This window comes from Mycetocola tolaasinivorans, from assembly GCF_003667565.1.
Taxonomy (GTDB): Bacteria; Actinomycetota; Actinomycetes; order Actinomycetales; family Microbacteriaceae; genus Mycetocola; species Mycetocola tolaasinivorans.
This window is the reverse complement of record NZ_RCUX01000001.1, coordinates 1-114770: the sequence shown is the minus strand read 5'-3', so window position 1 is coordinate 114770 and position 114770 is coordinate 1. Positions and strand designations below refer to the sequence as shown.

Sequence of the window (114770 nt, the reverse complement as noted above, 5' to 3'; positions counted from 1 at the left end):
CACGGGGGTGTGCGTGGCGTCGAGCTCGTCGGTGCGGTACACGCGGCCGGGGGCCAGCACGTAGATCGGCACCTCGCGGTCGAGCATGGTGCGCACCTGCACCGGGGACGTGTGCGTGCGCATCACGAGGTGAGCCTCGGGAGGCTCGACGAAGAAGGTGTCCTGCATGGCGCGGGCGGGGTGGTCGGCGTCGAAGTTCAGGGCGTCAAAGTTGAACCACTCGCTCTCGACCTCGGGGCCCTCGGCGATCTCCCAGCCCATGCCGGTGAAGATGTCTTCCACGCGCTCGCGCAGCAGCTCGAGAGGGTGGCGGGCACCGGCACGGTAGCGGCTGGGCAGCGCGGTGACGTCCACGGTCTCGGCGGCCAGACGGGCAGCATCCTCGGCGGCGACGATGCGCTCCTCGGCGGCGGCATAGGCACCGTTTACACGCCCGCGGGCCTGGCCCACGAGCTTGCCAAAGGCGGCCTTCTGGTCGTTAGGCACGGAGCGCAGCGCGGCGTTGAGGTTCGCCAGCGGCGAGCCCTCGGCCATGTGCGCCGAGCGCGCCTGCTTGAGTGCGGTGGAGTCGGCGGCGGCGGCAATGGCGGCGAGCGCCGCATCAACCGCGGCGGCGACGCTTTCTTCGGTAATCAGTTGAGGGTCAGACACAAGAACCCATTCTACCCGGGTTCGCAGGTTCGCCGGGCGGAGACTCCAACGAACCCACGCTCCCCTACCGGCGCTTCGCCAACCAGCGGGCAAACGCCGACAGGATCAGGTTCATCACCACGTAGATCACCAGGGTGATCACAAACAGCGTGAACAGGTACTTGTTGCCGAGCGCGTTGCCGAGATTGTTCATGGTGGTGCGGATCAGCTCCGGGTAACCCACGATGAATCCCAGCGAGGTGTCTTTCAGCAGCACCACGAGCTGCGCCACGATGATGGGCAGCATCTGCTTGAAGGCCTGCGGGAACTCGATCACCATGCGGGTCACAAACGGCGTCAGCCCGATGCTCAAACCGGCCTCCCGCTGCCCCTTCGGGAGCGAGGAGATTCCCGCACGCAGGGCCTCGCCGATAATCGCGCCGTTGTAGAGGCCGAGCCCGAGCACCACGGCCAGGTACGCGCCACTCGAAAACGCGAGCAGGATGAAGAGCATCATGAGCAGCACGGGCATGCCGCGCAGGAACTCGAGCACCACCATCGACGGGATCCGTACCCAGGGGGTCCGGGCCGAGCGCAGCAGGGCGAACACCACACCGAGAATCAGCGCGAGTACCGCCGCGGCGGCCGCCGCCTTCAGCGTATTGAGCACGCCCTGACCGATCAGCTCCCAGAGATCGGGGTTGGTGACCACGTCCCACCGGGAGGGGTGCCAGAGGCCGGTGAGGGTGACCCCGCCGGAGGTCTCACGCGGCTGACCGAGGATGTACACCACGAGCCCCAGCCCGCCGAGTACCACCAGCGACACCACGACCGAGGCGATGCGTGAGCGACGCCGTGCCCGGGGGCCCGGGGCATCAAAGAGTACCGGGGCTCCGCTGGCGCTCATCGCGACACCATCCATTTCTTCTCGAGGAATCCGGCGAGGATACCCAGCGGAATCGTGATCAGCAGGTAGAAGGTTGCGACGCCCAGCAGCACCGCGATCACCGCGTTACCGTTGGCGTTGGCCAGCTCCTTACCGATGGTGAACAGCTCGGCCACGAAGAATCCACCGGCCACCGAGGTGTTCTTCACCAGCGCGATCATCACGTTGATCAGCGGCGGCACGGTCATGCGCACGGCCTGGGGCAGCACCACGTGCACGACGGTCTGCGAAAATCCGAGCCCCACGCTGCGGGCCGCCTCGGCCTGCCCGATGGGGACACCGTTGACCCCGGAGCGCAGCGCCTCGGCCACGAACGGCGAGGTGTAGAGGCTCAGGCCTATCATCGCCAAGAACTTATAGTCGAGCCCGAGGCCCAGCTGCGGGGCCACGAACGCGAAAAAGAACAGGATGAGCGTGAGCGGGGTGTTCCGCACCAGCTCGGTGTACACGGTCGCGAACACGCGCAGGGCCGCGACCGGGGAGATCCGCATCACCGCGATGATCGTCCCGATAATGAGTGCGGCCACGGCGGCCACGAGAAACAGTTGCAGGGTGAGGCCAAAACCGGAGAGGTATCGGTCGAGGTTATCAATGATGACGTTCATTCACCGCCTCCTTTCCGAGGGGAGAAAACCGGGTGATCCGCGAATGGTGAGCCCATCCGCGGATCACTCGGATGCTGCTATTCGGTGATTGCGGGGCCGTCAACAAACTTCAGGATCGTGCCCGCGGTTTTGTCCCACGCCTTCTTATAGGCACCATCCGTGTAGGAGTCCTCAAGCGTCTTGTTGATGAAGTCCTTGAACGCGGTATCCCCCTTCTTGAGGCCGATGCCGTAGGGCTCCTCGGTAAACAGGTCGCCGGCGAGCTTGAACTCGCCCTCGTTCTTCGCGGCCAGGCCGGCGAGGATCACGTTGTCGGTCGAGACCGCGACCACCTTGCCCGAGCGCAGCGGCTCGAGGCAGTTGCTGTAGGTATCGGTCAGGACCGTCTCGGCCCCGAGCTTCGCGAGGTTCTCGGCCGGGGTCGATCCCGTCACCGAACACACCGGCTTGCCCACGATGTCCTTCTCGGACTTGATCTCGTTGTTGTCGGCCTTCACGAGGAGCGACTGACCCGCGATGTAGTACGGCCCGGCAAAGTCAATAACCTCCTTGCGCTTGTCATTGATCGTGTAGGTGGCCACGATGATGTCCACCTCGCCGTTTTCGATGAACGGCTCGCGGTTGGCCGAGACGGCCTCCTTCCAGTCGATCTTGTCGGCGGCAATGCCGAGCTGACCGGCGATGATCTTCGCGATCTCGACGTCGAAGCCCTCCTCGCCCTTGAGACCCTTCTCGCCGAACAGGGGCTGGTCGAACTTGACGCCGACGGTGATCTTGCCGGCCTTGGAGAGCTTTTCCATCGTGGTCCCGGCCTCGAAGCTGGGGTTTGAGACCACCGCGGGGTTGGCGTCGTCGCCACCGCCGCTTCCCGTGCCGCCGCTTCCACTTCCGGCACCGTCGCCGCTCGAGGAGCAGGCGGAGAGCACCAGCGCGGCCGCGCCGGCGAGGGCAATCAGGCTGAGTCGTGAACGTTTCATGATGGGCTTCCTTCTCTCGTTATGTATGAAATCTGGTTTCGTATCCTGCGGGTTCTGAGCTGGTTTCATGCGTGTCTAGCGGTCGAGAATCTTCGCGAGAAACTCTCGGGCGCGGTCCGAGGAGGGCGCGGTGAAGAACTTCTCCGGGGTCTGATCCTCGACAATCTCGCCATCGGCCATGAACAGCACGCGATCCGCGGCCTTCCGTGCGAACCCCATCTCGTGGGTCACGACGATCATGGTCATGCCCTCCTTGGCCAGCTCGACCATCACGTCGAGCACCTCGTTGATCATTTCCGGGTCGAGCGCCGAGGTGGGTTCGTCCATCAGGATCAGCTTGGGACTCATCGCCAGGGAGCGGGCGATCGCGACCCGCTGCTGCTGCCCACCGGAGAGCTGCGCGGGCAGTTTCTGCGCCTGATTAGCCACGCCGACGCGCTCCAACAGGGTCATCGCGCGATCGGTCGCGGCCTTCTTCGACATGCCCTTGACCCGCATCGGGCCGAGCGTGACGTTTTCAAGCACGGTCTTGTGGGCGAACAGGTTGAAGGATTGGAACACCATGCCGACATCGGCACGGAGTTTTGCGAGTTCGGCCCCCTCCTCGGGCAAACGCTTTCCGTCGATCGTGATGGTGCCGCTATCGATGGTCTCGAGGCGGTTGATCGCTCGACAGAAGGTGGACTTGCCCGAGCCGGATGGCCCGATCACGACCACCACCTCGCCGCGCGCCACCGAGGTGGAGATGTTGCGCAGCACGTGCAGGTCGCCGTAGTGCTTATTGACGTCGGTGAGCACCACGAGCGGTTCGCCTCGCTCCACGATCGGAACGCTCGTTGTTTGGGGTATCAGCGTTGATTCCATTTCCTCACGCTAACCAGACCTCGACGCGGCACACGAGGTTTCGACGCGCTTGTTACCAAGTCGTGACCTCAGAGAAAAAGCCAGATCATCGTTAAATTAATCATCGCGACGAGCGGATTTTTAGAGACAGACGTTAGTGTATTCCGTTCCTGGCATGTACCCATCGGGAAAAATTCAGACTCTGCACGCTCCCCAGGATCCGCATGATTCCGGGCCCAGAACGGGTGCCCGCCGCCCACGCGGATGATCCTAACCGCTCCGCCGCTCGGTGGGCACTTTCTCGTGGCCAGGATCCTTCACCGACGCGAGAGGGGCGCATCATCCGCGGTTCCTATCCCCGAAATCCGTCCCAGACCCCGATTGGATAACACCTCCTGCGGACAGCGAAACGGCCATCCCGCGCGTGTCGGGATGGCCGTTCGAGAAGTTCGGCGTGTGAGCCGTCGAACTTCGAGGTAGATCGTTAGGAGCGCTGTGCGAATGCGCTCTCGTAGAGGCAGACGGAGGCTGCGGTGGCGAGGTTCATCGATTCGGCGGCACCGAAGATCGGCACGCTGACGGCGCGCTCGGCACGGGCGAGGTTTTCGTCGGTGAGGCCGCGGGCCTCGTTACCGAACAGCCAGGCGGTGGGCTCGGCAAGGGCGCCGGTCTGGCGTACGTCGAGGAGCGATTCGCCCTTGATGTCGGCGGCGATGACGGAGACGCCGGCCTCGCGGGCGAGCAGCAGAACGTCGGGGAGTTCGAGGCCCACGGCCACCGGCAGGTGGAAGAGGGAACCGGTGGTCGAGCGTACGACCTTCGGGTTGTAGAGGTCGACGCTGCGGCCGGTGAGGATGACGCCGTCGGCTCCGGCTGCGTCTGCGGCGCGGATGATGGTGCCGAGGTTGCCCGGGTCACGGACCTCCTCGAGGATCGCGATGAGCTTGGGCTCGTCGCGGAAGATGTCCTTCGCGGAGGTGGGGAACTGACGTGCGACCGCGATGACGCCCTGCGGGGTCACGGTGTCGGCCATCGCGTTGATGACCTCTTCGGTCACGAACTCGACGTCCATGCCGGCGGCGACGGCGGCCTCGCCGAGGTCGGCGTAGCGCTCCAGCGCGGTGGGGGTGACGTACAGTTCGAGCATTACCTCGGGGCGGTAGGTCAGGGCTTCGACAACCGCCTGCGGGCCCTCGAGCAGGAACAGGCCGGTCTCTTCACGCACGGCACGACGGCCAAGCTTCGCGACGGCACGGATACGGGGGGCACGGGGATTATCTAGCACCCGCCCATTCTACCCGCGTGCGCCGTTCCGCGGAAAAACCCACTCCGCACCCATCAGAACAGGGCCGCAAACAACAAACGGCCCCACCACCGAAGCCCGTCGGAGGTTCCGCGGCCGGAAACAACAAACGGCCCCACCGCTCAAAAGCGATGGGGCCGAATGTAAGTGAAGCTAAAGCTTACGCAGCCTTCGGAGCCGAGGTGTCGGCCGGGAGGGCCTTCTTCGCGGACTCAACCAGAGCGGCGAAGGTTGCCGGCTCGTTGACGGCCAGCTCGGCGAGGATACGACGGTCAACCTCGATACCGGCGAGACCCAGACCCTGGATCAGACGGTTGTAGGTGAGGCCGTTTGCACGGGATGCTGCGTTGATGCGCTGGATCCACAGGCGACGGAAGTCGTTCTTACGCTTCTTACGGTCGTTGTAGTTGTAAACGAAGGAGTGGGTAACCTGCTCCTTGGCCTTACGGTACAGACGCGAACGCTGACCACGGTAACCCGAGGCACGCTCGAGGATTACGCGACGCTTCTTGTGGGCGTTGACGGCCCGCTTTACTCTTGCCATTTCTCTACTATCTCTCTATGTCCGTCGAGCTTACTTACCGAGAAGCTTCTTGATGTTCTTGGTGTCGGCCTTGGACACGAGCTGGTCCTGGTTCAGACGACGCTTGCGGTGGCTGGACTTCACCTCAAGGTTGTGTCGCATTCCCGACTGCTGCTTCTTGATCTTGCCGGAGCCCGTGAGCTTGAAGCGCTTCTTAGCGCCCGAGTGGGTCTTCTGCTTAGGCATTACTTTCCTCCTGCTTTGCCGCTCTCTTATTGGCGGCCCGATTTGCATTGGCCTCGGCTTTCGCCTCGGACTTGTTCTTGAGAGGCCCAATTACCATGACCATGTTGCGGCCATCGATGGTGGGGTTGGACTCGATCACGCCAAACTCGGCGACGTCTTCTGCGAAACGGTGCAGCAGACGCACACCCTGCTCGGGACGAGACTGCTCGCGGCCGCGGAAAAGGATCATTGCCTTCACCTTGTCGCCGGACTTCAGGAAGCCCTCGGCGCGCTTGCGCTTGGTCTCGTAGTCGTGGTCATCAATCTTCAGACGGAAGCGCACCTCTTTGAGGACGGTGTTTGCCTGGTTACGGCGTGCTTCCTTCGCCTTCTGCGCAGCCTCGTACTTGAACTTGCCGTAGTCCATGATCTTCGCAACCGGCGGCTTCGAATTGGGGGCAACCTCGACCAGGTCAAGATCTGCCTCCTGCGCCAGGCGCAGCGCTACCTCAATTTTGACAACACCAACCTGCTCGCCTGCGGGGCCAACAAGGCGAACTTCAGGGACCCGGATTCGGTCATTGGTACGGGGATCGCTAATGCGTAACTCCTCTGATTGATACTCGAGGCCACTCAGTCCGAAATGGATTCTTACCGAGGCGAGAGAGAAATTACACACCGGATACGTGTGGCGTGACGCCACTACCCGGCCAACACCCTGACTACCCGTTCCCTCGCGAGGAGGGTCTTGGCGGAGTGTAACTACCCGGTAACCTAGTACTACGGTCAAGCGCGGGTGGGAGAATATCCTCTTTCGTAACGGAACAGATGTTCCGTAGCCGCGTATCAGTCTAGCAGAGGAACACAGTGACGGAAAACCACTCCCCCAGCCCGGAAGAAAACGAAGCGGTTGCCGAGGCCACGCGGGATATTGCCGAGGTTCCCGCGGTCGAGGTCATCACGACGGCGTGCGTGCACCTGCTCAGTGCCGCGGCGGTCAAGGTCGGCCTGGCCGATGATCCGGAGACCCAGATCGATCTGGATGAGGCACGCAAGCTGATCAACGCCCTGGCGGGCCTGATCACCGCGGCGGCTCCCGAGGTCAGCGACATGCACGCCCGCAGCCTGCGCGACGGACTGCGTTCGCTGCAGCTCGCCTTCCGCGAGGCCTCGATCATCCCGGACCCGATCGGCAAGGGCCCGGGCGAGAAGTTCACCGGTCCGGTGAACTAGCTCTCACACGGCGTGTGCGGCGACCCGATCCTCGGATCGGGTCGCCGTTTTGTCTGGCGCGGCGGGTGCGGGCCGCCGCACCCGCTAGAGCGATTCCCAGGTGCGGGCCTGCTCGGTGAGCCGGGTGAGGACGGCGATACCCGCCGGGTCCAGGGGACGTTCGGTCGGGATCGCCAGGTACAGCGTGTTCAGGGGGTTCTCGGTGGCCGCGTGGACGAGCACGGCCGTTCCCGCAACGAGTGCCGGATCGGCCAGGTAGCGTGGGAGGGCGGCGATGCCCACCCCGGCGATGACCGCGGCGAGAATCGCGCGGAGGTCGGGCACGATCATGGCGATCGGGCCTCCGGGGCGGCGCCCAAACTGGGATCGCCAGTAGCGTCGCAGAATCGACAGCTGAGCGTCGTACACGACCACCGGAACGCGCGCGAGTGCCGCGGCCGGGTCCTTGCGCAGCTCGTCGGGGTTGAGTTCCGCGAGCAGCGCCGGGGCACCCACCAGCACAAACTCTTCGTCCACGAGCGGGCGGAAACGCACGCCCGGATGCGCGGGGCGAATCGCGGAGAGCACCAGGTCTTGACCGCCCCGCGCGAGGTCTGCCAGCAGGTTTTCAGCCAGACCGAGGGTGAACTCAATTCGTACTCCGCTCGCGGTCAGCGGGGCCAGAGCACCCACCACACGGCTCGCGATCACGTCGCTGGCCCCGCCGATGCGCACCGTCCCCGAGACGTCCGTACCGGCTGCATCGAGGGTGGTGCGGAGGCGATCGATCGAGGGTCCGATCCGGGCCGCGAGGTTTTCCCCGGCGGCGGTGGGCACGGTGCCGCGCGCGCCGCGTGTGAGCAGGCTCTCGCCGAGGTGTGCTTCGAGGCGTGCCATGCGCTCGCTCACTGCGGGCTGGCTGAGCCCCAGCCGGGGAGCCGCACGCGTGATGGATCCGGTGCGGTACACCTCGAGAAACGTTGCGAGCAGGTCCAGGTCAGCCATCGCACTCCAGTCATCAGAATATTGATGGCTTGAATCCTACATCAGGAATGATCGCCGATGCGCTGCCGTTTGCCCTGATATCGGTAGCCAACCGAAAAGCAGAAAGGGCTTTCCATGACAAACTTCCTGATGGTGGTAACCGGCGCTCACGCCCTCACCCTCGCCACCGGCTCCAGCCACCCCACCGGGTTCTGGGCCGAGGAGCTCATCGAGCTCCACCGCGGCCTGACCGCGGCCGGGCACACCGTTCACTTCGCAACCCCGGGTGGTGTGCGCCCGCCCGTTGACCCCGGCAGCCTCGATCTCAACACCGCCGAGGGCCGGGCATTCCAGGCGTACCTCGACGACATTTCCGAGGAGCTCAGCGCGCCCCTGGTACTCGCCGAGGTGTCGCTCGACGATTATGCGGGCGTCCTTCTCCCCGGCGGCCACGGCCCGATGGCCGATCTCGCATTCGATGGCGACCTGGGTCGTCTGCTCGTCGAGGCGGTGGATACCGAGCGTCTCGTCGCCGTCCTCTGCCACGGGCCGGCTGGCCTTCTCAGTGCGATCCGCACCGATGGCAGCTTCGCCTTTGCCGGTCGTAACCTCACCGTGTTTACCGACCTCGAGGAGTCCCAGGGCGGGCTCGGTGAGGCGAGTCCGTACCTGGTCGAGTCGCGGTTACGCGCACTCGGAGCCCGGGTGAGTGCGGGCGCACCCTGGAGCAGCACCGTGGTGGTGGATGGCAACCTGGTCAGCGGCCAGAACCCGCAGTCCAGCGTGGAGACCGCGGCCCGCGTGGTCGCCGAACTCGCCACCCGCTAACCCGTTTCACCGCCGCACCCCGTGCGGCACACGGGGCCCTCGTGGACGATTTTCGTCCACGAGGGTTCGTTGTTGCCTGTCCTGCGCGGTTGATGGTTTTCTCGAATCATTCGCCGATAGGATTCGAGGTCGGCTGGCCGATGACCCGGAAACCTAGAACGATCTGGGTGAGGCACGCACGCTCATCAATGCCGCGGTTACGGCACCTCGGGGGCGATGATGCGCAGGTAGATGTTTTGGGGGCGGGGTGGCTGCACGTGGTCGCTGATCATGCGCAGGGTGTAGCCCTCTTTTTCGTAGGTTCTGGTCACCGTAAAGTCGTTGCTGTCGGCGGATCCCTGCGCGGCCCAGCCCTGTTCTCGGATCTGTTCGTCAAGCCGTTCCCCGGTTTCGAGGGAGGTTTTCTCGCCATCCATGCGCAGGGTGACCACTCCGCTCCACTGCGGAACCTGGGGCCAGTCGTTCATCGGCTTTTTGGAGTCGTCTTGGACGATCGCCGAGAAGGCTCGTTTGACGGGATCGGTTTCACGATCTTCCTTGGGAATGAGTTGCAGAAGCTCGTAGGAGGCGATTCCGATCCAGCGCTCACCCGCCCACCGCTGGGCCTCACGCTCTTCGAGGCTGGGCTGAGAGCAGGCGGCGAGCGTAAACGCGAGCACAGCCGCAAGCAGCGCACTCGGTATGGATCGTGACCTCATTGTGCGCCCTCCTCAGTGCCGACGACGTGAATGCCGATGGGTGTGTGGCGAGGCTACCGCGCCCGCCACTCGACGGCAGGATTCTGACTGCTTCTGAATGGTTTACTGTCGCCTCGCGCAATGGTTGAGACGATCTAGTTGACATATGGACCCCGCACGGAGAGTTGCACTCGCTGTGCCCGTGGCGGCGGGTCCGTGCTCGCCTCCACCAGCAAAAGAAATTCATCCCCACGAACAAACCCCTGGCTTTCTATACCCTTCCTAGTAAATGATGACCTCAGCTCAGGTTTGCTCCAGCCCTGAGAAAGAAGCCAGATTTCAAGATCATCCTTAATCTCCACCGGCGTCCTCGGACCATCCGGCTCAATGATGAGAGAAGCGCCCCAACCCGTATTCCGTGGCCAACCATTTTGATCGAACGGGTTAATGCTCATCCCCCCACCCCGCCCGTTGAAGCTGGGCGCTTCTTCCAGCTCTGCCGGAGCGATCTGAGCAATCAGCTGATCGCCGATGGACTCAAACTCGACCGAGAGCTGCTCCACCTCATACTCGCGCGCCTCCGTCAAACGCTCCGGTGCACACCCGCTGGTAACCAACACGGTCGCGACGATGAATGAGCCCAAGATTCCTTGCCGTGTTTGCCTTTTCACCATCAGCGACCCGAGCTTTCCGAGAGATCGATGGGAGAAATCCATCTCTGTGGTTTGCGCCCCCGTGTAAGGTTCTCGTGCCGTTCATCGGTACAGGCACACGAATCTGCCGCGCGGGTGGAACGAGCACAGTCAGTTGACATACTTGCCACTTACTGAGAGTTCAATTCGCTGAGGCTTCGGAGGCGGATTCGTCGTCGACTGCACAACAAGTACATAGCCGTCTCCGCGACTGAACCCTCGGGCCGTAACCCCCTCGCTTTCCAAGAACGGACTACCTGCCGTCTTCCGCCACCCCTGCGAAAGAAGCCACCCTTCAAAGCTATTCATAATCTCTACGGGCGTTCTTGGCCCATCTGGCACAATCACTAGGGAGGCTCCCCAGCCTGTATTCCGTGGCCATCCGTTTCGATCAAACGGATTTGAGCTCATCCCGCCACCTCGACCGTTGAAGCTGGGCTCTTCTTCCAGCTCTGCCGGAGCGATCTGAGCAATCAGCTGATCACCGATCGACTCGTACTCAAGAAAGAGCTGATCCACCGCGTACTCGCGAGCCTCTGTCGAGCGCTCGGATGCACACCCACTCGTGCTCAACACCAGCCCAAAAAGGAGCATGCCCGAAGCTGTGGGTTTCACGTAGTGAGACCCCATCAGCGGCTCGCAGCTTCCGAAAGATCTGCGTGAGGAGCCCTCGCCTGCGGTGCGACGGCCTCAGTGGGAAACGAGCCTCGCGGAACATAGTACAGCCCCGATAAACCCGCACTTGGCGCACGAGCGCTGTCAGTTGACATCCGGCCCCCGCACGGAGAGTTGCACTCGCTGTGCCCGTGGCGGCGGGTCCGTGCTCGCCTCCACTCTCAGAAGAAATTCATCCCCGCGAACGAACCCCTGGCTTTCTATACCCTTCCTCGTAAACGATGACCTCAGCTCGGGTTTGCTCCAGCCCTGCGAGAGAAGCCAGGTTTCAAGGTCATCCTTAATCTCCACCGGCGTCCTCGGCCCCTCCGGCTGAATCACTAGAGAAGCACCCCAACCCGTGTTTCGCGGCCACCCGTTTCGATCGAACGGGTCCATACTCATCCCCCCGCCCCGCCCGTTGAAGCTGGGCGCTTCTTTCAGCTCTGCCGGAGCGATCTGAGCAATCAACTGATCGCCAAGTGCCTTAAATTCAAGCGAGAGTTGATCCACCTCATACTCTCGGTCCTCCGTTAGACGCTCCGGTGCACACCCGCTGGTAACCAACACGGTCGCGACGATGAATGAGCCCAAGATTCCTTGCCGTGTTTGCCTTTTCACCATCAGCGACCCGAGCTTTCCGAAAGATCAATGGGAGAAATCCATCTCTGTGGTTTGAGTACCCCGGTGCCCTCAATATCAAAAGTGAGGCGCCCGGATCGTAGGGTATTGATTGATTCCTGATCATCTGGCTGATATCGAGAAACCGGTTCACCACTAATAACACCAGCAATGTTGAAGATCGAGGTCGACTCCTCATCAAGTACTGCCGAGTGCGAACCGGTTCTCCCTCTAGATTCGATCGTCCCGGATTCGGGTTTGTTCCACACTCGGAACCCCGTCTCCAACCGGACCACCCCGGGGGCCCTCACCGGGTCGAGTTTCCCGTGGCCCAAATCGAGCGCGTCACTGGACATACCCTTCTGGGAGATCCCCACGACCACGTCGTTACGCGCCTGCAACACAAAGTGATTCACATCACCGGTATTGGGGAAGTCCGACACCCCGTTCACCGTGTCATGCCCCAACCCCGCGGGTGCCACATACACCACCCGGTCAGCCTTGAGCCCGAGCTGTTCCGCCCGGGCGAGGACCACGGCACCGTAGCTGTGCCCCACCGGCACCATGCTCGTCCCCTCGGGCAGGCTCACACTGTTCAGAAACACCGCGAGGCGCGGTGCCCCCACCTCGGCAAAGGTACGTTTACCCGCCTCCAGAATCGTGTTCTGATCTATGTCGGGCATCGCTGCCCCGTGCCAGGTAAACATCCCCACCCCGGGCTCAGCGGCCTGAAGCATGGTCCTGCTGCGATGCACATCACCCTCAAAACCGCCAATGTGCGAGTTGCTCCCGGGAATGAACGTGCCCACCCGCGACACCCACGGCGCCACATTGCCCGTGACCGGGTCAAGCGCACCCTGAAAGGTAATGATCGAGTCACGGGTGGGGTCAAACCCCACCAGCACCACCCCGTTGCGCTTGTAGGGTTCCCTGTTCTCATCCAGGACCTCGTACTCGCCAAACGGGTACCCCACCGGGTTTCCCTGCCCGGCATACAGGTGATTACGATCGCCCAGCATCTGATCTATCGTGCGAATCTCGCCCCGTAACCGTGCAATATCCGCGTCATGGTCCATGAGATGGGTGAGGGGATCCTGAGGCAGCCCGGCAACATACTCGGCGAAAAAGAGTTCGCGTTCAATCCGGGCCCGATACTCCGTCGCGGTGATCCGGTTTGCGGCGTCTCGATCCCGCAGAGGGATGCCCTCGAGATTGCCCACGAGCAGGGGGTTGTCCTGGATGAGTACATCACGCTGCTCGGGAGTCAGCGACGCCCACACCTCCGCAATACGGGCAGGGTCCTGGAGCAGGGCGATATCGATCACCGAAACCTCCCGCACCACACCGTCGATACTGACCGAGACGCGCAGGTTCGCGCTCACGCGTGGGGGTGCGGGCAGGCGCGCGCCCAGGTTTCGGTAGTGGGCGGCCAGGTTATACAGCTGCGAGGCCAGGATCGAATCGCTCCGGGTGCGGGCCTGGTCAAGCTCGGTGAGAGCGCGATCAGAATCGGCCAGGATGCGCTGGGAGCGTTCGAGCTTGCGTTGGGCCGCAGGGCTATCCGGTTGCGCGGCGAGCTCGGCCCGGGCGTCGGTGCCCTGGGAGCGTTCGAACCGGGTGATGTTGAGGTGTCGGGTGGTCTCGCTTTTGATGTCCGCGATAACAGCGGCATGATCATTCAGCAGCGTCTGTATTTGGTCATCGGCCGCGGTGACCGCGCGCACGGCATTGAGCGGGGCCTCGAGCGAGCCCGCGAGGCGGGACGTGGACAGCGCGCCCGAGGTGCCCTCCGGGATCGAGGTTTGCGCCATGGACAGCAGGGCGTTGATCTGGGTGGCGCTCACGCGGGCAAAGCGTTTCGCGGCCGAGCGCACCGCCTCGGGCTCACCCGCGTTGGCAATCTCACCGGCCATCACCAGCACTTCCCTTCATCCACTATTGCAGTTGAGACGCCAGCTGCGCGTCAATGAGTCGATAGATCTCGATAATGTCAAGCGCCGCCTGCGCCTGAGCGCGAGTCAAGGTGGCAATGTCTTCCAACGAAACCGGCCTCCCCGCCTTGAGCGTGACGAAGGAGTCCTGAGAACTCGCAAGCCCCGTGCCCAGCTGACCCATCGGCACGGCCGCGGCGGACTCCAGCAGCGAGGTGGTGAGGCCGAGCCAGGTGGAGACCGCCGTCAGTGAGCCATAGTCAATTTGCACGCGGTCTCCTCCCTACCTCGAACGGTGCACGTGCCCTCATTCGACACACACAACGCACCGAAACTAGCCGATACGCGAGGCGATCTGAGCATCCATGTCGCGCATCGCGTTCGCGGTGCCGATCAGGAACTGCTGAATCTCGTTGAGATGAGCCACCACGGTGTTCGCCGACTGCGTGTACTTCGCATACGAGTCGTTAAACTTCCCCGACGCCTGATCCGTCACAAAACCGGAAGACACCAACTGAGCGATCTGACCCTGCAGCGCCTGCAGCTTGGTGGTAATTTCCTCGCGACCGGCCCCGAGCTGCGACGCAGCCTGCTCGATTTCGGCGTAACTCACCCTAATGTTTGACATAACAAGCCTCTTCATTCTGTGTGTCGGATAAAACGGTTTCCTCACCGTACAGAGAGGAAGACACGATAACGAGCGTTCCTGCCGATACGGCACGACGCGCTGGCGCACCGCGGCTCACGAGGATACGAAAACGCACTACGCGAAGCCGATCTGCACGCCCGTGAGCATGCCTCCCGTTGCCAAGAATCCCCGACCAGGCGGATAATCGGCACGCTTTGCGTGCGTAAACGGCGTGGTAAACACCGTTGGTGCATCATTGGCATCCGGTTGCAGGGCGAGCGCCCATCGGGCGCCACGCAGCGGGCTGACAAGCTCCCACACCGTGCCCATCGTGGCGTTCTCTCCCTCAACCAAGACCATCAGCTCGCTGCGCCGCAGGAGCTTCAGGAGCGTGGCCAGAGCCTGCTCGTTTCCGGTGCCATCGAACCCACCAATATCCTCGATGATGACCACGCCCCGGCAGCCCGGCCGCGGAAACTCCGGCGGGGCAACCGGCGCGGCAGCCTCGGGTGTCGGGGCCGCCGACAAATCCGCACCCCCCGACGGCGGCCCGATAAGTGCGGGAGCTTCCGCGATCGGCTGCGGGGTGCCAATCAGACCCACCGTCAGCGCCCCCGCCTGCACGGGAGCCGGTCCGCCCAGCGCCGTGGTGAGCTGGGCAATCACCCGCTGACGCTCAGCCGCGTTATCGGCGAAGTCCGCAATAATCGCGCCGCCGCGCAGCGGGGAACGCCGCGAGGAAATCACGATCGTATCCACATCACCGCCGCCCGCCCGCGCACGCTCCCGAGCTGCCTGCCACAGCGACCGAATCGCCGTGGTACGCCCCGAACCGGCGGGGCCCGTAACGAGCATCAGGCCGGAATCTGCCGGAGAAACGGCCGCCAAATGCACCGTATCGATCGCGAACGGAAACTCACCCGGCCGAGCCTCGATCGCGCCACGTTCGATCCGCTTGGGCACCTCCGGAATCCCCGCAACTCGCCGCACCCCGGCAGCCATCAGCCGCTCTGCCCGCTCGACAACGGCCTGCTCAGTGTCCTCGGGTGTCGCCCCCGCCCCGGGAACCGCCCACTGTATATCCTCCTCGGTGCCCATCCTCAGGGCCCGCCCCGGTTCGCTGTCCTCCAGCACACCGCTCGGCAGCCCCAGCGCCTGATAGTCGTTATCGGACGCCAGACGAAAGGACAGCCGCTCGGGAATCGACGCACCCAGAGTCGCCGGAAAATCCACCGCCCGCTCCGAGGCAATCGCCACGTGCACGCCCACGTTTCGACCGTCGCGCGCAATCTCGATGAGATCTTCAAAGGGGTGGGTGCCCCCGCCCAAAAACTCATAGGTATCTCGGAACGCACCGAATCCGTCCAGAAGAAGAAGCACCGGTGCCCGTTCACCACTCCCCTGCCGCTCCGCAACGATCCTCTGGAGCATGCTGAGCAGCCGCACCACCCGATCCCGCTCCGCTATCGGGATAATATCGCCCGCGTTGGGAAGCGATTCGAGCGTAGACAGCCGCCCACCCGCTCCATCGAGCCCGTACACCGACGCCCTCGGATCCCGGTCGATCAGGGCGATCGCCAGCGTGATGAGCGCCGTGGTTTTGCCCGTTCCCGCCGCCCCAAACAGGGCAATACTGCCCACATCCTCCAGCGCTACCCGATAGGTCGATCGTCGCTGAAGGTGCGGCTCATCCACCATCCCCAGCGCCAGCCCCAACCCGGCCGGGTCAGTCTGCTCGGGTTTGCCGGGTTCCCGGGTCGGTGCGAGCTGTCCCGTCGCTAAGGACCGTCCCATCGGTACTTTTGCGCCGGGAATACGAGGCACCCCGGACAAACGCGGAATACCGGAGCCACGAGTCGTGCTGGAGCCCGAGCCTGCACCGTCACCGCCGGGCACGCGGGGGGTCTCCCCCGGGGTGACCAACTCGGACAGCGGCAGCACGGTGGGGAGCTGATCCACCCACGGCCGCCGGGGCACGCTCAGCGCCAGCCCCTCCGCGGCGGAGCGGATGTTTCGGACGAGTGCCTCGATATCCCGCGGCCCCTTTGTCGTCCGCTTGCGTGCGATGCGCTGCTCCGGATGCAGCGACCACGCGGCGTGCTCGCCAAAATCCAGCGAGTGAATCTCCAACACCTCCTGATGTTCGCTCTCGGAACGCCCACCCAGGTAGCCGGCCTGGAAGTGCGTGAGCCGGCCGGCCCCCACCTTGACCGCGGCCCGGCCGGGAGTTTCCGGAGCGAACGCGGCGGCATCCGCAACCCCGAGCACATCCGTGCTGTCGGCCGGATCGGACATTCGCAGACCAATGCGCAAATTGGTGTTTGCACGGAGGTTATCGCGGATAACTCCGGCCGGACGCTGCGTCGCCATCACGAGGTGCAGCCCGAGCGAGCGCCCTCGCTGGGCCACATCGATCACGCCGTCGACAAACTCGGGAATCTCCCCCACCAACGCCGCAAACTCGTCAATCACGATGATGAGGTTGGGCGGGGTGCTCGGATCCCCGGAGCGCTCGAGCGCCACCAGATCCTTCGCGCCCTTTTCCGCGAGCAATTCCTCGCGATAGCGCAGCTCGGCGCGCAGCGAGGTGAGGGCACGGCGAACCAGGTGCGTGTTCAAATCCGTCACCAACCCCACGGTGTGCGGCAGCGACGTGCAGTCGGCGAAGGCAGCGCCGCCCTTGTAATCCACCAGCAGAAAGGTCACCCGGTCGGGCGCGTAGCTCGCCGCCAGTGACAGAATCCACGACTGCAGAAACTCCGACTTCCCCGACCCCGTTGTCCCACCCACCAGGGCGTGCGGGCCGTGAGTACGAAGGTCCAACGCCACGCTCCCGGCGCTGCCGAGACCCACAACCGCCGTGAGATCCCCCGCCTCACGCTCGATGCCCGGCACCCAGGAACGCACGAGACTATCGTTGGCTTCCCAATTCATGCGCACCGCATCAGGGTTACCCACAACGTCTCGCGCAAGCAGGGTTCCGAGCGCAACGCTGCCGGGAAAATCGCTCTCATCCAGCACCCGCGCGCCGGCATCGACGATGGGGGCCAGTGCTCGACCAAACGCGGCGGTGGGTTCGACGCCGGGAAGGTCCATCCGCCCCAGCTCCACCACGCGCCCCTGCCGAACGAAGTGCACCCGGCCGCCCGCCTCGGACATCTCAACCGTGGTCCGGCAGGCCGCGGGAATGAAATCGAGCTGGTCATCCACCCAGATGATGTGCACCCCCACATCCGCACCGTCCTCCGCCAGCCCCACGAGCCGCGCACGCTCCACCAGGGAGGTGCAGAGAACCAGCACAACAACGATCGGGGTCGCGGGGGCAGACGTGACGGCGGCACCGCGCTCGGAGAGATCCGCGCCGTCCGTGGTCATCCGCGAGCGAATCTCGCCGCTCGCGCCCTCGCGACGCGTCAGGATTAAACCCTCCAGCGAGGTAAGAAGACTCGCCGAGCCGGGAGTATCGTTCACCAGGTGTGATGTCGAGATCGGGCTAAACACCGAGTCCACGTGCGGTACCCATTTCAACCAGGACCACCCCGCGGCGGACTGCTCGGTGTCGGTGAAGGCCGTAAGGACAAGATCGGCCGGCGAGTGCAGGGTGAGCAGCTGAATCAGCAGCGAACGCGCCTCCGCGGCGGCCCAGAACGGATCGCCGGAAATCCCCAGGGCACCACAGCGGTCAAGCCGTTCGATGACCGGAACATCCGCGCAGGTACGAAACTCGGTACTCACCTCGGTCAATGCCTGCCAGTGAGCCGCCGCGATCTTTCCGCGCGACGGCAGCGTAATTTCCTTTCGGCTGGGTAGCGTCCCGCGGCCCAGGTTGAGCTCCAAAAACGCGCGGTGCTCGGGGCGACGGGTCCACAGCAGCCGGTCTCTGCTGGAGGGCACCGCGAGCAACTCGGTTGAGTCGGGGCTCTCGGCACACCGCAATTCATGCTCACGCGTGCGCTCGGCCGCCAGCTCAGCACGAGCCTGCGCTAATCCCGTTTCAAAATCCGCCGTTTCGCGCGCGAGCGTGCGCTTCCGGGTCAACCGGGCATCCAGCCAGGTACCCAGCATGATTAGCGGAGACAGTGCGACAAAAACGAGGCTCATCATCGAGCCGGTGACCGCGTACAGCACCGAACCCATTACGATCGGTGCCACCATCGCAATCAGCGGAAAACGGGTGTTCGCGGCACTCTCCGGCGGCGTCGGCAGCTCCAGCGGTTCCGGGGCGAAGAGCGGATCCACCCGCGGAGACTGCAGGTGCCGGATCGTGGTCTCATACGGCTGATCGGGACTCGGCGGCGCGTCCGGAGTGATCCGAAGGTGTACGGTGCCCAGGCGTACCTCGCAGGGGCGCGTGATCGAAACGGAGCTGACCCTGGTCTCCTCGGAGGCCCCGCGATCAGAAACAAGCAGAATCCCATTCGCCGAACCGGCATCCTCGAGTACCAGCCAGGAACCATCGGATTTCACAACCGCGTGGCGGCGCGAAACACTGGAGTCGTGAAGCTGCACCCGGTTGACCCGGTCGCGACCGATCGTCGTTTCTCCCCGAACCGCCGAAAATGTGACATCCTTCTGCGGCCCCGAAAGCACCCGGATGTGCGCGGTGGACATACGGACCCGCTGATAGTGCACCGCGTCACGCTCGAGAATCGGCTCGACGGTACTGCCCGCCAGCAAACCCGAGTGCCCAAGCGCGTCACCGCGATCGAGCGCCAGGGGTGGACGATCGGGATGCCGAGCCACGATGGTGAGCGGGGCGGTCCCGCGCTGTGCGATGTCCAGCAGCCGAGGGTCCCCGGCCCCGGCACGAACCAGCGTGCGGGCAACCTCGCCCACGGTGGCGGTGACGTCGGCGGTCAGGGTGGCATCACGCACGTGGGTGGTGCTGTCAGAGGACTGAAAGGTGAGCGACACTCGGATCTTCATGTGGGGTTCGTTCCTGCTGGCAACCGGAGCGGATTCGGCTGAACCCAGTTGCAGCATAGGTCAGCCTCACAGACCTCGTTACGACAGCCGCCGACAGTGGGTGTCGGGCTGTCGTACGCGCGGTTGGCGAGTGCATCGAAGCACGGAACCGCGGAGATTATTACAGGAGGAAGCCTCGCGTACCCGCTGTGTTTCGCACTGTGACCTCGGGTTACCGTTCCCTCGAGCGCACATTGATGCCCCTCCCTCGCCGTTGCTAGTTTTCTCGAAACATCAGCCGCCATGATTCGAGGGAACCGCCGTGACCATTGCCCCCACCCGTTCCGACACGAGCGCGCCCATCGGTGCCGAAACGCTCCTCGCGGGGCACCGCGTTCCGCGGGTAGGCCTCGGTGCCGCGCGCCTCACCGCGGGCGATGGCTGGGGTATTCCCGCCGACCCCGAAGTGCCGCGGGCACTGCTGCGGGCCGCGCTGGATGCCGGGATCCGCTACGTGGACACCGCGGACGCCCTCGGCCCCGGTGTGAGCGAGGGCATCATCGGCGACGTCATTGGCAATCGGGACAACGTCCTGGTCTCCACCAAGGTGGGCATGCTGCGCCCAGCCGCAAACCGCTGGGGCATCCTCGGCCAGCCCGACTACCTGCGCCACGCGGTCCACGCCTCGCTGCACCGTCTGAAGCGCGAGCGCATTGACCTCCTCTTCCTCCACCGGATCGATCCGAACGTCCCGCTCGAGGATCAGCTGGGCGCCCTCGCCGATCTGCGCGATCAGGGCAAGATCGGCCACATCGGGCTGAGCGAGCCGACCCTCGATCAGGTAAACGCCGCCCTCAAACTCGAACCCATTGCCGCCGTGCAGAGCCTCTACAACGTGGCCGCGCGGGAGAACGCTCCGGTGATCGAGCGTCTCGGAGACCTCGGTATTCCCTTCATCGCCTACTGGCCGCTGATCGGGCGCGGGCTGCCCGCCGACGCCCACGCCCGCGTGTTTGCCGCGCTCGAACCCGCGGCACGCGCGCACGAGACCACCGTGCAGTCCATCGCCCTCGCCTGGATCTTCCACACCGTGCCCGACGGCCTCGCCGTGGTGGGCAGCCGCAACCCCGCACACCTGCGCGACAACCTCGCCGCCACCGGCATCGCGCTCAGCACCGAGGAGGTGCTGGCCATCTCCGCCGCGATCACCGAGGCTCAGGGCGGCCTCGCCTTCGATCCGAAGCACAGCCCGCACGCCGGCTAGCAGCCGCCCGCCTCCCCGCTCCCCCGCTCCCCCGCATCGCCAAAGGACACAGACATGACCACGGATCCGCTCGCCACCTACCTCGCCTACGGACAGCGCTCGCTCGCCCCCGCCCCGATCGGCGACGCCGAATCCAGGTTTGTCGGTGCCCCGGCGAACCTGCACGAGCGCATCGCCGCACGCATCGAGCAGCTGCGCCCGCGCCTGCACGAGTTCGCGGTGGATCTCTATCACCACCCCGAGCTGGGCTTCGAGGAGCACCGCAGCGTGCAGAAGATCGCCGAGCTGCTCGCCGAGGAGGGCGTGGACACCGAGGTGGGCGTGTTTGGGCTCCCGACCGCGTTTGTGGCGAGTGCCGGATCCGACCTCGGCGACGGCCCCCACTTCGCGATCATCGCCGAGTATGACGCGCTGCCCGGGGTGGGCCACGCGTGCGGACACAACGTCATCTCGGGCGTCGCGATCGGTGCCTTCCTCGCGCTGCGCGACGTGGTGGCCGAAACCGGCGGCCGCGTCTCGCTGATCGGCACCCCGGCCGAGGAGGGCGGCGGCGGAAAGGAACTCATCATCCGCGCCGGAGGATTCGACGGCGTGGATGCCGCCGGCATGGTGCATCCGAGCGTCGGCCACGAGGTCTCCCCGATCTATGGCTCGGGGACCACCGGTGTGCGCCGCATCCGGGTGGCGTATCACGGCCGGGCCGCGCACGCCGCGGGCTCCCCGTATCTGGGCCTCAACGCCCTCGACGCCGTGGTCACCGCGTATCAGGGGATCGCCCAGCTGCGACAGCACATCCTGCCCATCGACCGCATCCACGGCGTCATCACCAACGGCGGCAGCGCCGCCAACGTCGTGCCCGAGCTCACCGAGGCCCACATCCTGGTGCGCTCGAGCGAGATCGACACCCTGAAGATCCTCACCCAGCGCGTCGTCGACATCCTCGAGGCCGCGGCCCTCGCCACCGGCACCCGCGCCGAAATCGATCTCGACGCCGAACCCGCCTACCTCCCGCTGGCAAACAACATCGCGCTCACCAAGCACTGGGCCCGCCACCTCACCAGCCAGGGCCGCACCGTGCCGCTCAAGCCGAAGGTCGTGCGTCACGGCGGCCCCTCCACCGACATGGGAAACGTCAGCCAGTACATTCCGGCGATCCACCCGGCGCTCGGACTCGGCGGCGACGGATCCGTCGTCCCGCACAACGCCGGATTCGCCGACATCACGATCCTGCCCGAAGCCCTCGACGCCCTCGTCGACGCCGCCACCGCCCTCGGGTCAGCCGCCGCCGACTACCTCGCCGATGCCGAACTGCGCGCGGCCGTCACCGCCGAGTTCGAGGCACGCGGTGGACGCGTGCGCTGGGAGGACTAGCGTGAGCACCCTCGACCAGACCGAGGCACCGGAACACCTCGCGGAGGTGACCGAGACCGCCGCCGAGCCCGCGGGCACAGAAGCAGCAACTGACCCGCAGAACGCCGAGGTCCCCTCGGTCGCCTCACTCCTGGCCGCCGCCTCGCAGACCGAGGAGGTCAGCCGGCTCACACGCATCCGCGGCATCGCCTCCTACGTGGGCCACCGCCTGCTCGACATCATCCTGGTGCTCTGGGCCGCCGCCACACTCTCGTTCGTGGCACTGCAGCTCATCCCCGGCAACCCGCTGGACAAGATGCTCTCGGGCATGCAGGAGGCCACCCCGGAGATTCGCGCGCAGATCGCCGCGCACTACGGCCTCGATCAGCCGATCATCGTGCAGTACCTCACCTACCTCGGCGGCGTGCTGCGCGGTGACTTCGGCATCAGCTACCAGCGCGCCTCCCCCGTGACCGAGGTGATCCTGAGCGAGATTCGCCCCACCGCCGAGCTCACCGGCTGGGCGATCCTCGTCGCCATCGTGGTGTCGGTGCTGCTGGCCCTCGCCACCTCCGGCCGCCGTCGCGGTGCCCGCGCCTTCGCCCAGGGGTTCGAACTCATCGCCGTCTCGGTGCCGTCGTTCTGGCTCGGCATCATCCTGATGACGGTGTTCTCGTTCACCCTGCAGTGGGTGCCCGCGTTTGGCACCGACGGCCCGGGGTCGCTCGTGCTGCCGGTGATCACCCTCGCGCTGCCGCTGATCGGCGTCATCACCCAGGTGCTGCGCGAGCGGATGGAGCACGTGCTGCACGAGCCGTTCGTCACCACCATTCGTGCCCGCGGACTCGGCGAAAACCGCCTGCGTTCGCGCCACGTGCTCCGCCACGCGAGCCTGCCCGCACTGACCCTCACCAGCGTGATCTTCGGCTCGCTGCTGAGCGGCACCGCGATCATCGAAACCCTGTTTGCCCGCCCCGGCCTCGGCCGCGTTGCGGTGGTCGCCATCCAGGACCGCGACTACCCGGTCGTGCTCGGCTTCGTGGTGTTCGCCGCCCTGGTGTTCATCATCATCAACACCATCGTTGACCTCCTGTACCCGCTGCTCGACCCGCGCCTGAGAGGGGGCCACTCATGAGCCTCAGCCTGAACCCACGCCTCAGCGGCGGCCGCACACCGCGGGTGCCCCGTGCCGAGCGCGTACGCTCCGCCCACGCCCTGCATCCGGGCGTCGCCCTGTCGGCCCTCGTGGTGCTGCTGCTCATCGTGGCCGCGCTCTGGCCGGGGCTCTTCACGAACCAGGATCCCATCGAGGGCGACCCCGCATCGGCGTTTGCCGGATCGAGCGCCGCCCACATCCTCGGCACCGACCAGCTCGGCCGAGACCTCTTCTCCCGCATCATCCACGGCACCGTCTACTCACTCTCGCTCGGTGTGGGGGCCTCGCTGATCGGCCTGATCGGCGGCGTCATCCTCGGTGTACTCGCCGGATACTCCCGCGGCATCTGGGATCGCGTCATCACCCGCGCGCTCGACGTCCTGCTGGCCTTCCCCGAGGTGCTGGTCGCGCTGCTGACCATCACGATCCTCGGCCCCGGCCAGTGGAGCCTACTCTGGGCGGTGGGCCTCGGCCGCATCCCCGGGGCCGCGCGGCTCGTCCGTACCCAGGTGCTGCAGATTCGCGGCTCCGGCTTCATCCGCTCGGGCATCGCGCTCGGGCTCTCGCCCACCCGCCTGATCCTGAAGCACGTGGTGCCCAACAGCCTCGGGCCGGTACTCGTGCACGCCGTCATCGGCGTGGGCGTCTGCATCATCTTTGGTGCGGCGCTCAGCTTCCTCGGACTCGGCGCGGTACCGCCCACGCCCGAGTGGGGCCTGATGCTCTCGGAGGCACGCCAGTACCTGAGCATCGCCCCGTGGATCGCGATCTGGCCGGGTGTGTTCATCACCCTCACCGTGATCAGCGTGACCGTCACCGGCCGCTGGCTGCAGCAGCGTTTCATCAGCAAGAGGAGCTCCCTGTGACCACCACCACTTCGGCCGCCGCCGCCGATGCGCTCGTGTCGGTGCGCGATCTCACCATCACCTTCGGCAGCCACATCGCGGTGTCCGAGCTGTCCTTCGATCTGACCCCCGGCCGCTGCGTGGCCCTCGTCGGCGAATCCGGCTCGGGGAAGAGCGTGTCCGCGCGGGCGCTGCTCGGCCTCGTCGGGCCCGGATCCCGGGTAGACGCTGCAGAACTCCGCCTCGGCACCCACGATCTGCGCGCCCTCACCGCCGCCCAGTGGCGAAACGTCCGCGGACGCGAGGTGGGGCTCGTGCTGCAGGACGCACTGGTCTCCCTCGATCCGCTCAACACCATCGGCAGCGAGGTTGCCGAATCGCTGCGCCTGCACACCGGCCTGGCCAAAAAGCCCGCCGCCGAGATCGTGCACGGGCTGCTGAGCCGCGTCGGCATTCGTGACCCCGAGGAGCGCGCGGCGCAGTATCCGCACCAGCTCTCGGGCGGGCTGCGACAGCGCGCCCTGATCGCGAGCGCCGTGGCCGCCGGGCCTCGCGTGCTGATCGCCGATGAGCCCACCACCGCACTGGACGTGACCGTGCAGGCCCAGGTGCTCGAACTCCTCGCCGAACTCAAGCGCGAGGGCACCGCCCTGCTGCTGGTCAGCCACGACCTCGCCGTGGTCTCCGAGCTCGCGGACGAGATCATCGTGCTGCGCGCCGGTGCCGTGATTGAGCGCGGAACGCCGGCCGAGATCCTGCACAATCCACAGGCTGACTACACGAAGCAGCTGCTCGACGCCGTACCCTCCGCGCACACCCGCGGCGAACGGCTCTCCCCGCTGCCGCCCGCGGTGTTCACCCGGCAGCGCACCGAGACACCCGCGGCAGAGCCCAAAACCGGCCCCATCCTCGAGGCGCGCAACCTGGTCAAGAGCTACCCCGTCGCCCGCGGCCGCCGCACGACCGTGCTGCACGATGTGTCGTTCACCCTCGAGCGCGGCAAGACCCTCGGGATCGTGGGCGAATCGGGCTCGGGGAAGTCCACCGCGGCCGCGATCGCCCTCGGCCTCACCCCCGCAGATTCGGGCGAGGTAGTGCTCGATGGCGAGGCGTGGTCCACCCTGCGCGAGAAGGATCGGCGCGCACGGCGTCGCAGCATCCAGACAATCTCGCAGGACCCCCTCGGCTCCTTCGATCCGCGCTCGAACGTCCGCACCCTCCTCGGTGAGGCGCTCGGCACCGTGGGTGTGCCCCGCGGCGAGCGCGACGATCAGGCCGTGGCGCTGCTCGAACAGGTGGGGCTCTCCGCCGTTCACCTCGGCCGGCACCCCCTCGAACTCTCCGGCGGCCAGCGGCAGCGCATCGCCATCGCGCAGGCGCTGTCCACCGGACCGGATGTGATCGTGTGCGACGAGCCCGTATCGGCGCTCGACGTCTCGATCCAGGCACAGGTGCTCGACCTGCTGCGTGACCTTCAGGAGCAGCTGCACGTCTCGCTGCTGTTCATCTCCCACGATCTGGGGGTGGTCCGCCACGTCGCGCATGACGTGGCGGTCATGCAGCACGGCCGGATCGTCGAGTTTGGCGAAACCGGCACCGTCTTCGATGCGCCCCAGCATCCCTACACCCGGGATCTCATCGCGGCCATCCCCACCATTTCTTCCCCCTCCCTCACCATCTGAAAGGCTTCACCCCATGCGATCTCGCACCCGCAACGCGGCACTGCTCGGCGCCACCGCCGTGCTCACCGCACTCGCCCTGACCGCCTGCTCGGCGTCCGCCTCCCCGAACACCGGTGCCTCCACCGGTACGGAGTCCTCCGCGACGCCGGTCAGCGGCGGCACCCTGCGCTACCTCGCGAACACCGAGCCGCCCACCTGGGACGGCCAGCGCGTCCCGAGCCTCAACCTCAACTCGATCAACTCCTCGATCTTCGACACCGTGACCGTGCAGGCCGAGGACGGCACCTATAAGCCGGGCCTCGCCACGAAGTGGGAGGTCAGCGAGGATGGTCTCACCTACACGTTCACGCTGCGCACCGACGTGAAGTTCCAGGACGGCAGCCCGTTCAACGCCACCGTGCTGAAGCAGAACTTCGATCGCCCGCTGAACGAGACCGGTCTCGCAACCGCCTCCAGCGGCATCGTCGAAAACACCGTCGTGGACGACAGCACCCTGAAGGTGACCCTGTCTCGCCCGAACGCCTCGTTCATCCACGCGCTGTCGACCCCGCACTGGCCGATCTACTCGGGCAAGGTCCTGACCGAGCACACTCCGGCCGAGCTCTCGGCCAACCCGAAGCTGTCGGTCGGATCGGGGCCGTTCAAGGTCAAGGACTACGTCAAGGGCTCGAAGATCGTGCTCGAGAAGAACCCCGACTACAACTGGGCCCCCAGCACCTGGGGTCACACCGGCCCCGCCTACCTCGACGAGGTCACGATCCAGTTCGTGCCCGAGCCGCAGGCACGCATCGGTGCGCTCGGCTCCAAGCAGGCCGACGCCATCGACCAGGTACCACCGCTGAACATCCCCGAGGTCAAGGCCGCGGGCGGCAAGATCCTCGAGAAGGACAACACCGGAACCCCCTACTACCTCGCGCTGAACCCCAACATCGCGCCGTTCGACGATAAGAACGTGCGCATCGCCTTCCGCGACGCGATCGACGTCGACGGCCTGCTGAAGAGCGTCTACGCGGGCGAGTACAAGAAGGCCTGGACCACCACGCTGCCGGACACCCCGCCGCTGGGCTCCTACGATAAGTCGCTCGAGAAGAGCTGGAGCTTCGACCCGAAGGCCTCCGCGAAGCTCCTCGACGAGGCCGGCTACACCGAGACCGATAAGGATGGCTACCGCACGAAGGACGGCAAGCGCCTCACCATCAACTGGGCCGTCGACTCGCTCTACGTGCAGACCGATCAGCGTCAGCAGCTCGGCGAGGCCATCGCCTCCTCGCTGAAGAAGGCCGGTTTCGAGGTCATCCGCACCCCGTACGACACCGCTGCATTCTCCGCCCAGCTCGCCAAGAACGAGCACAACCTCGCCGACTCCTCGCGCGGATACGCCGATGTGGGCACCACCATTCAGCCCTACCAGACGAACGCCATCCCCAAGGACGGCGGCGGATCCGGCATCAACTACGGTCTGCTCTCGGACCCGCAGATCGATGAGTCCGGCAAGATCGTGAGCGCCAACTCCGACCCCAAGGTGCGCATTGCCGAGGCACAGAAGGTGCAGAAGCGCATCCTCGACGAGGGCTTCGCCATTCCGCTGTACGTGCCCAAGAAGATCGTGGGCACCAACGCCAACGTGCACGGCTGGAAGTTTGACGCGGTGGGCTACACCGACGCGTTCTACGACGTCTGGCTCGGTAAGTAACCCTCCACCCTCCCCACGGCGGGCATCCGCGGCCCGGATGCCCGCCGTCTGAAAGGACACACACCATGCCACGCATCGACCTCTTCTACTACGGTGACGTCACCAACGGCCAAAACCCCGCCGCCCTCTACCGCGATATCGAGGAGCAGGTTGTCCTCGGCGATCAGCTCGGCTACAACGGCGTCTGGGTCACCGAACACCATCAGAATGCCCGCGGCGAGGTTCCCGACCCGCTGCTGTTCCTCGCCCGGCTGAGCGCGAAGACCTCGCAGATCCGCCTCGGCACCTCGGTGGTCTGCGCGCCGTTCTACCACCCCATTCGTCTGGCCGAATCGGCCCTGCTGCTCGACGCGCTCTCGGGCGGTCGCCTCGACCTCGGCGTGGGCAGCGGTGCCGGAACTGAGGACCTCCTGGGCGTTTACGGCCTGATCCCCGGTGAGGGATCCGCCCGCTCCCGCGAGGTGCACGAGATCCTGCGCCAGGCCATCGACCTCGGCCGCGTCACCTTCCACGGCGAGTTCTACGACTTCGACGACGTCGAGATCTCCCCGCCCGCCGGGCGCCCCGCAAAGGACGTCATCTGGACCGCCGCCGGCCGCAACGCCATCGAGCTGGCCTCCGAACACGGCTATCGCCTGATGATCCCGCGCCCCATGCCGCTGCACGCCCGCCTCGCGCTCAACGCCGAGTACCGCGAAAGGGTGCCCGGGGGCGAGGTCATCCACCTGCGCTCGGGTCTCGTTGCCCCCACCCGGGAGCTCGCCCGCGAGCGCGCGGTCGAGTTCCTGCGCGACTACGCGGCCATCTACCTGAAGGTGGACTGGCGCGGCGGGCCGGACAGCGCCGACTTCGACGACATCGCAGAAAAGCTCTCCTTCGCCGTGGGTACCCCCGAGGAGGTCGCGGATTCGATCTGGCGCTGGACCGACCAGTTCGACGGCACCGAACAGACCGCGATTCAGTTCCAGGGCCCGCACGTCAAGCCCGAGCACATCCTCGAATCCATCGAGCTGTTCGCAACTCAACTGCCGGGGCTGCGCGGCTCAACGCCGACGACCGCGATTCCCTACGTGGAGCGATCCATTCCATTCCGACCGTCCGGCGACAACCTCGCCCCGTATGAGAGCACCGTGGAGGCACGAGTATGAGCACGCCAGAGATTTCGATCAGCCGCCGCCCCGAACCCAATGAGATCTCCGCGCTGGGCACCACCGCCCCGCTCGGCAGCACCGTGATCGGGGAGCGTCTGCGCGTGGGCTTCATCACCCACCTCGACCAGAACACCGACACCGCAACCATCTACCGCGAGAACATCCTGCTGTTCCAGGAGCTCGAAAAGCTCGGCTACGACAGCGCCTGGATCGCCACCCGGCACTTCCACTCGGGCTGGGCCGCGCTGCCGAGCCCGTACGCGTTCCTCGGTGCCGCCGCGGTCGCGACCTCGCGCATCGGACTCGGCACCGCGGTGCTGCCGATCGTGCTGGATGATCCGATCCGCGTGGCCGAGGACGTCGCGGTCATCGATCACCTCTCCGGTGGCCGCCTCATCCTCGGTGTGGGCAAGGGCGTGCCGTCGGACTCCTTCCACGTGTTCAATGCCTGGGAGCAGGATCGCGACCGCAACTTCGAGGACAAGATCGGCTCCCTGCACTGGGCGCTTGAGGGCTCGCAGGTGCCCGAGGGCAGCGCACACATCTGGCCGGCGAACGCCGGACTGACCGGACGCGTGGTGCACGGCAGCTCCAATATCAACACCATTCGCGCGGCCGCGGTACGCGGGGACGGCTTCATCCTCGAGCGCTTCGGAAACGGTGCCGAGCGCACCGCCGAGGCCCGCGCCGGATTCCAGCAGCGCCAGGCCTACTCGGTGCGCGAGTATCGCCGGGTGTTCCACGAAACCTGGGGCGACACCCGTACCCCGTACGTGGTGACTTCCCGCACCGCCTACCCGGGCGCCACCAACGCGGCCGCCCTGGCGGAGGCCGGGGAGCGCGCGGGCCGCTGGAACGAGTTTGCCGCGAAGATCGGCCGGGTGGATCTCACCGCCTCGATTCCCGACCAGCTGCTCTCCGACAACTTCATCTGGGGCACCCCGGAGGAGCTCGCCGCGGACCTGCTGGCCGACCCCACCATCGCACTGACCGATGAGCTGATCCTCGGCATCCATCCCGCGCTGCACACGCTCGAGGAGACCGTGGAGAAGGCGCGGATCCTGCTGGAGGAGGCCTACCCGCTGATTCAGGCCGGATGGGCGCAGCAGCGTGAGGCCGCCCTGGCCGAGGCGATCCGGCCCCTCACCCCCGAGCAGGTTCGCGCCGAACAGGAGCTCTACGCGCACGAGCGTTCGGGCACCGTACTGAGCGGCACCACCGATGCCGCCGCCGAAACCACACAGGAACGAGTAACCACCAATGTCTGAGTCCACCACCGCGCCCGCGGACACCACCGCCTTTGTCGACGACTGGAACGCCTGGCACGAGGCCCGCCTCCAGCAGACGCTGTCGCCGTACGGCATCGCCTCGCTCGTGGGCACCAACTGGCTGACCGAGCACGCATCCGAGGTGCCCGGGCTTCCCGGAACCTGGCAGCGCGAGGGCAACGCCATCGTCGGACTCATCCCCACCGATGTCGAGCAGCCCGCAACGACCCTGCGCGTCGAGCTGGGCTCCGACCTTGAGTTTGGCGACATCATTCTGCGCGCGTTTGCCCGCGGTGAGGATCTTGCACTGCGGGTACTCACCCCGCGTTCGGAGACCCGCAGGGCGATCGCCGAGATCGCCGCGTTCACCCCGGATCCTGCCTGGGTGTTCCCCGCCCGCTTCGAGGCCGCCGCGGATGAAACCCTGGCGATCGAACTGGTCGACGGCTTCGTGCAGGACAAGCCGCTCGAGGGCCGCCTGCACGTCAACATCAACGGCACCTGGGCCGCGCTCGTGGCCACCGCCGCCGGCAACGCCTACTCGGTGGTCTTTGCCGACCAGACCGGGGCAGACACCGGCGCTGAGGACGAAACCTACCGGTTCCGCTTCCTCACCGTCCCGGCCGCCGATGCCGAGGGCAACACGGTGATCGACTTCAACCGCGCGTTCGTTCCGCCGTGCGGCTTCAGCGACCACTATGTGTGCCCGCTGCCCGCGCCCGACAACCGCCTGGCCCTGCGCGTACACGCCGGCGAGCGTCTGCCGGTGGATGCCAGCGGTGCGCCGTACCGGCACCACTAGGCACCAGATAAAAGCTCCCCGCCATGATTGATGGCGGGGAGCTTTTGCGCGCGCGGAACGGTGTCGGTTACTCGGAGGAGCGGAGACGGACGCGTACGTGCACCTGTGTCCGCTACTCGGAGGAGCGGAGGCGAACCGTTAGGGAGTCTGCCCGGGTGGCGATCACGTCGTCCTGGGCCCAGCGCTGTGCGAGGCGCTGCAGCACGGCGTCGAGCATGGTGCGGTCGAGGCCCTGCATCAGGGTAAGCGTGACGACGAGTTCGGGGCCGTGTAGGCGCGAGAGTGGGTCGCCGGTGGAGAGCGCAACGTCGAGTACCGAGAGTTCGGTGCCGATCGAGGCGACAAACGCCGCGAACACCTCGGGATCATGGAAGCTGGGGATCCAGGCCTCCTCGCGGGCGATGGCCCAGAGCGCCGGGCGACGGATCACGAACTCGAGCGGGGTGGTGGCATCGAGCACCACGAGGTCGGTGTTTTCTTCGGCCGCGGCGAGGGCCACCCGGATGCCGTCGGCGGGCACGGGCCGCGCCTTCGGGTTCCAGGTCTGCATCGCGGCAACGGACGAGAACACCGGCAGGACGTTTCGGCCATCCGGCCCCTCGACGGTAATGATCGAGAGCTCCTGGGTCTTATCGATCTCCTGGCCGTGTGCGTTGACTCCGATATCGCCCGCGTGGGCGACCAGCGGGATCAGGAGGCGCGCGCTGCGGAAGGCATCAATCACGGCCTCCGCGGAGCCCTCCCCCGCGGCAAACCTGCGCTGCGCCTCAGCGAGCTCGGCCGGGGCGCTGCCGTCGTCCTCGGCGTAGGCGTTGTCGTGCGCCTGGAAGGTACGGCCCTCCCAGGTTTGGTCAGCGCTGTCGGCGGTGTTTCCGGCAAGGGCGGCAATACGGGCACGGATTCCGGTGGGATCGGCGGGGGTGCCGTGATCGCAGCCCGCACCGTGTGCGTGCGGGTCGTTCGGGGTGTGCTCGGTCATGCTGTCTCCTCGCGAGAACCAGTGTCATCGGGTGGATGACGGTGTGCGGCGGGGTGCTGCCGCGGTGCTGTTAGGGTGGCCGATCCGTGGTCGCGCGGGGCGCGGGAGTGACCCTCACCAGCCTATCGGCCCGGGGCGATGCCCGCGCGCACGGCGGCCGCCGGCGAACGCGCAAAGGCCCGGCTTCCCTGCGGAAAACCGGGCCTTTGCATGCGGCCAATCGCCGCACACGGCTAGTTGGAGGCGATGTCCAGTGCCTCGGGCAGGGTGAAGTTGCCGTTGTACAGCGCCTTACCCACGATCGCACCCTCGAGGCCCAGCGGCACGAGCTCGCGCAGCGCGGCGATGTCGTCGAGGCTCGAGATGCCGCCGGAGGCCACCACGGGGCGGTTGGTGCGCTCCATGACCTCCTTCAGCAGCGGGATGTTCGGTCCCTGCAGGGTGCCATCCTTGGTCACGTCGGTCAGGACGTAGCGGGTGCAACCGGCCTCTTCGAGGCGCTCCAGGACGGTCCAGAGGTCGCCGCCGTCGCGGGTCCAGCCGCGAGCGGCGAGGGTCGTACCGCGGACATCGAGGCCCACGGCGATCGCGTCGCCGTACTGGCCGATCACGTTGGCGGCCCACTCGGGGTTTTCCAGTGCGGCGGTGCCGAGGTTGATTCGGGTCACGCCGCTGGCCAGGGCGGCCTCGAGGCTCGCGTCATCGCGGATACCACCGGAGAGCTCGATCTTCACACCGTGCACGGCCTTGATCACGCGACGGATCACCGTCTGGTTGTTCCCGCGGCCGAACGCGGCATCGAGGTCGACCAGGTGGATCCACTCGGCACCCTGGTTGGCCCAGTCCTGTGCGGCGTCTACGGGGTCGCCGTAGTTGGTCTCGGATCCGGCTTCGCCCTGGGTGAGGCGCACGGCCTTACCGTCGGCCACGTCCACGGCCGGCAGCAGTTCGAGTGCCGGGGTGTTGTTGAACTCGCTCATGTTGTCCTTGTGTCCTGTATTCGGATCCGTTACCGGGTTGGTCTGGATCCGCGGGGTTGGGGTCGGAGGGATGGTGCCGGCGGTGGCACCATCGCGTGCTACTCCGGGAGGGGAAGGGTGTCGAGCCAGTTCCGCAGCAGGGCGATGCCCGCATCCCCGGATTTTTCCGGGTGGAACTGGGTGGCCGTGAGCGGTCCGTTTTCGATCGCGGCCAGGAAGGGAACACCGTGGTCGGCCCAGGTGAGGGCCGGTTCCGTAAAGGGTGGGATCACGTCCAGCAGCCACTCCTGGGCCGCGTAGGAGTGAACAAAGTAGAAGCGCTCGTTCTCGAGACCGCGCAGCAACCGGGAGTTTTCCGGAACGCGCACGGTGTTCCAGCCCATGTGCGGCACCACGTCGGCGGGCAGCTCGGTGATCGATCCCGGCCACTGGCCCAGACCCTCGGTTTCGACACCGCGCTCGGTACCCTGACCAAACATCACCTGCAGGCCCACGCACACGCCGAGCACCGGCTTGCCGCCGGTGATGCGCTTGTCGATGATGCGGGCACCGCCGGACTTCTCCAGCGCTGACATCACCGCGTCAAACGCGCCGACGCCGGGAACAAACAGGCCGTCGGCGGCCATGGCCTCGGCGAAGTCGCCGCTCAGGGTGACGTCGGCACCGGCCTTTTCGAGAGCCTTGACAGCGGAGTGAACGTTGCCCGATCCGTAGTCAAAAACGACGACGCGGGGGCGACGCTCGCCGGTCTGGGTATCGCTCACAGCTTGCCCTTCGTGGAGGGGATGCCCTCGACCAGCGGGTCGAGGGCCTTTGCCTGCCGGAATGCACGCGCAAACGCCTTGAACTCGGCCTCGGCGATGTGATGCGGGTCGCGGCCCGAACGCACGTCGATGTGGACGGTCAGCCCGGCGTTGAAGGTGATCGCCTCGAAGACGTGACGGATCATCGAGCCGGTGAAGTGGCCCCCGATGAGGTGAAACTCGAAGCCGGCGGGCTCGCCGGTGTGTACGAGGAACGGGCGGCCGGAAATGTCGACCACGGCCTGCGCGAGCGCCTCGTCCAGCGGGCACAGGGCGTCGCCGTAGCGGGCAATGCCGGACTTGTCGCCGAGGGCATCACGAATGGCGAGGCCCAGGGCAATGCCGATGTCCTCCACGGTGTGGTGCACATCGATGTGGGTGTCACCGGTGGCCTTCACGCGCAGATCGGTCAGCGAGTGCTTGGCGAATGCGGTGAGCATGTGGTCATAGAAGGGCACCGAGGTGTGGATCTCGCTGCGGCCGGTGCCGTCGAGGTTGATCTCGAGCTCGATCGAGGATTCACTGGTCTCCCGCGTAATCGTCGCGGTCCGGGGTGCGCTGGTCATGCCTCTGAGCTTAGCGCGCTCAGGGCCTCGAGGAAGGCGGTGGTTTCGGCCTCGGTTCCGGCGCTCACCCGCAGGTGACCGGGGATTCCAACATCGCGGATCAGGATGCCGCGCTCAAGCAGCGCGGTGAACAGCGCCTTCGGGTCGTCGACGCCGCCGAAGAGCACGAAGTTGGAGTGGGTGCGGTGCGGGGTGTAGCCCAGCTCGGTGAGGCGGGTGACGATGCGGTCACGCTGACCGCGGATATCATCCACCATGGCGAGCATCTCGTCGGTGTGATCGAGGGCGGCCTCGGCGGCCGCCTGGGTGAGGGCCGAGAGGTGGTAGGGCAGGCGCACGAGACGCAGCGCGTCCACCGCCGCAGGGTCGGCGGCGAGGTAGCCGACGCGGGCACCGGCGAAGGCGAATGCCTTGCTCATGGTGCGCGAGATCAGCAGGCGCGGGCGCCCGGGCAGCAGGGTCAGTGCGCTCTCGGTGCCGTCCGGCGCGAACTCGGCATAGGCCTCATCGACAACAACGATGCCGTCGGTGGCATCGTAGATGGCCGCGATGGTCTCGAGATCGATGGGGGTGCCCGTGGGGTTGTTCGGCGAGCAGAGGAACACGACGTCGGGCTGGTGCTCGCGCACCTGGGCCACGGCACTCTCGGCCGAGAGCTCGTAGTCGTGCTCGCGCACGCCGGGAATCCAGGTGGTGTCTCCCCCGGCGGCCAGGAGCGAATACATCGAGTAGGTGGGGGCGAAGCCGAGCAGCGAGCGGCCGGGCCCGGCGAACGCCGAGAGAATGTGCTGAAGCACCTCGTTGGAGCCATTGGCCGCCCAGATGTTTTCGGCGGTGAGCCCGTGGCCGAGATAGCGAGCAAGGCGTTCGCGCAGACCGGTGAACTCACGATCCGGGTAGCGGTTCAGGCCGAGAACGGTTTCGGCCACGCGGGCCACGATGTCCTGGGCGACGGCCTCGGGGATCCGATGGGTGTTCTCGTTGACGTTGAGCGCAACGGGCACACTCAGCTGAGGGGCACCGTAGGGAATTTGGCCGCGCAGATTGTCGCGGAGGGGCAGATCGTCAAGAGTGGTCACGGGAAAAGTTTACCCAGTGGATACCGCGGGGAGGGCGCACATTTGCCCAGTCTGCACGGGTGTGCGAAACCGCGCGGTACTAGTGCCCCGCGGTGCCGAAACGCAGCGGGATGGCGAGGCGCTGCCCAGCATCCAGCGAGGAGGTCTGGAGCTGGTTGAGGTCACGGATCTCGGCGATCACGTCTCGGGGGTCGGCCCGGGGGTCAAGCTCAACCGCGAGCTGCCACAGGGTGTCGCCACTGGCAACGGTGACATAACGGAAGTCTGCATCGACCGGAGTGGAGGAGGCCACCGCGCCGCCGGCATTCAGACCCAGAATGGTCAGCGCGATAACGATGGGCAGCGCCGCCAGGGTGGTGAACACCACACGACCACGGCGGGTGAGGCGAATCTTGCCACTGCTATGCCCACTGCCACGCTCATTCGGAGCACTCACGGCCGATCCGGTGTCAGAACCACGACCGACGCTCAGGGAACGCTGCGGCGTCTGGATTGCTGTACTCATGATTTGCCTCTCTCTTTCCGGTGATGATCAGTGGGGGGTAACGTTCGAATTAGAACATCTGTTTCGAATATAACTTCGAATAATCGAAACCTCAAGCCGGTTTTCGAATATTTTCAACATTTTTTCGCGACACACTCGAAGAAGTGTTTGTTTTCTGTTCGAGTGCTGGATACAGTTTCGACTGTTGGGATTACTCAACCAACAACCACCGACACTGGCTCAAAAGGGCCGTCAGGACGGGAAAACATGGTCGCCAAGAAGCCGAACACAGACGCCGCAAACGCGCCCAAAACCGGCACCCGGCGGCGCAAGAGTCTGAGCGATAAGCAGCGTTCGATTCTCGAATACATCTCTCGCTCGGTGTCCGATCGCGGATACCCGCCGAGCATGCGTGAGATCGGCGACGCCGTGGGCCTCGCCTCGCTGTCGAGTGTTACGCACCAGCTCAACCAGCTCGAGCTCAGCGGTTACCTCCGACGCGACCCGAACCGTCCGCGCGCCCTGGAAATCCTGATCGATCTCCCGGGTACCACGGTATCCTCGGCCACGTTTGAGGCCGCGACTCCCCCGGTCGGTGACGCGGCGATGGTTCCCCTGGTGGGGCGCATCGCGGCCGGTTCACCGATCACCGCCGAGCAGCAGGTCGAGGAGGTCTTCCCGCTGCCGCGTCAGCTCGTGGGCAAGGGTGATCTCTTCATGCTGAAGGTACAGGGCGACTCGATGATCGACGCCGCGATCTGCGACGGCGACTGGGTCGTGGTGCGCCAGCAGCACAGTGCCGAAAACGGCGACATTGTGGCCGCGATGCTCGATGAGGAAGCCACCGTCAAGGTTTTCCGGCAGCGCGATGGCCACACCTGGCTCCTGCCGCGGAACTCAAACTTCGAACCCATCCTGGGCGACCACGCCGAGGTACTGGGCAAGATCGTCGCGGTACTGCGCGCCGTCTAACCGGCCGAAGGTACAGAGCGGAGAACCCGTGTCCATCGATCCCAAGCGGTCCCTCCAGGATGCCCATCCGCTCGTATTTGCGGTGATTCCCTCCCCGCTGGACGACCTCACCCTCGTAGCGCGCGGTGATGCCCTGGTCGCGATCTATTTTGCGCAGCATGCTCGCCGCCCCGCGGATGCGACCCTCGGCGAACGCGTGAGTGCGGACGCGGTGCCGGTGCTCGCTCGTACCCGGGCTCAGCTCGGCGAGTACTTCGCCGGTGAGCGCGATCGTTTTGATCTCCTCCTAGATCCCGACGGCGAGGAGTTTGCGCAGCGCGTCTGGGCTCGCCTCCGTGAGATCTCGCGCGGACACACGATCAGCTACGGCGAGATCGCGGCCGAACTCGGCCAGCCCGGTGCCGCTCAGGCCGTGGGCGGCGCGGTGGGACGCAATCCGCTGAGCATCGTGGTGCCCTGTCATCGGGTGGTCGGTGCGGGAGGTTCCCTGACCGGCTTCGCGGGTGGTGTGGCGCGCAAGGCCGCGCTCCTTGAGCTCGAGGAGGGCGAGGACGCCCGCGCGTCCCGGCTGTTCTAGGCTGCCGAGTCGTTACCAACCAGCGCCGCACGCTCCTGCCGCTCCCGAAATCACCGGTTACGCGTACGCTACGGCCCGCCATGACGTGCTCGGCAAACGGCGACTAGCTACGGGTCTTGGGAAGCACCTTGAACTGGGCGAGCAGGTCTGCGCAGTTTACACAGACGTCGATGTGGCTCTCCCACGTTACGGTCTGGTCCGACTTACCGCTATCCCAGGCGTAGAGGGCCTCGGCGCAATCGGCGCTCGTCTGCCCCTTACGGATCTGAACTCCCAGCCACTGTGTCCGCAACTGTCCGCGAGCGCGGAACGTCATCTGCGCGACGGCACCGGGAGAGACACCCATCAGGTTCGCGACCTCCTTCGGCTTCATCCGCTCGACGGCGGTGAGCCAGAGGGCGTCCTTCGAACGCTCGGGCAGCATCACAAACGCCTCCACCACCACGGCGTTGGGTTCGAGGGAGGCCACGATGTGTTCCGGCGTGCGGATATCCGCGATCTCGGGGACGGTGTCGGTCGCGATCTCGCGATCCACCCGCGACCAGTCGATCGCAATGTTGCGAATCGTGGTGTACAGGTAGGACTTGAATGCGCGCGTTACGGGGTGGCCGTTGTTCACGCGCTGAAGGATCCGGGTGAAGGCCTCGCTCACGAGGTCATCGGGATCAAATCGGTGGGTCACGCTCAGTGCGAACGCTCGGGCTGCGGATGCATGCTGCACCCACATGTCGCACACCTCGGAGGCGGTGCTGACGAGAGACGGTGTTGAAGGTGTGAGGGTTGCAATTGACACGGTGTTTCACCTTTCATGCGGAGGCCGTTCGACCAGAGCATGAAGATATCCAGGCAAAAACCCGCCTGTGCGTGAAACAACCTCATCTGTGCGTGAGGTTCACAAAACCATGTGGAGCACGAAAAAAGTCGTGCGTAATTACCGCCTAATCCGTGATCCAAAACGCCGGTATGGCCACGGGTCACGGAGGGGTCGCGGCGACGACGCACACGAACCGCTCCTCGATTGCAAATACCGCATCAAAAACGAGCGGTAGGCACCCGCGCGTGCTACTAGTGCCCGCTCAGCAAAACCGCTTCGGACAGCTCCACGCGGTTCTTGCAGCCGGTCTTTCGCAGCGCCTGAGAGATATAGTTCTCAACCGTGCGCTGGCTCAACCGCAGTCGATCGGCAATTTCCTGGTTGCTGAGCGAACCCGCCAAACGAGCGATCTCGCGTTCGCGGCCGGTGAGCGAGGCCAGCACAACCCGTTCCTGCTTGCGGATGATCGTGCGCGCCGCCACCAGGCGACCGAGGCGATCGAGCTCGGCGGAGTCCAAGCGGTCGGGGTTTGTCTTGAGGTAGGTCGCAAGCGCCCGCTCCACCAGGTACTCCCCCTCGAAACTCGGGTGCTCCTCGACCCAGCTCGCCACGGCGATCGGCCCGGCATCGAGTGCGGTGGCGAACGAACCGATCAGCGCGTAGCGCAGCACCGGGTGTTCTCGACAGAGCTGAGACAGCAGCGAGCTGCACTCGCCACGCCCCAGCAGGGCCGTTCCGTATGCGGCGATGTGGGTCGCGGAAAGATACGAGCGTCCCTGCATGAGGCGATCAATATCCGCCGCAATCCGGGTATCCGCTTCCTCCGGGGTTTCACCCACAAAGATGCCGAGCGCCTCCCAGCGGTTCCCCACCCAGGGCAGCGGTCCAGCCAGAATCTCCCGGGCACCCTCGATCGGCATGCGCACGCCGGCGCGGAAATCATCGGTGATCGTGTTGCGCTTCAGCATTGTCATTGAGGCGTCAAAGAAGTAGCGTCCCAGACGGCCCGGGCGGCCCATTGCCGCGACCGAGCTCAGCACCGAGCGCTGCTCACGGGTGTGGCCGCGCAGTTCAAGATCGAGCGCCACGATATACGAGAAGATCGCGTACCCCTCGCGCGAGAGATCAGCCACCGCCTCGTCGCGTGCCCGGTCGACCGTCTCTCGAAGGCTCGGGGCCTCCGGACCCAGCATGCGCATCAACAACTCGATGTGCTTGCCCCACAGCTGAATGAGCGTGGAATCTCGCCCAACGCGAATCGCGTCGCGCGCGCCCGGCAGATCCGCCTCAAAGATGCGCAGGATCGCGAGGCAGGTCGCAACCACTCCACTGGGTTCAACGGCGTTGTCCCAGAGCATCGCGGTCTCCTGCTCCGTTGGCATGCAGCCGCGGAACGCGCGGGTGACGAGGAAGACGGCGTCGAGAGCCGCGTCGTCGCTTTCCGCCCGAAGGGCGTCCGCACGATCCTGCCGCCCGCGATCAATGGTCCACCACTGATAGGCCATGGCACGAAGCAGGGATGCGTGTACCTGGTTTGAATCCGCCATCCGGGTGTGGGCGAGCACGGTCTCCACCCGGGCATTTTCGGACGCGTGTGCCATCGCGTCACTGAGGTAGAGCACCGCGCTGCGCGCCGTCGGCGACTGCCGCCAGATTGCATAGCTCTTGGCCATCCGGCTCGCGCTGAGGAATTCGAAGTGACGCGAAAGCGCGGCGTCCGCGGTGACGAGTTCGGCCTCACGCGAGGACTCCTGAACGTTCACAAGCTGCCCGTCCACCACGTCGCTGATCGGCGCGTGAGAGGGAGAGAACAGCTGCTGCACGAGCGGGGGCCAGACGTGAATCTCCGAGGTGTCATGATCCGAGGGAAGATCCACCAGGTACCCGCGTCCGCGCAGATCCTCAATGATTTCAAACCCGAGCTCGCGCTCAGCCTCGGGGGCGGGCAGCGGGCCGTGGGCCGCGAGCCAGCGCAGGGCCGAGCGCACCTGGGGTTCGTGCCCGACGTGGGCTTCAACCAGGTGAGCCAGCTCGTTATCGAAGAGGGGAAGCTGTCCGCTCCAGCGGCCGTTCTGCAGGCGAACCGTGCCTCGACGCTGGGCCAGATCCATGATCGCGCGGATAAAGCGGGGGTTACCACCCGACACGGTCAGGACCCGGGTGATCGTACTGAGCTCGACCGGGCCGTGCAGGATTGCGGCAACCACGAGCCCCACCTGATCCAGGCGCAGCGTGGGAATGCTCACCTCGGCCTCCGGCCAGTACGGCCGAAAACCGGTCCGCGCAGCATCGTGCCCACGCTCGACTCGAATCAGCGGAATCCCGGTGCGCATCCGCACCGTCTCGATGACCCGGAGCGAGAGCGTGTCGAGGTATGCCGCGTCATCAATGGCGATGACCGTCGGCCCCGAGGAGGAGAGCTCACGCGAGAACATGTCGACCAGCGCATTTGGGGTGCGGCCGGCTACGGTGAGCCCCAGCTGCTGCAGACCATACCCCGGCTCGAGCTGGGCCGCGGGTTCTCCGCGCGCAACCAGAACCTCGCGGCCGGTGGCCTCGACGAGCTCGATGCACTTTTCGAGCACCGAGCTACGGCCGGATCCGGCATCGCCAACGAGGCGCACGCTTCGGCCGTCTCGAAGGTGTCCAAACGACTCGGAGACGATGTCGTCCAGGACAAATCCGTTCGTGGTGGCACCGGCCACCCAGGTGTCGTGCCTCAGCATGATCTAATCCTCTGCGCAGAGTACATGGTCGGACACTACCGCATCCGCAGCGAACGCAGCAGCAATCCGAGGAAACGCGGTCCACGAATCAGGTAGCGGTGGGCCAATCGGCCCGGCTCCTGCAGGAGTCGCCACATCCACTCCAGCCCGGCACGCTGCACCAGCTGGGGTGCGCGAACGCGCGAGCCCGCGGCAAACTCCACGGCGGCACCGGACCCGATGTAGACGGCCGGGGGTAGGGCGTCCTCCCAGGTCAGGTACCACCGCTCCTGCTTCGGGAAACCAAGGCACAGGAACACCAGGTCCGGTTCAAACTCGGCGAGCGCGCTCACCACCTGAGCGGACTCAGCGCTGTGGACGTCCTCACCGATCTGCGGGAACGGAACGGCAACGATCTCGGCGCCCGGGTACTGGGCCGCGAGGTTTCGTGCCGCGGCAGCCGTGGTTGATTCGGCACCGCCGGTGATCGCGATCCGCCATCCGCGGCGAACGGACTCGGCAGCGGTAATTTCCAGCAGGTCGGCACCGGTGTGACGCTGTGCCTCGCCATCGCCGAGGAACCGTGCCAGCGCCATCAGCGGGAACCCGTCAATCAGGCGCATACTCGCGCGCTCAAAGACGTACTGCAGGCTGTCATCGCGCGAGAGCAGCAGCGCCTGGTCAACGTTGGGGGTGATGACGAGGTGGCGGCGGTTCTCACGGACCATCTCATCGAGTTCCTCGAGGAGGTCGTCCGTGCCGCCGGAGAACAGCTCGTGTCCGCCGAGAAGACTGCGGTTTTCCACAAAGGACATTTGAATCGTAGACATGACTAGTACGCACCCTTCCGTGCCAGGACGACAACGAAGGTGAGCGCAATGATTCGACAATCAAGCGCCAACGACCAGTTGTCGATGTAAAAGAGATCAATGGACAGGCCCTGCTGCCAGGTGAGATCCGAACGCCCGCTGATCTGCCAGGGCCCGGTGATGCCGGGCACCGCGAGCAGGCGGCGCTTGGCCGCGACGTCGTACTGCTCAACCTCGGTGGGGAGGGCGGGACGCGGCCCGACGAGGCTCATGTCCCCGCGAAGGACGTTGATGAGCTGGGGCAGCTCGTCCAGCGACCACTTGCGCAGGAACCCGCCGATCGAGGTGACCCGGGGATCGTCGCGCATCTTAAAGAGCGGACCATCGGATTCGTTGCTCGCCGCAAGCTCCTCAAGCATCTCCTCGGCGTTGCTGATCATCGTGCGGAACTTCAGGATCGTGAAGGTCTTGCCGTGACGGCCAACGCGTTCCTGCCGGAAGATCACCGGCCCGGAACTCGTGACCCGCACCATGATCGACACGACCAGCAGAACCGGGGAGAGCACAACGAGAGCGAGCCCGGAGAGCAGGATGTCCACCAGCCGTTTGATCAGGAAGGGGGCACCCTGATAGCGGGTGGCGCGAATCACACCGGTCACGCTGTCGCCGTAGGGCACCACGCTCAACCGGGAGAGGGGAACGCGCCCCAGCTGGGGCATCACGATGACCTCAACCGGGCTGCCGTACAGCGACCAGTTGATGGTTTCGAGGAAGGTATCACCCTCGTGAACGCTGCGGGTAGCGATGACAACCGCATCCACGTTTGCGGCCATTACCCGCTTACGCAGGTCTCCCTCGGAGAGCACGGTGTCATCGGCAAGAATGGTTTCTCCCTGCGCGGAGACCCGGTCGGCGTGGAGCACAATTTCTTCGCGCACCCGAACCGGCTCGTTGCCCCGGTCGAGGCGCTCATGGATACCCCGGAGCTCGTCCTCGGTTCCGATCAGCATCGTCGGCACCGCTTTTTGTGGCCGACGGAGCGCAATATAGCGAGTGATTAGGAGACCCAGGGTGCCCGCGGGCACCGCAATAAACAGGTAGCCGCGGGAGACTTCGGTCTGGGTGGCCGTCGCGAAAACCGCGTAGCCGGCCACCAGGAAGAGGGTCGCGGTCATGACGTCGGCAAACGGCTGCAGCGGCTCGTGAGCGTGCCTCCGCGAGCTACCGATGGTGATGGCGAGGATCAGCAGGATCCACACCGCCGACAGCACGATCGAGAACACGGTGTAGTTGACGAGTCCACCGCCCAGCGCGAATACGTGCTTTTCGTCGCCGAAGCGCAGCCACTGTGAGAGAAACGCGGCACCAAACAGCACGCCGGCATCGAGTACGCACAGCAGGCCGAAGTAGCGAGAACCAATCGAGCGACGCTCAAACGGGGTTGCACGCGCCGTTGAGGGGGCCAGGGTTTCGATCATCGGGCACTCCTCACTTTCATAAAATCGGGATGGACGGCGCGGATCGCGCGAAGGACGTCGAGTGTTGGGTAGGCGGAGCTCATCCGGTGGGACTCGTGATCCACGCGGTGATGAGGGCTGAGGCGGCATCGAGCCGGCGGGCCATGGCATCGAACTCGGCGTCGCCGTGACCGTAGGGGTCATCAACATCGAGGAGGGTGTGCCGACCACGGATGGCCGGTCGCATCGTCTGGGCGGCGGAGATCTTCGCGCGGGCGGAGGCTCCCGTGGGAGCCTGGGCGGCAATGATTTCCATTTCACCAACGGTGAAGATGCGATCGAATACCGAGGGATACTCGGCAAGGACATCGCGGCGGTGCTGCTCGGTCATGGTGATAACGAGGTCTACATCGCGCACGTGGGTGGCGGAGATGACGGCGGAGCGAAAGTTCTCGCTGCTCATGCCCGCGCGAGCGAGGCGCTCGCGGGTCCCGCTCGCCATACGACGCGGCGGGCCGAAGGAGTGGGTGCCGGCGCTGTCCACGAGAAAGGTGCTCGGGGCCGCGGCGTCCAGGTCGTGCTGGAGCCGACGCTCCAGGTAGGGAGAGCGGGCAATGTTGGCCGAGCACACGGTGAGCAGACGAATCGGTTTCGGCGCGGGTGTCGGGTTACTCATTCGAGCTCGTCACCCCCTGTTCCGGCACCGAAACGGTGTCGGATTTGGCGGGGTTCCCGGCATCGGCTGCGGGAGGCTGAACCGTTTCGTGCTCCGCGAGGGCCGCGTTGGTATCGGTGCCGGTCGGGGTGTTGCGGGAGTCGGTTGGACGGCCAGCCACACGGGGCTTGGAGGGGGTTGCATAGGTGCGGTTGTCCGGCTCGGCAGAGGATTTCTCGGCCGAGGCGGTAGGAACCGGCGCGGCCGACGCCTCCGAAGCCGTCGGAATCAGGGCGTTCTTGATGATGCGGCGGGGGTCATACTGGCGCGGATTCAGCTGACGCCAGTCGATGTCCTGACCAACCTCGCTTTCCAGGCGCTCCTTACCGGAGTCCAGCCAGGCCTTGAGCTTACGGATTCCACTGCTCAATCCGCGCGAGTAGGCGGGAAGGCGCTCTGGCCCGACAACAACCGCGGCAATAACGGCGATCAGGATGATCTTTTCGATGCTCAGTCCGAACATTCGTAACTCCTTTCAGGTCCGGAGGGGTGCGTTAGATGAGGTGCAGTTCGCTAGCGATGCGAATTGCGTGCGGCCGCGAGGTCGCACCGAGTTTGCGGTAGATGCTGCGGGTCTGGGCCTTGACGGTGTTGGGCGAGACGACCAGGTGCTCGGCGATTTCGGGCATGGTCCGTGCGGATGCCAGCTGGGTGAGCACGATGCGTTCCCGACGCGTCAGGTCGGGAGCGGTAAGCACGTGCCCGTCCGGGTTGGGAATCTCGCTCAGCCACTCGTGGGTCGAGGTCGTGCTCTCCCCCGCGGAACCCACGATCTCGGCGTGCGAGATGAGGCGCCAGGGCACCGTCAGACGGTGCAGTTCGGAGAGCTCGCGCGCATCGCGAACGCAGGGCTGGACGAGGTCACCATCGCCGAGACGGCGACTCGCGATGGCCTTGACGATCAGGCACTCCACTCGCACGCGCGGGCTGAGACGATCACCGGCGAGCCAGCGGTCCACCCAGGTGAGAGCCTGTGTGTAGCGGCCCACGTGGAGGAGGAGGCGGCCGAGGACACCGGCGAACGCCGGCGATTCGCGGTCCCACGCGCCGAGCATCGTCAGGCCGGCGTGTGCGCGACGGTCCAGGGCGAGCAGGTCCGCGCGCGCGGCGAGGGCCAGGGCGGTGAGCTGACGGCTATCGAGGCGACGTAGATCCTCCGAGCGCTGAGTCGCTTCGAGCCCGGCCTGCTTCTGCCCCGAAGCAATCGCGTGGGTGCCGACGAGGGCGTCAAAGATCGGGCGTTCCTCACCGTGAATACCCAGCATCTTGAGGCTGCGAATGACACGCTCTACCCGCGTGAAATCACCACCCTCGAGCGCCACGAACCCGTGGGCAAGCCGGGCAGGGATCGCGAGTACGCGATTACGGTGGGTGTGCCAGGCCGTGCTGGCCTCGGCAGCGTCCAGGTGTTCTGCGGCGCGGGAAACCCGTCCGTCGAGCACGCAGATCAGTGCCGCGTAGCCGTGGGAGCGCATTCGCCCCAGATCGCTGATCTCGGGATCGTTCAGGACGTCGGTGAAGAGGGCGAGGGCGGCAGGAAGGTCGCCGGAGATGAACTCGCTGATGGCACCCTGAAGCGCGAGCTCCTCGCTCACCGCGGCGTCGGTCGCACCGGCCTGCGGCGGGGTCGACCGAACGCGAGCGCTCAGGTCACGAGCCTGCTGGAACTGACCCGAGCGACGCAGGGCGATGATCTGAACGAGCTCAAGGGCTCGACGCTCCGGAACGGAAACGGTCGAGGCCACTCGATGTGCACGCTGGGCGATTCCGGCGAACGGCTGCTCCGAAACCGCGGTGTGGGTACCGAAGCGAACGAGTGCCGAGAAGAGTTCAAGAACGGGATGGGCGGAGAGGCCGCGGGCCGGCAGGGCACGGGCGATGCGGCGCAGCTCCGTTACCGGCGATGCAAGGATCGTCGCACCCGAGCGGGTGAGGATCCCCGAGAGCAGTGGCAAGCACTCCGCATGGGCGGCGAGCAGGGCGGCACCGAGGGCGTCATTCTGCGCCTCCAGGGTGCCAGCTACCGCGTGCAGCGCCTCGGTCTCATCCGATGAGAGGGCGGGAGCGCCCGTGCGGCGCATCTCCGCAGCAACCGCGGCATCGAGCACAAAAATCTCGCCCTCGGGGGTCAGGACCCAGGAACCGACTCCCGAGTTTTCGAGGCTCGCGGCATCGGCGAGCGACTCGGGTGTTCCGTCGGTGAGGCACGCGATCAGCTCGCGTGAGGGCTGAGGAATCAGCGCGATCAGCGCGACGAAACGGTGTAAACGCTCGGGCAGACCATCCAGCAGGGTGCGTGCGTAGTCGGCTTCGATCCGAGCCAGCAGATCGTCGACGGCCGCGGTCATCCGCAGGACACCGCGAACGGTGGAGAGCTCGGCGGCCAGTCGTGAGGCAAACCCGATGCTGGGCGCACCCTCGCAGCTCTGAAGTACGCGCCGTGCAAAGGCGTCGTCTCGCGTTACTCGGCGAGCGCTCAGCAGAGCGTTGATCTCACCCGGGGTCGCGCTCAGCATGTCCGGCGCGACGGCCACGGTTACGGTGGTGTCAAGCTCGCGCGCCATCAGCCTGCGGACGTCTCGCGTGGTCGAGGTGGCGATGATCCGCACCCGCGAATTGGCCTGCAGAATTGTCTGAAGAACCGTGAGGGATGCCGCGGTGCGCAGGTGCTGGGCGTCATCGATCAGGAGGAGGAATGCGCCCTCCTGGTCACGGAGGTGGGCGAGAAACTCGCTGCGCGCATCACCGGTCTGCTCGAGCCCGGCTGCCTCCGCGAGGCCCTGCCACACGCGGGTAGCTGATTCGGGGCCACGCTCAATTCGCGTGTAGACCCCGGTGGTACCCGGCTGAGCCTCGGCCCACTGGGCCAGCAGCGTGGACTTCCCGCTCTGGGCGGGGCCGTGGATCAGGGTGATGGTTGACTCGGCAACGGAGTCGGAGACCCGTGCGAGGAGGTGTGCGCGCGCTCCTACCCAGGGGGACAGAGCGGGGGCACCGAGGATTCCGGTGGGGCGTGTCAGCTCGCGCTGATCGGTCTCGATCAGTCGTACCGTCTGGCGCAGTCCGTCCATAGTCTCTTTCCCCCTTCGTAGCCCCCCGGCTAATTTCTCGAACATAGGAATGACGCAAAACGTCCGAGATTATTACCGGATCAGCTCCATTTCGGATGAGGATTCGATGAGCAGTCCGGCCGCGGTGAGTTCGGTGACCAGTTCGTCGACGTCTCCCTCGCCAATCGGATGGCCGAATGCGCGCCAGACGGCCTCCTCGATCAGGGTCAGCGGGGTTGGAAACTCGCTCAGATGCCAGATCAGAGTCGCAATTTCGTTGAGCACGATCAGCCGCCCGTCCTGGAACAGGTGCGTGCGACCCCCCACCGAAACCTCATCGCTCACGATCGCGCGCGACAGCACGCGGTCATACCGAACGGGGCGCAGCCCGGGAAAGAGCTCCGCGAGGACCGGTGCGATGCTCGTCGCCTCCGAGTAGCGCACCCGATAGGCACCACCGGCCACCTCGATGAGGTGCCTCAGCCGGCGAATCGGTGTCTCACGGGAAGCCAGATAGCTCACCTGTTCGACCAGTCGATGAATGGCCTCGTCTGCTGGGATGGGCACAATCTGGGCGCCCTGAGCGTGTTCCCCATCCGCGGAGGTTCGTATGCGGTCGAGGAACAGCAGGGGGCCCAGATCAAAAGCGGCGGCATCCGTCATGCGCAGACCGAGCGATTCCGGGGCAGCCTGGGTTTTCCAGCCCAGCGATGCGGGGAGGTCGTCCTTCAGCGCGAGCGGCTTGAGGTACGGTTCGATCCGCAGGTGCGCATCAAATCCGATGGTCTCATCCGACACGTACACGTACTCGCGGCCCAGGATGCGGGTAGCCGTGGTCTTCCCCATTCCCGAGGGGCCCACCATGACCGCCGCGCGCCCGGTCTCGGGGTCGGCGACTCCGCCGGCGTGCAGCATCAGCAGCGAGGTCGCGCGCTCGGCCACCGCGGTGCGGGTGATCAGGCTGGAGAGCCGCTCGCACAGCTCCGGGAAGCTCCCGAGAACCATGTCGAAATCGGCGGGATCCAGCAGCACCAAGACGTTGCTGTCGAGCGCCGCGCGAATGACCACGCTCGTTTCGCCCGCGTGCGCACACGCGCAGTGTGCCCACAGCGCGCGAATGTGATCGCTCTCCGCGGGGGTCAGCCCGGTGAGTTCGAGGTGCACGCACACGCCCAGGGCATCAACAAATACGTGGTCGGGTGAGGTCATCGGTGAGACACCGACTCACCCGCGGGGGTAGCGGTGACGCAGCGCAGCGAGCCGTCCTCCACGAGAACGTCCAGAAGGCGGCGCACGTCTCCGCGGATTGCGTCGCGGTTCTCCTCGCCGAAGCTGCACTCCAGGACCGAGCACACCTGGTCGAAGTTTCGCTCGCCATCAATGGTTTCCCACACGTTGATCGCGGTGCCGGTGAGGCGGCGAATACGCGAGCTGCGCAGGTTGGCCAGGAAGACGCCCTCGGACGTCTGGGTGACGGCCACGCCTTCGACAACTCGCGGGACATCGGTGGGGTTCCAGAAATTTTTCACGGGATATTCCTTTGCTCAAAGTCCGTTTGGGTTTCAGACGGACGGCGAGCCAATTGATTACTCGGGGCTAATTTGCGGGTGAACAAAGGTTAAAAATGCCACCCGCCCCAACCCACTCAAAAACGCATAAAAAAGCAGGTCCGGGGCGAAAAAACCAGATCAAAACGGCCCGGGTGAGGTGTCCTAGCATCAAGTCCAGTTAGTGACCCGTGTCCAGCCGTATGCCCACCCCAGAGAGAGGTTTCACCGCAGTGAGCGTCAATAAGAAACAGAAGAAGAGGCGAGGGCGCCACAATCCCGATGAGCGGATGCCAATCGGCGTCCACCTCCGCGAGCTGAAGCGTCGTATTGGCCGCAGCGCGCTCGCCATCGTGCTGGGCTCGGTGGCCGGATGGTTCGTGACCGATTTCATCCTCGGGCTCATGCGCGACCCCGTGATCGCCATGGCCGTCTCCTCGGGAAACAACTCGCAGCTGAACTACACCTACGTGACCGCGGCCTTCGACCTTAAGATGCAGATCGCCGTCGTGTGCGGCGTCGTGATCGCGAGCCCCGTCTGGATCTACCAGCTGTTCGCCTTCATCGTTCCCGCCCTGCGCAAGGAGGAGCGCCGCTATGTGCTGGGGTTCGCCTCCGCAAGTCTTCCGCTGTTCGTACTGGGCTGCCTGAGCGGCTGGTATGTACTCCCGCGCATCGTCGGCGTGATGCTCGGGTTTGCCTCCACCAAGGAGAGCACCCTGATCGACGCCACGATGTACTACCAGTTTGTAATCAAGCTCGTGATCGTGCTCGGCATCGCCTTTATCGTGCCGGTCGTCCTGGTGGCCATGAACTTCATGGGTGTTCTGCCCGCCCATGCGATGCGTCGAGGCTGGCGAATCGCCGTGCTCGTGATCGTGGTTGTGACCGCTCTGGTAACCCCCTCGGCCGATGTTTTTTCGATGGTCATTCTGGCGTGCCCCCTGCTCGCCCTGTACTTCAGCGCGGTGGGCATCGCCTGGATCCATGACCGACGACTCGCTCGACGCCTCAAGCGCGAGGGATTGGCCTTCGACGACGCATGACACCCACGACACTCCCCCAGACCCTGCCCAGCGTGAGCGTCATCGTGGCGCTGCACAACCCCGGCCCCCTCCTCGCCGACTTCCTTGACCAGGCCGCCGCACTCTCCGAGGTAGACGGCGTAGACGTGGTCATCATTGATGACTTTTCCCGGGATGGATCCCGCGATACCCTGCGCGAGTGGGCGACCCCCGCGGGCTGCACCGTCGACTTCAACGCAAAAAACCTCGGCGTTGCACTCACCCGAAACCGTGCGCTCGAGATCGCCACCGGCGAGTTTGTCTGGTTCATCGACCATGACGATTCGTGGTCTTCCGAGGGGCTCGACATCCTGCGCGCGCATGCCGCGGGCGTCGATGCCGTAATCGGCTGCGCGGACTACCAGTACGGCGAGCGCGAGAGCGAACGCCGTCGGATCGAGCAGGCTCCCAGCGCACCGCGCATTGACGGGGCTCAGGCCGCCCGCCTCCTGCTGGAGGGCTCCGTGCAGGGGTTCCTCTGGACCAAGCTTTTCCGTCGCGAGATCATGGGGGCACACCCGTTCCCCGAGCAGCGCTCGCAGAGCGACATCGTCGGGGTGGCTCGCTCGCTCGCCGCGGCCGAGGACGTCGCCTGCGTCGATCGGGTTGTCTACACGTACGTGCGCCGCGAGGGTTCGATTACGCGCAGCAAATCCCCGAGCCTCGAGAGCCTCGAAAATGCGCGGGACTCGGTCATCTCGGCCACCCGCGAGAGCGCGCTTCCCGGCCAGATCGACTTCTTTGTGGCCTGGTTCTACTGCCTCGCCGTGGTGAAGACCGCGGTGCGCTGGCGTGCCTCACCCGAGGCCGTGCGGGAGGCAGTGGACTCCGCCGCTCAGCAGGCCCGCCAGATTTCGCTGCGCTCGGTTCTGCGCGCATCCCCGCGTATTGCCGGCATCGTTATCCTGCTGCGTACCGTCCCTCGACTCCTGCCCCCGCTGCTCACCCTCGGTTTCCTCCTGTTGGATGCCAGCCGTGAGGTACGCGGACGCATCGGCCGCGTTGCCCGAAAGTTCCTCGGCTTCAGCATGCTGCCGGCGATCACCGCCCTCATCCCGATCATTACGATCCCGGCGATCACCTCCACCACGGGGGCTGCTGGCTGGGTTGCGGTTGCCATCGGGCAGTCCGTCGGTGGCGTGGGCGCGGTCGTTGTGGAGCTCGGCTGGTCGGCCATGGGCAGCCAGCGCGTGTCGCGGCAGTCGCACGGCAACGCGCGGCAGAACGCGGCGCTGGCGCTCACCCTTCGCCTCGTGGTTTCCCTTCCAATCGCCGCCCTCAGCGGGGTTATCGCCGCGCTGATCAGCCCCGAGCACGCGGCCGAATCCGCGGGGGTCGCGATGGCCACGGCGCTCGCCGCCAATAACCTCGTGTGGTTCTTCGTGGGCATTGGGAAGCCGCGCCTCATCCTGTTTACGGATGCCCTGCCGCGCGCGATCCTCGCCCTGGTTTCGGTGTGGGCCGTGTACGCGACGGGTTCACTGTGGCCCTACGTTATTACGCTCCTGGTGGCGAACCTCGCCTCGGTTTTCCTGGGAAGCATGGCCCTGGGGTTACGCCCGCGGCACATGGCGGGTTTCACCGTGGTACGCATGCTGGTGGCGCTCAGGTTCCACACCGTGGTCCTGACCGCGCGGCTCCTGAGCGCGACCTACATCGTGCTGCCCACCACGCTCGTCTCCCTGGTGTCGCCCTCAAGCGTGGCCGTGTTCTCCGCGGCCGATCGCCTGCAGCGGATGGCCCTCAACGCGCTGTCCTCCCTCCCCAATACCTTCCAGTCCTGGGTGGGGAAGAACCAGCGTGATGAGCGCGTACGTCGCAGCTTCCTCGCGATCGCGGTGAACACCGGCTTCGGAATCGTCGCCGGGACACTGTTTGCGCTGTTTGCGCCGTGGCTCTCACACGTTCTGTTCTCGGGGGTCGCGACGGTTGAACCCGCGTTTGCCGTGGTGTGTGGATTCATCATTCTCACCACCTGTATTTCCCGCACCACCGGTGGCATCATGTTGCCCGCCCTCGGCCGAATGCGCGCGCTCACCGTGAGCGCCGCGAGCGGCCTGGTCGTCGGAGTTCCGACGATCCTGATCGGTGCCTCGCTGTTTGGTGCCGCCGGTGCCCTGATCGGGGCACTCATCTCCGAGGTCACCGTCCTCACCGTCCAGATCATCGCCATCCGTGGCGCACTAAGCTCTCGTAAAAAGGATTAGCATGCCTACCCGTCCGCTGAAAATTGCCTATGTTCGCGTCGAAGACCGCGACTATCCTCGCAATGCCCGCATTCGCGCGTATCTGCAGGATCGTGGACACCACATTCGGGTTTCGGACCGCGCCCGCGGGGGCCGTATTTCCCGCTCACTGCGTGATGTGCGTGAGATCTTCCGGGTGACCCGTGGGGCCGATGTGGTTGTGGTCCCCGAGTTCTCGCTGCCCTTTGTCCCCCTCGTCTGGCTCGCCGCCCGCAGCGCACGTGCGCAGCTCGTGGTGGATGGCTTCGTGGGCAAGTATGAAACCGTTATCGAAGACTGGCACCGGGCGTCACCGCGGTCCCTGCGCGCGCTCTGGTGCCGCATGGTGGATGCCCGCGCCGCGCGGCTCGCCTCGGTATACCTCACCGACACCCGGGTGCGTGCGCGTGCCGCCACCGCCCGGCACCGGCTCACGCCGCCGGCGCTCTCGCTACCCGTGGGGGCACCGGAGTGGATCAGCGCGACCATGCCCGAGCCCGCGGATCACCTGCGCGTGCTGTTCTATGGTTCCGCCCTCCCCCTGCACGGCATCCCGACGATCATCCAGGGACTCGCCCTCACCACCATCGCCTCCACCTCGCTCACCCTGGTGGGCGGCGAGCGCATCCACGAGTATCGCGAGATGGCACGCCGGCTGGGCGTCGAGGATCGCTGCACGTTTGTGGGAACCCTGGGCACCGAAGAGCTCAACCGGGTCATCGCCGCGCACGACGTGGTTCTCGGGACCTTCGGCGACAGCCCCAAGGCGCTCTCGGTGATCGCCAACAAGGTGTGGCAGGGCCTCGCCGCCGGACGCACCGTCATTACCGGGAAGAACCCGGCGATGGCGGAAATTGACTCCCTGGTGGGCCCGCAGCTTATTCAGGTCGACGGTGCCGAGGAGCTCGCTTCGGCCCTGGACGGTCTGACTGCGGCTCCCGGCACATGGTACCCGCACACCGCCGGGATCCTCTCCGACTACGTGGCCAACGAGTTCGAGGGCCTCGCTCGACGGATCGAGTCCGCTCGCACCCCAGTGGTACTGCACGCCCTCGATGATCTCTCCGGTGGCGGTGCGCAGCGCGTCGCCGTGGACATCATGAAGCACTCGGACCAGCAGGGCATCCGCTCGGTGGTTGTGGCCGAGACGGGCACGTCGGTGCGCATGCTCCCGAACTCAACCACGTTTGTGGAGGTGCCCTCCGGCGGGTTTCTGCGCTATGTGCGCACCCTCGATCGCGCCTGCCGGCAGTATCGCCCCACGGTTTTGCACGCCCACCAGCGTCGCGAGGCCCTGGCCTGCCTGATCGTGTCCGCCGTGCGCGGGATTCCCGTGGTGGAACACGCCCACACGGTGCTTCCCGATCAGAAGCTCAAGCCGCTGTCGTTCCGCACCCGGCGCACGTTCTCCGTGGGCCCCGCGGTCACCGCGATGCTGGAGCGCGACTTCCACCGGGATTCTCGCGGCATCGTGGAGATCGGCAACGTCGTACCCACCCGTGCCGTGCGGACCAAGCCCCCGGTGCGGGCTCGGGTCACCGATCCCCTCAGCGTCATTGCCGTGGGTCGGCTCTCGGAGCAGAAGAACCCCCGGGCGTTCGTTGATCTGGTGGCCGCGCTCAATCGCACCGCCCCGGTCACCGCGACCTGGCTGGGCGATGGCGAGCTGCGCGCCGAGACCGAACACTATGCCGAGTCCCTCGGCGTGGACATCACCTTCGCCGGTTTCGTGGATGACGTGATCGCGCGAATGGATAGCGCCGATGCGCTGCTGCTGACCTCGACCTGGGAGGGCAACCCGCTCGTCGCGCTCGAGGCGTTCAGCCGGGGACTGCCGGTCGCCGGCTATGCCGTCCCCGGCGTGGCGGAATCGCTGTCCGAGGGTCGCGGGATCCTGCTTGATGAGGGGGTGAGCATCGAGGAACAGGCGGCTCAGATTCGCTCGGCGCTCTTCGCTCCCGAACGCCGCGATATGACCCGAACCGCGCTCAGCCACGCGCGCCGCTTCGTTTCCCCGGCCGAGGTGTATGCCCCGGTGATCGAGGCGTATCGCACCCTCACTTTCTAGCCTCCGAGAAAGACGTATCGCCCGGATCCGCTGTTGCGGGTCCGGGCGATACGTCTTGGCGGCGGCGCGGTGAACTCCCTACTCGACGGGTGCCGGGTCAGCGTCACTCAGCACGCCGGCCTTTACGAACTCGTGCCGAATAACGGGTGCGAGTTTTTCCACATACTTCTGGGTGGGGTGGGTCAGGTCGCGCTTGACGAGGATGTTTCCAACGAAGGGTGGGCAGAGCCCGGCGTCGCTGCAGAACCAGGACTGATTGTCGATGAAGTATCCGTCAAGTTCCGTGGTCGCGGCGCTCTGAGCCTGAGCCATCTGGATCCACTCCAGCTTGGTGATGTTACTCACGCAGGCATCCGGCCCGGTCAGCGGGCTAAAGCACTCGTTGATCTCCTTGTCGTGCGGCGGCTGTGGAATCACCACAACCTTCTTGGAGTTCTCCGCTATGAGTTTCAGCGTCGAGGCAAACGCGCCGTTCCACTGGTCTCGGGTGACCGCGAGGCCCGTTGCCGGGTTGTACTCACGAAGGTAGGTGTTGCTGATGATCACGAGGTCGGGCTGTTCGGCCTTGATCGCCTCGTCCTGCTGAGCTCGCCGCTTCGCGCAGGTTTCCGTCACCCTAGCGCTTGATCCCACCGGCATATCAATATAGGGGCAGCTATACATCGACAGGGTGCGTAACGACCAGTCTCCCGAGCCGAAGATAGCCGCGAGTGCGGGTGCATAGGCCTGCGCGATGGAATCGCCAACGAGAAATGCCTTCTTTGGGGCGTTGGGGTCCCCCAGCGTACACTCGGCCGCGCTAGGTGGGTTGGGCGAACCACACAGTCCGGTGTTCCCCGGAGGGTTCTCGACACCGTTCCCGTCGGCGACGGTGGGGGTGAGATCATCGGGCCAGGCCGTTGCGGTAAGCGAGGCCTTGATCTCAGCAGCCAGCGCAGCCTTCGCCTCATCCACACTCACCTCGGTAAGGCTTTCAGCCGTGATCTCCTGAGCGGCAGTAACAACATCGCTCGAGTCGGTGCGTCCCCCGGCCACAACGGAGGTCGCAACCAGCGCGGCGCAGGCCGCGGTAGCCGCGACCATCAGACGGAGGGAGGTTCCTCGCGCCCTCGTGGGGTTCGGGAGGAGCCACTTCGATTGCCGTACGGGTTCCTCCACGAGGTGGTAAGACAGAATCGCGAATACGAACCCGCCTACCAGGATCAACGGCATGGTCAGCGGGTGGTCGACCCCGAGGTAGGCATCGAGGAGTGCAACGCCGAGGATCAACACCGGGAAGTGCCACAGATACAGAGAGTATGAAATGTTTCCGATGTAACGCATCGGCGGGTTGGTGAGGTGCAGGGTCGCCAGTCGCGACGCTCCGGCACCACCAAGAATGAGGATCATCGAGGAGAGCACGGGAAGAAGTGCCCACGGCGCCGGGAAACCGGGGGATGCGGGAACGATCACAAAGCTGGCCGCCAGACCAATCGTGCCGATCCACACCAGGATGCTCGAAACAACCACGCCCAATCGAAACGGACGCCAGGCGAGCAGACCGGCGAGTGCGGCACCCACCGCAAGCTCCCAGGCACGAGAGAGCGTTGAGAAATACGCGAAGGTGGGCGTTGAACTGGTTTCGACAAGGGCCCAGGCAAGGGAAACCGCAATCACGACGCACATCGTGACAAATACCCAGAGCGTCCAGTTGGTTTCCCGGCCGCGGCGCCGCCTGCGAGCGGCGGCGAGTGCGCACACCGCGATCAGAAGGAGCGGCCACACCAGATAAAACTGTTCCTCCACTGCAAGAGACCAGAAGTGCTGGAGCGGAGAAACCGGGATACCCTGTGCAAAGTAGTCGGTTCCCACGGCGGCAAAACGCCAGTTGGCGGAGAGTAGCGACGCGAAAATTCCATCCTGCAGGATTGAATCGAAACGCGCCTTTCCCAGCACAAAATAGCTGGCCGTAACCGTGACAAGCAGGGTTACGGCAGAGGCGGGCAGGATCCGTCGGATGCGCTTACGCACAAATCCAGACATTGAGATTGTCTGCTCGCGTTGCAGCTCACGCAGCAGTAGCGATGTGATGAGGTATCCGCTGATCACGAAGAAAACGTCGACGCCAACGAAGCCCCCCTTTGGCCATCCGAACAGGTGATCTGCGACCACAGCAAGGACCGCTACTGCGCGCAGCCCCTGGATATCCAGTCGAAAACCGGAGCCCACCTTTTTTTCAGTTGTCAAAACCCAACCATCCTCGTGATCGTTGCGACGCATTAGTGCTTCGCACACCACACGGACGAATCGACCTCTATTTCATTACGACAGATATGGTCTGTCCGTATTTCACCCCTTTTTTCACTCCGTCTCGCCGATCACCTGGGCTACAACTCCCCCGTTTGGCCAGGGCGACAATGAGTAAAGACCGAAAGACGCCCGATCAGATGGGCGTCGACCGCGTCGGCCGGGGATAGTTTTCTCCCCGCGGTGCCGGGGCGGGGCAAGCCGGTGAAGATCGATACCAGACGAGAGGCGGGAAATTTCCGTGGCAAGAGACAGTAATGGGCTATTTTCAGGGTTAAGCGTGCGCCACCCGGTGCGTACATCCTGCGCTCTCATGCATCACGAATGCGAGGCCTAACATGATGTCACTGCCCGTTCTTCTGCTCGGCGGCGTCGTCGGGATCCTCCTCCTTCTCTTTGTGGCGATCGTTGTGCCCGCCTCAACCGCGAAGGGATGGGCCGTCACAATCTCACTCATCGCCGGCGCCATCGTGATCAACAACAGTGTTCCTGCGCCCGTCTGGGGCCCGGTCGGGCTGCTCCTCATGGCGCTGCTTGTGATCGGAGCCGCGCGAGGCGGCCTCCGAATGGGCTGGCACGCTGGCAGCCTGTTGCTGGTGATCTGGCTGACGCTGGCGGCCTTCAGCGCGCTCATCTCGCGTGGTATCGGCGCCGAGGTTGTTGGCCTGTATTTTGGTCTGCTGCTGCTGCTCGGAGTGACGGTAACGGCCCTGTCTCGACGCGAGGTTCGTCTGGTTCTGCGCGGAATTCTCATACTGGCCTGCCTCGAGGTCTTCCTCGCCGCATTAGAGTTCGTCTTTAGGTTCGTCCCGCTCTGGGGCTACCGCGGCGGTCTCATGCGTGAAAACCCCTTCATCGACGGTATCGTTCGTGACCAGGGCACCTTCGGTCACCCGCTGGTCATGGGCTACTTCATGGCGGTAGTCGGCGTGATCGCCTGGAATGGGGCCGCCGCCGGGTTGCGCCGGGGACCCCGGGTCGCTCTGCTCATGGTCATCGCTGCCGGTTTACTCCTTTCCGGTACTCGGAGCGCGGTACTCGCCTGTCTCACCGGAATTCTGGTGCACACCCTCATGCGTTCCCACCTCACGTCCTGGTTCCGAAACATCATCTTGATTGCGAGCCTCGCGATCGTGGTGTATCTCCAGTCGGTCAACGTCTCGCGTCTCGTCACCGATCTTCTTGACTCCGGGTCTTGGACACACCGGCTGAACTCGCTCGGATCGGTCGACGCACTTCTCGCCCGCGAGACCGGAGAGATGCTCTGGGGCAGTGGGTGGGGCACCGAGGTGAGCCTGTATGACCGTGGCCTGATCCCCATGAGCTTTGGCCTCAAAGTGGTGGACAACTTCGTGGTCTATGTTCTGGGCACGATGGGGGTAATCGGGCTATTGCTTCTCGCGATCACCTGCGTTGTCATCTTTATCCGCGCCGATTCTCTGGGTAAGGCCCTGGTCGTGGTGAGCGTCACCATGTTTTTCTCGTTTGACATTGTCGTCTGGTTCTTTGGCGGAATGCTCATGGTGTTCAGTCTCACCCTGCCCAAAACCGATCGGGCGAACAGGTCTCGTCGCACGTCCGCCTCCCGCTCTCGCGCCCTCGCGAGCCAGACCCCGTAACCGTATCCCCCTCCCACCGTCTACGTCATAACAACAAAACTCGGGAAAGGGAAGAAACGTGGACACCCACACCACCTGCCTCTCCCGCGCACGCGACATCGCGGCCGCGGGAGAGGACGCCGCCAAATGGCTCACCAACCAGGGGTTCTCCATCCACCCCCCACGACTCCACATGCAGGTCTTCGCCGACACCCTGACCTTCGAAGGCTGCACCCTCACCCGTATCTGCCACTCAAGCGCAGAACTCCGCAAACACTCCCCCTCCACACAGCGCACGCTCTACCTCGTCGTTGATGGCGAGCTCACCGTCCAAAACGGTGCGCTCAAACAAACCCTCCGCGAACGCGAACTGCTCCTCTGCGAGGGCGAAGGCGAACTCACCCTCCGCGCAAGCGGCAGCCCCGCCTATCTCGAAATCACCCTCGATACCCCGGGCAAAGACCTTCAAACCGCCTTCACAAAGGTCGGCAAAGACTCCCTCGCCGTGAGCGCCCTCTGCGCCCTTGCAATGTCCGTCATTGCCTCAGATGCCGACCTCGAACCCGGCAGCGAACCACACCTGCGCTACGCCATCGAACAGCTCCTCCTCGCGGCCACCTCACGCCCGGGATTTGGATCACCCTCCTCCCAATCCACCGCCCAACGCGCCCTCTTCCACCGAGCCAAACGCCTCATCCAGACCCGCGCTCACAACCCCGAATTCACCGTCCAATCCCTCAGTCGCGCCCTCAATATCTCCCCCCAGTACCTGCGCAAAATCATGGCCGATGAGGGCACCTCTGCACTCCGCGAAATCGCCCACGCCCGCACCCAGGCCGCACACCAGCTCCTCCACAGCGGCCATCATCCCTCCCCCGATACCGCACGGGCCGCAGGATTCACCAGTGTCCGCACAATGCTCAAACACATCCGCGCTTCATAACGGCCAGGTTCGGTTCTGTGCACCACGCGCCGACCACAACGACAACGGGCGAGGGGCAGTCGATTTACATCGACTGCCCCTCGCCCGTTCGGTACTACTCAGCCCTCGGCTGGGGTGTCACTCAGTACACCAGCCCGCACAAATTCATCGCGGATGGGGGGGTCAGCTTCTCGGCGTGTGCCAGCGTCGGAGGGGTCAGGTCTGTCTTCACCAGGGTGTCACCAATGAATGGTGGGCACTGTCCCGATTCGTTGCAGTACCAGCACCGAAGAAACGACGGCTCCGATACGGATGGGCTTCCGGGCAAGAAGCCCGGCAAGTGCCGCCCCAATCCCGAGTTCCCACGCGCGCGATACGGTCGAAAATAATGCGATACCTAAACTTGACGTGGTTTCTGCGAACGCCCAGAGCCGCGAGAGCGCAACCACCCCACACGTCGTGACAAATGCCCAGGGCTGCCAGTTAACCGAGAGCAGTGCGGCACACAGATGATCCAGCACAACCACGATCACGGCTACCGCACGTAGACCCTGGATGTCGTCACGGAATCTCACCGCCGTATTCTTCTCCACCAATGCCAGACACCTTCGTCGTGCATTCACGCACAAATCTCGCATACAGGGGAATAGACGAAGAGCTGGTTGATGCATTAGGGGTCTTAGCGCATTTGGGAACAAAAAAACCGTGGGATAGTCGAGGTGACTATCCCACGGTTCGTTCAGACCGAGATTACTTCTTGACGGTCGGAGCCTTTACGGTGTTCTTACCGTTCAGGGGCGGCGGGGTGAACGCCGGTGCCGGGGTCTTTGCGGGAGCCGACGGGGTGACTGCCGGAGCCGAGGGCTTCGGTGCCGGGGTGGTTACTGCCGGGGTCGAGGACTTCGGAGCGAGGAACGGCAGGTCTGCCGGGGCCTCGGTCTTGCGCGGGACAACGCCCGAACCGGCGTTGGTGCCGTCAACGGGGTAGCCGTCAACGATGGCCTGCATGTCCTGGGTGGTCACGCCACCGGCCTGCATCTTGGCGGAAACGTCGGCACGCATGAAGCCGAGCTCGGCGTTACCCAGCGGCGGCAGCCACGGGAGCACCTTGAGGATGCGCAGCGAAGCGTTCAGACCGTTCATGGTTCCACGAGCCTCGGTACCGTACGGGTCCTCGTAGACGTTGGTGATTCCACCGTAGGAGATCGAACCGCTGATGATGCGGGAAACCTCGTAGGGCAGGATCGCGTCCAGGTCGATGGTGGCGTTCGGGGTGATGGTAACCGGAATACCGAGAACACGAATCTGCATCATCGGCATGTTGGGGATGTCAACCTTGGCCTGACCGAACAGACCCGAAGCCGAAGCGGTCAGGGTCGGAACGGTGTCGCGCGAACCACTCCACGAAGCGCGGAGCAGGTCACCGAGGATCTGAACGTCAGCGAAGGTCCAGGTAGCGGTCGAGTTGACCTGCAGCTGGTCTTCCTTGCCGGTCAGGGCCTGGGTGGTGAGCTCAACCTTTGCGGAGGTCTGACCGAGGTCTGCACCAACGAGGGGCAGAATCAGGGGCAGCTCGGGAAGGGTCGACTTGGGCAGCAGGTCGAGGGTACCGATGGTCTGGTTGGCCTCGGCGAGAACGCCACCCTTCTGGGCGACGCGCCACGAGGAGTCAGCATCGCCGGAGAGCAGGTTCAGCGCACCGATCGCGCCGAGCGACAGCTCGCCAACGGGGCTGGCCTTGCGTCCGCCATCGCCGAGCACGCCCGACTTCGATTCGGACTGGATCGGGATGATCGGCAGACCGAGTGCACCGATACCCAGGGGGGCCGAACGAGCGTAGGAACGCGAGTTCGCGTCGCTCCATACACGGTAGGGAACACCGTACATGTCAGCGCCAACGCCGGCGTAGGGCTTCAGGCCGTGGCTGTCTGCAACGGCAACGGCCTCGGAGATGTTGGCACGAGCCGACACCACACCGAAAAGCACGTCTGCTGCAGCGTAGACACCATAGGTACGGACAGCACCGCTGTAGGCGGGGCCGAGGTCCGAGGTGTCAGCCTTTGCCGGGGCTGCCATGGCCGGAGCCGCGGCTGCGCTGATGCCGGCACCCGCGATAACGGTGCCGGCGAGAGCCAGGGCAACGCTACGCGAGACGGCAGAGCCAAATCGAGTATTCTTCTTCATTGTGATTTTTGTCCTTATTGAAGGGATGGTCGGCCGTAAACAACGACCTGGGGCAAAAGCCCCGATTTTCTCTCCCGTTCACGTGTGATGAGCGGTCGAGAAAGCTAGAAAATCTATGGTTTGGGCGCGATGATCACGCGATCGGAACTCGGCAGCTCGATGGTCGGTGCGGAGTCAAGATAGGTGATGACAACGGCATTCAGGCTGCCCGCGGCGCGGGATGCGAGCCCCTCCAGACGCGGAGTGGGATTCGCCGAGGTCTGCAGCCACGTGGTCTGGTCGGCGGCCTCTACGGTGAACACGACCGTGCCGTCTGCGGCGTCATGTGTGTGGCTCGCCGTCGCGGGATCCAGCATCTTGATGGCCTGGACCAGCGTCGAGACGTCCACGAAGGAAACGGTGGCTACCGGTACGTCCCGTGGAAACACCACGAACTGATCGGGCTCACCGGCGCGCTTCGCGAGTTCCTCGGGCAGGCCAAACAGGGTCCAGTATTCCTCGGATGCGGAGACCCAGGTGGTGGCCTCGGTGTGCCGCACCCTGAGCTCCTGCTGCGGGAGGTACACGGTTCCCGTCCAGTCGGAGCCATCGCCCGAAGCGGTCATCTCCCAGCTCAGGGCACCACCGGAGGATTCGGCACTCCCCTGCAGCGTGAATCCCGCGGCGGATTCGAAGGACTCCTTTGCGGCCGCCAATCGAGCGGTGCCATCGGCGGTAATCTCCGCACCGTCCCCCTGAATGCCGAAGGGCTTAGCGTCCTCGGTCTCGGGGGACTCGCTCGGTTCCGGAGAGGTAGACGGTGCACTCGCCGAGGGTGAAGCGGAGGGGGTAGGCCCATCCTGACCATCGGCCGAGCATGCAGAGAGCGCGAGTACCGAAATCAGGAGGAGTGGAAGGGCACGCGCCTTCGTCATCCGCACGCGCTACTCCTTTTCCACCGGGGTCAGAGAGCCGACATCGACGCCACAGCGCTTCTGTACGTTCTCGAGCTGGGGCCCGACGACCTCTTCATAATCGATGCTCAGCTGGCCCAGGGCCTCGAGGGTGGTCGCGTTCATCGCCTCGCCGCCGAATACGGTGAACGAGTCGCCGGCCTTGGTCGCGGATTCGCCAACCTTCTGCCATCCGGCACGAAGCTCGGTGACGTCATCCACCTCGGCAAGTCGGGCAAAGGTCGCACCGGTCAACCGGAGCAGATCACCGAATCGGGTCTGTGCAGACTCGGGCGAAAGGGCGGCGATCTGAGCGTTGAGATCACTCAGCGCGCCAAAAACTCCGCAGACGTCCGCCGCCTTGCTCGGGTCAACGAGCTTGTCGGTGTTCTGCTTCACCTCGCCGGGCTCGGCGGTAGCGGTGCTCTCTGGATCTGCGGTGGCATCGGGTTCCGCCTCGGTCGAGGCAGAGGAGCTCGGCGAAGCCGAAGCGGAGGCCGAAGGCGAAGGCTTGGCCGTAGTGGTGGCCTGAGTACAACCCGCCAGGGTAAACCCGAGTGTGAGGGCCAGAGCGATGGCACCCAGGCCGGTGCGGGCACGCCCGCCGTGTGTTTCATTCATAGTCTGTTTTGGCTTTCATCCGAAGTCGTCGTCACAGGGGGTAGACGGCATTCGCGGGTTGTAATTACGGATGTTTGGTAAATTGAATGTGAGGTCACATTTTGGCGATTTCGCCCGGGTATGGCGCACGGGCCGCTGCCTAGATCCAGCCACGGCGAGCCCGATCTAACGAGTGAAGGAGCACGGGCAACACCCACGACTATGCGGGCATGACGGCCGTTACGTGGTGCCACGAGTGCGGTATCACAAACGCAGTGCCAGGAGTGCAGCGCGATCTGCGCTGCGCCCTGCGTACACTCCGTGAGCGGTGCGCGGTGAGTGGCGTGCGGTGGGTACTACGGTGAGCACTGCTCAGTGAGCACTGCACCGCGAGTACGGCAGCGTGGACGGTGGTTTCCGCCCCCGCGGCCACTGGTCCCCCAGTTTCCCCTCGGGTCCCCCCGGACCCGCATCGGCATCGCTTGAGCGGTACCTGATGTCTTGAATAATCATTGAGGCAATCCGCTCACCCGGCAACTCGCTGCGGGATTCAGTAGCGATTCGTGAATAATCGTGAGCGGTTCGTGCGACGAAACGCGCGTTGCCGCACGCATCATGCCGGACAGACGCGGCCAATCACACCCATTCTTCGCCATCACTCAGGCCAATTCCCGTCAATCTCACAGGAGAAGGCGACGAAAACTAGCGCGTTCCGCGACAGACAGCAGAACGCCCGTGTGCACTCGCACACGGGCGTTCAGTTGTTAGAACGTACAGACGTCGGCAGCGATTCCGACGACGTAACCGGCCCACCAGTTCGGCGTGTGATATCCGTAGTGGAAGATGTCCGTCATCGCCGGTACGGCAACCTTGCTCGGCTTCGTGATTGTCGAGTCCGCGTTACCGGTCCAGCGGAATACCGAACCGTTCGCGTCGAGGGCGAGGTAGCTGCCGTCCGCGGCAAATACCCGGGTAACATTTTCCAGCTCGCCGGGAACGATCTTGGACTTCATCGACTTGCCGTCCTCCTGGAGGAACTCGATGATCGAACCATTTTCAACCAGGATGACACCACCGGTGTACGCCTTCTCGTTTCCACCGGAGCGAATACCCCACGCGGCAACCTCAACGGCGTTCTGAGCAATGAAGACCAGGTTGTTGGGGCCACCAAAGGCGTCTCCGGCCCCAAACACCTCACGCTTATCGTTCATCACGATGATGGAGGTATCGGTGGCGAACAGGGTGTGGACGTTACCCAGAACACTCGTCCTGCTTGCCGAATAGATGGTGTTGTTCGAGTTTGCACGGAACGTGTTGATCTGGCCGTTCGCCATCTCGATTCCACCACCGGTGTACCACTTGTCGGTGTAGGTACTCCAGGCGGTCAGCTTGCTTGCACCCGCACTCGGACGGTACGGGCCAACCAGCTGTGCGGTGTTGCTGGAGTCCTTGAATGCGCCACCACCGTGCCACAGGCCCTCATCGGTCAGAACGTAGTACGCGTTGTCGCAGGCGACGATCTGGTCAACAACACCCCTGAACGAGGTCAGCTCAGTGAAGCTCAGGCTTCCACCGGTACCCAGACCCCGGAACACCCGGTTGTCTTCGGTGAGCACGAGGCAACCCGTGAAGTACTGGCTACCGGGCTGACTGGACCAACCGGAAACGGCGGTCACTGCACCGTCGATAGTTGCGATACGCTTGGCTCCGCCACCGAATGCCTGGCCCCAGTACCACAGCATGGAACGGTCATCGACGGCCCAGTGTGCATTTCGAGCCACGGCGGCGGTCTTCGCACGGAACTCGGTGTGCGGAACCATCGAGGGCTCCTGGCTGGCACCGGTGTTGAATGTAAAGACGGCGCCCGGCGCGGTTCCCACGATTCCCATCAGGACGGTCGAGGTGAGACCACGAACGGTGGCGGTAATCGAGTAGTAGCCGGAGGTACCGGAAGCATCAATACCGGGCAGACGGATCGTTCCGCCAATGGTGCGGAACTGCTGCTCCTGCTCCTGTCCTGGAACTGCGCGCGAGAAGGAAATACCCTCGCTCAGGGTCACGGTGATGGTCTGCTCTTCGCTCGGAACCGTACCGTTTTCGGTTACGGAGAACCGCACGTGCCCCGGGGTCACGGTGGCACAGCGGTCAACCACACCGAGCCACGGTTCGGGGGTTTCCAGCTCCCAGACGGATTCGCCTGAGGTAGCTGCAGCGGGAGATGCGCTAATGAGCGCGATTGCGGGCACCGACCAGGCGGCACCGGCAACGAGGGTACGTCGGCTCAGACCGAATCCCCGGCTATCGCCCCCGGGGTTTTGCGGACTATCGATAGTCGTCTCGTTCACGGAATTGTTCTCTTTCGTTTTGGTTCTGATATTTGGTAAGGCCTCATAGCGTGCGCGTGAGCGCAAGAAAATCGTGTCTTCGGCTACCAACCGAACACACACTGCACCTATATATACGAGCGAGAGCCCGTTCTATTACGTGCGTTATGAGGAGTGCGGGTGCGCGGGTGCGCGAAAAAGCCTGAGGGAGCCGCGCCAGCGACCTCCCTCAGACTTCTTTGCTGTGGGGTACTAGAAGACGCAGGCGTCGGACGAAATACCGACAACCCAGGCATACCACTTACCGTTCTGGTGGTACCCGTAGTGTGCGACGTCGGTCAGTTCCGGCACGTTGAGCTGGATAGGCGTGCTGAGGGACGCATCGGCGTTACCGTTCCAGCGCCAGAGTTCACCGCTCGAAGTCAACGCCAGGTAGCTACCGTCGGTCGCAAAAACTCGCGCGATATTCGCAAGCTTGCCGGGAACGATCTGAGCGTAAGCGCGCGAGTCCCCCGACTGGCGGAAGAACTCGATGATCGAACCGTTCTGCACCAGGATCGCGCCACCAGCGTAGTCACGCGTGGTTTTCACGCCCCAGGCCGAGACCGTGAGTGCGTTGTTGGCGAGAAGCGCCCAGTTGTTTCCGGGGAACGCGGGACCGGCACCCCAGACCACGCCGCGGGTGGTGAGGACGATGTTCGAGCTTTCGTTCGCGTAGAGAACCTCGATATCGCCGTCGACACCCATGTTGTTCACCACGGTGGGAGCCGAGACTCCGGAAGCCTTGAAGGTATGGACCTGGCCGTTGGCCATCACGAAGGCACCACCGGTCTGCCAGATGGTACTCACCGGAGAGCTCCACACCGAGAGCTTGGATGCTCCCCCGCTGGGGCCGTACGGGCCCTGCAGCGCCGCGGTGTTGCTGGAGCCCTGAATTGCGCTGCCGCCGAGCCATAGGCCATCGGTGGTCAGGACGTAGTAGGCGTTCTGGACGGCCGCGATCTCGAGGACGTCACCGGTGAACGTGGTCAGTTCGGTGATGGTCAGGCCACGGCCGTTACCCAGACCGCGGTACACGCGCTTATCCGCGGTGTAGATCAGGCATCCGGTGTAGTACCCGGTGGTTTCCATACCCCAGCCGGAAATCTTGGTGACATTCTCGATGTACTTTCCGCCGAACTCGGCGATTCTTTTGCCATCGGAGGCGGTAAACGCGGAGCCCCAGTACCAGAGGTATCCCTTGGCATCGATCACGTAGTTGGCGTTGTCTCCCACGTCTCCGCGGATACCATCGAAGTCGTCAACCCGATCGAGCGAGAGAGGCTGGCTCGAACCCGCACGGAACGTGTAAACGGCTCCGGAAGCGGCACCCTGAATGGCCATGTAGAGGATCTGCGTCTGCCCCTGAGACGTGGCCGTGATGGTGTAGTAACCGGTGGATCCGTAGGAATCGATTCCCGGAAGCGTGATGGTACCGCCCAGGGTGCGGAAGGTCTGGACCTGGCTCTGCCCCTCGGCGGCACCCGCGAACGAGATACCCGTGCTGAGCTCGACGGTGACGTCCTGCTCCTGACTGGGCTTGGGCAGAACGTCGTTGCGCAGTAGCGTGAACGTTACATAACCGGCGGTAATGGTATCGCAGCGATCCACCTCACCCAGCCACTGGTCCTGATCGGCAAACGCCCATGTTGCGACGGAGGAGGAGGCAGCCGCGGGGGACGCACTGATCAGCGCGATCGCCGGCACGGACCATGCTGCACCGGCAACCAGGGTCCGACGGCTGAGACCGAATCCCTGGCCATCCGTCCCCGAAGCGGGGACGCTTTCTTTTGAAGTCTCATTCAAGATGATTCATCTACTTTCATCGGTTTTGCGCGACACCGTTGCGATGTATGTGCGCTCATTTACACGACCTGCAGTGCTCTTGCCATCTGGAATTGCAGCTTGATCTCGGCGACATAAGCCCCCCGCCCGCACTACCACCCCCGTGGCCGGATCTTGGGTTGAATGATCGCGGCGTACGCGCGTTAGCGCGAAAACCCCGCGAGCATTCGCTCGGCAGTCAGTCGCTCCCCCGGTCTCCCCAAGACCCTGTGTGGATGCCATTTTCGACATCAGACATTTCATCCATCGTCTGCCGATCGTCGCCCATTTACCAGCCGAATGCGCGGCAAGTAGCGTTTCGAGCCTTCCGAGTAGCGATTCGGGTATCACGAGGGAAATACGCGTTTCGCCACGAATCCCCAAAATCAACGTAATGAATCGGGGGGCTCCCCGTCTCTTACTGTGCATGGGCACGAACTACGTTGCCTCACCCCACCCCGGGGTCAAATTACAAGGAGATTACACATGCTCGGAAACGCCTTTAGTGGTTGGCACCTGCTCATCATCCTCGCCGTAGTGGTTCTCCTGTTTGGTGCAACCAAGCTGCCCGCCCTCGCAAAGGGAATCGGCCAGTCGATCCGCATCTTCCGTTCGGAAGTCGATCAGCCCAAGAAGGACGCCGCTCAGAACGCCGAAGCAGAGGGCACCGAGTCCACCGGCAAGTCCGAATCCTAAACCGACCCTCCGCCCCTCCCCCCCCCCCTGAGTATCCAATCGAGAACTGGAGCCGCTGCCACATGGACGCCGAGACAAACCCCGACATCGTGAATGACAACGATCGCAGTCTTCGCGACTTCGTTCGCATGATTCGCACCTACTGGATGGGAGCGCTCCTCATCATCGCCCTGAGCATCGCCTCGGGTGCGGTGTGGACCCTCTTCCAACCACAGGTGTTTGAAGCGAAGGCCACGGGTATCGTCCAGGCACCGCGTGGAAACGACCCGAGTAACGCGTACTCGTCCGAGGCTCTCTCGAAGTCGCAGGCGGCATCCTATGCAACCGTCGCGACCTCGCTCGCGGTTGCCGAGCGGGTGGAAAAGGCAGGAGTAGTCAAGCAGTCTGCCGGGGTTCTCCTGGGCCGAATCACGGCACTTCAGCCGCAGGACACCGTCCTCATCGAGATCACGGCCAAGGGGCCGACCGGGGATTCCGCGCGCACCCTCGCCGATGCGTGGATCACCGCGATGTCCGAACAGATCGAAGCCATTCAGGGAAACGACGGCGTCATCGGTGCTCAAAACACCAAATTTGTGAGTGTGTCGAAGGCGGCAACCCCCAACAGCCCGGTCTCCCCCAACGTGATCATCGCCCTCGTTCTGGCCACGATCACGGGCACGCTCCTCGCGATTGCGTATGCGGTCATCCGCCAGCACCTCGACCGGCGCATCCGCTCGGCCGATGTTCTGGAGCAGCGCTACGGTACCTCCGTGCTCGGAACCATCCCGATGAACCCGTTCCTGCGGAAGGGAAGCCAGCTGCTCTCACAGCTGACTGAGACCTCCACGGAGAGCCGTCATGCGTCCTTTGCGATGGCCGAATCGCTGCGCGAACTGCGGACCAACCTGTCCTATGTGGACGTTGACAATCCCCCGCAAGTATTTGTCGTCACGAGCCCGAACCCCGGTGAGGGAAAGTCCACGCTGAGCGCGAACCTCGCAGAAACACTCGCGGTGAACTCGGGCAAGAACGTCGTGGTCATCGACTGCGATCTGCGCCGCCCCACCCTGTCAAAGATCTTCAACGCGGTCGAGGGTGCCGGTCTTACCGATGTGCTGAGCGGACGTGCGGAGCTTCAGCAGGTAATCCAGCCCTGCGGGGACTCCGAAAAGCTCTGGATCCTGGGTGCCGGACGTATCCCGCCGAACCCCAGCGAGCTGCTCGGATCGCGAGCGATGAAGGAGCTACTGGCCGCCCTCGGCGAGCAGTCAATAGTGATTCTGGACGCACCGCCGATACTTCCCGTCACCGACGCCGTCGTACTCGCAAACTCCGCCGATGGCGTGGTACTGGTCGCGAGTGCCCGAAACACCACCTATGAACAGTTCGGCCGCGCTCAGCAGCTCATCAAACGCGGCGGTGCGCACCTGTTGGGAACGGTCCTGAACCGTGTTCCCACCAGCGGACAGGACGCACACCAGTACGGGTACTACGGCGGTACCTACTACGCCAATGAGGAGACCCCGGCTACGACCGCGACCGCTCAGCCGAGCGATGAATCGACCGTAGTAGAGGGTGACTCCGCCACTCCCATCGCCGCAGCAACCCCGCTGGCCGCCCCGGAAGAGGCGACATCGCGTCGAACTGTGCGGCGTTCCGGCCACTAGCCGATGTTTCCCCACGCGGTTGCCCTCGGCTTTTTGCACGCCCTTGTTGACGATGTCAGCGAGGTCACGGGTGCTCGCTACCTCGTTATCAAGGGGGCGAGCACCACGTCCCACGGGCTGCGTCCCACGGGATTCTCCTCCGATGTTGACGTGCTGGTTTCACCGGCCGATCTCGATCGATTCACCACCGAGGTGGCGCGTCGAGGCTGGCAGTTGCGCCCCAGTGACATCGATACCGGCGCGTTCCCGCAGCACTCGGTCACGTACTTCCATGCGGAATGGCCCTGCGATCTCGACGTACACTTTCGCTTTCCGGGGCTCGAGGGGGACGCGGAGGAGGTCTTTGACGCGCTCTATTTTCGTCGCAGCCACCTGAACATGATCGGGCGAAGCATTGCCCACCCCGGGCTGGTGGATGCGCTCACCATCGCGGTCCTTCACTGCCTGCGCAGCCCCGGATTGCAGCGTCAGGAGAGCGAGTATCGCGCCCTGGTTCGGCAGGCCACACGGTTTGATTCGACGGTACTCGTTGATCAGGCCCGCTCGGTGGGTGCGCTCGCGTGTATCGCTCCCTACCTCCGTGAGGCTTACGGCCTCGCACTACCCGCGGGTACTCCCCCGGCGAGCGAGGAGTGGATCCTTCGCACCACGCTCACCTCCCCCAACGCTCGACGCATGGCCCTGCTCATGCAGGCCCCCATGCGCGAAAAGGTGCACCTCATGCGCCTGGCGATCGCCCCCACCTCCTCAACACTGCTGAAGAACGATATTCATGCCCGCCCGACACTTCCGCGGCTTCTGCTGGCACTGCTGAGACGCTGGGTTCGTGGGCCCGCCCGGGCCCTGCGCGGGGTGCGGCAGGCCCGCGCCTTTGTGTCGTCCACCCGTTCGGTTGACGAACTGCACTAGCCCGCCTCCACTCATCACTCACGCCACCCCACACACCGACGAAGCCCTCGCTCACTGAGCGAGGGCTTCGTCGTCTGTACGCTACCGGACCGGCGACGCGCTACTCGGCGAATGTCTCCAGCCCCGCGGCCACCTCGGGTGAGGCAAACGCGTGCACCCGGGTGCCCTCCTCCACGTAGTCGAGGGTGACCACGCGGCCGCGGCGGTGCAGCAGCGAGATCACGTCGCCGCGATCGTAGGGCACCAGCAGGTGCAGCTCAACCGATGGGCTCGGCAGGAGTTCGGCGATGCGGGCGAGGATCTCATCCACACCCTCACCGGTGCGAGCCGAGGCGAAGATCGCGTGGGGCTCGAGCCCCAGCAGAACCAGCCGGTCCTCCTCGGACACCAGATCAGACTTGTTGAACACCACGATCTCCGGGATATCCCGGGCACCCACGTCGTTGATTACGTCGCGGACGGTGGTGAGCTGAGCGGCGGGATCCGGGTGCGAACCATCCACCACGTGCACAATGACATCGGAATCGCCGACCTCCTCGAGAGTGGAGCGGAACGCCTCGACCAGCTGGTGCGGCAGGTTACGCACGAACCCGACCGTGTCGGTCAGGGTGTAGACCCGGCCGTCCTCGGTGCGGTTCTTCCGGACGGTGGCGTCCAGCGTGGCAAACAGGGCGTTTTCGACCAGCACACCGGCGCGGGTAATGCGGTTCAGCAGGCTCGACTTACCGGCGTTGGTGTACCCGGCAATCGCAACCGAGGGCACCTCAAAGCGCTGACGGTTCGCCCGCTTGGCCTCGCGCGCGGGCAGGAAGCCCTTGATCTGGCGGCGCAGCTTCGACATGCGAATGTGAATGTGTCGGCGATCCAGCTCGAGCTTGGTCTCACCCGGGCCACGCGAGCCCATACCCGCGCCGCCCACCTGGCCACCGGCCTGACGCGACATCGACTCACCCCATCCGCGCAGACGCGGCAGGAGGTATTCGAGCTGAGCCAGCTCAACCTGGGCCTTACCCTCGCGGCTCTTCGCGTGCTGGCTGAAGATGTCGAGGATCACGGCGGTACGGTCAATGACCTTGACCTTCACGACGTCCTCCAGCGCGCGCCGCTGGCTGGGCGAGAGCTCGGTATCGGCGATCACGGTATCCGCGCCGAGCGCCTTGACGATGCCCGCGAGCTCGGCGGCCTTACCGCTTCCCAGGTACGTGCTGGCGTCGGGGTTGACCCGGCGCTGCAGCAGGCCGTCAAGCACGGCCGCACCCGCGGTTTCGGCGAGCGCGGCGAGTTCACGCAGCGAGTTCTCGGCGTCGTCCTGCTTGCCCTGCGGATACACGCCGATGAGGACGACGTTTTCGAGGCGGAGCTGACGATACTCAACCTCGGTGACGTCCTCAAGCTCGGTGGAGAGGCCGGCGACGCGGCGCAGCGCGGCACGATCGGCGCGATCGGCCTGATCGCCGTCTCCGAAGGAGTCTCCCGATGCGTGATCCTGCAGCGCCTCGGCGCGGCCGGTCGCAAAGACGTTGACGGCCCCGGCGCGCGATGCCGCACCACGAAGGACGCGCTCGACGGCGTCCTCGGATTCGGCACCGTCGTTGGTGCCGTCGGGGGCGGCATCATGCCCGGATGCCTCGGGGGAATGTGCGGCGGAGTCGCCGCCGGTCGTGGTGTTGTGGCGGGCCGGAGCTTCGGCTTCGAAGCCATTCGGGGCGCTCTGATCGGCGGCCTCGTGATCGTGTCCGGCGTTGATGGTGTTCGGGGTGTCTTTTGTCATCGAGTTAACCCTAGTTCGTATCCATCGGATACGGTCTAAATATGTCGAGTGAACACTATTTTGATGCTACTCCCGCGGGTGACGCGGTCTATCGCACGATCAGCGTGCGCCTGGCCGGTGTCGAGCGCACCCTCACCACGGCGAACAAGGTCTTCTCCCCCGCCCACCTCGACGAGGGCACCCGAATCCTGCTGGAGGAGGTGCCCGAGCCGCCGACCCATGGCAACCTGCTGGACCTCGGTGCGGGCTGGGGGCCGATCTCGCTCGAGCTCGCGCTGCTGAGCCCCGAGGCCACGGTCTGGGCGGTGGACGTCAACGATCGCGCGCTCGAACTGGTGCGGAAGAACGCGGCGGCGCTGGGCGTCACCAACATTCGCGCGGTACGCCCCGAGGAGGTTCCGGAAGACATCCGTTTCGAGGCAATCTGGTCCAACCCCCCGATTCGCGTGGGCAAGGACGTGCTCCACGGCATGCTCGAGCACTGGCTCCCGCGTCTGGTTGATCAGGGCGAGGCCTGGCTCGTCGTGCAGAAGAACCTCGGTGGCGACTCCCTGCAGAAGTGGATCGCCGAGATGCTGGGCAGCGAGTTCAGCGTCAGCCGTCACACCACGGCCAAGGGCTTCCGGGTGATCTTCGTGGATCACTCCGGTGCCGAGGAGGAGCTCCCCGAGTTTCCGTAGCCCACACGTGAGAAATGCCCCGGCAGGTCGGTGACCTGTCGGGGCATTTCTGATACACGGCTTCGTGTACCGCTCGTTTCGAGCTACGCGCGGGTGAGGGCCTCGAGATCGAGCGAACCCGCGTAGACGAGCTCGGCCGGGCCGGACAGCGAGACGTGCTCGCCGTCCTCCGTCGGGAACATGCGCACGGCGCAGACGCCGCCGGGGACGCTCACGCGCCACTGGTTCGGTGCGGTCGGGCCCGCCCAGAAGCGGGTGGCGAGGGCCGCGGCGGCGATACCGGTGCCGCAGGAGAGGGTTTCTCCCGACCCACGCTCGTGCACGCGCATGCTGATCTGGCCGACGCCATCGCGCACCAGCTGGGCCGCGGGCACCACGAGCTCCACGTTGGCACCGGCCTCGGGGGCGGGATCGAGGATCGGGGCGACGGTGAGGTCGGCGTTTTCGAGCTCGGAGTCATCGGCGAGCGCTACCACCACGTGCGGGTTGCCCACGTTGATGCCCACGCCCGGACGGGCAACCTCGACGCCGCGGGTACTGACCAGCGGGCCGTCCTCCTCGAGGCGCCAGCGGCCGAGGTCGACGGCAAAGCCACCGGCGGTCACCTGGACATCGCGGACACCCGCGCGGGTGCCGATCGCGATGCTCTCGCCGCGGGCCAGGGTAACGAGGCCGGTCTCGATCAGGTAGCGCACAAACACGCGGATCCCGTTGCCACACATCTCGGCCACCGAGCCATCGGCGTTGTAGTAGTCCATGAACCACTCGGCTCCGGAATCCTCGGCGAGGCTCTCGGCACCATACTCGAGCGCGGAGGAACGGGCGGCCCGGATCAGGCCATCGGCCCCCACGCCGAAGCGGCGATCACACAGCGCGGCGATCACCCGGGGCGTCAGCTCACGCTCGGCATTCGGATCGGTGATCAGCACGAAATCGTTGCCGGTGCCGTGGCCCTTGTGAAAATCGAGAGTGTTCGCCATTGCCCCAGTTTAGGCGTCACCGACCCGCGAACGAAACCCGAGGCCTCAGCGCCGCCGATACAGGATCTCCGGGCGTCCGCGCTGCCCATAACGGTGCTCGCTCTGCAGGTTTCCCGTACGCACGAGGTGGTCGAGATAGCGTCGTGCAGTAATACGCGACAGGCCGCAGGTGGACGCGACCTCGCTGGCCGAGGCCGCCTGCTCAACCGGCACCGCGCTCTCCACGAGCCTCGCGGTGGAGGCCGAAAGCCCCTTGGGCAGGCGGCGGTCAGGAATACGCCCCGCCTCCACCAGCGCATTCACGTCCTCCTGCCCGAGCGGGGCGGGATCGATCCGCTCCCGGGGGGAACGACCGGCGTCCCGATAGCTGCCGAGCTTCTGCTCAAACACCGCGCGCGAGAACGGCTTCACCAGGTAGTCGGCAATCCGCGCCGATGCCGCCTGAGAAACGGTGATCCCGTCGTTGGCCGAACTCACCACGATCACGTCCACCGCCTCATCGCTCAGCCGGCGCAGGCGATGCAGCACCTCAACACCGCTGAAATCCGGCAGGTGAATATCAAGCAGCACGAGATCGATACCGCCATCCAGCAGGCGATCCAGGGCGGCCGCGCCGGTATCGACGGTGCCCACCACGACAAACCCGGGCAGGCGCTCCAGGGCGCGCTGATGCATCCGGGCAACCGCCGGGTCATCCTCTACTATCAGCGTGCGAATCATCGCGGCACCCCACTCGTATCTGCGGCCATCGTGAGGGGCGGGACAAACGCCTCCATCCGGGTGCCGTGAGGCACCCCGGGTGCGACGCCCACGCGCACCCATCCCGCGCGATGCTCGAGAACGCGGGCGACGAGCGCGAGCCCGTATCCGCGCGGGAGATCGCCGTCTTCCAGGGTGCGCCTGGGCTTCGTGCTGTAGCCGTGCTCGAAGATGCGGCCATAGGCGGACACATCGATTCCGGAACCGTCATCGGTCACGCTGATCGAGAGGCCCTCCGCGGTGCGGGTGAGACGCAGCGCGACCGTACCCGCGGGGCCGGCCGCATCCACAGCGTTAGAGAGCAGGTTCGCGATCACGGCAAACTCATCGGTATCAATATCCGGGGTGCTGCCGGCCACCCGAGACCCCGCATCTCCTTCAACCTCGAGCCGGCCACCGCCCGCGCGCAGACGGCCGCGCTGCTCGTCGAGGAGGTTCTGGAGCCCGGTGCGGGTCACCGGGATCGGTGCGGTGTTGCGGGCCAGCTCGGCCTCGGCATCCACCGGAACGAGGGTGCGAATGTAGCCCAGTGCCTCGTCGTTCTCGCGATCCTCGAGTAGGCCGTAGAGCACGTGCAGCCGATTCGCGAACTCGTGCTGCTGCTCCCCCAGAGCCGCGGAAACCCGGCGCTGCAGCACGAGTTCGCGGGAGTCACGGGCCAGGCGATCGAGCCGGCGTCCGAGCAGCATCGTCACCAGCGCCGCGGCACCGATACCCACAGCAAGCGACCCCAGAGCCCAGGGTATGAGGCCCGCCACCCCGGTGTGCATATCCTCGGCGATGGCGCTCTCCAGGATTCCCACCGAGGCGGTACCGATGATCTCGCCAGAGGTGTCGTAGACGGGCATCTTCGCCCGCAGGGTCGGGCCGAGGGTTCCCACCTCGATGCCGACGTAGCTCTCACCGGCAAGCACTCGACGGTGATCGGTCGAGACCTCCTCACCCACACGCGCGGCGTTCGGGTGGGTCAACCGGATGCCCGCGGTGTCCGTGATGACGACGTAGTCCATGCCCGCGGCCTCGGCCACGAGATCGGCCACCGGTTGCAGTTCATCGGTGGGCCAGGGGGCGACGATTCCCGCACGCACCGCCGGCAGGTTCGACAGCGACTCGGCAACCCGGATCACCCGCTCCTCGGTTGCCGCCCGAATCTGGCGGTCCTGCACGATCAGGGCCACCACCACGGTGATCCCGACACACACAAAAACGATGCCCGTCTGGACGAGCAGCATCGTGAGGCGGCGCGGCGCCGTGGTCTTCACGGGGTGGGACGCGGTGGCGGCACCACCCGGGGCGCGCGTGGACGAGTTCGGCCGAGACATCGCTGTCCTCCCTCACGGTCGGCGTCCGCTCAGGTTACCAGCGCGCACCCCCGCCTCGGAACCGGCCGGTGCGGTCATTTAAGACCACAATCCACACAAATGGACTCTCGCCGCGCGAATGCCTAGCGTCGAGAGAACCAGACTCCGTCACAGTGTTGTGGCGCGGGTGGAAGGAACAATCATGAAAAAACGAATCATTTCGATCGTGGTGGGGGTTCTCACGATCGGCGTGTTCACGGCGGCGGCAATGGATGCCAGCGCCTCGGGCTCCACGGCCTCGGCACGCAGCAAACTCACCATCATGGCCCCCGCCGCCCCCGGCGGAGGCTGGGACGGCTTCGGCCGTGAGGCCCAGCAGGGTCTGCGCCGAGCGGGCATCGTCAACAACGCGCAGGTCATCAATGTACCCGGTGCCGGCGGCACGATCGGGCTCAGCAAGCTCGTTCAAATGGATGGGCGGGACGACATGCTGATGGTCACCGGTGCGGTGATGATCGGTGCCAGCGTGCTCTCCAAGACCTCGGAATCCCTCGCGGATACCACGCCGATCGCCCGCCTCGCCGACGACTATTCGGTTCTCGTGGTGCCCGCGGCCTCGCCGTACAACACGATGGCCGAGTTCGTCGAGGCCTGGCAGAAGGCTCCCGGCGCGCACTCCATCGCCGGCGGATCCCTCGGCAGCATCGACCACCTCCTCAGCGGCCTCCTCGGCCGTACCGTGGGTATCACCCCGAGCGCCGTGAACTACGTGGCATATTCCGGAGGCGGCGAGGTGCTCGCCTCGATGCTCTCCAACACCGCGGCGGCCGGAATCTCCGGCTACAACGAGTTCCGGGATCAGATCGAGGCCGGTACCCTGCGCGCCCTCGGGATCTCCTCCCCCGAACGCCTCGACGGGGTGCCCGTGCCCACGTTCATCGAGTCGGGCATCGACGTACAGATGTCGAACTGGCGTGGATACGTGGCCCCACCCGGCATCGCCGATGACGCCCGCGACGAGATGGTCGCGATCATCACCGAGCTGCACCAGACGGACGAGTGGGCCGATACCCTCCGCCGCAACAACTGGACCGACTCCTTCCAGGTGGGCGATGAGTTTGATGCCTTCCTCGAGGAGGAGACCACCCGCGTATCCGACCTGATTAGGGAGCTGGGACTATGACCGTGACTCACACCGGGGCCCCCGTCCGCCCCGCAAACGCCACCTGGTGGCACGGCCGCGGGGAGCTCGTTGTCGCCGCGCTGGTGCTGGGGCTCGCGATATTCCTCGGGATCGGCACGGTCACCATGGACGTTCCCGCCGGTGCCGGTGTGCCCGGACCGCAGTTCTTCCCCACCATCGTGACCGCGGGCCTCGCCATCCTCGGCGTACTCCTCGCCGTACGGGTCATCCGTCACCCCGAGGCCGAGGTCGGTGCGGGCGGCAGCGATGACCTCGAGATGGATGCCGAGATGCTCGGCGACCTCGGAGATATCGACACCACCTCGGAGATCCGCGTGGTGGCCTCGGCCACCGGAGAGGATGTTCCGCGCACCGGCACCGACTGGAAGACCTTCGCGATGGTCCTGGCCGGGCTCATCGGGTTTGTGATCATCCTGGTGCCCGTGGGCTGGATTCTCGCGGGTGCCGCGCTGTTTTGGGTCATCGCGCACGCGCTCGGCAGCAAGCGGCCCGTGTTTGACATCGCGATCGCGATCCTGATGTCCTCGGCCATCCAGCTCGCCTTTTCGGCCGGGCTCGGCCTCACGCTGCCCTCGGGCCTCCTCGCGGGGGTGTTCTCATGGATCAGCTAACCCACCTGCTTGAGGGTTTCAGTGTCGCGCTCACGCCGATCAACCTGCTGTGGCTCGTCATCGGTGCCGTCCTCGGCACGGCCGTGGGCGTGCTGCCCGGCCTCGGTTCGGCAATGGCGGTGGCGCTGCTGCTCCCGGTCACGTTCAGCCTCGACCCCACCGGGGCGTTCATCATGTTCGCGAGCATCTACTTCGGTGGGCTCTTCGGAGACTCAACCGCGGGCATCCTACTCAACACCCCGGGCAACTCCTCCGCCATTGCGACCACGTTTGAGGGGCATCGGATGGCCAAGGATGGCCGCGCCGCGAAGGCCCTCGGTACCTCGGCGATGGGTGCATTCCTCGGCGGTATGATCGCCACGACCCTGGTGGTGTTCTTCGCACCGTACCTGGTGCGCCTCGCCACCATGTTTGGCCCAGCTGAGTACTTCGCCCTCGCCGCGTTTGCGTTCGTTGCGATCTCCTCGGTCGTTGCCGAATCCGTGCTGCGCGGGCTCCTCGCGCTGTCGATCGGCCTGGCGCTCGCCATGGTCGGTATCGATGGGCCGAGCGGGGCCGCTCGCTTTACGCTCGGGCTGCCGCAGCTCTTTGACGGCATCTCAATCATCGTGATCACGGTGGGTCTGCTCGCACTCGGTGAGGTGCTACACGTGGCCTCGCGGATCCATCGCGACGGCGCCGTCACCCGGGTGTCGGCGGGTGGTTCGCCGTTCCTCAACTGGCGGGAGTTCCGCAAGGCGTTCCCCGCGTTCCTGCGCGGTACGAGCTTCGGTGTGCCGTTCGGGGTGATTCCGGTGGGAGGCTCCGAGGTGCCGACGTTCCTCGCCTACGGCACGGAGAAGCGTCTCGCTCAGCGCCGCGGTGACACCGACTTTGGCGGCCGTGGTGCCATTCAGGGTGTGGCCGCTCCCGAGGCCGCCGGTAACGCCACCGCGGGCACCGCAATGGGTGCGCTGCTCGCGCTGGGGTTGCCGACCTCGGCAACCGCGGCGATGATGATCGCCGCGTTCCAGCAGTACGGCATGCAGCCCGGCCCGCTGCTGTTCGAGCGCAGCGCGGATCTGGTGTGGCCGCTGCTCGCAAGCCTGTTTGTGGGCCTCGTGATCCTGCTGATCATCAACCTGCCCTTTGCTGCGGTGTGGGCGAAGCTGCTGCTGGTACCCAAACACTACCTGTACGCGGGTATCACGCTGTTTGCGATGCTCGGTGTGTATGCGATCGCCTCGGCCGAGATGGATCTGTGGCTGGTGCTCGGCATCGGCCTGCTGGGCTTCCTGATGCGGCGGTTCTCGATTCCTCTGGCCCCGGTGCTGATCGCGGCGATCCTGGGGCCGCTCGCCGAAACCGAGCTGCGCCGGGCGCTCGCGGTGTCCGAGGGCGACCTGGGCATTCTGGTGGGTTCGCCGATCACGATCGCGCTGTACTCGCTGATGGCGGTGGCCATTGCGTTCACGCTATTCCAGGGGCTGCATGCTCGCGCGGCGAAGCGGCGCGCGCTGGTCGATTCTGTGAGGTAGAACGTGGGGAGGACACAGCGGCACCGTCTCGAGGTTTTGAGGCGGTGCCGCTGTGGTGATGCGAGGATGCGGGGCCGACCCGCGGCGCACGTGAGGCGACGTAGCTACGGCTACGGCTACGGCTACGGCTACGGCTACGGCTACGGCTACGGCTACGGCTACGGTGCGTAGGTTACGGGGTGGGCAGGATGTGGTCTGCGATGGCGGGGAGTGGTTCGGCGACGGTGTCAAACACGTGGGCACCCTGGTAGCGCTTGAACCAGCTCACCTGGCGGCGGGCGTAGCGGCGGGTGAGGCGGCGGGTGTCTTCGATGGCTTCGGCTTCCGTCATCTCTCCGCGGAGTTCGGCGGCGGCTTGGCCGTAGCCGATGGCGCGGCGCGCGGTGATTCCGGCGTCGATTCCCGCGGCGAGCAGGCCCGCGGTTTCGGCGAGCAGACCGGCCTCCCACATGCGGGTCACGCGGGCGTCGAGTCGCGCGACGAGGTCTTCGCGGGGTGCGGTGAGCGAGATCAGGAGGGTGGGCGTCCACCAGGTGGGTTCTTCCGGCAGGGTGCCGGCGACGGGGGTACCGGTGATTTCAGCGACCTCGAGGGCCCGCACGATGCGGCGACCGTTGTGAGGTCCGATGCGTTCTGCGGCCTCGGGGCTGAGTTCGCGCAGGCGGCGGTACAGCAGACCCGGGCCCTGCTCGCTGAGTTCGGCCTCGAGCCGGGCCCGTACTTCGGGGTCTTGCCCCGGGAAGTCGAAGTCGAAGAGCACGCTGGAAACGTACAGGCCGGAGCCGCCGACGAGGATCGGCCAGGCACCGCGGGCGAGGATGTCGGCGATGATGCCGCGGGCCTCGGGCTGGTAGTGCGCGACGGCGGCGTCCTCGTGTGGGTCGAGGATGTCGAACAGGTGGTGGGGGAACTCCGCGCGTTCGGCTGCGGAAACCTTGGCCGTGCCGATATCCATGCCGCGGTAGAACTGCATGGCATCGACGTTCACAATTTCGGCGGCCTGCCCGTGCGCTGCCAGACGGCGGGCGAGCTCGAGGGAGAGGTCGCTCTTTCCGGTGCCCGTAGCACCAACAACCGCAATGAGCCGGGGTGCTGAGAGGTCGCCGAGGAGGGCTCCGGGCGTGGGCATATGCGGGTTGTCTGTGATGTGCGGGTTGTTCGGGGTCTGCGCGATGTCCGTGGTATTGATTGGAGTACTCACGCCCTAGCGCAGATCGTCGTTGGTGTTGTAAATCGGTACGGTGCTGACGGGCGGGCCGACGCGCAGGCTCGGGAAACCGAGGTTGACCGGTCCACCCGCGGCGGATGCGCCGGTACCGGATGCGGTGCCGTCGCCGGCCGCGGGCACACCGCAGGACTCGGCCTGGTCGCGATCCCAGGCGTCTCCGGCGCGGGTGCGGCGGATCTGGAGCGGGGTGCCCTCGGGGGTGTCGGCGATGAGGTGGAACGGAGCGGCCTCGGTCACGATGGCGGTCACAACGTCGCCGGGCCGGGGAATCTCGGAGCCCTCGGGCAGCGAGAAGTGGACGAGGCGAGAGTCTTCGGCGCGGCCGGACATCCGGCGGGTGGCGGCATCCTTTTTGCCCTCGCCGGTGGCGACCAGAATGCGGACCTCGCGGCCCACGATCGCCTGGTTTTCCTCGAGCGAGATGCGATCCTGCAGGGCGGCGAGGCGCTCGTAACGATCCTGAACGACAGCCTTGGGAATCTGGTTTTCCATTTCACCGGCGGGGGTGCCGGGACGCACCGAGTACTGGAAGGTGAATGCGGTGGCGAAGCGGGAGGCCTCGACGACGCGCAGTGTCTCCTGGAAGTCTTCCTCGGTCTCGCCGGGGAAGCCCACGATGATGTCGGTAGAGATGGCGGCCTGCGGGATTTTCTCGCGCACCTGGTCGAGTATGCCGAGGAACTTCTTGCTACGGTACGACCGGCGCATGGCCTTCAACACGGTGTCCGAACCGGACTGCAGTGGCATGTGGAGCTGCGGCATGACGTTTGGGGTTTCGGCCATGGCGTCGATGACGTCCTGGGTGAAGGCGGCGGGATGCGGGCTCGTGAAGCGGATGCGCTCAAGACCCTCGATCTGGCCGGCCGCGCGCAGCAGCTTACTGAAAGCGAAGCGGTCGCCAAACTCGACGCCGTAGCTGTTGACGTTCTGGCCGAGGAGCGTGACTTCGATGGCACCGTCGTCGACGAGGGCCTGGATTTCGGCGAGGATCTCGCCCGGGCGGCGATCCTTTTCCTTGCCGCGGAGCGCGGGCACGATGCAGAAGGTGCAGGTGTTGTTACACCCGACAGAGATGGATACCCAGCCGCTGTAGCTGGAATCTCGCTTGGTGGGCAGCGTGGACGGGAACGTTTCGAGGGACTCGAGGATCTCCATCTGGGCCTCGTCATTGTGGCGTGCCCGTTCGAGAAGGCTGGGCAGCGCGCCCATGTTGTGGGTGCCGAACACGACGTCGACCCAGGGGGCCTTCTCGAGGATGACGTTCTTATCTTTCTGCGCGAGGCAGCCGCCCACGGCGATCTGCATGCCCTCGTGGCGCTTCTTTACCGAGGCGAGGTGGCCGAGGTTGCCGTAGAGCTTGTTGTCTGCGTTTTCACGGACGGCGCAGGTGTTGATGACCACGACGTCGGGGCGCTCCCCCGAGGCGAGCACGTAGCCGGCGGCCTCGAGCGAGCCGCTGAGGCGTTCGGAGTCGTGAACATTCATCTGGCAGCCGTACGTGCGCACCTCATAGGTTCGTCGCCGCCCGGCGGTGTCGATCGCGGCCCCGGAGGGCGCAATGACGGTGGGGGTGCTAACGGGTGAGGTGCTCACAGAAGTGGTCATGCCCCTATTCTACGAAACCTCACCCAAAGTTTCCGGTCGGCCACGGAACCAGTGGAAAACCCGGGGCTTGTGGAGAGCTTCCACCGGCCCCGGGTACCGGAAATGCGAGGGCGTAACCTATCGGAACGTGACGCGGCCGCGACGGCCACGGGTGGCGAGTGCCGAGCGCACCGCCTCACGCACGATCGATCCGGGGTATCCGCGGCGGGCGAGGAAGCCGGAGAGCCGGCGATCGGCCACGGCGTCGTCGAGAGAGCTCATCTGACCCACGCGCTTGATCGCGAGTTCCGTGGCGGCGGCGAGCTCATCGTCGTCCGCAACCTCGGCGAGAGCCTCCTCGATGATGTCCGCGGGAATCTTCCGCTGGGCCATTTCGCGGGCAACGACCTGCCGCGATTTGCCCTTGCGATCGTAGAGCGAGTGCTTGAGCTGTTCGGCGAGCACCGCATCGTCGAGATAACCGAGTTCGTCCAGCCGTTCGGCCACAGCCTCGGCCGCATCGTTTTCCAGGCCGATACCCTCGGCCTCGCGGACCACCTCGGCCCGGCTCAGTGCCGATCGTGCAAGGCGCCGCACCAGGTGTTCCACGGCCTCCTCGAATGTCGGGGGCGGGACCTCCTCGTCTTCCTCATCGTCTTCGTCGTCCTCCCCCTCGATAAATTCGGGGATGTGCGCGAGGTCGTCGACGGGGCCGTGCGGCCGTGCCGCGTCCCTGCGTGTCAGCGCGAAGATCTCGGCGTCGGGGTACTCCTCGAATGCCGCGACGGGAAGGTCCTCGGCATTCGAATCGGCGGTGTTCGACGCGACGTTATTCGAGGTGGCTGCATGAGGAGCTTCGGAAACGAGGGAGCGGGATGCTCGCGCAGCGCGCGCCGCAAAGTCGCTGACGATCGCCTCGCCGCTCGGCACCGGTACGGGCTGCACCTCGGTACCCAGCACCGTGGCGTCGGCAGAAGACCCCGCGGATAGATCTCCCGGTGCTTCGGATTCCACGGAATCCCCGGATTCGTCTCCCGAGATTGCGGCCAACCGTGCGCGACGACGACCGCCCAGCGAGGTAACCGGTGCCAGTGCGGGCGATACGGAAGCTTCCGCAGCCCTCACCGATGCCCCCTCCGCGGGCACAACAGCTTGCACCGGCACAGCTTGCACCGGCACAGCTTCCACGGGCACGGCCTCAGCGGGGGGTTCCTCCCCCGCGATGCCCCAGGCCGGGGCAAAGGTCGGAGCCCCGGCGTCGCGGTTGCCCGCGGAGCCAGCATCGCCGGCAGAAGCTGCCTCACCAGCGGACACCGCATCACCAGCGGACACGGCCTCGCCGGCCGTCTCGACGCTCACGCCCCAGACCGGGGCGAAGCGGGGCCTGTACGCCGAGGGGGCCGCCGCCTCATCCTGTTCCCCGCCGGGGGCTGCCGCACGCGAACGTGCGGAGCCCCAGGCCGGGGTGGTGGATGAGCCGTCGGCCCCACCGAATCGTGCGTGCCCGCTGCCCTCGGACTCGGGGCCATCCGTGGAGGGACCCTCATCGATGAAGCGGACCATGATGCTATGCGCCGCGCTTCAGGGCTACGGCGGGAGCGGCGTCCGCACCGGTGGCCGGTGCGCTCTTTGCGGCGGCGGCCTTTGCTGCCGCTGCCTTATCCGCGGCTTCCTTTGCTGCCTCGGCAGCCGCGGCGTCGGCCTTGGCCTGAGCCCCGGCCGCACCGATGCCGAGCTTCACGAGAAGCTTGGTCTCGATGTCGGCGGCGATGTCCGGGTTGTTGATGAGGAAGTTACGAGCGTTTTCCTTGCCCTGACCCAGCTGGTCGCCATCGTAGGTGTACCAGGAGCCGGACTTCTTGACCAGGCCGTGCTCGACACCGAAGTCGATCAAGCTGCCCTCACGGGAGATACCGACACCGTAGAGGATGTCGAACTCGGCCTGCTTGAAGGGCGGAGCCATCTTGTTCTTCACGACCTTGACGCGGGTGCGGTTACCCACGGCGTCGGAGCCGTCCTTCAGGGTTTCGATGCGGCGGATGTCGAGACGCACGGAGGCGTAGAACTTCAGCGCCTTACCACCGGAGGTGGTTTCGGGGCTACCGAAGAAGACACCGATCTTCTCGCGCAGCTGGTTGATGAAGATGGCGGTGGTCTTGGTCTGGTTCAGGCCACCGGTGATCTTTCGCAGTGCCTGCGACATCAGGCGGGCCTGCAGACCCACGTGGGAGTCACCCATCTCGCCCTCGATCTCGGCGCGGGGCACCAGTGCGGCAACGGAGTCGATGACAACGAGGTCAATGGAGCCCGAGCGGATCAGCATGTCGGCAATCTCGAGGGCCTGCTCACCGGTGTCCGGCTGGGAAACCAGGAGCGCATCGATGTCAACGCCGAGCTTCTTGGCGTACTCCGGGTCGAGTGCGTGCTCGGCGTCGATGAAGGCGGCGATACCGCCCTGACGCTGGGCGTTGGCAATGGCGTGCAGGGTCAGGGTGGTCTTACCCGAGGACTCCGGGCCGTAGATCTCGATGATGCGGCCGCGGGGCAGCCCTCCCACGCCGAGTGCTACGTCGAGGGCGATCGAACCGGTGGGGATGATCTCGACGGGGGCGCGCTCATCGCTACCGAGGCGCATGACCGAGCCCTTACCGAACTGGCGGTCGATCTGGGCAAGGGCGGTTTCGAGTGCTTTTTCGCGATCAGTGGGGGAAGCCATGGTCGTCTCTCTTTCGTCTCGGCAGCGGCCGCGGATACTCGCGGGCTACTCTCGTGGGTGGTGCGCCTACATGCTGTCTCGGAGGGGAACAGGTGCCGCTCATAGGGTGAGTGGCACGCCCCCGAAAACAAGGCTGGAGCGGAATACTCCGACTGCTTCGACTCTAGGATCACCCTCCGACACTCGGCCGGAGAATGACACTTTTGTGGAAAACAATCCGAGGATTTCGTCCTGTGTAGGAGCATACGCCGATACGAATGAATGTTCGATATTTTCGAACCGGCGTGTCGAAAGAGTTTTCGGTTGGCGGCTAGTCCCGCGGTGTGGGCAGGCGCATGCCGTCCCAGCGCTCGCGCGGCACATCGTTCTCGCGGCAGAGCGCCAGCCAGACGTCGCGCGCGGGGACGCCCGCGCGCAGTGCATCCTCACCCGAGCGCCCGCCCAGGTCGCGCAGCGCGAGATCGCGCATCAGAACGTCACCGTATCCGGCCCCAAATTCAGCGGCAATGGCGTGACGAAGTTCGCTGTTTTTCACCGTTTTAGACTACCTTCCCGCGGCGACACCGCCGCACGCTCACCACCGCATCCGCTCTGCCATCCACTCCCCCGAGCGCCAGCAACCAGGCGAACCCGAGGGGAAATGAAACACCCCGCATGGCGAACCATGCGGGGTGTCATCGACGGATTCTTAGCGAACCGCGAGTTCGGCCTCAATATCGGCCGCGAAGCTGTCCGGAATGGTGTCCGGGATGGGGGCGAGGCCCTCGATGATCGCGAGGCGATCACCCACCTCACGCATGATGACCGAGATCGGGGTATCGAGAGCATCGGCAACCGATGCAAGAATCTCGCTGGAGGCTTCCTTCTGACCACGCTCGACCTCGCTGAGGTAGCCGAGGGCAACGCTAGCCTTACCCGCAACCTGACGCAGCGTGCGTCCCTTCTGCAGGCGGAAGTCACGAAGAACGTCGCCGATTTCCTGACGTACGAGTACCATTGGGGCCTCCCTTTCTACCGTGCCTCCCCGGATCGAATAACCCGAGGGATGATTTAGATTACTACACCGTTCCCTGTGAAATCACGGAACGGATGAGATCTTGTAGCACTTTCGTTGACACCGAATATAACTCGCGCCCCCGTGTGACTATTCCAGGTTATCGGCGAATATTCAGGAATGGGCGTCCTGATCGAGGAAAACCGTCTCTTCGGCCAGTGCGCTCAGCGCGGCACACACGGTTTTGGCGCGGATTTCTGCCCGATCACCATCCAGGTTCAGGGCGATCGCACGCTCTCCGCGGGCGCTGCTCACGCCGATGAATACGGTGCCCACGGCGGTGCCGGTCTGCGGATCTGCCGAGGGTCCGGCCACGCCGGTGGTGGAGATGCCGATCGCGGCCTCGCCCCCTTCGGTGGCACAGACCCGGCGCACCCCGCGCGCCATTTCTCGTGCCACGCGGGGGTCAACCGGCCCGCGCTCGGCCAGAAGCGCTGCATCCACCCCGAGAACCCGACGCTTGAGCTCGGTGTCATACGCAACCACGCCGCCCCGCAAAACCGCAGATGCGCCAGGTGTGCCCACAATTTCGGCCAGAACAAGCCCACCGGTCAGGGATTCGGCTATCGCCACACTACGGCCAGCGGCAAACACGGCGGACAGGTCGGGCGGTAACACGGCGTCCGCGAGAGCGCGGCCATCGCGGCCATCGCCAGGCCCCACAGCTTGATCCTGCAGCGGGTCGCTACCGTGCGCGGTCATTTCCGTGAGCGTCCGCGCACCTCGGTCACGACATAGTCGAGGCCGCTCGCGATGGTGAGGATCACGGCGATGGTCATGGTCACGATGTTGACGCCGTTGACCCAGTCTCCAAGCAGCGCGGGGAACGGAAGGAGGGCCAGAGAAATGGCTACCGCCTGCGCCACGGTTTTGAGCTTACCCATCCAGGCGGCGGCCACCACGTGGTCGCTCACCACGATCATCCGGTGCACGGTGATGCCGATCTCGCGAACCAGCACGATAACGGTCACCCAGACCGGCAGTTCGCCGATGATCGAGAGCGCCACCAGCGCACCGCCGGTGAGGATCTTGTCCGCGATGGGGTCAAGAAGCTTTCCCAGGTCGGTGACCTGGCCGGTGCGCCGGGCGATGGCACCGTCGATGCCGTCGGTGGCGATAGCAAAGATAAACAGTCCGGCCGCCCACCAGCGGAGCGGACCTCCGGCACCATCATCCAGCAGGAGCCACCAGATAAACAGCGGGGCAAGCAGGATTCTAAACACCGTAATGGCGTTCGGTACGTTCCAGTTCGAGGGCGCTTTCGCCGCGGAGGGTGTGGTCATGTCTAGTCTCGTCCCGTCAGTGCCCAGGCATCTTCGCCGTCTTCATCATCCGCGTCTACCACGGGGTAACCCTCAAACTGCTTCTCGATCGGGTCGCCCGCATAGCGGTCGTCCTCGATTCCGGCAGGCGTCGCATGGTGGCCCTGCGGCGCATCGTCCACGGGTCCCGGGAGCGGCAGTCCACCGGCCACCTGGGCCGCGGCAGAGGCTGCCGGGGCGCTGGGCTCGGCAGGCCCCGCGGGGGCTGCGGGCGCGGCAGAGCCGGACGGCGGTGCATCGCCGCGCAGCATCGCGATGGTGCCGGGCAGCTGTTCGGCGGTCACGAGCACGTCGCGCGCCTTCGATCCCTCGGAGGGGCCCACGATGTCGCGAGACTCCATGAGGTCCATCAGGCGGCCGGCCTTCGCGAAGCCCACGCGCAGCTTGCGCTGCAGCATCGAGGTGGATCCGAACTGGGTGCCCACCACCAGGGTCACGGCCTCGCAGAGGAGTTCGAGGTCATCGCCGATGTCTGCGTCGACCTCCTTCTTCTCGATGACGGCCTCGACATCCTTGCGGTAGTCCGGTCGAGCCTGGGCGGTGACGTGGTGCACCACCTTCTCGATTTCGTCCTCGTTGACCCAGGCACCCTGCACGCGCAGGGCCTTGGATGCGCCCATGGGCAGGAACAGGGCGTCACCCTGGCCGATGAGCTTATCGGCACCGGGCTGGTCGAGGATCACGCGGGAGTCGGTGACGCTGGTCACGGCGAAGGCGAGGCGCGAGGGCACGTTGGCCTTGATCAGACCGGTCACGACATCCACCGACGGACGCTGCGTGGCGAGCACCAGGTGGATACCCGAGGCACGCGCGAGCTGGGTGATGCGCACGATCGAGTCTTCAACATCGCGCGGGGCAACCATCATGAGGTCGGCGAGCTCGTCGACCACCACGAGGAGGTACGGGTAGGGCTTGAGGACGCGCTCCGAACCCGCGGGGAGTACGATCTCCCCGCCGAGGACCGCACGGTTGAAGTCGTCGATGTGGCGGAAGCCGAAGCTCGCCAGATCGTCGTATCGCATGTCCATTTCCTTGACGACCCACTGCAGCGCCTCGGCGGCCTTCTTGGCGTTGGTGATGATCGGGGTAATCAGGTGCGGAATGCCGGCATAGGGGGCGAGTTCCACGCGCTTGGGGTCGATCAGCACCATGCGCACCTCCTGCGGCGTTGCACGCATCAGGAGGCTCGTGATCATCGAGTTCACAAACGAAGACTTACCGGAACCGGTGGAACCGGCCACGAGCAGGTGGGGCATCTTCGCGAGGTTGGCCACCACGAAACCGCCACCGACGTCCTTACCCACACCGATGGTCATCGGGTGCGTGGCCTTGACGTTGACCGCCGAGCGCAGTACGTCACCGAGGGAGACGATCTCGCGGTCGGTGTTCGGAATCTCGACACCGATTGCAGACTTACCGGGAATCGGGGCGAGGATCCGCACCTCGTTCGAGGCGACCGCATAGGCGATGTTGTTCTGCAGCGCGGTGATGCGCTCCACCTTGACGCCGGGGCCCACCTCGATCTCGTACTGGGTAACCGTCGGGCCGCGGCTGAACCCGGTGACCCGGGCATCCACCTTGAACTGGGCAAACACCTCGGTGATCGCCGCAACGATCGCATCGTTGGCGGCCGAGCGTGCCTTCGGCGGGGTACCCGCCGAGAGCGACTGCGCCGAGGGCAGCTGATACGGGCCGCTCTGCACGTCGGGAATGCCACCGCGCGTGAGCTCACCGGTGTCGGTGCCGTCGCGCAGCGCGACGGACGACAGATCCGGAAGCACCTCGGTGGCATCGCTCGCGCTGTCCTCGCGCAGGGCGTTTCCGGCACCGGAGGCGGCGTAGCCATCCAGTGCGGCCTCGGCCGCGGCGAGGTGCTGAATGGCCTCGGTCTGGCCGGCGGTGTTGTCCGGCACACGGGCGGGCACGGTTTCGGGCTCGAGCGCGCTATCGAAGCCACCCTGAACCGAGCCGCTGAGCAGTTCGGTCACGGCCTCGGCCGGCGCGGGGCCGGAGGCCTCGGGGGCCTCCTCACGCTTGCTCGAGTTGCGACGCCACCAGGGCAGCGTATTGGGGTCCGAAATGGGGTCGTCGTCGATCTCATCGGCGCCGAATGCCTCGGAGCCGGCCACCTCGTCCGAAGCCTTCGCGCGCGGGGAAGCATGGGTCTCGGCACCAAACAGCCAGCCGTAGAGCTCGCGCAGGCGATCCGGGATTCGGTTCGGCGGGGTCTTGGTGATGATCAGCAGGCTCAGCGCCAGCACAATCGAGAGCACGATTCCCGAACCGATCGGGGTCAGCAGGAACGTGAGCGGGCCGCCCACCATCCACCCGATCAGTCCACCGGCCGCCGCGAGCGCAGGCAGGCCCTGGCTGGGATCGGGCAGGGAGGAGAAGGTGTGGCAGAGACCGGTGACCGAGATCAGGGCGACAGAAAGCCCGATACCGATCCGGCCATTGTCATGAACCGAGCTGGGGTTGCGGAACAGCCAGAGCGCGAGCAGCACCAGGATCACCGGCATGGCAAAGGCCACCTGGCCCACCAGCCCGCCAAAGCTCCAGGCGTTGAGGTTCTGTGCGACCGGGTTGTTGACGCCGAACCAGACGACCCCGGCGCCGATGACCGCGAGCAGGAAGAAGAGGAAGGGTACTCCGTCGCGGCGCTCCTCGGGGGCCAGCTTTTCGCTGCCAAAGGCGCGGAACGCCCCGCCCACCACGTGGGCCATGGCGAGCCAGGCCACCACCGCGGGGTTCCGCGAGGTGCCATCGGCGGCGAAGGCGACGGTGGGTGTCTGCGACGTTTTTGCCCCGCGGGCGGACGTGACGCGGGTGGTCGCGGTGGCCGGTTTTGCACCGGCACCCGCGGCGGACTTCCCGGACTTGGGAGCCGCGGCGCGCGCGCCACCACCGCGCGCGGTGGTCGACGCGGGGGTCGACTTCTTGCGCGGACCGGTGGGTGTGGAACGAGTAGCCATGCTCCTACGGTACTGCGCCCCACCGATTTTTGCCGGGATTGACGCGGAAAACCGCGGAATCATGCGGCGTTTCGCACGGGCGGGTTCGGTCGGTGCCGAGCACCGACCGAACCCGCTCGCGCGGGCTGGTCCCGCTAGAAGCGAATCGCGTCGATTACCTTGACCCGCGTGGCAATGATCGCCGGAATGAGCCCCGCAAGCGCGCCCACGATGGTCGCGGCCACCATACCGATAATCGCGGCACCCACCGGGAACGCGGGCACCCCGCCGCCCTCGACGCCGCCGGTCACGAGGCCGTACACCGCCGGGATCCGCATCACCAGGATCGCGATCATCACGCCCACGAAGCCCGCAACCAGCGTGGCCACCACGCTCTCCATCATGACCGAGAAGAACACGCGCCCGGTACTCGCACCGAAGCTGCGCCGCACCCCGATCTCGCGCACGCGCTGGCGCACCGACACGATGGCGATGTTGACGAGGCCCAGCGCGCCGAGCAGCAGGATGATCGAGCCGATACCGAGCGACAGGGCCCGGAAGATCGCCGTGGGATCCTGGCCGAAACCCATATCCGTCTGCACGTTGTTCGAGACGCTCACCGAAAAATCGGTGCCGAGTGCCGAACGCATCGACTGCTCGGTGCGCTTGGTGAGATCGGCCCCAATCTCGGGCGGCACCCAGGTCTGATAGGCGGTACCGCCCGCCGTATTGAGGATGAGGGCGTCGGGTGCGGTCGCTCGGAACGACGTGGTGAGGATCATGGCCTCGGGCTCCTGACCCTCCCATGTCGGGCCATCGTAGACCCCCACGACCACCAGACGGGTGTTTCCCAGCCCGGGGCTGACGATGGTGGGGTGCGTCGCGATATCGGGGTTCCCCAGCCGGTCGTGCATGGCGCGGTTGATCACGATGGCCGGGGCCAGCCGCTCGGAGTCCCCGGGGACGAACCAGTTCCCCTCCAGCATGCGGATGTTGCGCAGCACCCCGTAGGCCTGATCCACGACCGTCAACCGGACGTTGCTGGCACCGGTCGAGAATCGCATCTGCGCGCTTGCTCCCGCCTCGCGGGTCGCGTAGGTGATGTCCGAACGGCTGATCAGCGCCATCCAGGCATCGTCAATTCGCTGCAGCTGATCGACGTGCGGGTTCCCGTTCGGGGACGCCGTCATCGTGATGGTGGTTGGCCGACCGTTATACCGCTCCATCTGCTCGACCAGCGTGCGCTCGGTCATGTCGGCAAATGCCATCGAGACGGTCAGCGCGGTTACGGCGGCCGCAACGCCGACGAGGGAGAGCAGCACGCGGCCGCGATGGACGCGCACCTCCTGGGCGGCATCGGCAAAGGCACCGACTACGCCGGCAAAAAAGCGGTTCATGCGCCCACCTCCGGTGTGGTTTCGGTGACGGCACGGGCATCCGAGTACAGCACGCCCTTTTCGAGGCGGTAGTGTCGGTCCCCGCGCTCGGCGATCGCGGGGTCGTGGGTGATGGTCACGAGGGCCGCGCCGTCCTCTCGCACGATCTCGTCCATCAGGGCCATGACGGTGTGCCCGGTTTCGAGATCGAGCGCTCCGGTGGGCTCGTCGGCGAGGATCAGCCGGGGGCGACGCACCAGCGCACGGGCGATCGCGACGCGCTGCTGCTCACCACCGGACAGGCTGCTCGGCATCGAGTTGATTCGGTGCCCCAACCCCACCCGCTCGAGCATTTCGGCGGCAATACGGTTGCGCATCCAGAACTCGCGTCCGGTCGCGTACATCAGCGGCATAACCACGTTTTCCAGTGCGGTGCGGCCATCCAGCAGGTTGAACTGCTGGAAGACGAAGCCCACGTTGTCGCCGCGCAGCCGGTCACGACGGCGCTGCGAGAGCTGGGAAACGTCGGTGCCGTCGAACAGCAGCTCGCCGGAGGTCGGGGTGTCCAGCAGGCCGAGGATGTTCAGCAGGGTGGACTTACCGGACCCCGAACGGCCCACGATCGAGACCCGCTCCCCCGCGTTCACGGTCAACCGGACGTCGTGCAGGATGGGCAGGATGGTGTCATCGGGCAGTCTCACGGCTCGCGTGACCCGCCCCAGTTGCAGCAGGCTCACTATCCCTCCACATACCCGACGGCGCCACACTCGACGCTGCCATCGGGCAGCTCGACACAGCCGTTGCCGATATCCTTACCGGTCTCCGGGTTGGTGGGATCCGTGGCCGGGATGAACTCCAGAACGCTGTCGCCCTCGGCCACGCCCTCGACAATCTGTACCTGGCGGCCATCGTTCAGGCCGAGCTTCACATCGCGAATTTCCGGTGCGCCGCCCTCGGCGACGACCCAGACGTTGCCGCTCTGCGAGCTGCCCTTGACCGCGGTCACCGGCAGGATGAGCGCGTTTTCGACGCTGCCACCGGGCAGCATCAGCTTGCCACCGAGGCCCGCGAACACGCGAACGTCGCCCGGTACGGCGCAGCGGACGGCCGCGCCGGGGCTGCCCGCACCCTCGCCCTCGGTCTGTCCCTCGAGCGGGGTTGTGATGCGCAGCGCGGTGCAGGTGAAGTCGGCCGGGCCACCCACGACCGAGACGCGAGCCTCGGAGGGCTCCTCGACCAGACGGAAGCGCTGGGCGGGATCGATCGTGGCGGTCACCGAGAACGTGGTCGGGGCCACCTGCGCCACGGCATCGCCGATGGCAACGCTCTGACCCACCACGAGCGGCAGCGAGGAAACCGTGCCGGCGACGGACGTGGTGACCTGCGCGGTGCGATACTTCGGCTTCGGGATGACCGTGGTCACGTTCCCCTCGGAGTCGGTGCGAACAATCGGTTCCTGCTCGATTTCGTTGCGCAGCGTCGCAATGACCGCGCCCGCGGCGACGCTCGCCCCCTCGGTCACGTGCAGTTCCGCGACCTCACCAACGAGGTTTGCGCGCGCGGGGATGGCCGGGTCGGCGGCCACGGTGGCATCCAGCTCGATCTCGTTCACGATGTTGCCGGTCACCACGGCGACCACCTGTTCGTCGACGTTGCCGGTGGGCGGCATAACCTCGCGCTCGGGTTCGGCGGTCGGGAAGAATGCGATCTTGACCAGCGCCACGGCGATGGCCGCGAACACAGCGATTCTCAGGCTCGGAAAGATCCATCGACGCCAGACACCCATGGCTGCTCCTCTTATGTAGTACGCCCTCGTCTACGTCGCGGGTGGCCCCTTCGGGTGCGCTCCGCGGCGTGGAGAAGGGACCAGGCGCGGGGAATGCTGATCACGGCGATACCGTGTATACCTGGTATTCATTTCGACGTTAGCAGCGAGCGCGCCTCAGAATCACCCGCCGCACCGCCGGTCTATCAGCTGAGCGTACCCCCAAAACGCGGCACGGGCGGGTGTATTCGCAAGAATGCACCCGCCCGTGGCGGAATAGCGTGTGTTGTCCGGCTGCTGGCCGGTACGCCCGACTACTTCCCGGCGTCGACCACCAGGGGCACGATCATCGGACGGCGACGCAGCGAGGTCGCAACCCAGCGACCGGTCGTGCGACGCACGATCTGGCTGAGCGCGTGGGTGTCGCGGGTGCCGTTGGACAGCGCATCGTTCAGCGCCTGAACCAGCTTCGGGCGCACCTTGTCGAAGACGCGGGCGTCCTCGGCAAAACCGCGGGCGGAGATCTGCGGACCGGAAAGGATCTTTCCGTTCTTCAGGTCCACGGCCACGACGATGGAGATAAAGCCCTCCTCGCCGAGCACGCGGCGATCGTGCAGGTCGTCCTCGGTGATCTCACCGACGGTCTTGCCGTCCACATAGACGAACTTCAGGTCAAGCTGGCCAACAACCTTCGCGACGCCGTCGCGGAGGTCAACAACAGTGCCATCCTCACCGAGGATGGTGTTCTGCTCGGGCACACCGGTCTGGTTTGCCAGCTTGCCGTTGGCAAACAGGTGGCGGTGCTCACCGTGAACCGGCAGCACGTTCTTCGGCTTCAGGATGTTGTAGCAGTACAGCAGCTCGCCGGCCGAGGCGTGACCCGAGACGTGCACGCGGGCGTTGCCCTTGTGAACGACGTTGGCACCGAGCTTGGTGAGGCCGTCGATGATGCGGTAGACGGCGTTCTCGTTACCCGGGATCAGGCTCGAGGCCAGGATCACGGTGTCGCCCTCGCGCGGCTCAACCTGGTGGTCGCGGTTGACCATGCGGCTGAGAACGGCCATCGGCTCACCCTGCGAACCGGTGGACATGAAGACGATCTTGTTGTCCGGTACGCCGGCGGTCTTCTTGAAATCGATCAGCACGCCGTCCGGCACCTTCAGGTAACCGAGCTCGGCGGCGATGGTCATGTTGCGCACCATCGAGCGACCCAGCAGCGCGACGCGACGGCCGTTCTGGTGGGCGGCATCCAGTACCTGCTGGACGCGGTGCACGTGGCTCGAGAACGAGGCCACCACAACCTTGCCCGGGGTCTTCGCCATGACTGAGGAGAGCACCGGACCGATCTCGCGCTCGGGCGAGGTGAAGCCGGGAACCTCGGCGTTGGTGGAGTCGGGCAGGAACAGATCGACGCCCTCCTCGCCCAGGCGGGCAAAGGCGCGCAGGTCGGTGATGCGGCCGTCGAGCGGCAGCTGGTCCATCTTGAAATCACCGGTCACGAGGACGTTGCCGGCCACGGTACGGATGAAGACGGCCAGGGCGTCCGGGATCGAGTGGTTCACCGCGACGAACTCGAGGCCGAACGGGCCGAGCTTCTCGGTCTCGCCCTCCTTGACGGTCAGGGTGTAGGGCTTGATCCGGTGTTCCTTGAGCTTCGCCTCAACGAGGGCGAGGGTCAGGCCGGAACCGATCAGCGGGATGTCCTGACGCAGACGCAGCAGGTAGGGCACGGCACCGATGTGGTCCTCGTGACCGTGGGTCAGCACGACGCCCACGACGTCCTGCAGGCGGTCCTTGATGGGGCCGAAATCGGGCAGGATGACGTCGACACCGGGCTGGTGCTCCTCGGGGAAGAGCACGCCACAGTCAACGATCAGCAGCTTGCCGTCGATCTCGAAGGTGGTCATGTTGCGACCGACCTCACCGAGTCCACCGATCGGGGTGACGCGCAGGGTCCCCTTCTTGAGCTTCGGCGGGGTGTAGGCGGTTACGGGCATACGCCCTCCTTATCGGGATGCGGTGAAGTTCCGCATCCATATTTATTGTGTTGTGCGGTGTAGGCCAGCCGCGCGAAGCCGGAGCTATCGCGTGGTGCCGTGCACCTTGGGGAGTGCGCCACCGGCCGCAGCGTTGCGGTCGGGGCGGAAGTTGCTCAGGTCAACACCGGGAATGGTGCCCACCAGAGCGAGGTCGTCTTCGATCTTGGCGGCCTCGAAGTCTTCGGGACCAACCAGGGGCAGGCGAACGCGCGCGCTGTCGATGCGCCCGAGACCCTGCAGGATGTACTTGGCGGCCACGGTGCCGGGCACGTGCGTCATGACGGCACGAACGAGCGGCTCGAGGCTCTTGTGTGCGGCGGTGGCGGCCGCGAGGTCGCCGGCGTTGACGGCGTCAACGATCTGGCGGTAGGGGGTGGCCGCGATGTTGGCGGTCACGCCGATGAGGCCCGAGGCACCGATCGAGAGGTGCGGCAGGGCGTTGGCGTCATCGCCCGAGAAGTAGAGCAGATCGGTCTGGTTGAGGACCCGGCTCACCTCGGAGAAGTCGCCCTTGGCATCCTTCACGGCGAGGATGTTGGGGTGCTTGGCGGCACGCAGGATGGTGTCGTAGGTGATCTGGATGCCGGTGCGGCCCGGGATGTCATACAGGATGACCGGGAGGTCGGTGGCGTCGGCGATCATCCGGAAGTGGGTGAGCACTCCGGCCTGAGTGGGCTTGTTGTAGTACGGGGTCACGATCATGACGCCGTCGGCTCCGGCCTTTTCGCTGGCCTTGTAGAGCTCGATCGCGTGGGCGGTCTCGTTGGAGCCACCGCCGGTGATGATCTTCGCGCGGCCGTTCGATACCGAGCGTGCAACCTCGACCAGGCGCAGCTTCTCGGCGTCGGTCAGGGTGGAGGTCTCCCCCGTGGTGCCGGTCACGACGATGCCGTCGGCACCGGCGCTGATCACGTCATCGATGTGCTTCTCGACGCCGGGCCAATCCACCTCACCGTCAGCGGTGAACGGGGTGACGAGCGCGACGAGGACCTGACCGAAGGGGTTTTCAACGTTAGACACCACTCCAGAGTACCGGCAAGTGGGCACGATGCGCACCATTCGAGCTGTGAAAACGCGTGGCCGGGCGCGCCCGCGGCACCGCGATCGCCGCCACGGCGGAGGGGCCGAGCGCTAGTGGGCGGAAACGCAGATGCTCGTCATCCCGAGCGTCACGTGGTCGTAGCGGTGCTGAGCGCTGAGGGTCTGGCCGATCCCGGCGCTCGAGCGCACGCCGGTGAGGTTGTCCATCCGCGCCACCGCAAGGTTGTGTCCGGCGGCGTTCCACACCTGCCCGACCCGCACCAGTGCGTAGGCGTTCGCCTCGACGTCATCGGCGCCCGCACTCAGGGCGTCGGAACCCCAGGCATAGCTCACACCGGTACCGCCGGCACACGCCACGGTTTGGATATCCGGGGTGGGATTGGCCTGCGGATCGATCGCGTGCGCGCTGTCGTCCACGAGGGCGGTAAACCGGGCCAGGAGATCCGGCTGGCTGATGCCGCGAATGAGCGTGCCATCCGGTACCGCCGCCGACTCGTAGTGCACCTCGTTCCGGGGAATCGATTCCTCCTCGGTCAGCACGCTCGAGCGCGAGCCACGCATGACGTCCGCGGGATCCAGGGTCGGGGCGGCATTCGGCACCGCGTTGTAGAGATCGGGCGTGTTTGAGGCATCGGGGGCGGCGGTAGCGGGGGCAAAAGCGGCGGGCGCGGCCGAGGGCACCGGGGATTCCCCGCGGAAGCTCATCGGCACGACGATCAGGGCCAGCAGCGTCGAGATCACCAGGAACACCGCGGTACCGGCGGTACGCCGTGCCAACAGGGCCAGCAGGGCGGCGGCCAGGGCAATCAGCACCAGCACGCGTACCGCGGTCATATCCGCGAGGGGTTCGGCGGTATTGACCACCGCGGAGAGATCCCAGCCGAGCGGATCGCGATTGGCCACGCGCTGGATTCCGACCCAGCCGAGGGTGCCCGCGACCAGCGAGATCAGGATGAGGCTGCCGGCGATCCGGGTGCGGAACGCGAGCCCGGGAACGTCGCCGCGACGGTCCCGCCCGGCGAGGGCACCGGCCCAGGCAAACAGCCCCACAAACAGGAACGGCGCAAACGCATACCCGGGTGTCAGCAGCAGGAACGCGTAGAACGACCACGGGGCCGCGAGGCCGGTGCACAGCAGCGCAAGCACGAGCAGTGCCACGACCACCAGGATCGTGCGACCCATGATGCGCCGCACCGCGGTATCGGGCAGGCGGATGGCCCGGCGGTAGGCGAGGCCCACGAGCACCCAGATCACCGCGGCAAACACGAGCGAGGCGATCGCGCGACGGCTCGGGGTGCCGGCCATGACCGTAGTGACCACCGGCAGAACGAGATAGGGGCTGGCGACGGCGAGGCCGAGTGCCAGCGTGGTGAGCGGCACGAGCGGCGTATACTGCCCGCGACGACGCTCGACGCTGCGCGCGCCCCAGACGCTGATGATGGCACCGAGAACGGTGGCGGGGATGAGCACGATGGTGTTCGAGGCGTCATCCGGGAACGGTGCCAGCGTTTCGGGGAAGAGGGCGTCGACGCCGAGCAGCGCACCGGCCAGCACGACCGCGGCAAACGCGGCGATCGCGGCGGCGCGCAGCGCAACCTCGCGATCGAACCGGGCGAGCTCACGGGAGTCTGGCACGTGGCCGGGCTGGCCCGATCCGGTCTCCCCGGGGGTCGCGCGAGAGGCGTAACCGGGGGCGGAAATCTCGAGCATGCGCCTAGCCTAATCCTCGCGCCTGGATACCAGCCGGGACATTCCCGTGCGACACCGGAACAGCGTGTGGGCGGCGGGGTGCGCTCGCGCGCCCCGCCGAAACGCCACACCCCGGGGCGCTACTCGCCCCCGAATGCCCCGCGATAGGCGGCGGCCGGGTGGGTGGCGGGAAGCTGGCTGCCCCGTCCGGGGAACAGCCGCTCGCGCAGCGTGTGTTCGGTGTACTCGGTGCGGTAGCGCCCGCGCTTCTGTAGCTCGGGCACGAGCATCTCGACCACGTCGGTGAAGGTGCCGGGCGAGAGGTACTGCACGAGGTTGAAGCCGTCTACGCCGGTGGCCTCGGCGATCTCCTCGACCCGGTCGGCCACCTGCTCCACCGTGCCGGAGACGAAGAACTCGTCCCCGCGCGGATCGGTCAGCTTGTCGATCACGAACTGCGCGCCGTTCGCCTTCGCGTCGCGGGTGTGCGCCGCCTCGGAAGACTCAATGTGTCCGCGTCCGCGGAACTCCAGCGTCTCGTTCTTGCCGACCGCGGAGAAGTCGATTCCGGTGCCGCCCCCGATGTGCACCAGATAGCCATGCACGTCGCGCAGCGCCAGCACCTCCTCGGTCTTGCGCTTCGCCTCAGCCTCGGTTTCGCCGATCACGATGTTGATCGAGGCGAGGGCGCGGATCGCATCGCGGCCGCGGCCCACCTGCTCGGTCAGGTCGCGCAGATCGGCGACGTTTTTGGCAACCTCGGCCAGCGTGCGGGAGGAGACAAACACACCCTCGGCGTTGTTGGCCGCGAAGAGCTTGCCCGCGCCGGAGGAACCGGCCTGATAGATCACCGGGGTGCCCTGCGGGCTCGGCTCGGAGAGGTGCGGGCCATCCACGGTGAAGTACTTGCCGACGTGCCCGATCTCGTGCACCTTTCGCGGGTCGGTGTAGATTGCGCGCTCGCGGTCACGCACCACCGCATCGCGATCCCAGGAGCCCTCCCACAGCTTGTACGAGACCTCGAGGAACTCCTCGGCCACCTCATAGCGCACGTCGTGGGTGACCTGCTCGCTCAGGCCGAAGTTTTTGGCGGCATCGGGCAGGTAGCCGGTCACGACGTTCCAGGCGATCCGGCCCTTGGTGAGGTGATCCAGGGTCGAGAGGCGTCGGGCGTTTGCGAAGGGCGACTCATAGGTGGTCGCGAAGGTCACGGCGAACCCCAGATCCTTCGTGACGGCGGCCATGGCCGGCACGATCAGGAAGGGATCGTTGTTGGGGATCTGAATACCGCGCTCGACCGCGGCGTCGCGGCTTCCGCGATACACGCTGTAGGTGCCCACCACGTCGGCGAGGAACATTGCGTCGAAGAGCCCGCGCTCCAGCAGCTGCGCGGTCTCGACCCAGTACTCGATGTCCGTGTATTCGTGACGACGGTTTTCCGGATGCACCCACAGTCCGTGATTGATGTGGCTCACGGTGTTCATCTCGAAGGCGTTGAAGTGCAGCAGCTGGGACATACGTGTGGTTCCTGACGGAGAGGGGGAGGTGCACTCACTCTGTGCGTCGCACCAGCCTACGCGTCTCAGGCCTTCCCCGAAAACACCACCGGAAAAACACCACACCCCCGGTGAACCGGGGGTGTGGTGTGTGAAGCGGTGCGGGCTACGGGGCCACGCGGCCGTTCTTGTTGAACGCCTCATAGGTGAGCGGCATGAGCTCGGCGAAGAAGTTCTCCATCTGCTCGGCACACATCTCGATCTCGCGCTGCGGGAACGACGGGAAGTGCGTACCCTCGCGCTTGGTCCGAAGGCTGAGGAAGTTCATCAGCGAACGGGCGTTGACGGTCACGTACATCGAGGAGTAGAGGTTCAGCGGCAGCACGATTCGCGCTACCTCGCGTGCCACACCGGCCTCCAGCATGCGCTGGTAGGACTCGTAGGCGGCGACCGACTGGGCCTCGGCCTCGGCCTGAACCAGCGCGGTCTGCTCGGCGGTGCCGGGCAGGAAGTTGTAGGCGCCGGGCTTACCCTCCTGCACCAGGTTGCGCTTCTCGTTGGGCACGTAGAAGGTGGGGTTCAGCTGACGGTAGCGACCCGATTCCTCGTTGTAGCTGGCCATGCGGTGACGCATGAACTCGCGGAACACGAAGATCGGTGCCTGCACGTAGAAGGTCATCGAGTTGTGCTCGAACGGGGAACCGTGGCGGTCACGCATGAGGTAGTTGATGAGTCCGCGGTCGCGGCTCGTGGCCTCGTCACCGCTCTGGGCGGATTCGAGGGTCTGCTCGCCCTGGGTGGACACCCGGGCGGCAAACAGGACATCGGCGTCACTGGCGTTTGAACGAACCAGTTCCACCGTCATTTCGCTGCGGAATTCGATCTCTGACACGCCCCCAGCCTATCGTGTGGGTGGCGAGAGTGAGTCGAGGTTGGCCGGAGTTCACTCACGGAATGTCCCCCACTTCGGGAAGTTTGATGCGAATGGACGCGACCGGGGCGACCGTGTCTCGGGCGCGGCGAAGTGACGGGCAAAATTCATTCGGAATCGTCCCGGAAAAACGCCCGGAGAGAGGTGCGCCCGCTCCCGGAACGGGTTAGGCTCGGCGTACACGAGGCCTTCCGGGCGCAGCGTCCGGCGGCCATTCAACGCTACCTGTGGAGGACACCATGGCAATTACCAGCGAAGCAACCACCGTCTGGACCGGGTCCCTGTTTGAGGGCTCGGGCACCGTCAACCTGGACTCGTCCTCCGCGGCGAACCTCCCGGTCAACTGGAAGGCCCGCTCCGAGGGTTCGGACCGCGTCACCACCCCCGAGGAGCTCATCGGTGCGGCGCACTCGTCCTGCTACTCGATGGCGTTCTCGAACATGCTGACCGAGGCCGGTTTCACCCCCGAGCGCCTGCACGTCACCGCCGCCGTCACCTTCGTTCCCGGCACCGGCATCACCGGTAGCCACCTGCTGGTCAACGCCAGCGTTCCGGGTATCTCGGCCGAGGACTTCGACCGCATCGCGAACGAGGCAAAGGCCGGCTGCCCGGTTTCGGCCGCGCTTGCGGGCATCGAGATCACCCTCGAGGCGAGCCTGGCCTAGCCGGAACGCGGGGCGGAATCATGCACATCCTGTTGGCCGGCGCTTCCGGCCTGATTGGTTCCGCCCTGCAGTCGCGCCTGCGCGCGGCCGGGCACGAGCTCCGGGTGCTGGTGCGGCGTGAGCCTACGGCCGAGCACGAGGTGCGCTGGGATCCGGACGCCCACTTCGTCCCGGGCGACGCCCTGAACGGCATCGAGGCCGTGATCAACCTGGGCGGCGCGAGCATCGGCAAGCTTCCCTGGACGGCGCGGTACCGCGAACAGCTGCTGACCTCGCGGCTGTCCGGAACGCAGACGCTCGTGCGGGCGATCCGCACGTCCGCTGCTCCCCCGCGCATCCTGATCAACGCCTCGGCCTCGGGCTTCTACGGCTCGCGCCCCGGCGAGACCCTCGATGAGTCCAGTCCCACCGGCGCGGGTTTTCTTGCCGGGCTCACGGTGCGCTGGGAGGCCGCGGCCCTCGAGGCCGCCGATCGCTGCACCGTGGTGCTCGCGCGCACCGGGATCGTGCTCGATCCGGCCGGGGCGATCGGCCCGATGCTGACGCTCACAAAGCTGGGTCTTGGCGGCCCGCTCGGCTCGGGCAAAAACGTCTGGCCCTGGGTCTCCCTCGACGACGAGGTGCGCGCGCTGGAACACCTGCTGACCTCGACCCTGACCGGGCCGGTCAACATCGTGGGTCCCGAGCCCGCGACCGCCGGTGAGGTCGGTCGCGCCCTCGCCGAAACGCTGGGCCGCCCCTACTGGCTCCCGGCCCCGGCCTTCGCACTCCGGCTCGTGCTGCAGGACGCCGCAGAGGATCTCCTGCTGGTTGACCAGCACATCCGCCCCTCGGTGCTCCTCAGCGAGGGTTTCGAGTTCACCCATCCCACCGCTGAGGGTGCGCTGCGCGCCGCGCTCGAGCCCCGCTAGGGACAGTTTTCCCTGATTGCCGATGGGCCGTACCTCCTGTAGCGTCGGTGCTCACACCCCGGAGCCGTCCCTGTGGTTTCTCTCACCGAGGAACCGATCACACGACCGGGGTTTTGCCGTGTCTCCGCAGGTCAGACAACGAGTCTGGCAACCTGCGGAGCGCTTGGAAGCACCTAGTCGGTCAGGATGCCGAGCTCGAGGGCGAGGGTGACCGCGCGGGTACGGTCGCCGACACCGAGCTTGTCAAAGACGCGCACCAGGTGGGTTTTGACCGTGGCCTCGGTGACGTGCAGTGCACGCGCGATCTGCCCGTTCGTGCGACCCTGGGCGACAAGGGCGAGCACCTCGCGCTCGCGCGGGGTCAGGGTGGGGCCGGCCGGTACGGCCGGTGCCCGCATGCGAGACACCAGCGCGGCCGCGATCTCCGGCGCCAGCACGGTTTTGCCCGCGGCCACCGCGCGCACCCCGGCGATGATCTCCTCCTCCGGGGCGGCCTTCAGCAGATAGCCCGCGGCACCCGCCTCGATCGCGTCGAGGATCGCATCATCGCTCTCATAGGTGGTGAGGATCAGCACCCGGGTGTCCGGACACAGCGCGAGAATCTCCGCGGTCGCCGCAACACCGTCGCCGCCGGGCATGCGGAGGTCCATCAGCACGACGTCCACCGGGATCGCCCGTACCCGGGCGACCGCCTCGGGGCCGCTCGATGCCGTACCCACCACCACGATGCCGTCGGCGTCCTCGAGGGTGGCCGAGATACCCGCACGGACGATCGGGTGATCGTCCACCACGAAGACGCGCAGCTCGATCGGGGTTGAGGTCGGGGCGGCGGGGGTCATGCGTGGTCCTCGGTTGTGTCGGATGCTCGTGGTTTCGGAATGGGTGCGGCCACGCTCGCGAGTGGCAGGTCGACGCTCAGCAGCGCTCCCCCACCGGGATCGGCCGCGAGGGCAACGGCACCGCCCACACCGGCGAGACGCTCGGCCAGACCGGCCAGGCCGAACTGTCCGCCCACCACCGCGATCGATGCGCCCGGCCCGCGACCGTTATCGGCGAGGGTGAGCCGGATACCCGCGTCGGTCCGCGCGGTTTCGATTCGCACGGCGTTGGCCCCCGAGTGCTTCCGCACGTTCGCGAGGCCCTCCTGCACGCAGCGCAGCAGGATGACCTCCTCGGCACGGGTGAGGACGGTGGCCTGGTCGAGCCCGAGACGCAGATCGACGGAGATTCCGGTTTCTCGAGAGAAGCGCGTGCAAAACCGTTCGAGGGTTTCGGCCAGGGTCGACTCCTCCAGAGACGAGGCCATCGCGACCATCGCCCGGGTTTCGGCGAGCGCCTCGGCTGCGCTGGACTCGATCAGGCGCACGGTATCCACGAGTTTCGGTGACCCGCTCTCGGCCTGCCGCAGCGCGCTGCGCGAGAGCATCACCACGCCGGTGAGGGTTTGCGCCACGGTGTCGTGGAGGTCGCGGGAGAGGCGTCCGCGCTCATGCATCGCCCCGGCATCCCGGTTGAGTGCGGCGATCTCCTCCTGTCGCAGCTGGAGTTCGGCGTACAGGCGCGCGTTTTCGGAACCCACCCGGGCGATGCCGGATATCCAGAGCCCCATCGCGAGGTTGAACGCGTAGGAAACCAGGCCGATGGCGATGGCGCTGCTGATCCAGTCCGGGTTGGCGGCCCCCAGGATCGAGGTGGTGGTCATCGCGATGGCCGCCAGTGCAGAGACAATCACGGGGCGGCGCAGGCCCCGGCTGCCCTGCCAGATCAGCGGGTAGATGATCACCTGGGCGGTGAACATGTTGGGGCTCGACAGCGTGAGCAGCGCGCCGATCACGACGACGGCGAGTACGCCCCAGCCCTCGGATTCGGTGCCCAGCCGGGGACGTGCCCAGATGAGATAGTACGCGAGGAGAGCCGCCAGGCCGACGGCAAGCAGGACTCCGCGCACCGCGAGGGGAATCCGGGAAATCTCGGTGTTCACGGAGGACAGCACTGCGAGCAGCGTGAGCATCACCAGGCAGACGGAGACCGCGATGTCCCATCCCCGTCTGACCGTCATGTCCCTCATTGTGACACAGCCCCTCACGCGGTACGCAGGCGCTTTCCGAAGCGGGCGATCGCGAGCAGCAGGAACAGGATCCCGAGCCCGCAGAGAATCGCGAGGAGCAGCGGCGTCGTGAGCTCGGTATTGCCGACCGTGGCGCTCACGCCGAAGTACTCCCCCAGCGAGGCCCCGGAGCCCGGCAGCGCGGCATCCAGGGTGTCGAGCGAGGCCGCGGTGAGCGGGCCGCGCACGAGGCTCGCCGCCTGGGCAAACGGCAGCGCATTCAACACGTTCGCCACCGAGGCGGGAAGGGTGCCCATCGGCACGTAGGCCCCGGCGAGGAACCCGACCGCGGTGCCCACGATGGTGGAAAGCGCGGCGAAGGCCCCGGAGGATCCGATAAACGTGGACACAAACGCGGACAGCGCCGCGAACGTCAGGCAGCACAGCACGGTGATACCCGCGGCCGCGACAAACTCCCCCGCATCCATGCCGCCACCGGTCAGGGCGAGGTATGCCTGCGCGGCAACGAGAAGCAGCAGCGAGAGGAGCGCCGCGACGATGAACGCCGCCAGCAGGTATCCCACGGTGAGGCTGCCGCGACGGGGCGGGGCCACCAGGAAATCATCGAATCGGTGGGCCACCCGGTCGTCCACGAACACGGCCATCGCGCCGAGGCTCGCGGTGAGCGAGGTGATCATGATGACGCCCGCAAACACCCAGGCGCGGATGAAACGGTCGGCATCCTCTGCGGGGGCACCCGGCAGCTGCGCGGTCACCGCGCTGGTCACCTGGGCACCCAGGAAGAACACGTAGAGGCCCACCAGGATCAGGGCGGAGAGCAGGGAGAAGAACACCCGCATGCGGTCGCGGAAGAACAGGCGGAGGTTGCGCCGGGTCAGGGTCAGAATCGTGCTCATGCTGCGTCCTTAGTGGAGGGGGTCTCGGTCACGGCGAGGAACACGTCGTCCATCGTGCCGTGCCGGAACTCGAAGTCGAGGATATCGGCGCGATACTCGGCGATCAGGTCGAGGGCGACCGCGGCGCCGGGTAGGCGCAGGTCGTAGCGGTCACCGCTGCGCGAGCCGGGCAGTGCCGCGCAGGCGCGGATGAGCGCCTCGGCGTCCGGCCGCGCGGTGATGCTCAGTCGGCTGGTGCCGAGCCGTGCCCGCAGTTCGGCGGCCGAGCCGCGCTCGACCAGGACACCCGCGGCGATGATCAGCACGTCATCGGCCATCTCGGTTTCGGCGAGGTAGTGGGTGGTCAGCAGCACGGTCATCCCGGTGTGCGCGCGCAGGGCGTGAATGGCGTCCCAGATGCGTTCACGACTCGCCGGATCAAGCCCCGCGGTGGGTTCGTCCAGGATCAAAATCTCCGGCGAGTGGATGAGCGCACGGGCGATATCGGCGCGGCGTCGCTGCCCACCGGAGAGGGTGCCGTAGCGGCGATCCAGAAACGCGGTGAGATCCACCAGGGTCGCAAGCTCGTCGATGCGCGTGCGGGTCTGGGCGGCGTCCAGCCCGTAGAGGCGGGCGCGGGTGCTCAGGTTTTCGCGCACGCTGAGCAGCGGATCGAGCACCGAGTCTTGGAACACCACCCCGAGCCGCCGCCGAATGCGCGCGGCGGCCTCGGCCCCGGCGGATACCCGATCGCCACCCACGCTGATCTCTCCCGAATCAACACCGAGCAGGGTGGTAATGCAGGCAATGGTGGTGGACTTCCCGGCGCCGTTCGATCCGAGCAGGGCCGTGAGGCTTCCCGCCTCGACATCGAAGCTCAGCCCGGACACCGCCACAGTATCTCCGTAGGACTTCCGTAACTCTCGAATCTGCAGTGCAACCGTCATGCTTCCATGGTTGCGTTCGCGAAGACCCAAAAAGAGGCCCGGATGACGGACACGGGGTCAACCGATCGGTTGACCCCGCGCCCAGGTCCCGCGCGCGGCGGGTAGTGCGTGCGCTACGGCTAGCGCGCGGCGCGCTCCAGCCGAATCGCCTCACGAATGGCGTGGCGGGCGCGGGTGCGATCGCCGGCACCGTCGTAGACGATGCCCAGGCGGAACCAGGCCACCCAGCTCTCGGGGTGGGCCTCCACGGCCTCCCGGTAGGCGGGGAAGAGCCTGTCCACGGCCTCACGATCGGGCCGGCCACTCGGGCGTACGGGCACCTCGTCCTCGGGCAGCTGGCCACGCTCCTCGAGCAGGTTTCCGAGGCGGGTGGATGCCGAGCCGAAGCGCAGTTCGCGCCACAGCGCCCACATGCCGGCGAGAATTAGCACCACGAGGGCGAGGCCGATGGCGATGGCGATGGGTTCGCCGGTACCAAACGCGATGAATGCCTTCTGCCCCACCAGAACGAGGCAGACAACGAGGAAGGCCGAAACCAGAATGGCGGGAAGGCGAGCGCGCACTAGTTGGTGCCGCCGAGACCCAGATCGATGACGTTCTCGAGGCCCACCACGAGGCCGGTCATACCCTGAACCTTTTCCAGGGCCAGCGTGATGCCGTGCTCATAGGCACCCTGATCGATGGTGTCGTGCGCGATGGTCAGGGTTTCGCCCGGACCACCAAGAATTACGCGCTGCTGGGCCACGATGCCGCGCTGACGCAGGCTGTGCACCGGGATGCCGGCGATCAGTTCCCCACGTGCCCGCTGATCCGCGTGCGGTGCCTCGACCGGGCCAAGATCCGCGCGGGCGCGGTCGATCAGCTCGGCGGTGCGCACCGCGGTTCCGCTCGGGGAATCGATCTTGGTGGACGCGTGCGACTCGATGATCTCGATCGACTCGTAGAAGCGCGAGGCCAGGATCGACAGCGCGGTACCGAGGGCCGAACCCACCGAGAAGTTGGGGATGATCAGCACGCCGCGACCGGCGGGAATCGAGCGTTCAAGCACGTCGAGACGTTCCCGTGACCAGCCCGAGGTACCCACCAGCACGTTTGCTCCGGCGGCCAGCGCGTGGGCGACGACGTCGGCACTCACCGCGGGGGTGCTCACGTCGACAACGAGGTCGGCACCGTCCATCTCGCTGAGCTCGCTCTTCGAGGTCAGCGCGGCGTGCACCTCATAGTCGGGATGAGCCTCGATCAGGCGACCAAACAGCCGCCCCATTTTTCCGCTGGCACCAACAATCGCAACCCGTGTAGTCATGCCCCTAATCTAGCAAGCCCGCCCGGTTCTCCGAGACGTACGATGGAAGCATGCAGACTTTTTTGGCCCTCCGCACCGACTCCCACGACGCAGCCGCGCTGCTCGAGGAATACTTCATCGAGCGTGCGGAGGGTTTTGAAGACGGCGACTACGTCGTCAACGCCCCCAACCCGGAAAACTTCGTCGCCCCCGTCGGTGCCTTCATCGTGCTCGTGGTGGATGGCGAGCCGGTGGGCTGCGGCGGGGTGCGCGCCCTCTCCCCCGAGCGGTTCGAGGTCAAGCACGTGTTCCTGCGTCCCGCGGCGCGCGGCGCCGGCCACGGCCGCCGCCTGCTCGAACGCCTCGAGACCGAGGCCCGCACGCTCGGTGCCACCGAGCTCGTGCTCGACACCAACGCGACCCTCGCGGCCGCCGGTGGCCTGTATCGCAGCTCGGGTTTCGCGGAGATCGCCCCCTACAACAGCAACCCGAACGCCAACCACTGGTACGGCAAGACGCTCGCCGGCTAGAGCCATCACACAGCAACAGCCTCGCCCGAGTTCTCGGGCGAGGCTGTTGCTGTAATGCGCGCTATACCGGCAGCGGGTCCGGCAGGCCGGTACGCAGCTCAACCGGCAGGTGAGCAAGGTCGTTGTGCGTGAGCAGGCTCCACGGGCGCCCGGGCTTGCGGTGAATCACCGTGAGCCCGCAGTTGGCCTGGTCGAGGGTCATCCAGCGCCAGTCCGGCGCGCCCAGGACCTCGCGCACGAACCAGGCAATCACGAAGTTGTGACTGATGATCAGATCGTGTCGCTCGCCACTCTTCGGAGCCAGGAACTCGGCAACGGCGTCGTTCATCTGCGCGGTACCGGCCTCGGTTTCGGCATCGGTGATACCGCCGAAGAACGGCTCGTAGGCGCTCGGGGTGTCCGGGGTCTTGCCGGTCGGAACGCAGTCAAACAGCAGGGCCGAGGGCTCAAGTGTGATCGAGGGCAGGCGCTCGGCGATGAGTTCCGCGGTTTCGGCCGCGCGCTGGAGCGGGGAGTGATACGCGGCGTTCAGCGGCAGGCCGCTCAGACGCTCGCCGATCAGGCGGGCCTGTCGGCGTCCGCGCGGAGAGAGCGGGCCATCCGGTAGGCCGTGTTCCGCGTCCTGCTGTTCGCCGTGCCGCACCAGGTACAGGTACTGACTCATGATCGATTTCCTTCCCCGGGCTCGCCAAAGCCATCAAATACACTCTCGTCGATTGCGCCGACGGCGGCAACCGTAAACGAGCGATCCGCGAGTTCACGCGCGAGCGTACGCACGTCCTCGGCGGTGACGGAGGCCAGCATTCCCAGGATGGTGTCCAATTCCTGGAACTCGCCGAGAATCAGGTCGGCGCGGCCCAACCGGGACATCCGGGAATCGGAGTCCTCGAGTGCCAACGCGGAAGCCCCCGAGAGCTGACCGAGGGCGCGCGACAGCTCCTCCTCGGTCACACCGTCCGTGGCCATAGCGACCAGCTCGGCGTGCATCAGATCGGCGACCTCGCGGGCGCGGGCCGGGGTGCAGGCGGCACCCATCCCGAACACCCCGGTGTCTGAAAATGCGCTGGAGAACGAGTACACCGAGTAGGCGAGCCCGCGCTTTTCGCGCACCTCCTGGAACAGGCGCGAGGACATGCCGCCGCCGAGGATTGAGTTGAGGATGCTCATGACCGGCCATCGCTCATCCCGCATCGCAATGCCGGTGCAGCCGAGCAGCAGGTGCACCTGCTCGATCGGGCGGTGCTCAACGATGAGGCTGCGGGCGGGCGTGGTGTCTACGGCCACCAGTGGGCGACGCGAAACCGGTGCGGCCTCGATGCTCTGATCCCAGCCGGCTGCGGTCAGCGCGGCCACAACCTCGGCCACCAGTTCGTCGTGGCGCACGGCGCCCGCCGCGGAGATCACGACGTCGGCGGCGCGGTAGTTGCGTGCATAGTGTTCCAGCACGGCCTCGCGGGTGCACTCCTCGATGGTCTGCGGGGTTCCGCCGATCGGACGCGCGAGCGGGTGATCGCCCAGTACCGCCTCAAACAGGAGTTCCCAGACCGCGGTGCCGGGGTCGTCTTCGCGCATGGCGAGCTCTTCGATGATGACCTGGCGCTCGCGCTCAAACTCCTCCGGGTCGATCAGCGAGGAGGCGATCATATCGGCGAGGACGGAGGTGGCCATCGAGAGGTCCTGGTCGCGCACCTTGGCGTAGTAGCAGGTGTACTCCTTCGCCGTGAGGGCGTTGTGCTCGCCACCCACGGCGTCGAACGCGATGGCGATATCCAGGGCGCTGCGTGAGGGCGTGCCCTTGAAGAGCAGGTGCTCCAGGAAGTGTGTGGACCCAAAGCCGGAGGCACCGACCGCGGAGTCGGTGGCGAGCTCGTCACGCGAACCCACCCCCACCCAAAAGCCGATCGTGGCGCTCTGTGCGGCGGGCATTTCCTCGCTGAGAATCCGAAGCCCGGTGGGCAAAACGGTGCGGCGGATCCGGGAACCGGCCGCGGTCTCGAAGTCAATACTGGGCTCGGTGAGTGGGAACTCTCTCGGGGGAATCATCGGCTCCACCCTAGGCCAGGTCGGGCGAAGAACCGAAGGTTTGTTCGGCGCGGGGCCAAATTGGCACAAACCCGGCCGGGACCGAGTCTACGAGTGCCACACCTTTTCGAGGTCGGCACGCTGGGTGCGCGTGAGCTCAATATTTGGTGCCGCCATCAGGGCATCAACCTGCTCGGGATCGTTAGCGCTGACCACGGGTGCCGTGATGCCGGGGCGCGACAGCACCCAGGCGAGCGCAACCGAGGTCGGGCTTTGCTCCTGCTCCTCCGCCACGCGATCGAGCACCTGGAGCGCACGCAGACCCTGGCGGTTCACCAGGCTTGAGACACGGGTGCCACGGGCGGAGGTGTCGAGCTGCGCGCGTGAGCGGTACTTGCCGCTCAGGAAGCCGTTTTCCAGGGTCAGGTAGGGCAATACGGCGAGGTGCTGCCCCCGCGAAACGAGTTCGAGGGAACCCTCATAGCTGCTGCGGTGCAGGAGCGAGTAGTGGGTGCCCACCGCGGCGATCCGAGGGTAGCCGGAGGCTGCGAGAATGCGCGCCTGGACCAGGCGCTCCGGGCGATATCCGGACACCGCGAGGTGCCGAATCTTTCCGGTCTCGATCAGCCACTCGGCGGTACCCAGAGCGTCTTCGAGAGGGACGCTCGGGTCGTCATCGTGAAAGTAGAGCACGTCGATGTGATCGGTCTGCAGGCGCTCCAGGCTGGCCTCCACCGCACGCACCACGCTGACCGAACCGAGGCCCGGGTTGTCCGGGTGCCGGCCCACCTTGGTCGAAACCACCATTCGGTCGCGGTTTCCGCGCCGCGACATCCACTGGCCGATGATGTGTTCACTGCGGCCCGCGGAGTAGCTGTCCGCGGTGTCAAGGAAGTTTCCCCCCTGCTCCGCATAGCGATCCAGGATCAGCTCGCAGTCCGAGGTCTGGGCGGTCCAGCCGAAAACGCTGGTGCCGAGGGCAATCGGGTGAACCCGCAGCCCGGTATCTCCCAGGTCACGACGCAAAGACGCATCGGAATGAAGTGTTTCGGGAAGCGAGACGAGCCCGGGCAGGGTCAACGGAATTGACTCAACCCTCGCTACCGACTGATTCAGCATCGGCCCTCTCCCCCTCTAGGCGACGCGGTGGCGTATTGTGCCGATAAACGGCCGCCTGACACGTAGTGTACGTCAGGTTTCACCCCGCAGATCACCCCTCGGCCCCGCGTTTCTCCGGCGATGATAACGATTTGGATACGGGCTGTGATGGGAATGGCCCTGCGGGTCAGTCCTGCGCGGGGTGCGCGACCCCACCCATCCCCTCGGCGGGGCACTCGGTGGGCAAGAGTGCCTGCACGAGCGGTTCGATCGCGACTTCGAGGGCGGCGACCTGCTCCGCAGTGAGATGGTCAAACACCTCGGATCGCACGTGCTCGACGTGACCGGGTGCAGACCGGACAATCTTCTCCCAGCCGGAGTCGGTCAGTGTCGCGATCATCGCGCGGCGATCCGCGGGAACGCGAGTGCGTTCAATCCACCCCTCCTGTTCAAGCCTGCGCGCCGCATGGGAAAGCCGAGAGAGCGATCCATTGGTAACGAAGGCCAGCGTGCTCATGGGCAGGCTGCGCCCCTCCGCCTCCGATAGCATCGCGAGCACGTGATACTCGTAGCGGGTAAGCCCGGCGTCGGCGCGGAGCTGCGCATCGATACTCGCGGGCAAGTACTCACTCACCACCTGCAGGCGCATCCACAGGGCGAGTTCCGTCTCGTTGAGCCAGCGCGGGGTTTCCATACGTCCACCCTATCCAATTTGCGTGAACCTTCAATACTTGCGAGTTCAAATAATTTTCGCTACGGTGATCACCTGCCCGTTTTCAGGGCCATTCCCCAAGGAGACCCCGTGTTTATTGCCCTGATCATTCTCAACGCCCTGCTGGCACTCGCCTTTATCGGTTCCGGCGGGATGAAGGTGGTAACCCCCATCCCGCGCCTGAGTGAGCGCGGCATGACCTTCGTCGATCGCTTCCCCACCGCGTTCACCCGCTTCATCGGCCTTGCCGAGGTCATTGGTGGTATCGGCCTGATCCTGCCCGTGGTCACCGGTGTGGCCCCCGTGCTCACCCCGATTGCCGCGCTCGGTCTGGCCGTCATCATGATCGGTGCGATCGTGATCCACGTGCGCCACAGGGAGCCCGTCATCCCCGTGGTGGTGCTCACCCTGCTGAGCCTCGCGAGCGCCGTACTCGGGTTCCTCTACATCGCTTCCTAGCCAGCTGGCACAGCGTCTGCTGGCACAGCGTCAGCGGGCACAGCGTCAGCGGGCACGGCGTCAGCGGGCACAGCCGTTCGTTCGGCCGCGACCGGTTTTCCGGTCGCGGCCGTTTCTGTGGTGAGACCCGGGCGGACCAGCTCGAGGGCTGCGGCGTCGGGCGCACTGGCTACTTCAGGACCCGCAATCATGCAGGCTTGATTGCCGGCGAGGCGGCGCGCAGATGTAAAGCCGTCGCCGGGTTTTCCCTCCGTGCCGAACAGTCCCAGCGCGGTTGGTCTCCCAGTGGTGAAAGCGAACCCATAGCTGATGCCGCTGAACCCCGCATCACCAAACACGCCCGCCCACTCTCGAGTGAGACGATAATCTGCGGTCGTGACCAGCGCGCGCACGATTTGGTAGCGCGCCGCACGTGCCGAGCTCACCGCCGCACACGAATATCTCTGTGGGGCGGTCAAACGGGACACCACAAACGACGACGCAAAAGCGGTTGAAACAACTCCAGAGAGTTGAATTTCCGAACGAACGCGCTCGCGAACGGCGGTTTCAACCAGAGTAGATACGTAGCACGTACCTCTCGGACTCGGGAGGTTGAATCTGCCGTACGGACCGCTGTCGAACCACCATGCCGAACGCGTGGTGCTGTGAGCTCGAAAAAGCGTCGACCCCGCGGGGATCCCTCGTCGTGGAAATCCCGAGTAGTCGGCGTGCGTATCCGGCGAGCCGAGAACCGCCGTCATGATGCCCAGTTCGCCGCCGTCCGCCGAGCGGCGGTGACGGTTCCGTCCACATCTCCCGAGGCCAGGCAGTCGATGTTGCGCACGAGGGTGGAACGGGCATCATTGTGGACGCGGGTGCCACGATAAGCCCGGGGCTCTGCGGGCCGCGGCGTATTCAGCCATTGAGCCCACGTCCAGCGATCATCGGTGCCAACGCTGAGTGCCTCGAGTACCGCGTTCAGCCCGCGAACGGGCTTCCCGTCGACAAACTGAAAAGCGGGAAAAACCTCAACGTCATCGGCGGTTTTCAGGCTGAGGACCCGCAGGGATGCGAATGCATCGGCGGCCGCGGCCGGGGTGAGACCCAGCTCGGTGCGCAGCGAATCGGCGGTAAAGCACGGGCCTAGGATTTTGGCCCATGGGCTCGCTGTCGAGCGTGTGGCCGGCGGTGATGAGTGAATGAGCAGGAGGTTCCTCCCTGTTTGCCTCAGTCTCTGCCTCGGGGATGTTCAGGGCAACCAGATAACGGGCACTTTCATCCGGCTAGTCCGCTCTCGCCGATTCGTGAACGCACGAGGGTGCCCCGATCCACACGGATCGGGGCACCCTCTAGAGCATCTAATTCCGCGTAGTTAGCGGTTGAGCGAGGACATATCGGGGTAGCGCTCCCCCACCGGGGCGGCCACGGCGTCGAGGGCCGCGAGCTGAGCTGCGCTCAGTTCTAGGACATCAGCGGACACGTTCTGCTCGAGGTTCGCTACCTTGCGGGTGCCGGGGATCGGGGCAATGTGCTCGCCCTGGGCCAGCAGCCAGGCGAGGGCCACCTGCCCCGGGGTCGCATCGAGTTCACGGGCGACCGCATCCACCTGCTCGACGATGCGAATGTTGGCCTCCAGGCTGTCGCCGGCAAAGCGCGGATTGAAGCGACGGAAGTCGTTTTCGTCCAGGCCGTCGAGGGTGCGAATGGTGCCGGTCAGGAACCCCCGGCCGAGCGGCGAATACGGCACAAATCCGATGCCGAGTTCGCGCACGACCGGCAGGATCTCCGCCTCGGGGTCGCGGGTCCAGAGCGAATACTCGGTCTGGACCGCGGTGATCGGGTGCACGGCGTGGGCACGGCGAATGGTGTCCGCGGCGGCCTCGGAGAGTCCGATGTGCCGGATCTTTCCCGCCGCAACCAACTCGGCCAGCGCACCCACGGTTTCCTCGATGGCCACGTTCGGGTCAACCCGGTGCAGGTAGTAGAGGTCCACGTAGTCGGTACCGAGCCGCTGGAGGGATCCGTCGATCGAGCGGTGCACGTTTTCGGGGGAACCATCAAAACGCCGCTCGCCCTCACCGGCCGGCAGAATGCCGAACTTGGTGGCGAGGGTGACCTCGTCGCGACGCCCCGCAAGGGCCTGACCGACGAGGGTTTCGTTTGTGTACGGGCCGTACATTTCGGCGGTATCGATCAGGGTGACGCCGAGGTCGAGTGCGCGGTGGATCGTGCGGATCGAGGCCGCATCGTCCTGCCCCGCGCCGGAGTAGAACGCGGACATTCCCATGCAGCCGAGGCCGAGACGGCCCACGGTCAGGGCTCCATTCGGGGTGTTTTCGCTGCCCAGTGTGGTGGTTTTCATAGGTCGGCTACCTTTCGTTCGTATTCGGCGATCTTGTAGGAGATCGCGTCGAGGCTCGCCTGAGTCTCCCTGAGCTTTTCCACCACGTGCTCCCGATGCTCCTCAAGCAGCGCGAGCCGCTCGGGGTTCGTGGCCTCACCGAGACGTGCCAACCGGGTGTACTCGGCGATCGTGGTGATCCCCATGCCGGTGGCGCGCAGCCGGGTCACAAACTGGACCCAGATCACGTCGCGCTCTCCGTAGCGTCGCCGGCCTGCCTCGTCCCGGCGAACCGGCCGCACGAAGAGGTTGGCACGCTCGTAGTATCGCAGCGTATCGATGGAGACCCCGGAGAGGTCCGCGAGGGCGGAGATCGAGAGGTCGGTGATGGTGTCGCTCATAGTCGCCACGATAGACCCTGGAGTGCACTCCAGGTCAAGCGTTTGGTCGCGATGTCGGACTCTTCCAATTACCCGGTTTTCGTTGCGCTCCCACATCGCACAGTGTGAAGATGACTTATCAATTGAGGCGGGGGAAACATGCGAGGTCGAAACTTCCTGGTGGGGACACTTGGCGTGGGCCTCCTTGCGGGTATGGCGGGGTGCGCCGCAGCATCCGAGTCACTGAGGATTCCCGATATTCAGGACCGGGGATTTCGGGCTTACGAGTATTCGAGCCTCGATGAGCTTGCCCAGCGGGCGAGTGCGATCGCCGTGGTTGAGCCCACCGGGCGCACGCACGAGGTGCCGCTGCCCGAGGGATACGGTCTGCCGGATTCCGCACCGATCGTTTTCGATATCGTCCGGGTGGTGTCGGTGGTGTCGGGCGAGCTGAGCGGCGACACCATCGAGGTTGCGACTCCGGGCATCGATGAAAACACGGGGTTTTCCGCGCTGGAAACCGGCGGCCCCTATGCGGTCTTCCTGACCCCGGCAATGTATGGCGCACAGGATCCCATCGGTGGATACGCCATTGTTGGCGGGCCTGCGGGCTTCTTCGCGGCCACCCAAAAGAACACCCGGACGCGCTTCCAGCGGGTCGACACGCAGAGCCCCGACCTCCCGAAGATCCTCGATCACACTGACCGGGCCGCGCTTCCCACCATCACCAAGACCGAAGCCGAGCTCCTGGCCGAGGGACCCTAGCCCGCACAAAACACCGCCGCCCGCCCCGAAAACGGGACGGGCGGCGGTGTTTTACCTACTGAGGATTAGTCCTCGGCCGGAGCCTCGGCTGCGGCCTCATCGGCCAGAACCGGCGACAGCGACAGCTTGCCGCGGTCGTCGATCTTGGTGATCTCAACGAGAACCTTCTGGCCCACGCCGAGCACGTCTTCGACGTTCTCCACGCGCTTGCCACCGGCGAGCTTGCGCACCTCGGAGATGTGCAGCAGGCCGTCCTTGCCGGGCAGCAGCGACACAAACGCACCGAAGGCGGCGAGCTTCACGACGGTTCCGAGGAACTGCTCACCGATCTCGGGGTTGGTGGGGTTCGCGATGGCGTTGACCTGCGCACGCGCAGCCTCGGCCGACGGACCGTCCACGGCGCCGATGTACACGGTGCCGTCCTCTTCGATCGAGATGTCCGCGCCGGTCTCGTCCTGGATCGCGTTGA

General features: G+C 65.7%; 103 protein-coding genes (1 of these 103 running past the window's edge). 30 read left to right on the top strand and 73 right to left on the bottom strand.

The window, feature by feature from the left end:
* The 9 genes from pheS to infC all read right to left on the bottom strand — a co-directional run.
* Positions 1-651: the 5' portion of a phenylalanine--tRNA ligase subunit alpha gene (pheS, locus tag D9V32_RS00515; protein WP_030143091.1), read on the bottom strand. The gene continues 390 nt to the left of window position 1, outside the view; the window shows 651 of its 1041 coding nt (coding positions 1-651); its start codon is at positions 649-651; its stop codon lies off the left edge, out of view.
* Between the two features lie 64 nt (positions 652-715).
* Positions 716-1537 carry an amino acid ABC transporter permease gene (locus D9V32_RS00510; RefSeq protein ID WP_121647196.1) on the bottom strand — a complete coding sequence of 274 codons (822 nt, stop codon included), beginning with the start codon at positions 1535-1537 and terminating at the stop codon, positions 716-718.
* Positions 1534-2181, bottom strand: coding sequence for an amino acid ABC transporter permease (locus D9V32_RS00505; protein WP_121646946.1), 648 nt, complete (start codon positions 2179-2181; stop codon positions 1534-1536). Before D9V32_RS00505 ends, D9V32_RS00510 begins: the two co-directional genes overlap by 4 nt.
* Before the next feature lie 77 nt (positions 2182-2258).
* Positions 2259-3158 carry a glutamate ABC transporter substrate-binding protein gene (locus tag D9V32_RS00500; RefSeq protein WP_121646945.1) on the bottom strand — a complete coding sequence of 300 codons (900 nt, stop codon included), beginning with the start codon at positions 3156-3158 and terminating at the stop codon, positions 2259-2261.
* Between the two features lie 75 nt (positions 3159-3233).
* Complete coding sequence (locus D9V32_RS00495) at positions 3234-4022, bottom strand: amino acid ABC transporter ATP-binding protein (RefSeq protein ID WP_121646944.1); 789 nt, start codon at positions 4020-4022, stop codon at positions 3234-3236.
* Positions 4023-4485: 463 nt separating this feature from the next.
* A complete protein-coding gene (locus D9V32_RS00490; RefSeq protein WP_121646943.1) occupies positions 4486-5286 on the bottom strand; it encodes a TrmH family RNA methyltransferase in 801 nt (266 codons plus the stop codon).
* A 178-nt stretch (positions 5287-5464) separates the two neighbouring features.
* Positions 5465-5848, bottom strand: a complete 384-nt coding sequence (gene rplT, locus D9V32_RS00485) for a 50S ribosomal protein L20 (protein ID WP_030143083.1) — start codon at positions 5846-5848, stop codon at positions 5465-5467.
* A gap of 30 nt (positions 5849-5878) precedes the next feature.
* A complete protein-coding gene (gene rpmI / locus D9V32_RS00480) occupies positions 5879-6073 on the bottom strand; it encodes a 50S ribosomal protein L35 (protein WP_030143082.1) in 195 nt (64 codons plus the stop codon).
* Positions 6066-6653 carry a translation initiation factor IF-3 gene (gene infC / locus D9V32_RS00475; RefSeq protein WP_121647195.1) on the bottom strand — a complete coding sequence of 196 codons (588 nt, stop codon included), beginning with the start codon at positions 6651-6653 and terminating at the stop codon, positions 6066-6068. The genes rpmI and infC overlap by 8 nt, the downstream gene beginning before the upstream one ends.
* 266 nt (positions 6654-6919) lie before the next feature.
* Here infC and D9V32_RS00470 point away from each other — a divergent pair, with 266 nt between their 5' ends.
* Positions 6920-7285 (top strand): DUF1844 domain-containing protein, encoded by a 366-nt coding sequence (locus D9V32_RS00470; protein WP_121646942.1) that lies wholly within the window; start codon positions 6920-6922, stop codon positions 7283-7285.
* Positions 7286-7369: 84 nt separating this feature from the next.
* Here the strand turns inward: D9V32_RS00470 and D9V32_RS00465 are convergent, their stop codons facing one another.
* Positions 7370-8269 carry a LysR family transcriptional regulator gene (locus tag D9V32_RS00465; RefSeq protein ID WP_121646941.1) on the bottom strand — a complete coding sequence of 300 codons (900 nt, stop codon included), beginning with the start codon at positions 8267-8269 and terminating at the stop codon, positions 7370-7372.
* 114 nt (positions 8270-8383) lie between these two features.
* Between D9V32_RS00465 and D9V32_RS00460 the strand changes: the two genes are divergently transcribed.
* Positions 8384-9076 carry a type 1 glutamine amidotransferase domain-containing protein gene (locus D9V32_RS00460; RefSeq protein WP_121646940.1) on the top strand — a complete coding sequence of 231 codons (693 nt, stop codon included), beginning with the start codon at positions 8384-8386 and terminating at the stop codon, positions 9074-9076.
* A 197-nt stretch (positions 9077-9273) separates the two neighbouring features.
* On the opposite strand, the gene D9V32_RS00455 is transcribed toward D9V32_RS00460, so the two are convergent.
* The 6 genes from D9V32_RS00455 to D9V32_RS00425 all read right to left on the bottom strand — a co-directional run bounded on the left by D9V32_RS00455 (position 9274) and on the right by D9V32_RS00425 (position 19205).
* The gene (locus D9V32_RS00455) at positions 9274-9774 is read right to left on the bottom strand and encodes a hypothetical protein (RefSeq protein WP_147440357.1); all 501 of its coding nucleotides are present in this window, start codon (positions 9772-9774) and stop codon (positions 9274-9276) included.
* 134 nt (positions 9775-9908) lie between these two features.
* Positions 9909-10397, bottom strand: coding sequence for a hypothetical protein (locus D9V32_RS00450; protein WP_147440356.1), 489 nt, complete (start codon positions 10395-10397; stop codon positions 9909-9911).
* A 1325-nt stretch (positions 10398-11722) separates the two neighbouring features.
* Entirely contained in the window at positions 11723-13633 is a 1911-nt protein-coding gene (locus D9V32_RS00440) for an alpha/beta hydrolase (RefSeq protein WP_147440354.1), read from the bottom strand.
* Between the two features lie 22 nt (positions 13634-13655).
* Positions 13656-13922 (bottom strand): hypothetical protein, encoded by a 267-nt coding sequence (locus tag D9V32_RS00435; protein WP_121646935.1) that lies wholly within the window; start codon positions 13920-13922, stop codon positions 13656-13658.
* A 63-nt stretch (positions 13923-13985) separates the two neighbouring features.
* Positions 13986-14279, bottom strand: a complete 294-nt coding sequence (locus D9V32_RS00430) for a WXG100 family type VII secretion target (RefSeq protein WP_121646934.1) — start codon at positions 14277-14279, stop codon at positions 13986-13988.
* Positions 14280-14414: 135 nt separating this feature from the next.
* Positions 14415-19205: a type VII secretion EssC family protein gene (locus tag D9V32_RS00425; protein WP_183086105.1), complete on the bottom strand. Its 4791-nt coding sequence runs from the start codon at positions 19203-19205 to the stop codon at positions 14415-14417.
* 301 nt (positions 19206-19506) lie between these two features.
* Here D9V32_RS00425 and D9V32_RS00420 point away from each other — a divergent pair, with 301 nt between their 5' ends.
* The 9 genes from D9V32_RS00420 to D9V32_RS00380 all read left to right on the top strand — a co-directional run bounded on the left by D9V32_RS00420 (position 19507) and on the right by D9V32_RS00380 (position 30395).
* Positions 19507-20448 (top strand): aldo/keto reductase, encoded by a 942-nt coding sequence (locus D9V32_RS00420; RefSeq protein WP_121646932.1) that lies wholly within the window; start codon positions 19507-19509, stop codon positions 20446-20448.
* Positions 20449-20502: 54 nt separating this feature from the next.
* On the top strand, positions 20503-21819 hold the full coding sequence (locus D9V32_RS00415; protein WP_121646931.1) for an amidohydrolase: 1317 nt from the start codon (positions 20503-20505) through the stop codon (positions 21817-21819).
* Between the two features lies 1 nt (position 21820).
* Positions 21821-22933, top strand: coding sequence for an ABC transporter permease (locus tag D9V32_RS00410; protein ID WP_245981857.1), 1113 nt, complete (start codon positions 21821-21823; stop codon positions 22931-22933).
* Positions 22930-23820, top strand: a complete 891-nt coding sequence (locus D9V32_RS00405) for an ABC transporter permease (protein ID WP_121646929.1) — start codon at positions 22930-22932, stop codon at positions 23818-23820. The genes D9V32_RS00410 and D9V32_RS00405 overlap by 4 nt, the downstream gene beginning before the upstream one ends.
* Positions 23817-25481, top strand: a complete 1665-nt coding sequence (locus D9V32_RS00400; protein ID WP_121646928.1) for a dipeptide ABC transporter ATP-binding protein — start codon at positions 23817-23819, stop codon at positions 25479-25481. Before D9V32_RS00405 ends, D9V32_RS00400 begins: the two co-directional genes overlap by 4 nt.
* A gap of 13 nt (positions 25482-25494) precedes the next feature.
* The gene (locus tag D9V32_RS00395) at positions 25495-27174 is read left to right on the top strand and encodes an ABC transporter substrate-binding protein (protein ID WP_121646927.1); all 1680 of its coding nucleotides are present in this window, start codon (positions 25495-25497) and stop codon (positions 27172-27174) included.
* Between the two features lie 65 nt (positions 27175-27239).
* Entirely contained in the window at positions 27240-28322 is a 1083-nt protein-coding gene (locus D9V32_RS00390; RefSeq protein WP_121646926.1) for an LLM class flavin-dependent oxidoreductase, read from the top strand.
* Complete coding sequence (locus D9V32_RS00385; RefSeq protein ID WP_121646925.1) at positions 28319-29593, top strand: LLM class flavin-dependent oxidoreductase; 1275 nt, start codon at positions 28319-28321, stop codon at positions 29591-29593. The genes D9V32_RS00390 and D9V32_RS00385 overlap by 4 nt, the downstream gene beginning before the upstream one ends.
* Entirely contained in the window at positions 29586-30395 is an 810-nt protein-coding gene (locus tag D9V32_RS00380) for a DUF1684 domain-containing protein (protein ID WP_121646924.1), read from the top strand. The genes D9V32_RS00385 and D9V32_RS00380 overlap by 8 nt, the downstream gene beginning before the upstream one ends.
* 112 nt (positions 30396-30507) lie before the next feature.
* Here the strand turns inward: D9V32_RS00380 and D9V32_RS00375 are convergent, their stop codons facing one another.
* The 6 genes from D9V32_RS00375 to D9V32_RS00350 form a co-directional block, all read right to left on the bottom strand.
* Positions 30508-31374 carry an SseB family protein gene (locus tag D9V32_RS00375; protein WP_121646923.1) on the bottom strand — a complete coding sequence of 289 codons (867 nt, stop codon included), beginning with the start codon at positions 31372-31374 and terminating at the stop codon, positions 30508-30510.
* 233 nt (positions 31375-31607) lie between these two features.
* The gene (priA, locus tag D9V32_RS00370; protein ID WP_121646922.1) at positions 31608-32354 is read right to left on the bottom strand and encodes a bifunctional 1-(5-phosphoribosyl)-5-((5-phosphoribosylamino)methylideneamino)imidazole-4-carboxamide isomerase/phosphoribosylanthranilate isomerase PriA; all 747 of its coding nucleotides are present in this window, start codon (positions 32352-32354) and stop codon (positions 31608-31610) included.
* A 98-nt stretch (positions 32355-32452) separates the two neighbouring features.
* A complete protein-coding gene (gene hisH, locus D9V32_RS00365) occupies positions 32453-33118 on the bottom strand; it encodes an imidazole glycerol phosphate synthase subunit HisH (protein WP_121646921.1) in 666 nt (221 codons plus the stop codon).
* Complete coding sequence (gene hisB / locus D9V32_RS00360; protein WP_121646920.1) at positions 33115-33723, bottom strand: imidazoleglycerol-phosphate dehydratase HisB; 609 nt, start codon at positions 33721-33723, stop codon at positions 33115-33117. Before hisB ends, hisH begins: the two co-directional genes overlap by 4 nt.
* Positions 33720-34802, bottom strand: a complete 1083-nt coding sequence (locus D9V32_RS00355; protein ID WP_121646919.1) for a histidinol-phosphate transaminase — start codon at positions 34800-34802, stop codon at positions 33720-33722. Before D9V32_RS00355 ends, hisB begins: the two co-directional genes overlap by 4 nt.
* A gap of 79 nt (positions 34803-34881) precedes the next feature.
* On the bottom strand, positions 34882-35307 hold the full coding sequence (locus D9V32_RS00350; RefSeq protein ID WP_121646918.1) for a LysM peptidoglycan-binding domain-containing protein: 426 nt from the start codon (positions 35305-35307) through the stop codon (positions 34882-34884).
* Positions 35308-35553: 246 nt separating this feature from the next.
* Between D9V32_RS00350 and lexA the strand changes: the two genes are divergently transcribed.
* The gene (gene lexA / locus D9V32_RS00345; RefSeq protein WP_121646917.1) at positions 35554-36258 is read left to right on the top strand and encodes a transcriptional repressor LexA; all 705 of its coding nucleotides are present in this window, start codon (positions 35554-35556) and stop codon (positions 36256-36258) included.
* 28 nt (positions 36259-36286) lie between these two features.
* A complete protein-coding gene (locus tag D9V32_RS00340) occupies positions 36287-36835 on the top strand; it encodes a methylated-DNA--[protein]-cysteine S-methyltransferase (protein WP_245981854.1) in 549 nt (182 codons plus the stop codon).
* Between the two features lie 103 nt (positions 36836-36938).
* On the opposite strand, the gene D9V32_RS00335 is transcribed toward D9V32_RS00340, so the two are convergent.
* From D9V32_RS00335 to D9V32_RS00295, 9 genes are all read right to left on the bottom strand, one after another.
* Positions 36939-37562, bottom strand: coding sequence for a sigma-70 family RNA polymerase sigma factor (locus D9V32_RS00335; protein WP_121646915.1), 624 nt, complete (start codon positions 37560-37562; stop codon positions 36939-36941).
* Positions 37563-37900: 338 nt separating this feature from the next.
* Complete coding sequence (locus tag D9V32_RS00330) at positions 37901-40375, bottom strand: helix-turn-helix transcriptional regulator (RefSeq protein ID WP_121646914.1); 2475 nt, start codon at positions 40373-40375, stop codon at positions 37901-37903.
* A 35-nt stretch (positions 40376-40410) separates the two neighbouring features.
* Positions 40411-41184 carry a WecB/TagA/CpsF family glycosyltransferase gene (locus D9V32_RS00325; protein WP_121646913.1) on the bottom strand — a complete coding sequence of 258 codons (774 nt, stop codon included), beginning with the start codon at positions 41182-41184 and terminating at the stop codon, positions 40411-40413.
* Positions 41185-41186: 2 nt separating this feature from the next.
* The gene (locus D9V32_RS00320; RefSeq protein ID WP_183086104.1) at positions 41187-42641 is read right to left on the bottom strand and encodes a sugar transferase; all 1455 of its coding nucleotides are present in this window, start codon (positions 42639-42641) and stop codon (positions 41187-41189) included.
* Positions 42642-42720: 79 nt separating this feature from the next.
* The gene (locus tag D9V32_RS00315) at positions 42721-43296 is read right to left on the bottom strand and encodes an arsenate-mycothiol transferase ArsC (RefSeq protein WP_121646911.1); all 576 of its coding nucleotides are present in this window, start codon (positions 43294-43296) and stop codon (positions 42721-42723) included.
* Positions 43289-43798 (bottom strand): twin-arginine translocase TatA/TatE family subunit, encoded by a 510-nt coding sequence (locus D9V32_RS00310; protein ID WP_121646910.1) that lies wholly within the window; start codon positions 43796-43798, stop codon positions 43289-43291. Before D9V32_RS00310 ends, D9V32_RS00315 begins: the two co-directional genes overlap by 8 nt.
* Positions 43799-43829: 31 nt before the next feature.
* The gene (locus tag D9V32_RS00305; protein WP_183086103.1) at positions 43830-46406 is read right to left on the bottom strand and encodes a LuxR family transcriptional regulator; all 2577 of its coding nucleotides are present in this window, start codon (positions 46404-46406) and stop codon (positions 43830-43832) included.
* 72 nt (positions 46407-46478) lie between these two features.
* Positions 46479-47594: a PqqD family protein gene (locus D9V32_RS00300; RefSeq protein WP_121646908.1), complete on the bottom strand. Its 1116-nt coding sequence runs from the start codon at positions 47592-47594 to the stop codon at positions 46479-46481.
* Positions 47591-47914 carry a PqqD family protein gene (locus D9V32_RS00295; protein ID WP_121646907.1) on the bottom strand — a complete coding sequence of 108 codons (324 nt, stop codon included), beginning with the start codon at positions 47912-47914 and terminating at the stop codon, positions 47591-47593. Before D9V32_RS00295 ends, D9V32_RS00300 begins: the two co-directional genes overlap by 4 nt.
* A 308-nt stretch (positions 47915-48222) precedes the next feature.
* Here D9V32_RS00295 and tatC point away from each other — a divergent pair, with 308 nt between their 5' ends.
* The 3 genes from tatC to D9V32_RS00280 are packed head-to-tail and all read left to right on the top strand — an operon-like array spanning position 48223 to position 53289.
* Positions 48223-48978 carry a twin-arginine translocase subunit TatC gene (gene tatC, locus D9V32_RS00290; RefSeq protein WP_245981851.1) on the top strand — a complete coding sequence of 252 codons (756 nt, stop codon included), beginning with the start codon at positions 48223-48225 and terminating at the stop codon, positions 48976-48978.
* Positions 48975-51203, top strand: a complete 2229-nt coding sequence (locus D9V32_RS00285) for a glycosyltransferase (RefSeq protein ID WP_121646905.1) — start codon at positions 48975-48977, stop codon at positions 51201-51203. The genes tatC and D9V32_RS00285 overlap by 4 nt, the downstream gene beginning before the upstream one ends.
* Position 51204: 1 nt before the next feature.
* Entirely contained in the window at positions 51205-53289 is a 2085-nt protein-coding gene (locus D9V32_RS00280; RefSeq protein WP_121646904.1) for a glycosyltransferase, read from the top strand.
* 78 nt (positions 53290-53367) lie between these two features.
* On the opposite strand, the gene D9V32_RS00275 is transcribed toward D9V32_RS00280, so the two are convergent.
* Complete coding sequence (locus D9V32_RS00275; RefSeq protein WP_183086102.1) at positions 53368-55515, bottom strand: acyltransferase family protein; 2148 nt, start codon at positions 55513-55515, stop codon at positions 53368-53370.
* 398 nt (positions 55516-55913) lie between these two features.
* Here D9V32_RS00275 and D9V32_RS00270 point away from each other — a divergent pair, with 398 nt between their 5' ends.
* Positions 55914-57194 (top strand): hypothetical protein, encoded by a 1281-nt coding sequence (locus D9V32_RS00270; protein ID WP_121646902.1) that lies wholly within the window; start codon positions 55914-55916, stop codon positions 57192-57194.
* Between the two features lie 58 nt (positions 57195-57252).
* A complete protein-coding gene (locus D9V32_RS00265; protein ID WP_121646901.1) occupies positions 57253-58116 on the top strand; it encodes a helix-turn-helix domain-containing protein in 864 nt (287 codons plus the stop codon).
* A 218-nt stretch (positions 58117-58334) separates the two neighbouring features.
* On the opposite strand, the gene D9V32_RS15980 is transcribed toward D9V32_RS00265, so the two are convergent.
* The 6 genes from D9V32_RS15980 to D9V32_RS00240 all read right to left on the bottom strand — a co-directional run bounded on the left by D9V32_RS15980 (position 58335) and on the right by D9V32_RS00240 (position 65980).
* Positions 58335-58688, bottom strand: coding sequence for a hypothetical protein (locus D9V32_RS15980; protein WP_147440352.1), 354 nt, complete (start codon positions 58686-58688; stop codon positions 58335-58337).
* Between the two features lie 157 nt (positions 58689-58845).
* Positions 58846-60279, bottom strand: a complete 1434-nt coding sequence (locus D9V32_RS00260) for a hypothetical protein (RefSeq protein ID WP_121646900.1) — start codon at positions 60277-60279, stop codon at positions 58846-58848.
* A 113-nt stretch (positions 60280-60392) separates the two neighbouring features.
* Entirely contained in the window at positions 60393-61193 is an 801-nt protein-coding gene (locus D9V32_RS00255; protein ID WP_121646899.1) for a hypothetical protein, read from the bottom strand.
* A gap of 9 nt (positions 61194-61202) precedes the next feature.
* A complete protein-coding gene (locus tag D9V32_RS00250) occupies positions 61203-61832 on the bottom strand; it encodes a hypothetical protein (protein WP_121646898.1) in 630 nt (209 codons plus the stop codon).
* 743 nt (positions 61833-62575) lie between these two features.
* A complete protein-coding gene (locus D9V32_RS00245; protein WP_121646897.1) occupies positions 62576-64156 on the bottom strand; it encodes a hypothetical protein in 1581 nt (526 codons plus the stop codon).
* A 231-nt stretch (positions 64157-64387) separates the two neighbouring features.
* Positions 64388-65980: a hypothetical protein gene (locus D9V32_RS00240; RefSeq protein WP_147440351.1), complete on the bottom strand. Its 1593-nt coding sequence runs from the start codon at positions 65978-65980 to the stop codon at positions 64388-64390.
* A gap of 504 nt (positions 65981-66484) precedes the next feature.
* Between D9V32_RS00240 and tatA the strand changes: the two genes are divergently transcribed.
* The 3 genes from tatA (at position 66485) to D9V32_RS00225 (ending at position 69252) form a co-directional block, all read left to right on the top strand.
* Entirely contained in the window at positions 66485-66694 is a 210-nt protein-coding gene (gene tatA / locus D9V32_RS00235; RefSeq protein WP_121646895.1) for a twin-arginine translocase TatA/TatE family subunit, read from the top strand.
* Between the two features lie 62 nt (positions 66695-66756).
* Complete coding sequence (locus D9V32_RS00230; protein WP_121646894.1) at positions 66757-68343, top strand: tyrosine-protein kinase domain-containing protein; 1587 nt, start codon at positions 66757-66759, stop codon at positions 68341-68343.
* Between the two features lie 33 nt (positions 68344-68376).
* Positions 68377-69252 carry a nucleotidyltransferase family protein gene (locus D9V32_RS00225; protein WP_183086101.1) on the top strand — a complete coding sequence of 292 codons (876 nt, stop codon included), beginning with the start codon at positions 68377-68379 and terminating at the stop codon, positions 69250-69252.
* Positions 69253-69352: 100 nt separating this feature from the next.
* Here D9V32_RS00225 and hflX read toward each other — a convergent pair whose 3' ends face one another.
* Complete coding sequence (gene hflX, locus D9V32_RS00220; RefSeq protein WP_245981849.1) at positions 69353-71023, bottom strand: GTPase HflX; 1671 nt, start codon at positions 71021-71023, stop codon at positions 69353-69355.
* 41 nt (positions 71024-71064) lie between these two features.
* Here hflX and D9V32_RS00215 point away from each other — a divergent pair, with 41 nt between their 5' ends.
* Complete coding sequence (locus D9V32_RS00215) at positions 71065-71703, top strand: class I SAM-dependent methyltransferase (RefSeq protein WP_121646892.1); 639 nt, start codon at positions 71065-71067, stop codon at positions 71701-71703.
* 83 nt (positions 71704-71786) lie between these two features.
* On the opposite strand, the gene dapF is transcribed toward D9V32_RS00215, so the two are convergent.
* The 3 genes from dapF to D9V32_RS00200 are packed head-to-tail and all read right to left on the bottom strand — an operon-like array spanning position 71787 to position 74764.
* Positions 71787-72683, bottom strand: a complete 897-nt coding sequence (gene dapF, locus D9V32_RS00210) for a diaminopimelate epimerase (protein WP_121646891.1) — start codon at positions 72681-72683, stop codon at positions 71787-71789.
* 45 nt (positions 72684-72728) lie between these two features.
* Positions 72729-73403, bottom strand: a complete 675-nt coding sequence (locus tag D9V32_RS00205; RefSeq protein ID WP_121646890.1) for a response regulator — start codon at positions 73401-73403, stop codon at positions 72729-72731.
* Positions 73400-74764: an ATP-binding protein gene (locus D9V32_RS00200; RefSeq protein WP_121646889.1), complete on the bottom strand. Its 1365-nt coding sequence runs from the start codon at positions 74762-74764 to the stop codon at positions 73400-73402. The genes D9V32_RS00205 and D9V32_RS00200 overlap by 4 nt, the downstream gene beginning before the upstream one ends.
* Before the next feature lie 181 nt (positions 74765-74945).
* Here D9V32_RS00200 and D9V32_RS00195 point away from each other — a divergent pair, with 181 nt between their 5' ends.
* Genes D9V32_RS00195 through D9V32_RS00185 form a run of 3 tightly spaced genes read left to right on the top strand, consistent with a single transcriptional unit; the run spans position 74946 to position 78075 of the window.
* Complete coding sequence (locus tag D9V32_RS00195; RefSeq protein ID WP_121646888.1) at positions 74946-75926, top strand: Bug family tripartite tricarboxylate transporter substrate binding protein; 981 nt, start codon at positions 74946-74948, stop codon at positions 75924-75926.
* Positions 75923-76558, top strand: a complete 636-nt coding sequence (locus D9V32_RS00190; protein ID WP_121646887.1) for a tripartite tricarboxylate transporter TctB family protein — start codon at positions 75923-75925, stop codon at positions 76556-76558. The genes D9V32_RS00195 and D9V32_RS00190 overlap by 4 nt, the downstream gene beginning before the upstream one ends.
* Complete coding sequence (locus D9V32_RS00185) at positions 76546-78075, top strand: tripartite tricarboxylate transporter permease (RefSeq protein WP_121646886.1); 1530 nt, start codon at positions 76546-76548, stop codon at positions 78073-78075. Before D9V32_RS00190 ends, D9V32_RS00185 begins: the two co-directional genes overlap by 13 nt.
* A gap of 172 nt (positions 78076-78247) precedes the next feature.
* Here the strand turns inward: D9V32_RS00185 and miaA are convergent, their stop codons facing one another.
* The 17 genes from miaA to thyX form a co-directional block, all read right to left on the bottom strand.
* Positions 78248-79204 (bottom strand): tRNA (adenosine(37)-N6)-dimethylallyltransferase MiaA, encoded by a 957-nt coding sequence (gene miaA, locus D9V32_RS00180; RefSeq protein WP_121646885.1) that lies wholly within the window; start codon positions 79202-79204, stop codon positions 78248-78250.
* Positions 79205-79279: 75 nt separating this feature from the next.
* Positions 79280-80908 carry a tRNA (N6-isopentenyl adenosine(37)-C2)-methylthiotransferase MiaB gene (gene miaB, locus D9V32_RS00175; RefSeq protein ID WP_121646884.1) on the bottom strand — a complete coding sequence of 543 codons (1629 nt, stop codon included), beginning with the start codon at positions 80906-80908 and terminating at the stop codon, positions 79280-79282.
* A gap of 117 nt (positions 80909-81025) precedes the next feature.
* Positions 81026-82450, bottom strand: coding sequence for a regulatory protein RecX (locus tag D9V32_RS00170; RefSeq protein ID WP_121646883.1), 1425 nt, complete (start codon positions 82448-82450; stop codon positions 81026-81028).
* A 4-nt stretch (positions 82451-82454) separates the two neighbouring features.
* Positions 82455-83603: a recombinase RecA gene (gene recA / locus D9V32_RS00165; RefSeq protein ID WP_121646882.1), complete on the bottom strand. Its 1149-nt coding sequence runs from the start codon at positions 83601-83603 to the stop codon at positions 82455-82457.
* A 310-nt stretch (positions 83604-83913) separates the two neighbouring features.
* Positions 83914-84138, bottom strand: coding sequence for a DUF3046 domain-containing protein (locus tag D9V32_RS00160; protein ID WP_121646881.1), 225 nt, complete (start codon positions 84136-84138; stop codon positions 83914-83916).
* 153 nt (positions 84139-84291) lie between these two features.
* Positions 84292-84600, bottom strand: a complete 309-nt coding sequence (locus D9V32_RS00155) for a helix-turn-helix domain-containing protein (RefSeq protein ID WP_121646880.1) — start codon at positions 84598-84600, stop codon at positions 84292-84294.
* 171 nt (positions 84601-84771) lie between these two features.
* Complete coding sequence (locus D9V32_RS00150) at positions 84772-85359, bottom strand: CinA family protein (RefSeq protein WP_121646879.1); 588 nt, start codon at positions 85357-85359, stop codon at positions 84772-84774.
* Complete coding sequence (gene pgsA, locus D9V32_RS00145) at positions 85356-85940, bottom strand: CDP-diacylglycerol--glycerol-3-phosphate 3-phosphatidyltransferase (RefSeq protein WP_121646878.1); 585 nt, start codon at positions 85938-85940, stop codon at positions 85356-85358. Before pgsA ends, D9V32_RS00150 begins: the two co-directional genes overlap by 4 nt.
* A 2-nt stretch (positions 85941-85942) precedes the next feature.
* On the bottom strand, positions 85943-88951 hold the full coding sequence (locus D9V32_RS00140; protein WP_121646877.1) for an FtsK/SpoIIIE family DNA translocase: 3009 nt from the start codon (positions 88949-88951) through the stop codon (positions 85943-85945).
* A gap of 134 nt (positions 88952-89085) precedes the next feature.
* Positions 89086-90327, bottom strand: a complete 1242-nt coding sequence (locus D9V32_RS00135) for an ABC transporter permease (RefSeq protein ID WP_121646876.1) — start codon at positions 90325-90327, stop codon at positions 89086-89088.
* The gene (locus D9V32_RS00130) at positions 90324-91043 is read right to left on the bottom strand and encodes an ABC transporter ATP-binding protein (protein WP_121646875.1); all 720 of its coding nucleotides are present in this window, start codon (positions 91041-91043) and stop codon (positions 90324-90326) included. Before D9V32_RS00130 ends, D9V32_RS00135 begins: the two co-directional genes overlap by 4 nt.
* Positions 91043-92092 (bottom strand): efflux RND transporter periplasmic adaptor subunit, encoded by a 1050-nt coding sequence (locus D9V32_RS00125; RefSeq protein ID WP_121646874.1) that lies wholly within the window; start codon positions 92090-92092, stop codon positions 91043-91045. Before D9V32_RS00125 ends, D9V32_RS00130 begins: the two co-directional genes overlap by 1 nt.
* Before the next feature lie 293 nt (positions 92093-92385).
* Positions 92386-94068 carry a ribonuclease J gene (locus D9V32_RS00120; protein WP_121646873.1) on the bottom strand — a complete coding sequence of 561 codons (1683 nt, stop codon included), beginning with the start codon at positions 94066-94068 and terminating at the stop codon, positions 92386-92388.
* Between the two features lie 84 nt (positions 94069-94152).
* On the bottom strand, positions 94153-95169 hold the full coding sequence (dapA, locus tag D9V32_RS00115; RefSeq protein ID WP_425461990.1) for a 4-hydroxy-tetrahydrodipicolinate synthase: 1017 nt from the start codon (positions 95167-95169) through the stop codon (positions 94153-94155).
* 72 nt (positions 95170-95241) lie between these two features.
* Positions 95242-96861: a hypothetical protein gene (locus D9V32_RS00110; protein WP_121646872.1), complete on the bottom strand. Its 1620-nt coding sequence runs from the start codon at positions 96859-96861 to the stop codon at positions 95242-95244.
* Positions 96862-96980: 119 nt separating this feature from the next.
* Positions 96981-98357 carry an LLM class flavin-dependent oxidoreductase gene (locus D9V32_RS00105; protein WP_121646871.1) on the bottom strand — a complete coding sequence of 459 codons (1377 nt, stop codon included), beginning with the start codon at positions 98355-98357 and terminating at the stop codon, positions 96981-96983.
* Positions 98358-98502: 145 nt separating this feature from the next.
* Entirely contained in the window at positions 98503-99201 is a 699-nt protein-coding gene (thyX, locus tag D9V32_RS00100; protein ID WP_220700632.1) for an FAD-dependent thymidylate synthase, read from the bottom strand.
* A gap of 305 nt (positions 99202-99506) precedes the next feature.
* Here thyX and D9V32_RS00095 point away from each other — a divergent pair, with 305 nt between their 5' ends.
* Positions 99507-99932 (top strand): OsmC family protein, encoded by a 426-nt coding sequence (locus D9V32_RS00095; RefSeq protein ID WP_121646869.1) that lies wholly within the window; start codon positions 99507-99509, stop codon positions 99930-99932.
* 20 nt (positions 99933-99952) lie between these two features.
* Positions 99953-100843 (top strand): TIGR01777 family oxidoreductase, encoded by an 891-nt coding sequence (locus D9V32_RS00090; RefSeq protein ID WP_121646868.1) that lies wholly within the window; start codon positions 99953-99955, stop codon positions 100841-100843.
* A gap of 173 nt (positions 100844-101016) precedes the next feature.
* Here D9V32_RS00090 and D9V32_RS00085 read toward each other — a convergent pair whose 3' ends face one another.
* From D9V32_RS00085 to dapB, 6 genes are all read right to left on the bottom strand, one after another.
* Complete coding sequence (locus D9V32_RS00085) at positions 101017-101682, bottom strand: response regulator (RefSeq protein WP_121646867.1); 666 nt, start codon at positions 101680-101682, stop codon at positions 101017-101019.
* Positions 101679-102902 carry a sensor histidine kinase gene (locus tag D9V32_RS00080; protein ID WP_183086100.1) on the bottom strand — a complete coding sequence of 408 codons (1224 nt, stop codon included), beginning with the start codon at positions 102900-102902 and terminating at the stop codon, positions 101679-101681. Before D9V32_RS00080 ends, D9V32_RS00085 begins: the two co-directional genes overlap by 4 nt.
* Positions 102903-102925: 23 nt before the next feature.
* Positions 102926-103807 carry an ABC transporter permease gene (locus tag D9V32_RS00075; RefSeq protein WP_121646865.1) on the bottom strand — a complete coding sequence of 294 codons (882 nt, stop codon included), beginning with the start codon at positions 103805-103807 and terminating at the stop codon, positions 102926-102928.
* The gene (locus D9V32_RS00070) at positions 103804-104733 is read right to left on the bottom strand and encodes an ABC transporter ATP-binding protein (RefSeq protein ID WP_121646864.1); all 930 of its coding nucleotides are present in this window, start codon (positions 104731-104733) and stop codon (positions 103804-103806) included. Before D9V32_RS00070 ends, D9V32_RS00075 begins: the two co-directional genes overlap by 4 nt.
* Before the next feature lie 119 nt (positions 104734-104852).
* Complete coding sequence (locus D9V32_RS00065; RefSeq protein ID WP_121646863.1) at positions 104853-105296, bottom strand: hypothetical protein; 444 nt, start codon at positions 105294-105296, stop codon at positions 104853-104855.
* Positions 105296-106036 carry a 4-hydroxy-tetrahydrodipicolinate reductase gene (gene dapB, locus D9V32_RS00060; protein WP_121646862.1) on the bottom strand — a complete coding sequence of 247 codons (741 nt, stop codon included), beginning with the start codon at positions 106034-106036 and terminating at the stop codon, positions 105296-105298. The genes D9V32_RS00065 and dapB overlap by 1 nt, the downstream gene beginning before the upstream one ends.
* A 50-nt stretch (positions 106037-106086) precedes the next feature.
* Here dapB and D9V32_RS00055 point away from each other — a divergent pair, with 50 nt between their 5' ends.
* Positions 106087-106545 carry a GNAT family N-acetyltransferase gene (locus D9V32_RS00055; protein WP_121646861.1) on the top strand — a complete coding sequence of 153 codons (459 nt, stop codon included), beginning with the start codon at positions 106087-106089 and terminating at the stop codon, positions 106543-106545.
* A 61-nt stretch (positions 106546-106606) separates the two neighbouring features.
* Here D9V32_RS00055 and D9V32_RS00050 read toward each other — a convergent pair whose 3' ends face one another.
* From D9V32_RS00050 to D9V32_RS00035, 4 genes are all read right to left on the bottom strand, one after another.
* Entirely contained in the window at positions 106607-107209 is a 603-nt protein-coding gene (locus D9V32_RS00050) for a histidine phosphatase family protein (RefSeq protein ID WP_121646860.1), read from the bottom strand.
* Entirely contained in the window at positions 107206-108588 is a 1383-nt protein-coding gene (locus D9V32_RS00045) for a M16 family metallopeptidase (protein ID WP_121646859.1), read from the bottom strand. Before D9V32_RS00045 ends, D9V32_RS00050 begins: the two co-directional genes overlap by 4 nt.
* A gap of 87 nt (positions 108589-108675) precedes the next feature.
* Positions 108676-109686 (bottom strand): aldo/keto reductase, encoded by a 1011-nt coding sequence (locus D9V32_RS00040; RefSeq protein ID WP_121646858.1) that lies wholly within the window; start codon positions 109684-109686, stop codon positions 108676-108678.
* Positions 109687-109852: 166 nt separating this feature from the next.
* Positions 109853-110359, bottom strand: a complete 507-nt coding sequence (locus D9V32_RS00035) for a MarR family winged helix-turn-helix transcriptional regulator (protein WP_121646857.1) — start codon at positions 110357-110359, stop codon at positions 109853-109855.
* Positions 110360-110467: 108 nt separating this feature from the next.
* Between D9V32_RS00035 and D9V32_RS00030 the strand changes: the two genes are divergently transcribed.
* Entirely contained in the window at positions 110468-110836 is a 369-nt protein-coding gene (locus D9V32_RS00030) for a DoxX family protein (RefSeq protein ID WP_121646856.1), read from the top strand.
* Here the strand turns inward: D9V32_RS00030 and D9V32_RS16625 are convergent.
* The 3 genes from D9V32_RS16625 to D9V32_RS00015 form a co-directional block, all read right to left on the bottom strand.
* Positions 110833-111576, bottom strand: coding sequence for an RES domain-containing protein (locus tag D9V32_RS16625; RefSeq protein WP_121646855.1), 744 nt, complete (start codon positions 111574-111576; stop codon positions 110833-110835). The genes D9V32_RS00030 and D9V32_RS16625 overlap by 4 nt on opposite strands.
* Before the next feature lie 611 nt (positions 111577-112187).
* On the bottom strand, positions 112188-113177 hold the full coding sequence (locus D9V32_RS00020; protein ID WP_121646854.1) for an aldo/keto reductase: 990 nt from the start codon (positions 113175-113177) through the stop codon (positions 112188-112190).
* Positions 113174-113557 carry a MerR family transcriptional regulator gene (locus D9V32_RS00015; protein WP_121646853.1) on the bottom strand — a complete coding sequence of 128 codons (384 nt, stop codon included), beginning with the start codon at positions 113555-113557 and terminating at the stop codon, positions 113174-113176. Before D9V32_RS00015 ends, D9V32_RS00020 begins: the two co-directional genes overlap by 4 nt.
* A gap of 138 nt (positions 113558-113695) precedes the next feature.
* On the opposite strand from D9V32_RS00015, the gene D9V32_RS00010 reads away from it, so the two are divergent.
* Positions 113696-114301 (top strand): hypothetical protein, encoded by a 606-nt coding sequence (locus tag D9V32_RS00010; protein ID WP_121646852.1) that lies wholly within the window; start codon positions 113696-113698, stop codon positions 114299-114301.
* Positions 114302-114366: 65 nt separating this feature from the next.
* On the opposite strand, the gene D9V32_RS00005 is transcribed toward D9V32_RS00010, so the two are convergent.
* The coding region (locus D9V32_RS00005) for a S1 RNA-binding domain-containing protein (protein ID WP_121646851.1) at positions 114367-114770 on the bottom strand (404 nt) is incomplete at its 5' end.

Bases quoted from the DNA above. Each gene is read 5' to 3' on its own strand.
- D9V32_RS00510 (WP_121647196.1), bottom strand. From the start codon at position 1,537: ATGAGCGCCAGCGGAGCCCCGGTACTCTTTGATGCCCCGGGCCCCCGG.
- D9V32_RS00505 (WP_121646946.1), bottom strand. From the start codon at position 2,181: ATGAACGTCATCATTGATAACCTCGACCGATACCTCTCCGGTTTTGGC.
- D9V32_RS00500 (WP_121646945.1), bottom strand. From the start codon at position 3,158: ATGAAACGTTCACGACTCAGCCTGATTGCCCTCGCCGGCGCGGCCGCG.
- D9V32_RS00495 (WP_121646944.1), bottom strand. From the start codon at position 4,022: ATGGAATCAACGCTGATACCCCAAACAACGAGCGTTCCGATCGTGGAG.
- rplT (WP_030143083.1), bottom strand. From the start codon at position 5,848: ATGGCAAGAGTAAAGCGGGCCGTCAACGCCCACAAGAAGCGTCGCGTA.
- rpmI (WP_030143082.1), bottom strand. From the start codon at position 6,073: ATGCCTAAGCAGAAGACCCACTCGGGCGCTAAGAAGCGCTTCAAGCTC.
- D9V32_RS00465 (WP_121646941.1), bottom strand. From the start codon at position 8,269: ATGGCTGACCTGGACCTGCTCGCAACGTTTCTCGAGGTGTACCGCACC.
- D9V32_RS00460 (WP_121646940.1), top strand. From the start codon at position 8,384: ATGACAAACTTCCTGATGGTGGTAACCGGCGCTCACGCCCTCACCCTC.
- D9V32_RS00455 (WP_147440357.1), bottom strand. From the start codon at position 9,774: ATGAGGTCACGATCCATACCGAGTGCGCTGCTTGCGGCTGTGCTCGCG.
- D9V32_RS00440 (WP_147440354.1), bottom strand. From the start codon at position 13,633: ATGGCCGGTGAGATTGCCAACGCGGGTGAGCCCGAGGCGGTGCGCTCG.
- D9V32_RS00430 (WP_121646934.1), bottom strand. From the start codon at position 14,279: ATGTCAAACATTAGGGTGAGTTACGCCGAAATCGAGCAGGCTGCGTCG.
- D9V32_RS00425 (WP_183086105.1), bottom strand. From the start codon at position 19,205: ATGAAGATCCGAGTGTCGCTCACCTTTCAGTCCTCTGACAGCACCACC.
- D9V32_RS00415 (WP_121646931.1), top strand. From the start codon at position 20,503: ATGACCACGGATCCGCTCGCCACCTACCTCGCCTACGGACAGCGCTCG.
- D9V32_RS00405 (WP_121646929.1), top strand. From the start codon at position 22,930: ATGAGCCTCAGCCTGAACCCACGCCTCAGCGGCGGCCGCACACCGCGG.
- D9V32_RS00395 (WP_121646927.1), top strand. From the start codon at position 25,495: ATGCGATCTCGCACCCGCAACGCGGCACTGCTCGGCGCCACCGCCGTG.
- D9V32_RS00390 (WP_121646926.1), top strand. From the start codon at position 27,240: ATGCCACGCATCGACCTCTTCTACTACGGTGACGTCACCAACGGCCAA.
- D9V32_RS00385 (WP_121646925.1), top strand. From the start codon at position 28,319: ATGAGCACGCCAGAGATTTCGATCAGCCGCCGCCCCGAACCCAATGAG.
- D9V32_RS00380 (WP_121646924.1), top strand. From the start codon at position 29,586: ATGTCTGAGTCCACCACCGCGCCCGCGGACACCACCGCCTTTGTCGAC.
- D9V32_RS00375 (WP_121646923.1), bottom strand. From the start codon at position 31,374: ATGACCGAGCACACCCCGAACGACCCGCACGCACACGGTGCGGGCTGC.
- priA (WP_121646922.1), bottom strand. From the start codon at position 32,354: ATGAGCGAGTTCAACAACACCCCGGCACTCGAACTGCTGCCGGCCGTG.
- hisB (WP_121646920.1), bottom strand. From the start codon at position 33,723: ATGACCAGCGCACCCCGGACCGCGACGATTACGCGGGAGACCAGTGAA.
- D9V32_RS00350 (WP_121646918.1), bottom strand. From the start codon at position 35,307: ATGAGTACAGCAATCCAGACGCCGCAGCGTTCCCTGAGCGTCGGTCGT.
- lexA (WP_121646917.1), top strand. From the start codon at position 35,554: ATGGTCGCCAAGAAGCCGAACACAGACGCCGCAAACGCGCCCAAAACC.
- D9V32_RS00335 (WP_121646915.1), bottom strand. From the start codon at position 37,562: ATGTGGGTGCAGCATGCATCCGCAGCCCGAGCGTTCGCACTGAGCGTG.
- D9V32_RS00330 (WP_121646914.1), bottom strand. From the start codon at position 40,375: ATGCTGAGGCACGACACCTGGGTGGCCGGTGCCACCACGAACGGATTT.
- D9V32_RS00325 (WP_121646913.1), bottom strand. From the start codon at position 41,184: ATGTCTACGATTCAAATGTCCTTTGTGGAAAACCGCAGTCTTCTCGGC.
- D9V32_RS00320 (WP_183086104.1), bottom strand. From the start codon at position 42,641: ATGATCGAAACCCTGGCCCCCTCAACGGCGCGTGCAACCCCGTTTGAG.
- D9V32_RS00315 (WP_121646911.1), bottom strand. From the start codon at position 43,296: ATGAGTAACCCGACACCCGCGCCGAAACCGATTCGTCTGCTCACCGTG.
- D9V32_RS00310 (WP_121646910.1), bottom strand. From the start codon at position 43,798: ATGTTCGGACTGAGCATCGAAAAGATCATCCTGATCGCCGTTATTGCC.
- D9V32_RS00305 (WP_183086103.1), bottom strand. From the start codon at position 46,406: ATGGACGGACTGCGCCAGACGGTACGACTGATCGAGACCGATCAGCGC.
- D9V32_RS00300 (WP_121646908.1), bottom strand. From the start codon at position 47,594: ATGACCTCACCCGACCACGTATTTGTTGATGCCCTGGGCGTGTGCGTG.
- tatC (WP_245981851.1), top strand. From the start codon at position 48,223: ATGCCAATCGGCGTCCACCTCCGCGAGCTGAAGCGTCGTATTGGCCGC.
- D9V32_RS00285 (WP_121646905.1), top strand. From the start codon at position 48,975: ATGACACCCACGACACTCCCCCAGACCCTGCCCAGCGTGAGCGTCATC.
- D9V32_RS00280 (WP_121646904.1), top strand. From the start codon at position 51,205: ATGCCTACCCGTCCGCTGAAAATTGCCTATGTTCGCGTCGAAGACCGC.
- D9V32_RS00270 (WP_121646902.1), top strand. From the start codon at position 55,914: ATGATGTCACTGCCCGTTCTTCTGCTCGGCGGCGTCGTCGGGATCCTC.
- D9V32_RS00260 (WP_121646900.1), bottom strand. From the start codon at position 60,279: ATGAAGAAGAATACTCGATTTGGCTCTGCCGTCTCGCGTAGCGTTGCC.
- D9V32_RS00255 (WP_121646899.1), bottom strand. From the start codon at position 61,193: ATGACGAAGGCGCGTGCCCTTCCACTCCTCCTGATTTCGGTACTCGCG.
- D9V32_RS00250 (WP_121646898.1), bottom strand. From the start codon at position 61,832: ATGAATGAAACACACGGCGGGCGTGCCCGCACCGGCCTGGGTGCCATC.
- tatA (WP_121646895.1), top strand. From the start codon at position 66,485: ATGCTCGGAAACGCCTTTAGTGGTTGGCACCTGCTCATCATCCTCGCC.
- D9V32_RS00230 (WP_121646894.1), top strand. From the start codon at position 66,757: ATGGACGCCGAGACAAACCCCGACATCGTGAATGACAACGATCGCAGT.
- hflX (WP_245981849.1), bottom strand. From the start codon at position 71,023: ATGACAAAAGACACCCCGAACACCATCAACGCCGGACACGATCACGAG.
- D9V32_RS00215 (WP_121646892.1), top strand. From the start codon at position 71,065: ATGTCGAGTGAACACTATTTTGATGCTACTCCCGCGGGTGACGCGGTC.
- dapF (WP_121646891.1), bottom strand. From the start codon at position 72,683: ATGGCGAACACTCTCGATTTTCACAAGGGCCACGGCACCGGCAACGAT.
- D9V32_RS00205 (WP_121646890.1), bottom strand. From the start codon at position 73,403: ATGATTCGCACGCTGATAGTAGAGGATGACCCGGCGGTTGCCCGGATG.
- D9V32_RS00200 (WP_121646889.1), bottom strand. From the start codon at position 74,764: ATGTCTCGGCCGAACTCGTCCACGCGCGCCCCGGGTGGTGCCGCCACC.
- D9V32_RS00195 (WP_121646888.1), top strand. From the start codon at position 74,946: ATGAAAAAACGAATCATTTCGATCGTGGTGGGGGTTCTCACGATCGGC.
- D9V32_RS00190 (WP_121646887.1), top strand. From the start codon at position 75,923: ATGACCGTGACTCACACCGGGGCCCCCGTCCGCCCCGCAAACGCCACC.
- D9V32_RS00185 (WP_121646886.1), top strand. From the start codon at position 76,546: ATGGATCAGCTAACCCACCTGCTTGAGGGTTTCAGTGTCGCGCTCACG.
- miaA (WP_121646885.1), bottom strand. From the start codon at position 79,204: ATGCCCACGCCCGGAGCCCTCCTCGGCGACCTCTCAGCACCCCGGCTC.
- miaB (WP_121646884.1), bottom strand. From the start codon at position 80,908: ATGACCACTTCTGTGAGCACCTCACCCGTTAGCACCCCCACCGTCATT.
- D9V32_RS00170 (WP_121646883.1), bottom strand. From the start codon at position 82,450: ATGGTCCGCTTCATCGATGAGGGTCCCTCCACGGATGGCCCCGAGTCC.
- recA (WP_121646882.1), bottom strand. From the start codon at position 83,603: ATGGCTTCCCCCACTGATCGCGAAAAAGCACTCGAAACCGCCCTTGCC.
- D9V32_RS00155 (WP_121646880.1), bottom strand. From the start codon at position 84,600: ATGGTACTCGTACGTCAGGAAATCGGCGACGTTCTTCGTGACTTCCGC.
- D9V32_RS00150 (WP_121646879.1), bottom strand. From the start codon at position 85,359: ATGACCGCGCACGGTAGCGACCCGCTGCAGGATCAAGCTGTGGGGCCT.
- pgsA (WP_121646878.1), bottom strand. From the start codon at position 85,940: ATGACCACACCCTCCGCGGCGAAAGCGCCCTCGAACTGGAACGTACCG.
- D9V32_RS00140 (WP_121646877.1), bottom strand. From the start codon at position 88,951: ATGGCTACTCGTTCCACACCCACCGGTCCGCGCAAGAAGTCGACCCCC.
- D9V32_RS00135 (WP_121646876.1), bottom strand. From the start codon at position 90,327: ATGAACCGCTTTTTTGCCGGCGTAGTCGGTGCCTTTGCCGATGCCGCC.
- D9V32_RS00125 (WP_121646874.1), bottom strand. From the start codon at position 92,092: ATGGGTGTCTGGCGTCGATGGATCTTTCCGAGCCTGAGAATCGCTGTG.
- D9V32_RS00120 (WP_121646873.1), bottom strand. From the start codon at position 94,068: ATGCCCGTAACCGCCTACACCCCGCCGAAGCTCAAGAAGGGGACCCTG.
- dapA (WP_425461990.1), bottom strand. From the start codon at position 95,169: ATGGTGCGCATCGTGCCCACTTGCCGGTACTCTGGAGTGGTGTCTAAC.
- D9V32_RS00110 (WP_121646872.1), bottom strand. From the start codon at position 96,861: ATGCTCGAGATTTCCGCCCCCGGTTACGCCTCTCGCGCGACCCCCGGG.
- D9V32_RS00105 (WP_121646871.1), bottom strand. From the start codon at position 98,357: ATGTCCCAGCTGCTGCACTTCAACGCCTTCGAGATGAACACCGTGAGC.
- thyX (WP_220700632.1), bottom strand. From the start codon at position 99,201: ATGACGGTGGAACTGGTTCGTTCAAACGCCAGTGACGCCGATGTCCTG.
- D9V32_RS00095 (WP_121646869.1), top strand. From the start codon at position 99,507: ATGGCAATTACCAGCGAAGCAACCACCGTCTGGACCGGGTCCCTGTTT.
- D9V32_RS00090 (WP_121646868.1), top strand. From the start codon at position 99,953: ATGCACATCCTGTTGGCCGGCGCTTCCGGCCTGATTGGTTCCGCCCTG.
- D9V32_RS00085 (WP_121646867.1), bottom strand. From the start codon at position 101,682: ATGACCCCCGCCGCCCCGACCTCAACCCCGATCGAGCTGCGCGTCTTC.
- D9V32_RS00080 (WP_183086100.1), bottom strand. From the start codon at position 102,902: ATGACGGTCAGACGGGGATGGGACATCGCGGTCTCCGTCTGCCTGGTG.
- D9V32_RS00075 (WP_121646865.1), bottom strand. From the start codon at position 103,807: ATGAGCACGATTCTGACCCTGACCCGGCGCAACCTCCGCCTGTTCTTC.
- D9V32_RS00070 (WP_121646864.1), bottom strand. From the start codon at position 104,733: ATGACGGTTGCACTGCAGATTCGAGAGTTACGGAAGTCCTACGGAGAT.
- dapB (WP_121646862.1), bottom strand. From the start codon at position 106,036: ATGACTACACGGGTTGCGATTGTTGGTGCCAGCGGAAAAATGGGGCGG.
- D9V32_RS00055 (WP_121646861.1), top strand. From the start codon at position 106,087: ATGCAGACTTTTTTGGCCCTCCGCACCGACTCCCACGACGCAGCCGCG.
- D9V32_RS00050 (WP_121646860.1), bottom strand. From the start codon at position 107,209: ATGAGTCAGTACCTGTACCTGGTGCGGCACGGCGAACAGCAGGACGCG.
- D9V32_RS00045 (WP_121646859.1), bottom strand. From the start codon at position 108,588: ATGATTCCCCCGAGAGAGTTCCCACTCACCGAGCCCAGTATTGACTTC.
- D9V32_RS00040 (WP_121646858.1), bottom strand. From the start codon at position 109,686: ATGCTGAATCAGTCGGTAGCGAGGGTTGAGTCAATTCCGTTGACCCTG.
- D9V32_RS00035 (WP_121646857.1), bottom strand. From the start codon at position 110,359: ATGGAAACCCCGCGCTGGCTCAACGAGACGGAACTCGCCCTGTGGATG.
- D9V32_RS16625 (WP_121646855.1), bottom strand. From the start codon at position 111,576: ATGACGGCGGTTCTCGGCTCGCCGGATACGCACGCCGACTACTCGGGA.
- D9V32_RS00020 (WP_121646854.1), bottom strand. From the start codon at position 113,177: ATGAAAACCACCACACTGGGCAGCGAAAACACCCCGAATGGAGCCCTG.
- D9V32_RS00015 (WP_121646853.1), bottom strand. From the start codon at position 113,557: ATGAGCGACACCATCACCGACCTCTCGATCTCCGCCCTCGCGGACCTC.
- D9V32_RS00010 (WP_121646852.1), top strand. From the start codon at position 113,696: ATGCGAGGTCGAAACTTCCTGGTGGGGACACTTGGCGTGGGCCTCCTT.